101 protein-coding genes, 1 tRNA gene and 4 pseudogenes (1 of these 106 only partly in view) are annotated in these 115,343 nt (G+C 38.9%); 55 read left to right on the plus strand and 51 right to left on the minus strand.

All coding sequences use genetic code 11. The annotated features are described in order from the left end of the window. The first annotated feature begins 78 nt into the window (after window positions 1-78). Window positions 79-2,916, plus strand: coding sequence for a HEAT repeat domain-containing protein (locus MSVAZ_RS03730; RefSeq protein ID WP_048118234.1), 2,838 nt, complete (start codon window positions 79-81; stop codon window positions 2,914-2,916). A gap of 11 nt (window positions 2,917-2,927) precedes the next feature. Here the strand turns inward: MSVAZ_RS03730 and MSVAZ_RS20735 are convergent, their stop codons facing one another. Then, on the minus strand, window positions 2,928-3,212 hold the full coding sequence (locus tag MSVAZ_RS20735; protein ID WP_198146787.1) for a hypothetical protein: 285 nt from the start codon (window positions 3,210-3,212) through the stop codon (window positions 2,928-2,930). Window positions 3,213-3,758: 546 nt separating this feature from the next. Continuing rightward, window positions 3,759-5,108 (minus strand): sensor histidine kinase, encoded by a 1,350-nt coding sequence (locus MSVAZ_RS03740; RefSeq protein ID WP_048118240.1) that lies wholly within the window; start codon window positions 5,106-5,108, stop codon window positions 3,759-3,761. Window positions 5,109-5,423: 315 nt separating this feature from the next. Between MSVAZ_RS03740 and MSVAZ_RS03745 the strand changes: the two genes are divergently transcribed. Next, complete coding sequence (locus MSVAZ_RS03745) at window positions 5,424-5,759, plus strand: ribbon-helix-helix domain-containing protein (RefSeq protein WP_048118243.1); 336 nt, start codon at window positions 5,424-5,426, stop codon at window positions 5,757-5,759. A 69-nt stretch (window positions 5,760-5,828) separates the two neighbouring features. Continuing rightward, window positions 5,829-6,122: pseudogene (locus tag MSVAZ_RS03750) on the plus strand (IS21 family transposase); the annotation flags it as partial. Between the two features lie 558 nt (window positions 6,123-6,680). On the opposite strand, the gene MSVAZ_RS03755 reads toward MSVAZ_RS03750, so the two are convergent. The 9 genes and pseudogenes from MSVAZ_RS03755 to MSVAZ_RS21650 form a co-directional block, all read right to left on the minus strand. Further along, complete coding sequence (locus MSVAZ_RS03755; protein WP_048118246.1) at window positions 6,681-6,908, minus strand: type II toxin-antitoxin system HicA family toxin; 228 nt, start codon at window positions 6,906-6,908, stop codon at window positions 6,681-6,683. Beyond that, complete coding sequence (locus MSVAZ_RS03760) at window positions 6,901-7,152, minus strand: type II toxin-antitoxin system HicB family antitoxin (protein ID WP_048118249.1); 252 nt, start codon at window positions 7,150-7,152, stop codon at window positions 6,901-6,903. The genes MSVAZ_RS03755 and MSVAZ_RS03760 overlap by 8 nt, the downstream gene beginning before the upstream one ends. A gap of 390 nt (window positions 7,153-7,542) precedes the next feature. Further along, window positions 7,543-7,902, minus strand: coding sequence for a toxin-antitoxin system TumE family protein (locus tag MSVAZ_RS03765; protein WP_048118252.1), 360 nt, complete (start codon window positions 7,900-7,902; stop codon window positions 7,543-7,545). Next, entirely contained in the window at window positions 7,899-8,219 is a 321-nt protein-coding gene (locus tag MSVAZ_RS03770; protein ID WP_229394793.1) for a hypothetical protein, read from the minus strand. Before MSVAZ_RS03770 ends, MSVAZ_RS03765 begins: the two co-directional genes overlap by 4 nt. A 503-nt stretch (window positions 8,220-8,722) precedes the next feature. Beyond that, window positions 8,723-9,418, minus strand: coding sequence for an undecaprenyl diphosphate synthase family protein (locus MSVAZ_RS03775; RefSeq protein WP_332310043.1), 696 nt, complete (start codon window positions 9,416-9,418; stop codon window positions 8,723-8,725). A gap of 347 nt (window positions 9,419-9,765) precedes the next feature. Beyond that, complete coding sequence (locus tag MSVAZ_RS03780) at window positions 9,766-9,954, minus strand: CxxC-x17-CxxC domain-containing protein (protein ID WP_048118261.1); 189 nt, start codon at window positions 9,952-9,954, stop codon at window positions 9,766-9,768. Between the two features lie 685 nt (window positions 9,955-10,639). Then, on the minus strand, window positions 10,640-10,882 hold the full coding sequence (locus MSVAZ_RS03785; RefSeq protein WP_048118264.1) for a type II toxin-antitoxin system HicB family antitoxin: 243 nt from the start codon (window positions 10,880-10,882) through the stop codon (window positions 10,640-10,642). Window position 10,883: 1 nt separating this feature from the next. Then, a complete protein-coding gene (locus tag MSVAZ_RS03790; RefSeq protein ID WP_048118267.1) occupies window positions 10,884-11,078 on the minus strand; it encodes a type II toxin-antitoxin system HicA family toxin in 195 nt (64 codons plus the stop codon). Window positions 11,079-11,100: 22 nt separating this feature from the next. After that, window positions 11,101-11,331: pseudogene (locus tag MSVAZ_RS21650) on the minus strand (type II toxin-antitoxin system HicB family antitoxin). Window positions 11,332-11,416: 85 nt separating this feature from the next. On the opposite strand from MSVAZ_RS21650, the gene MSVAZ_RS03800 reads away from it, so the two are divergent. From MSVAZ_RS03800 to MSVAZ_RS03830, 7 genes and pseudogenes are all read left to right on the plus strand, one after another. Beyond that, window positions 11,417-11,701, plus strand: coding sequence for a hypothetical protein (locus MSVAZ_RS03800; RefSeq protein WP_048153784.1), 285 nt, complete (start codon window positions 11,417-11,419; stop codon window positions 11,699-11,701). 103 nt (window positions 11,702-11,804) lie between these two features. Continuing rightward, window positions 11,805-12,152 (plus strand): hypothetical protein, encoded by a 348-nt coding sequence (locus MSVAZ_RS03805; protein WP_048118275.1) that lies wholly within the window; start codon window positions 11,805-11,807, stop codon window positions 12,150-12,152. A 644-nt stretch (window positions 12,153-12,796) separates the two neighbouring features. Continuing rightward, window positions 12,797-13,102, plus strand: coding sequence for a nucleotidyltransferase family protein (locus tag MSVAZ_RS03815; protein WP_048123646.1), 306 nt, complete (start codon window positions 12,797-12,799; stop codon window positions 13,100-13,102). A gap of 54 nt (window positions 13,103-13,156) precedes the next feature. Further along, window positions 13,157-13,285, plus strand: coding sequence for a HepT-like ribonuclease domain-containing protein (locus tag MSVAZ_RS21655; protein WP_084626055.1), 129 nt, complete (start codon window positions 13,157-13,159; stop codon window positions 13,283-13,285). Continuing rightward, window positions 13,272-13,451 carry a HepT-like ribonuclease domain-containing protein gene (locus MSVAZ_RS21660; RefSeq protein WP_332310036.1) on the plus strand — a complete coding sequence of 60 codons (180 nt, stop codon included), beginning with the start codon at window positions 13,272-13,274 and terminating at the stop codon, window positions 13,449-13,451. The genes MSVAZ_RS21655 and MSVAZ_RS21660 overlap by 14 nt, the downstream gene beginning before the upstream one ends. Before the next feature lie 275 nt (window positions 13,452-13,726). Beyond that, entirely contained in the window at window positions 13,727-14,659 is a 933-nt protein-coding gene (locus MSVAZ_RS03825) for a Fic family protein (RefSeq protein ID WP_052727866.1), read from the plus strand. Between the two features lie 303 nt (window positions 14,660-14,962). Next, window positions 14,963-15,292, plus strand: a pseudogene (locus MSVAZ_RS03830) (IS21 family transposase); the annotation flags it as partial. Window positions 15,293-15,570: 278 nt separating this feature from the next. Here the strand turns inward: MSVAZ_RS03830 and MSVAZ_RS03835 are convergent. The 5 genes from MSVAZ_RS03835 to MSVAZ_RS03855 all read right to left on the minus strand — a co-directional run bounded on the left by MSVAZ_RS03835 (window position 15,571) and on the right by MSVAZ_RS03855 (window position 19,983). Then, window positions 15,571-15,756 (minus strand): CxxC-x17-CxxC domain-containing protein, encoded by a 186-nt coding sequence (locus MSVAZ_RS03835; protein WP_048118281.1) that lies wholly within the window; start codon window positions 15,754-15,756, stop codon window positions 15,571-15,573. 322 nt (window positions 15,757-16,078) lie between these two features. Further along, entirely contained in the window at window positions 16,079-16,411 is a 333-nt protein-coding gene (gene eif1A, locus MSVAZ_RS19165) for a translation initiation factor eIF-1A (RefSeq protein ID WP_082091021.1), read from the minus strand. Window positions 16,412-16,680: 269 nt separating this feature from the next. After that, on the minus strand, window positions 16,681-16,863 hold the full coding sequence (locus tag MSVAZ_RS03845) for a CxxC-x17-CxxC domain-containing protein (protein ID WP_048118287.1): 183 nt from the start codon (window positions 16,861-16,863) through the stop codon (window positions 16,681-16,683). A gap of 1,021 nt (window positions 16,864-17,884) precedes the next feature. Further along, window positions 17,885-18,607, minus strand: coding sequence for a flavodoxin family protein (locus MSVAZ_RS03850; protein WP_048118291.1), 723 nt, complete (start codon window positions 18,605-18,607; stop codon window positions 17,885-17,887). Window positions 18,608-19,155: 548 nt separating this feature from the next. Next, window positions 19,156-19,983, minus strand: coding sequence for a TrmB family transcriptional regulator (locus MSVAZ_RS03855; protein ID WP_048118294.1), 828 nt, complete (start codon window positions 19,981-19,983; stop codon window positions 19,156-19,158). Window positions 19,984-20,220: 237 nt separating this feature from the next. Here MSVAZ_RS03855 and MSVAZ_RS03860 point away from each other — a divergent pair, with 237 nt between their 5' ends. Then, a complete protein-coding gene (locus MSVAZ_RS03860; RefSeq protein ID WP_232316207.1) occupies window positions 20,221-20,934 on the plus strand; it encodes an SAM-dependent methyltransferase in 714 nt (237 codons plus the stop codon). An 890-nt stretch (window positions 20,935-21,824) separates the two neighbouring features. On the opposite strand, the gene MSVAZ_RS03865 is transcribed toward MSVAZ_RS03860, so the two are convergent. Then, window positions 21,825-23,258: a carbon starvation CstA family protein gene (locus tag MSVAZ_RS03865; protein ID WP_048118300.1), complete on the minus strand. Its 1,434-nt coding sequence runs from the start codon at window positions 23,256-23,258 to the stop codon at window positions 21,825-21,827. Window positions 23,259-23,570: 312 nt separating this feature from the next. Here MSVAZ_RS03865 and MSVAZ_RS21485 point away from each other — a divergent pair, with 312 nt between their 5' ends. After that, window positions 23,571-23,693, plus strand: coding sequence for a hypothetical protein (locus tag MSVAZ_RS21485; protein ID WP_255351965.1), 123 nt, complete (start codon window positions 23,571-23,573; stop codon window positions 23,691-23,693). A 95-nt stretch (window positions 23,694-23,788) separates the two neighbouring features. Here MSVAZ_RS21485 and MSVAZ_RS03870 read toward each other — a convergent pair. Together MSVAZ_RS03870 and MSVAZ_RS03875 are read right to left on the minus strand one after the other, a co-directional pair. Beyond that, a tRNA-Val gene (locus MSVAZ_RS03870) sits at window positions 23,789-23,862 on the minus strand. A gap of 1,225 nt (window positions 23,863-25,087) precedes the next feature. After that, window positions 25,088-27,106, minus strand: a complete 2,019-nt coding sequence (locus MSVAZ_RS03875) for a replication factor C large subunit (RefSeq protein ID WP_048118304.1) — start codon at window positions 27,104-27,106, stop codon at window positions 25,088-25,090. Window positions 27,107-27,590: 484 nt separating this feature from the next. On the opposite strand from MSVAZ_RS03875, the gene mtxX reads away from it, so the two are divergent. The 3 genes from mtxX (at window position 27,591) to mtrH (ending at window position 30,087) form a co-directional block, all read left to right on the plus strand. Next, the gene (gene mtxX, locus MSVAZ_RS03880; RefSeq protein ID WP_048118307.1) at window positions 27,591-28,442 is read left to right on the plus strand and encodes a methanogenesis marker protein Mmp4/MtxX; all 852 of its coding nucleotides are present in this window, start codon (window positions 27,591-27,593) and stop codon (window positions 28,440-28,442) included. A 4-nt stretch (window positions 28,443-28,446) separates the two neighbouring features. Beyond that, window positions 28,447-29,040, plus strand: coding sequence for a tetrahydromethanopterin S-methyltransferase subunit A (locus tag MSVAZ_RS03885; protein ID WP_084626056.1), 594 nt, complete (start codon window positions 28,447-28,449; stop codon window positions 29,038-29,040). A 114-nt stretch (window positions 29,041-29,154) separates the two neighbouring features. Then, on the plus strand, window positions 29,155-30,087 hold the full coding sequence (mtrH, locus tag MSVAZ_RS03890) for a tetrahydromethanopterin S-methyltransferase subunit H (RefSeq protein ID WP_048118310.1): 933 nt from the start codon (window positions 29,155-29,157) through the stop codon (window positions 30,085-30,087). Window positions 30,088-30,476: 389 nt separating this feature from the next. On the opposite strand, the gene MSVAZ_RS03895 is transcribed toward mtrH, so the two are convergent. Together MSVAZ_RS03895 and MSVAZ_RS03900 are read right to left on the minus strand one after the other, a co-directional pair. Further along, the gene (locus MSVAZ_RS03895) at window positions 30,477-30,947 is read right to left on the minus strand and encodes a flavodoxin domain-containing protein (protein ID WP_048118313.1); all 471 of its coding nucleotides are present in this window, start codon (window positions 30,945-30,947) and stop codon (window positions 30,477-30,479) included. Between the two features lie 202 nt (window positions 30,948-31,149). Further along, window positions 31,150-32,955: a PAS domain-containing protein gene (locus MSVAZ_RS03900; protein ID WP_048118316.1), complete on the minus strand. Its 1,806-nt coding sequence runs from the start codon at window positions 32,953-32,955 to the stop codon at window positions 31,150-31,152. Between the two features lie 667 nt (window positions 32,956-33,622). Between MSVAZ_RS03900 and MSVAZ_RS19995 the strand changes: the two genes are divergently transcribed. Further along, on the plus strand, window positions 33,623-33,796 hold the full coding sequence (locus tag MSVAZ_RS19995) for a hypothetical protein (protein WP_156150953.1): 174 nt from the start codon (window positions 33,623-33,625) through the stop codon (window positions 33,794-33,796). Between the two features lie 812 nt (window positions 33,797-34,608). Here MSVAZ_RS19995 and MSVAZ_RS03905 read toward each other — a convergent pair. After that, the gene (locus tag MSVAZ_RS03905; protein ID WP_048118319.1) at window positions 34,609-35,763 is read right to left on the minus strand and encodes a hypothetical protein; all 1,155 of its coding nucleotides are present in this window, start codon (window positions 35,761-35,763) and stop codon (window positions 34,609-34,611) included. A gap of 734 nt (window positions 35,764-36,497) precedes the next feature. On the opposite strand from MSVAZ_RS03905, the gene MSVAZ_RS03910 reads away from it, so the two are divergent. After that, complete coding sequence (locus MSVAZ_RS03910; protein WP_232316208.1) at window positions 36,498-37,976, plus strand: flippase; 1,479 nt, start codon at window positions 36,498-36,500, stop codon at window positions 37,974-37,976. A gap of 409 nt (window positions 37,977-38,385) precedes the next feature. Here MSVAZ_RS03910 and MSVAZ_RS03915 read toward each other — a convergent pair whose 3' ends face one another. The 5 genes from MSVAZ_RS03915 to MSVAZ_RS03935 form a co-directional block, all read right to left on the minus strand. Next, on the minus strand, window positions 38,386-39,552 hold the full coding sequence (locus MSVAZ_RS03915) for an acylneuraminate cytidylyltransferase (RefSeq protein WP_048118326.1): 1,167 nt from the start codon (window positions 39,550-39,552) through the stop codon (window positions 38,386-38,388). Between the two features lies 1 nt (window position 39,553). Continuing rightward, window positions 39,554-40,489, minus strand: a complete 936-nt coding sequence (locus tag MSVAZ_RS03920; protein ID WP_232316209.1) for an N-acetylneuraminate synthase family protein — start codon at window positions 40,487-40,489, stop codon at window positions 39,554-39,556. Between the two features lie 32 nt (window positions 40,490-40,521). Then, a complete protein-coding gene (fcl, locus tag MSVAZ_RS03925; protein WP_048123656.1) occupies window positions 40,522-41,469 on the minus strand; it encodes a GDP-L-fucose synthase in 948 nt (315 codons plus the stop codon). Between the two features lie 16 nt (window positions 41,470-41,485). Further along, on the minus strand, window positions 41,486-42,541 hold the full coding sequence (gmd, locus tag MSVAZ_RS03930) for a GDP-mannose 4,6-dehydratase (protein ID WP_048118328.1): 1,056 nt from the start codon (window positions 42,539-42,541) through the stop codon (window positions 41,486-41,488). Between the two features lie 210 nt (window positions 42,542-42,751). Further along, complete coding sequence (locus tag MSVAZ_RS03935) at window positions 42,752-44,128, minus strand: mannose-1-phosphate guanylyltransferase/mannose-6-phosphate isomerase (RefSeq protein WP_048118331.1); 1,377 nt, start codon at window positions 44,126-44,128, stop codon at window positions 42,752-42,754. Window positions 44,129-45,010: 882 nt separating this feature from the next. Here MSVAZ_RS03935 and MSVAZ_RS21035 point away from each other — a divergent pair. Next, a complete protein-coding gene (locus MSVAZ_RS21035) occupies window positions 45,011-50,251 on the plus strand; it encodes a PKD domain-containing protein (protein WP_269746808.1) in 5,241 nt (1,746 codons plus the stop codon). A gap of 501 nt (window positions 50,252-50,752) precedes the next feature. On the opposite strand, the gene MSVAZ_RS20000 is transcribed toward MSVAZ_RS21035, so the two are convergent. Continuing rightward, the gene (locus tag MSVAZ_RS20000; protein WP_157206005.1) at window positions 50,753-50,890 is read right to left on the minus strand and encodes a hypothetical protein; all 138 of its coding nucleotides are present in this window, start codon (window positions 50,888-50,890) and stop codon (window positions 50,753-50,755) included. Window positions 50,891-50,965: 75 nt separating this feature from the next. Further along, window positions 50,966-51,121, minus strand: coding sequence for a hypothetical protein (locus tag MSVAZ_RS20005; protein WP_156150955.1), 156 nt, complete (start codon window positions 51,119-51,121; stop codon window positions 50,966-50,968). A 571-nt stretch (window positions 51,122-51,692) separates the two neighbouring features. Between MSVAZ_RS20005 and MSVAZ_RS03945 the strand changes: the two genes are divergently transcribed. The 3 genes and pseudogenes from MSVAZ_RS03945 to MSVAZ_RS19200 form a co-directional block, all read left to right on the plus strand. Beyond that, window positions 51,693-52,538: a sulfide/dihydroorotate dehydrogenase-like FAD/NAD-binding protein gene (locus MSVAZ_RS03945; protein ID WP_048118334.1), complete on the plus strand. Its 846-nt coding sequence runs from the start codon at window positions 51,693-51,695 to the stop codon at window positions 52,536-52,538. A 17-nt stretch (window positions 52,539-52,555) separates the two neighbouring features. Continuing rightward, window positions 52,556-53,965: an NADPH-dependent glutamate synthase gene (gene gltA, locus MSVAZ_RS03950; RefSeq protein WP_048118337.1), complete on the plus strand. Its 1,410-nt coding sequence runs from the start codon at window positions 52,556-52,558 to the stop codon at window positions 53,963-53,965. 151 nt (window positions 53,966-54,116) lie between these two features. Continuing rightward, window positions 54,117-54,326 (plus strand): annotated as a pseudogene (locus tag MSVAZ_RS19200) (IS1634 family transposase); the annotation flags it as partial. Between the two features lie 93 nt (window positions 54,327-54,419). On the opposite strand, the gene MSVAZ_RS03955 reads toward MSVAZ_RS19200, so the two are convergent. Continuing rightward, window positions 54,420-55,697, minus strand: coding sequence for a threonine/serine exporter family protein (locus MSVAZ_RS03955; protein ID WP_048118340.1), 1,278 nt, complete (start codon window positions 55,695-55,697; stop codon window positions 54,420-54,422). Between the two features lie 849 nt (window positions 55,698-56,546). Between MSVAZ_RS03955 and MSVAZ_RS03960 the strand changes: the two genes are divergently transcribed. From MSVAZ_RS03960 to MSVAZ_RS03970, 3 genes are all read left to right on the plus strand, one after another. Beyond that, the gene (locus MSVAZ_RS03960) at window positions 56,547-57,995 is read left to right on the plus strand and encodes a saccharopine dehydrogenase NADP-binding domain-containing protein (RefSeq protein ID WP_048118343.1); all 1,449 of its coding nucleotides are present in this window, start codon (window positions 56,547-56,549) and stop codon (window positions 57,993-57,995) included. Window positions 57,996-58,672: 677 nt separating this feature from the next. Further along, window positions 58,673-59,818, plus strand: coding sequence for a pentapeptide repeat-containing protein (locus MSVAZ_RS03965; RefSeq protein WP_048123660.1), 1,146 nt, complete (start codon window positions 58,673-58,675; stop codon window positions 59,816-59,818). Window positions 59,819-60,427: 609 nt separating this feature from the next. Next, window positions 60,428-61,351: a phosphotransferase gene (locus MSVAZ_RS03970; RefSeq protein WP_084626057.1), complete on the plus strand. Its 924-nt coding sequence runs from the start codon at window positions 60,428-60,430 to the stop codon at window positions 61,349-61,351. Window positions 61,352-61,798: 447 nt separating this feature from the next. Here the strand turns inward: MSVAZ_RS03970 and MSVAZ_RS03975 are convergent, their stop codons facing one another. From MSVAZ_RS03975 to MSVAZ_RS03985, 4 genes are all read right to left on the minus strand, one after another. Then, the gene (locus tag MSVAZ_RS03975; protein WP_048118350.1) at window positions 61,799-62,452 is read right to left on the minus strand and encodes an HAD family hydrolase; all 654 of its coding nucleotides are present in this window, start codon (window positions 62,450-62,452) and stop codon (window positions 61,799-61,801) included. Window positions 62,453-63,185: 733 nt separating this feature from the next. Next, a complete protein-coding gene (locus MSVAZ_RS20740) occupies window positions 63,186-63,326 on the minus strand; it encodes a hypothetical protein (protein WP_197078821.1) in 141 nt (46 codons plus the stop codon). Between the two features lie 694 nt (window positions 63,327-64,020). After that, window positions 64,021-64,968 (minus strand): phosphotransferase, encoded by a 948-nt coding sequence (locus MSVAZ_RS03980; protein WP_048118354.1) that lies wholly within the window; start codon window positions 64,966-64,968, stop codon window positions 64,021-64,023. Between the two features lie 408 nt (window positions 64,969-65,376). After that, window positions 65,377-66,102 (minus strand): metallophosphoesterase family protein, encoded by a 726-nt coding sequence (locus MSVAZ_RS03985; RefSeq protein ID WP_269746816.1) that lies wholly within the window; start codon window positions 66,100-66,102, stop codon window positions 65,377-65,379. 1,458 nt (window positions 66,103-67,560) lie between these two features. On the opposite strand from MSVAZ_RS03985, the gene MSVAZ_RS03990 reads away from it, so the two are divergent. The 10 genes from MSVAZ_RS03990 (at window position 67,561) to MSVAZ_RS04035 (ending at window position 76,865) form a co-directional block, all read left to right on the plus strand. Continuing rightward, the gene (locus MSVAZ_RS03990; RefSeq protein ID WP_048118358.1) at window positions 67,561-68,061 is read left to right on the plus strand and encodes a rhodanese-like domain-containing protein; all 501 of its coding nucleotides are present in this window, start codon (window positions 67,561-67,563) and stop codon (window positions 68,059-68,061) included. Window positions 68,062-68,430: 369 nt separating this feature from the next. Then, the gene (locus MSVAZ_RS18690; protein ID WP_157206006.1) at window positions 68,431-69,045 is read left to right on the plus strand and encodes a TetR/AcrR family transcriptional regulator; all 615 of its coding nucleotides are present in this window, start codon (window positions 68,431-68,433) and stop codon (window positions 69,043-69,045) included. A 15-nt stretch (window positions 69,046-69,060) separates the two neighbouring features. Next, window positions 69,061-69,810 carry an ABC transporter ATP-binding protein gene (locus tag MSVAZ_RS04000; RefSeq protein ID WP_048118361.1) on the plus strand — a complete coding sequence of 250 codons (750 nt, stop codon included), beginning with the start codon at window positions 69,061-69,063 and terminating at the stop codon, window positions 69,808-69,810. Beyond that, a complete protein-coding gene (locus MSVAZ_RS04005) occupies window positions 69,811-70,917 on the plus strand; it encodes an ABC transporter permease (RefSeq protein ID WP_048118365.1) in 1,107 nt (368 codons plus the stop codon). 1 nt (window position 70,918) lies between these two features. Next, a complete protein-coding gene (locus MSVAZ_RS04010; protein WP_052727870.1) occupies window positions 70,919-71,905 on the plus strand; it encodes a COG1361 S-layer family protein in 987 nt (328 codons plus the stop codon). A gap of 780 nt (window positions 71,906-72,685) precedes the next feature. Continuing rightward, window positions 72,686-73,180, plus strand: a complete 495-nt coding sequence (locus tag MSVAZ_RS04015) for a hypothetical protein (RefSeq protein WP_052727871.1) — start codon at window positions 72,686-72,688, stop codon at window positions 73,178-73,180. Between the two features lie 20 nt (window positions 73,181-73,200). After that, the gene (locus MSVAZ_RS04020; RefSeq protein ID WP_198146788.1) at window positions 73,201-73,854 is read left to right on the plus strand and encodes a hypothetical protein; all 654 of its coding nucleotides are present in this window, start codon (window positions 73,201-73,203) and stop codon (window positions 73,852-73,854) included. Continuing rightward, entirely contained in the window at window positions 73,835-74,476 is a 642-nt protein-coding gene (locus MSVAZ_RS04025) for a DUF7285 family protein (RefSeq protein ID WP_232316287.1), read from the plus strand. The genes MSVAZ_RS04020 and MSVAZ_RS04025 overlap by 20 nt, the downstream gene beginning before the upstream one ends. Before the next feature lie 283 nt (window positions 74,477-74,759). Continuing rightward, window positions 74,760-76,061: a hypothetical protein gene (locus MSVAZ_RS04030; protein ID WP_048118371.1), complete on the plus strand. Its 1,302-nt coding sequence runs from the start codon at window positions 74,760-74,762 to the stop codon at window positions 76,059-76,061. Between the two features lie 345 nt (window positions 76,062-76,406). After that, window positions 76,407-76,865 carry a 30S ribosomal protein S15 gene (locus tag MSVAZ_RS04035; RefSeq protein ID WP_048118374.1) on the plus strand — a complete coding sequence of 153 codons (459 nt, stop codon included), beginning with the start codon at window positions 76,407-76,409 and terminating at the stop codon, window positions 76,863-76,865. Between the two features lie 160 nt (window positions 76,866-77,025). Here the strand turns inward: MSVAZ_RS04035 and MSVAZ_RS04040 are convergent, their stop codons facing one another. From MSVAZ_RS04040 to nadC, 5 genes are all read right to left on the minus strand, one after another. Beyond that, window positions 77,026-77,808, minus strand: coding sequence for an ABC transporter ATP-binding protein (locus tag MSVAZ_RS04040; RefSeq protein ID WP_048118377.1), 783 nt, complete (start codon window positions 77,806-77,808; stop codon window positions 77,026-77,028). Beyond that, window positions 77,805-78,875, minus strand: a complete 1,071-nt coding sequence (locus MSVAZ_RS04045) for a FecCD family ABC transporter permease (protein ID WP_048118380.1) — start codon at window positions 78,873-78,875, stop codon at window positions 77,805-77,807. The genes MSVAZ_RS04040 and MSVAZ_RS04045 overlap by 4 nt, the downstream gene beginning before the upstream one ends. Before the next feature lie 18 nt (window positions 78,876-78,893). Further along, on the minus strand, window positions 78,894-80,105 hold the full coding sequence (locus MSVAZ_RS04050; RefSeq protein WP_048118383.1) for an iron ABC transporter substrate-binding protein: 1,212 nt from the start codon (window positions 80,103-80,105) through the stop codon (window positions 78,894-78,896). A 443-nt stretch (window positions 80,106-80,548) separates the two neighbouring features. Continuing rightward, window positions 80,549-81,754: an iron ABC transporter substrate-binding protein gene (locus MSVAZ_RS04055; protein WP_048118386.1), complete on the minus strand. Its 1,206-nt coding sequence runs from the start codon at window positions 81,752-81,754 to the stop codon at window positions 80,549-80,551. Window positions 81,755-82,118: 364 nt separating this feature from the next. Further along, window positions 82,119-82,943 (minus strand): carboxylating nicotinate-nucleotide diphosphorylase, encoded by an 825-nt coding sequence (gene nadC, locus MSVAZ_RS04060; protein ID WP_048118387.1) that lies wholly within the window; start codon window positions 82,941-82,943, stop codon window positions 82,119-82,121. A gap of 225 nt (window positions 82,944-83,168) precedes the next feature. Between nadC and MSVAZ_RS04065 the strand changes: the two genes are divergently transcribed. Next, complete coding sequence (locus MSVAZ_RS04065; RefSeq protein ID WP_082091025.1) at window positions 83,169-83,984, plus strand: aspartate dehydrogenase; 816 nt, start codon at window positions 83,169-83,171, stop codon at window positions 83,982-83,984. Window positions 83,985-84,484: 500 nt separating this feature from the next. After that, the gene (nadA, locus tag MSVAZ_RS04070) at window positions 84,485-85,399 is read left to right on the plus strand and encodes a quinolinate synthase NadA (protein ID WP_048118390.1); all 915 of its coding nucleotides are present in this window, start codon (window positions 84,485-84,487) and stop codon (window positions 85,397-85,399) included. 241 nt (window positions 85,400-85,640) lie between these two features. Here nadA and MSVAZ_RS18695 read toward each other — a convergent pair whose 3' ends face one another. After that, window positions 85,641-87,284 carry a PGF-pre-PGF domain-containing protein gene (locus MSVAZ_RS18695; protein WP_052727872.1) on the minus strand — a complete coding sequence of 548 codons (1,644 nt, stop codon included), beginning with the start codon at window positions 87,282-87,284 and terminating at the stop codon, window positions 85,641-85,643. A 1,257-nt stretch (window positions 87,285-88,541) separates the two neighbouring features. On the opposite strand from MSVAZ_RS18695, the gene MSVAZ_RS04080 reads away from it, so the two are divergent. Then, window positions 88,542-89,411, plus strand: coding sequence for a geranylgeranylglycerol-phosphate geranylgeranyltransferase (locus MSVAZ_RS04080; RefSeq protein WP_048118393.1), 870 nt, complete (start codon window positions 88,542-88,544; stop codon window positions 89,409-89,411). A gap of 54 nt (window positions 89,412-89,465) precedes the next feature. Here MSVAZ_RS04080 and MSVAZ_RS04085 read toward each other — a convergent pair whose 3' ends face one another. Beyond that, window positions 89,466-90,698, minus strand: coding sequence for a methionine adenosyltransferase (locus tag MSVAZ_RS04085; RefSeq protein WP_048118394.1), 1,233 nt, complete (start codon window positions 90,696-90,698; stop codon window positions 89,466-89,468). A 549-nt stretch (window positions 90,699-91,247) separates the two neighbouring features. Further along, on the minus strand, window positions 91,248-91,997 hold the full coding sequence (locus MSVAZ_RS04090) for an RNA ligase partner protein (RefSeq protein ID WP_048118397.1): 750 nt from the start codon (window positions 91,995-91,997) through the stop codon (window positions 91,248-91,250). Between the two features lie 847 nt (window positions 91,998-92,844). Here MSVAZ_RS04090 and MSVAZ_RS04095 point away from each other — a divergent pair. Together MSVAZ_RS04095 and MSVAZ_RS04100 are read left to right on the plus strand one after the other, a co-directional pair. Next, on the plus strand, window positions 92,845-93,279 hold the full coding sequence (locus MSVAZ_RS04095; RefSeq protein WP_198146790.1) for a hypothetical protein: 435 nt from the start codon (window positions 92,845-92,847) through the stop codon (window positions 93,277-93,279). A gap of 545 nt (window positions 93,280-93,824) precedes the next feature. After that, window positions 93,825-94,217, plus strand: coding sequence for a thioredoxin family protein (locus MSVAZ_RS04100; protein ID WP_048118400.1), 393 nt, complete (start codon window positions 93,825-93,827; stop codon window positions 94,215-94,217). 235 nt (window positions 94,218-94,452) lie between these two features. Here MSVAZ_RS04100 and MSVAZ_RS04105 read toward each other — a convergent pair whose 3' ends face one another. From MSVAZ_RS04105 to MSVAZ_RS04115, 3 genes are read right to left on the minus strand one after another with little or no spacing between them, the layout of a single operon-like run. Further along, window positions 94,453-95,247, minus strand: a complete 795-nt coding sequence (locus MSVAZ_RS04105; protein WP_048118403.1) for an ABC transporter permease — start codon at window positions 95,245-95,247, stop codon at window positions 94,453-94,455. Window positions 95,248-95,251: 4 nt separating this feature from the next. After that, a complete protein-coding gene (locus MSVAZ_RS04110) occupies window positions 95,252-95,497 on the minus strand; it encodes a hypothetical protein (RefSeq protein ID WP_048118406.1) in 246 nt (81 codons plus the stop codon). Further along, window positions 95,481-96,131, minus strand: a complete 651-nt coding sequence (locus MSVAZ_RS04115) for an ABC transporter ATP-binding protein (RefSeq protein ID WP_048118410.1) — start codon at window positions 96,129-96,131, stop codon at window positions 95,481-95,483. The genes MSVAZ_RS04110 and MSVAZ_RS04115 overlap by 17 nt, the downstream gene beginning before the upstream one ends. Window positions 96,132-96,550: 419 nt before the next feature. Here MSVAZ_RS04115 and MSVAZ_RS04120 point away from each other — a divergent pair, with 419 nt between their 5' ends. The 3 genes from MSVAZ_RS04120 to MSVAZ_RS04130 all read left to right on the plus strand — a co-directional run bounded on the left by MSVAZ_RS04120 (window position 96,551) and on the right by MSVAZ_RS04130 (window position 99,583). Then, complete coding sequence (locus MSVAZ_RS04120) at window positions 96,551-97,504, plus strand: deoxyhypusine synthase (protein ID WP_048118412.1); 954 nt, start codon at window positions 96,551-96,553, stop codon at window positions 97,502-97,504. 4 nt (window positions 97,505-97,508) lie between these two features. Further along, window positions 97,509-98,174 carry an orotidine-5'-phosphate decarboxylase gene (gene pyrF / locus MSVAZ_RS04125; RefSeq protein WP_048118415.1) on the plus strand — a complete coding sequence of 222 codons (666 nt, stop codon included), beginning with the start codon at window positions 97,509-97,511 and terminating at the stop codon, window positions 98,172-98,174. A gap of 224 nt (window positions 98,175-98,398) precedes the next feature. Continuing rightward, a complete protein-coding gene (locus tag MSVAZ_RS04130; RefSeq protein WP_048118418.1) occupies window positions 98,399-99,583 on the plus strand; it encodes a site-specific integrase in 1,185 nt (394 codons plus the stop codon). A gap of 2 nt (window positions 99,584-99,585) precedes the next feature. Here MSVAZ_RS04130 and MSVAZ_RS04135 read toward each other — a convergent pair whose 3' ends face one another. Further along, window positions 99,586-100,818, minus strand: coding sequence for a hypothetical protein (locus MSVAZ_RS04135; RefSeq protein ID WP_048118421.1), 1,233 nt, complete (start codon window positions 100,816-100,818; stop codon window positions 99,586-99,588). Window positions 100,819-101,063: 245 nt separating this feature from the next. On the opposite strand from MSVAZ_RS04135, the gene MSVAZ_RS20010 reads away from it, so the two are divergent. From MSVAZ_RS20010 to MSVAZ_RS04150, 5 genes are read left to right on the plus strand one after another with little or no spacing between them, the layout of a single operon-like run. Beyond that, complete coding sequence (locus MSVAZ_RS20010) at window positions 101,064-101,219, plus strand: hypothetical protein (RefSeq protein WP_157206007.1); 156 nt, start codon at window positions 101,064-101,066, stop codon at window positions 101,217-101,219. Next, complete coding sequence (locus tag MSVAZ_RS20015) at window positions 101,207-101,371, plus strand: hypothetical protein (protein WP_157206008.1); 165 nt, start codon at window positions 101,207-101,209, stop codon at window positions 101,369-101,371. Before MSVAZ_RS20010 ends, MSVAZ_RS20015 begins: the two co-directional genes overlap by 13 nt. Beyond that, on the plus strand, window positions 101,364-101,579 hold the full coding sequence (locus tag MSVAZ_RS04140; RefSeq protein WP_048118425.1) for a hypothetical protein: 216 nt from the start codon (window positions 101,364-101,366) through the stop codon (window positions 101,577-101,579). Before MSVAZ_RS20015 ends, MSVAZ_RS04140 begins: the two co-directional genes overlap by 8 nt. Window positions 101,580-101,581: 2 nt before the next feature. Beyond that, a complete protein-coding gene (locus MSVAZ_RS04145) occupies window positions 101,582-102,727 on the plus strand; it encodes a bifunctional DNA primase/polymerase (RefSeq protein ID WP_048118428.1) in 1,146 nt (381 codons plus the stop codon). Window positions 102,728-102,732: 5 nt separating this feature from the next. Further along, complete coding sequence (locus MSVAZ_RS04150; protein ID WP_048118431.1) at window positions 102,733-105,108, plus strand: DUF927 domain-containing protein; 2,376 nt, start codon at window positions 102,733-102,735, stop codon at window positions 105,106-105,108. 1,037 nt (window positions 105,109-106,145) lie between these two features. Here MSVAZ_RS04150 and MSVAZ_RS20020 read toward each other — a convergent pair. Beyond that, a complete protein-coding gene (locus MSVAZ_RS20020; RefSeq protein WP_157206009.1) occupies window positions 106,146-106,286 on the minus strand; it encodes a hypothetical protein in 141 nt (46 codons plus the stop codon). 174 nt (window positions 106,287-106,460) lie between these two features. Between MSVAZ_RS20020 and MSVAZ_RS04160 the strand changes: the two genes are divergently transcribed. Next, window positions 106,461-106,913 (plus strand): hypothetical protein, encoded by a 453-nt coding sequence (locus tag MSVAZ_RS04160; protein ID WP_048118435.1) that lies wholly within the window; start codon window positions 106,461-106,463, stop codon window positions 106,911-106,913. Window positions 106,914-106,934: 21 nt separating this feature from the next. After that, window positions 106,935-107,216: a hypothetical protein gene (locus MSVAZ_RS04165; protein WP_048118438.1), complete on the plus strand. Its 282-nt coding sequence runs from the start codon at window positions 106,935-106,937 to the stop codon at window positions 107,214-107,216. A gap of 15 nt (window positions 107,217-107,231) precedes the next feature. Here MSVAZ_RS04165 and MSVAZ_RS04170 read toward each other — a convergent pair whose 3' ends face one another. After that, entirely contained in the window at window positions 107,232-107,780 is a 549-nt protein-coding gene (locus tag MSVAZ_RS04170) for a hypothetical protein (protein WP_048118441.1), read from the minus strand. A gap of 472 nt (window positions 107,781-108,252) precedes the next feature. On the opposite strand from MSVAZ_RS04170, the gene MSVAZ_RS04175 reads away from it, so the two are divergent. Together MSVAZ_RS04175 and MSVAZ_RS04180 are read left to right on the plus strand one after the other, a co-directional pair. Then, window positions 108,253-108,501 (plus strand): hypothetical protein, encoded by a 249-nt coding sequence (locus MSVAZ_RS04175; protein ID WP_048123677.1) that lies wholly within the window; start codon window positions 108,253-108,255, stop codon window positions 108,499-108,501. 45 nt (window positions 108,502-108,546) lie between these two features. Further along, entirely contained in the window at window positions 108,547-108,762 is a 216-nt protein-coding gene (locus MSVAZ_RS04180; protein ID WP_048118444.1) for a hypothetical protein, read from the plus strand. 331 nt (window positions 108,763-109,093) lie between these two features. Here MSVAZ_RS04180 and MSVAZ_RS04185 read toward each other — a convergent pair whose 3' ends face one another. Genes MSVAZ_RS04185 through MSVAZ_RS20030 form a run of 3 tightly spaced genes read right to left on the minus strand, consistent with a single transcriptional unit; the run spans window position 109,094 to window position 109,772 of the window. Then, window positions 109,094-109,408 carry a hypothetical protein gene (locus tag MSVAZ_RS04185; protein WP_048118447.1) on the minus strand — a complete coding sequence of 105 codons (315 nt, stop codon included), beginning with the start codon at window positions 109,406-109,408 and terminating at the stop codon, window positions 109,094-109,096. A 53-nt stretch (window positions 109,409-109,461) separates the two neighbouring features. After that, the gene (locus MSVAZ_RS20025; RefSeq protein ID WP_157206010.1) at window positions 109,462-109,608 is read right to left on the minus strand and encodes a hypothetical protein; all 147 of its coding nucleotides are present in this window, start codon (window positions 109,606-109,608) and stop codon (window positions 109,462-109,464) included. A gap of 2 nt (window positions 109,609-109,610) precedes the next feature. Continuing rightward, window positions 109,611-109,772 (minus strand): hypothetical protein, encoded by a 162-nt coding sequence (locus MSVAZ_RS20030; protein WP_157206011.1) that lies wholly within the window; start codon window positions 109,770-109,772, stop codon window positions 109,611-109,613. Window positions 109,773-110,209: 437 nt separating this feature from the next. On the opposite strand from MSVAZ_RS20030, the gene MSVAZ_RS04190 reads away from it, so the two are divergent. The 4 genes from MSVAZ_RS04190 to brxC form a co-directional block, all read left to right on the plus strand. Continuing rightward, window positions 110,210-110,617: a DUF1249 domain-containing protein gene (locus tag MSVAZ_RS04190; RefSeq protein ID WP_198146791.1), complete on the plus strand. Its 408-nt coding sequence runs from the start codon at window positions 110,210-110,212 to the stop codon at window positions 110,615-110,617. Window positions 110,618-110,951: 334 nt separating this feature from the next. After that, on the plus strand, window positions 110,952-111,737 hold the full coding sequence (locus MSVAZ_RS04195; RefSeq protein WP_232316211.1) for a hypothetical protein: 786 nt from the start codon (window positions 110,952-110,954) through the stop codon (window positions 111,735-111,737). After that, entirely contained in the window at window positions 111,724-112,275 is a 552-nt protein-coding gene (locus tag MSVAZ_RS04200) for a BREX protein BrxB domain-containing protein (RefSeq protein ID WP_048118455.1), read from the plus strand. Before MSVAZ_RS04195 ends, MSVAZ_RS04200 begins: the two co-directional genes overlap by 14 nt. A 122-nt stretch (window positions 112,276-112,397) precedes the next feature. Beyond that, on the plus strand, window positions 112,398-115,343 hold the 5' portion of the coding sequence (gene brxC, locus MSVAZ_RS04205; RefSeq protein ID WP_048118458.1) for a BREX system P-loop protein BrxC. It continues 486 nt past the right edge of the window; only the first 2,946 of its 3,432 coding nucleotides appear in the window; it begins with the start codon at window positions 112,398-112,400; its stop codon lies beyond the right edge, outside the window.

The following is a 115,343-nucleotide window of genomic DNA, read 5'->3' on the forward strand; positions in this document are numbered from 1 at the left end:
TAAAAATTTAAATGGAAAGAATTAAAAAGAATAATTTATTTATCTTGTGGTTTTAGGGAGTTAATGGTGTAAATATTAATGGATCAGGAAGAAATCGATAAAAAATGTAATAGTAAAAACCCAGAAGAACGCAAAAAGGGGTTACATCAACTAATTAATGATGTCGAATATCTTTCTGACAAAAAAAAAGTATGGGAACAATTAGTCAAACTGATTTCAGATAAATACATTTATACTTCATACAAAGACGTCAATTTGCTTTGGAAGACTGCAGATATACTTGGAATTGTTTTTTTACATGTACCTGACAAAAAGCAGGCTTCTGAAGACTTATACAGGCTGACTTCAGATAAAGATAGTGATATCAGATGGGCAGCGGCGAAGGTAATTGGAACTGTTTTTCAGCATGCACCAGACAAAAAGCAGGCATGGAAAGAATTAGCCATATTGTCCGCAGATAAAGACAGACATGTGCGATCGGAAGCAGTAAAGACAATTGGAACTATTTTTCAATATGCACCGGATAGAAAGCAGGCATGGGAAGAGTTAGTTAGATTAACATCAGATATAGATAGTGATTTGCGCTGGGAAGTTATAGATGCATTGGGAACTGTTTTTCAATATGTACCGGAGAAAAATCAGGGATGGAAAGAAATAATCAGATTGATTTCAGATAAAGATCCCTATATAAGTTGGAGGGTAGTAGATGTACTTGAAATTATTTTTCAATATGTACCTGACAAAAAACAGGCTTCTGAAGATTTATACAGGCTGACTTCAGATGAAGATAGTGATATCAGATGGGTAGCAGCAAAGGCGATTGGAACTGTTTTTCAATATGTGCCTGACAAAAATCAGGCATGGGAAGAATTAGCTAGATTGGCCTTGGATCAAAAAATCAATGTACGTTGGAAGGCAGCAGAGGCAGTAGGAGTTGTTTTCCAATATGTTCCGAATAAAACTCAGGCATGGGAAGATTTAGTTAGATTGACCTCAGATAAAGACCGTGATGTACGTAATAGAGTAGCAGAGGGGCTTAAAAAGAATTTTCAATATGTTCCCAATAAACAAAAGGCATGGGAAGACTTAGTCAAATTAATTTCAGATCAAAGTAGTGATGTGAGATCTGAGTTAGCAAAAGCAATTGGAATGGCCTTCCAATATGTTCCAGATAAAAAACAAGCATTACAAGATTTACACAAACTGACTTCAGATAAAGATACGTCTGTTCGAATTAAAGCATATCACTCTTTAGGCAGAATTTCTATTTACAATGCATCTCAGTCTAAGGATGAAGAAGTCTACCTTGATGAACTGAAAAAAGCAGTTGAATTTTTTGAAAAAGCAGCTAAAGAACCCAATTGGGATAACCCTTCTAAGTTTTGCTTTCCTTTTTACAGTTCATTTTATACAATAATTTTTGCTAAAAATAGAGATGCTAAAGGAGAGGTTGAAAAATACCTTATAGAAGCAAAAAACGAGATAAGAGGGTCAAAGAACAAAAAATTACTCTTAGAAATAATAGAAAGTCTCATGAGCGCATTGAATGAGGTCCAAAATTTAGAAAACATGAGTCTAGAAAAAAAGAAAGAAGAACTTGACTTTTACAGGAAATACTGTGAGCGAGCGGAGGAACTAATGAAGAATACTGAAAAAGCAGTACCATCCGCTACAAAAGTGATGAGAATTGGCTCGCGGATACTTGACCGAAAACTAAAATTTCTCCTCAAAGAAATCCAAGAAAAAGCAAAAATCGCGTGCCGGGAATCTCAAGGTACTGATACGGAAGAAATTGCATGCGCTGTCAAAAGAAAAGTACAAGGATGGAAAGCTGGTACTGAAGAAGAAATGGCACTTGACGCAGAGGACTTACTTACCTTTATGAAATCAAATGTTCCAAGGTTCCCAGAAAATGAGCACATTTTTGAAAAGATAAAAGAAATTGAAAACCAAAAAGATCTAAATTTATTGCTTCGCAGTATTCCTGATCTTCTTAAGGAGTTACCTAAAATTATGATTGATCCTGAGAGAGTTAAACCTACAATTGGAATTATTACTGCTTTACCAAAGGAATATGTAGCAGTTAATATTTTGATGGAAAACAAAAATGACAAATATAAGATTCAAGGTTCTGGAGCAGGCCGAAGATACTGCTTAGGAGAAATACTTTCTGAAGAAGGAGATAAACATAACTTAGTTTTGGCAACCGTAGGCATGGGAAATAACATTGCTGCAACAAGGGCATCTATTCTTCTTGAACACTTTCCAAATGTAAAATCAATTATCATGGTCGGCATAGCCGGAGGTGTTCCATATCCAGATAAGGCTGATGATCACGTTCGTCTGGGAGATATAGTTGTATCAAGTGAAAATGGGGTTGTCCAATACGATTTTATAAAGCAGGAAATTGAAGATATTACGCATAGAAATCCTCCAAGACCTCCAAGTGCTAGTTTGCTGGATGCAGTGAGATATCTTGAAGCCGAAGAAATTCTTGGAAATCGCCCCTGGGAAAAATATATAGACCAATCTCTTTCTATAATCAAAATCATTCGCCCATCTGAAGATAAAGATATTCTGTATTGCTCTGACAGCCAAAAAGATATAATAAACCATCCCAAAGACCCCAAAAGGATAAAGGGGCAACCTCGCGTCTTTATCGGATCAATCGCTTCTGCAAATATACTTCAAAAAGATCCTAAAGCAAGAGACAAATTAAGAGACAAATTCGGTGTCAAAGCCATTGAAATGGAGGCTTCAGGTATTGCTGATGCGACATGGAATCATGAAGTTGGATATCTGGTAGTAAGAGGCATCTGCGATTATTGTGATTCTCACAAAAATGATGAATGGCAGCAGTATGCGGCTGTTGTTGCTGCGGCTTATACGAGGGCTTTGATTGAGTCGATACCATAAAAATATTTAAGTTAACTATCTTTGGGAAGGAAATACCCAAAAAACCACAAAGTTACTAAAATTGAGCCAAGTAAGAGAAATGGATGTTTAGACAATTTAACTACGAGCCAAGAAATCCAATTAATTTCTGTGGGAACTATATTGTCAGTCAAATACTCAGTAGTCTTCTTTAAATTTTGGTTTGAGTTCCTTGAATCATCGATATCAAGACTATTAATAAACACTATTACTCCTATTATGAAAATTATCGAGGAAATTAACAAAACACCTTTAGGAATATCCGTAAACCAGTTCATAGTTCATTATACTCGCGAGAACATTTTAACTTTTTCAATATTTGGAGATTCAACGAAGAAAGAAAAAATTATTTTTCTTTGGAAAATTTCCTCACAATAAAAAATCACATAAATCAAAAAACTCTATCAAGTGTCTCTTATAAAGCTACAAAAATTGCGTTTTTTCGATTTCAGTTTTTTTAACAAACGTGTTTGGGGAAGATTCCAGTATCCGCCGGCCGGAAAAATATATTAAAACTGAAATGAACATGAAGAAGAGCCCACTTCAATCAGAAAATCCCCAAAGGAAAGATCACTTTCTTCAAAAAGGCCCTGCATAGACTCATTATCAAAATTTAGTGATAAATGTAAAATTCAAAATCACTATATTTTGTAATTGGTCACAATCCTTGTGATACAACTTAGGGATTGAGATCTTTAGATATCGAATATTAATCTTGGTGAAAACCTGATTTTTCTTGCTAATTCAGATTTTCAATCAAAAAATGCAAAAATCACTGGATTTTGAACCAGAGTCTCAATTTGCTAAAGTAAATAAAAAGAGCTCTATACCAATTTGTTAAAGTAAATGCTGAATTCAGTTCCATTATTCCTTTTAAGTTCAATGTAACCTTCTATTTGTTCAACAAGAATGTTCACAATCTGGAGCCCGAGAGAATCCGTATTCTGATGATCGCTCTCCTCCGGAAATCCATTACCATTATCGGATACTATCAAAATAAACTGAAATTTTTCTTTATTTATACAGTTTTGTTCTGTTCCTGAGTTTCTGACACTTTTATGTATTTTTTCACATTTTTCTATTGTATGAAGACTTACATCGATTTTTCCGCCTTTTTGGGCTGGAAAAGCATACTTCAGAGCATTTGAGATCAGTTCATTGACAATAATTCCGAGTGGGATTGCGGTATTCATGTCCAGATATATCTTTTCAAGTTCAAGCTTCAGGCTGATTTCCTCATTTCTTAATCTGTATGAATGAAAAAGATTATTCGTGAGTTTTTGGAGATAATCTGCAAAGTCAAGATTATTTACTTCTTCTCCTTTGTAGAGTTCTTCATGAATCAGAGCCATGGAGGTAACCCGATTCTGGCTTTCCCGAAATGCTTCAAGCATTTTTGCATCGGTAGATCTGTCAGCTTCTAGGCTGAGAAGAGACGAAATTACTTGCAAGTTATTTTTGATCCTGTGGTGGATTTCTTTTATACGAGCTTCATACGTTTTTTTAAGGGTAAAATCTGCAGCTTTTCTTTTTGTAATATCGCGAATTAAACTTTGTACACATCCCTGTGATCTGGAGTCTGCTGGAAGTTTCTGGAAAATTTGCAGAACCCATCTTGTTTCCCCGTCCTTTCTTAGTATTCTGTACTCTATTTCGGTAGAGAAATCGGACTCATACATGGCTTTTTTTAAGTTTTCACAAGCTAATAAACGATCTTCGGGTGTGATTATTTCTACCCACTTAATTTTACCGGAAAGAAAGTCTTCTTTATCGTAACCTGTGACGCCTTCTAGATCTCCATCTATGAATATTGGTACAAAGTTTTCTTTTACTCTGAGTCCTATAACACCTTCAATATTTTGTTCTAAAAGACAATTTTTTTCTCTTGAATAATTCATTTTTTTAGTTTCGATCTCATAAACAGATTTAAGCCATTCTTTACCTTCTTTAGTTTTCATGAGGATTTCAAGTAAATCAGGAATTCGAGTCTCATGTTCCTTTAATTCCTTAGTCTTTATATACTCGTATTTTCCAAAAAATTCAGATAATGCTAGAGATACTACATCGGAAATGCTAGAAAATTCGGGAGTTTTAGATAGTTCCTGGCACTGTTTCTTGATCCATGGAGATACTGTGGCGTTAATTTGTTCTTTTTTCTTTACGACTTTGGCCATTTATGATCTCCATTTCTTAACTTGATATATAGTTCTTTAAAATGTATATATAATGTAGTGAAGTTTTCACTACATTATATAGCAATTACTCCATAAAACGAAAAAAGAATATTTCGGGAATCAATTGAGGTTCATTTTCTATTATGATTCTTTTTAGATTGGAAAATCTAAACTATATTGATATTTTTATCTAAGTTAGTTCATCTTATTTGGTGAATATTTCATACTATATGATGAATAATTCACATAAATAGTTTTGTATTGGGTTTAAAATCATAGAATTGTTTATATTAGAGGCAACAGTATGATTTAGTAATGAAAGAGCGATTTACTATTTCAATGGACAATGATCTGGCACGATGGCTTGATAAATTATGTGACGAAAAAATATTCAGCAGCCGAAGTCACGGGATTGAATTTTGTGTTAAACAAATAAAAAAAATGAATATCGAGAAAGTTGTACTTTTACACTGGGGTAAAACAGAGGTAGAACCTGTTTTTTTATCGAAAAAAAACGCTCAAATACTTACCCAAATATCTGAAAAATTAAACCTCAGTCCCGAAGATACGCTGGGTATTCTTTTGTATAAAGAGTTAGAGGACATAAGTAAAAATACAGGATTAGAAAAAGATGTCAATGCCAGTGAATAATTCCTCATTTTAGCCGGATTAAAATTCCCCAATTTCCAATTCTCAAGAAAATATTGAGGATCATAAATAATGCTTAAAACAGAGGAATGGCTACTGATGCGAGATTTGTATTCACAAGGTTTCTGTATCAGTGAAATCGCCAGACAAATAAATCACGATAGGAAAACTGTGAGGAAATATCTCAATCTGAAGATGCAGCCTGAACCTTATAAATGTCTAACAAGACCCAGTAAACTTGACCCGTATAAACCTTACATACTCAAAAGGATTTATGAAGATTCCTGTGCCTCTGCTTGTCTCTATTGTGAAATCCAGAATATGAGCTTTGATGGAGGAGAAACTATAGTAACAGATTTTGTAAAAACTCCTTATAAATCTACAAAAACCACGAGGTTTTTGCTTTTACTTTTCATAACTCGTTTCTTAACAAACGTATTAGGGGAAGATTCCAGTGTCCGCCGGCCGAAAAATATATTAAAACTGAAATGAACGTGAAGAAGGGCTCACCTCAATCAGAAAAACCTCCCCAAAAGAGAAAGATCACTTTTTTCAAAAAGGCCCTGCGTAGGGCTCCTTATAAACTCATTTAAATCTAGAAAACTCACAGGTTTTCAGTTTTTCAATATCTACAAACGTATTTGGGGAAGATTGAGCAGTCCGCTGGCCGGAGAAATATATTTTAATTGAAATATACGTGATGAGAAGTTCACTTAAATTGGAAAGTTCTCCCCAATAGGGAAAGATCACTTCAATTAAAAAGGCCCTGCGAAGGGCTCCTTCAAAATCTGCAAAAAGTCACGGGCTTTTCAATTTTATTTTTCTGAACCTTGTCTCAACAAAAGTGTTCAGGGTCGATTTCAGCAGACAATTAGCAAGAAAAATATATTAAAACTGAATTCAATATAAATGGACTTGAGGTCTTCACAAGTCTTCTTCTTCAAGCCACTCTTCTCTTGAAATACGAGCTTGTTTAAGAATTCTTGTCAGAAGATCAATCCCAATTGCACCCTTATGTGGGTTGGGAATCGTTAAAACAAGATCTCCTTTTCTCATAAAAGGATGCTTTCCGCCAGAATAGGGACCTTCAAATCCCAGTTCTTGCAATCTTTTAACAAAAGTTCGCCAATCTACAGGGACTAGCTTAGACAACTGCAATATCTCCCGGTTCTTTGATCACATAGTCTCCAATCCGGGGCAGAGGCAGTCCGCTTCTCAATTTGATAACTATCCATTCATCAATGACTTCTTCTAGGTTTCTGCGACATTCTTCAAGTGTCTTGCCTGTAGCCCATACACCCTCAAGTTCGGGAACTTCTCCATAATAAGGTTCTTCATCATCGATTATTTCGTATTTTGCTTTCTCAAGAGCTGCGTGGATGTACTGGATGAGCATAATTACACCTTTCCGAACTGGTATATCTAGTTTTATGCTGTTTAAATCTTATATAGGTTATGTGAATCCGGTTAGACCTGTAAGAATTACAGTCTTCAATTTATCTTTTCTTGACAAATATTAAGGAACGTATTCGGGGAAGATTGAGCAGTCCGCCGGCCGGAAAAATATATTTTAACTGAATTGAACGTGAAGAGAATTTCACTTTAATCAGAAAAACCTCCCCAAAAGGGAAAGATCACTTTTATCAAAAAGGCCCTGCGAAGGGCTCCTTCTAGACTTCGTTTGAATTTGCAAAAACTACGGATTTCTATTCTCCCTGATTTCTACAAATGTATTCGGGGAAGATTTTCAGCGTACAGCCGGTAGGAAAAATATATTAAAACTGAATTATGGATTTGAACTCAGCAATTTCTTTACTTCACGGAGAATGTCTTCTATAAATACTTCGGGAGATTCTCTGGGTTCTGCTTCATTTCCGTGATGGACATGATATGGGAATGTTTTTAGATCTTTCCAGTGTGGAGAATTATCCCAACGCTTAATCGTTGCATCCTCTTTTTGCAATTGATAAGAATATCGTCTGAAATCGGGGCCCATACTCTCACTAATTTGCAATATGTAGCCATCTTTGAGAGCTGCTCTTGCTTTTAAAGCCTGGACAGGGGGTTCAACTATTGCTTTGAGAACTTTTAATTCAAGTACAATCTCACTGGATGAAAGAGCAGCAACAGTTTTGCTTATTGTCATAAAAACTGTTCCCAATATCGTGAAGCTGTGACATAGCTTTCCCAGATTATGAAATCATCCCACTCTTCAAAGTCTTCTTCCCCTACTCTCGAGTGGATTCTTTTTTCAAAAGCAGGAAAGTCCATACCGTACTTTTTCTCCATTTCAGCTACCTTTTTTCCATAGTAATCGATCTTTTGTTCAGCCTGGTCATGCACAAGTTGCTTTAATGCCTCCTGTTCGTCTTTATAAAGGCCTACTTTCACCATGTCACTGATAGGTTCAAAGATTTTACGAGGAATTTTTACGTACTCGATAGCTTCTCCCAATAGTATCACCTAACTAGCATTTTGTCTTTTCAATCTTAAATGTATTTGTATACTCATAGAATCTATCTTTTCCACCATATTTACAAAAATAGTTTTGAGAAATTAAGGCAGACCGCCGGCAGGAAAAATATATTAAAACTGAAATAAATGTGAAGAAGGGCTCACCTAAATAATAAATTTCTCCCACAAAGTAAAAGATCACTTTGAGCAAAAAGGCCCTGCGAAGGGCTTTTTATGTTTGTTAAGAAAAGATCTACAAAAATCACGGATTTTCAATTTCACTTTGGTTTCATAAATGTACTCGGGGTAGATTTAAGCAGACCGCCCGCGGGAAAAATATATTTCAATTGAATTGGAATAACTGAGAGGATTTCATTCCCTATTTGAGGATCCAGTTTCAGATGGCTCCTATGAAAACAAGATTCGGTTAACAGATCTTCAACTTAATCTGAAAACAGCCCAAGAAAGAAAAAAATCAATTTTAATGAATTGGTAAAAGGCAAGAAAGTCAATTATCCACCCAGTGTGATATCTTGATCTTGATAAAACTCTAGTGCATTGAATAAATGTTCTGGCTTAAAATCTGGCCACATTTCATCAACCACGTATATATCCGAATATACCGTTTGAACCGGAAGCATTCCACTGAGTCTATGTCTTCCTCCCCAACGGATAAGTAAATCTATTCTTGGAATCTCTGCTGATGCAATATTTTCTATCATTTTTTTACCATTTGAAGAGTTCTCAACTGCATATGTTAAATCCCAGTACCAACCATAATTTACTAAAAAATTTATCCTTACTTTACCTCTCCCAAATTTAGTCCTCTTTGTATATGCGAGTAACTCTTTTGGAAACATGTCCGAATTGGTATTCCCTACTACAAGAAGTTCAGCATCATGTTTGGAAAGTTCTTTAACTGACTTTATACAGGCATCTACAAACGCTTTTCTTTGAATTTGAGGCCTTTTTGTGTTATCTTGAGTGAATCCAAAAAAAGTAACTTCGCCTATTCCTATTTTTACGCATATATCATATAGCTCCAGGCCTGGAACTATTCCATGTTTATATCCTTCATGCTTTTCTAAGCCTCTGTCTAAAGCCCATCTCCTGTTTCCATCCGGTATTATAGCTATGTGTCCTGGTAGTCTTTTAAATTTAGGTATATCCAGAAAATAACCCCCTATTTCTTTGCTTAAAAATACTATAAATAATCTTCACTGAACTCAGCTAACGAATTTTATGCCTAGAATTTAGTTGGAAGTCTTAACTTTAATCAGAAAAATCTCCCCCATAGAAAAAAATCGTTTAATCTAAAAAAGCCCTGCAAAGTGCCCCTTATAAAGCTGCAAAAATCGCGGGTTTTTAATTTCACTTTTCCTAACAAACGTATTCGTGGGAGATTTTAAGCAGAGCACTGGCAGGAAAAATATATTTAAACTGAATTGAACATCGAAAAGAGTTCATTTAAAAAGGATATTCCGAAGCTATGTGAATTTTAAAAAAAGTAGAAAAGAAGTAAGTGTTGATTTAAACTTAATTACACAAATTACACTTAGTATCTTCGGTTTTCTCTGGGCGTCCTGTGGTTAGGAAGACACTCTCTGCAGTAAACCGGTCTTTCTGGGTCAGGTTTAAAAGGCACTTCGGTTTCAACACCGCAATCAGAACAGGTTGCTTTGTGCATTTCTCTTGGAGCGCCGAAATTAGAATTTCCTCTGAAGTTTCTGTCATTAAAAGCCATTTTTGTTTCACCTTGTTGTTTTTGTTAATTGTTTGAAAATAAGATTGTATAGAACTCTTTGATTAAAAACAAAAATTGGTTTTTAATAACAGATTATTATACGTCTCTTTATTTATCAACACACATACATAGCACTTAAAATATATAAATATATCTATAAAATAGAAACAGAATCTCTCAAATGAGAACAATTTCTAGGAATGGTTTGCAGGGAAAACAAAAGCCTATTTTCTTAGAACTCTTGAAACTCAGACCCAGTTGACATGTTTTCATTTTTAAAATAATCTTCCAAAAGAAGAGAATCACTTTGATCTAAAATACAGCCCTGCAAAGTTCCCCTTATAAAGCTGCAAAAATCAAGGGCTTTTCAATTTTGCTTTTCTTAACAAACGTGTTCAGGGAAGATTCTAGTGTCCGCCGGCCGAAAATATATATTTTAACTGAGTTGAACGTGAAGAAGAGTTCACTTTAATCAGAAAACACCTCCCCTAAAAGGTAAAGGTCACTTTTATTGAAAAGGCCTTGCGAAGGGCTCTTACTAAACTCTTTTGGAATCCATAAAAATTGAGGGTTTTCAATTTCACTTTGATTTTACAAACGTTTTAGGGGAAGATTTCAGCAGTCCGCCGGCCGAAGAAATATATTTTTAATTAAATTAAAAAGTAACGGTTATCGAAAACGCAGTTTACGCAACTTCAGAACCTGTAGAAGACTTTTCAGCAATAGCCACATATTCAGCAAAAGATTCTGATTCCGGAACGGGTAAATTGTCCTCCAGCAATCCCTGCACATGCATTTCAATTGCTTCATAAATATTCTTCTCTGCCTCTTTCCTGGTGGAGCCGGTAGCCACACAGCCTGGAAGGTCAGGAGAATACGCTGAATAGTTATTGTTTGCTTTTTCGATTACTACGAGAAAACGATACATGTTAGCTCTCCATTTTCAATTGCGCTTGCTTTAATATGCTGTTCAATGTACCTGGCGCGAGGTCATCTCCACTATGACCAGCAATTATTACTCTGCCTGGTTTGGTAGGATGCTTATACTGCCTGTGACTGCCTTTTGTAGCAACCAAGTACCAGCCATCAACCTCAAGAAGCTTAATAACCTCACGCACTTTCATTTTAATCTATCTTCAGCGATATTTAAAGATAATTCGAAAACTTGCAGAATCCGGGCAGACACAGCCTATTTCTTAGCCTCACAATAATCCATTCATCAATGACTTCTTCCAGGTTTCTGCGGCATTCTTCAAGTGTCTTGCCTGTAGCTCATACACCCTCAAGTTCGGGAACTTCTCCATAATAAGGTTCTTCATCATCTATTATTTCGTGTTTTGCCCTTTTAAGAGCCGTGTGGATATATTGTATAAGCATGATATTTTCCTTTCTGAACTCTTAGGTATTTAGTTTTATGCTGTCTAGAGCTTATATAGATTCTGCGGACTGGAGGGTTAAGTTTTTGACTCTTGGTAAAACCGATGAAGAAATGAGTGAAATTATGCAAAAATTGCAGGTTTTCATAACTCGTTTCTTAACAAACGTGTTCGGGGAAGATTTCAGCAGTCCGCCGGCCGGAAAAAATATTAAAACTGAAATGAACGTGAAGAGAAGATTACTTAAATTGGAAAGTTCTCCCCAGAAGGAAAAGATAACTTCTAGCAAAAAGGCCCTGCGCAGGGCTCCTTATAAACTCTTTGGAATCTTCAAAGTTCACGAGCTTATAACTATTCAGGCAGCCTTCTAAGGCTCCAAACTTTTTCCACGAGAAAGTTTCTATATCTAATTGATGATGTCAATTACAGTTACAAACTTATGGATAAAATAAATCAAATTAGGAGTGGATAAAAATGGCAATTAAAGAAACTGATTTCAGTCGATTAAATGAAAAACTGGTTGATAATCCATCTGCAAAATTCTTCATTTGTATGCGGAATATTCCTGCGTATGTAAAGAATGACCAGATCATGGAATGCCCTGTACTCTCGCCCAGTAATAAGCTGGCAAATAATTATAGACTAGGTTTAATAGACCCCTGTCTATTTTATACGAACTATTATAATGAACTGAAAAGTCCAATTTGTCAAGAATTAATGAAATCTATACTGAGTATATCTAAAAACTACGATATTTATATTGTAAATATTAATAAAGACGCAAGGTTATTATTGTTGGACATATTAAAAAATATAAAATAATTTTGCTTGTTGCTGAATAAGTGTAACCCCTTCCAAGTTATCTGAGTTGTTACTTATTTTCTTAATAAAGGTATTAGGGGAATATTCAAACAGATCCTCGGCAGAATAAATATATTTTAACTGAGTTGAACGTGAAGAAGGGTCCACTTCAATCACAAAATCCCCAAAAAGCAAAAGTAAAAGATCACTTTTATAAAAAAGGCCCTGCAAAGGGCTCCTTCAAAATCTGCAAAAAATCATGGGCTTTTCGAGTTTTATTTTTCTGAACCTTGTCTCAACAAACGTGTTCGGGATCGATTTCAGCAAACCAATGGCAGGAAAAATATATTAAAACTGAATTGAACGTGAAGAAGTTACTTAAATTGGAAAGTTCTCCCCAAAAAGGAAAATATCACTTTTTTCAAAAAGGCCCTGCGGCGGGCTCTTTCTAGACTTCGTTTGAATTTGCAAAAACTACGGGTTTCTAATTTCCTTGATTTCTATAAACGTACTCGGGGAAGATTTCAACAGACAGCCGGCTGGAAAAATATATTAAAACTGAATTGAATGTGAAGAGACGTTCACTTTCCCTCTTAGTAATTATAAATACTACAACTGCAAAATACTATGTTATCTCAAAAAGGAACCAAATAGAGCCTGAAAAAATGCCGGAAAACCGAAAAGAAGCTGACATTTATATTCGGAAACTCCATGAGATGCTGCCTGAGCTTAAAGAAAAGTACCACGTCAGTTACATGGGAATTTTTGGGTCTTACGTAAGGGGAGAGCAAAAATCAGAAAGTGATCTGGACATACTCGTTGAGTTCAGCAAGACCCCTACTATTTTTAAATTTGTCAATCTTGAAAACTACCTTTCAGATGCTCTGGGTATTAAGGTAGACCTTGTTATGAAAGATGCGCTGAAGCCGAATATAGGCAAACATATCCTGAGTGAAGTTGAAGCTGTTTGAAGAGGGATTAAAATTCGTGAAGTAAAAGACTATATCCAGGATATCTATGATGCAATGGAAGCAGCAGAAGAATTTATCAACGGCTGGACATTTGAAGAATTTGCCGAAGATCGTAAAACGCAGTTTGCAGTAGTTAGGGCTCTAGAGATCGTTGGCGAAGCAACAAAGAATGTCCCATTTTGATATACGTGAAAAATATCCCTCCGTTCCCTGGAAAGATCTGGCAGGGATACGAGACAAATTGATTCATGCTTACTTCGGAGTGAACCTTAAAGTAGTCTGGTTATCCGTTAAAGAGGGTATTCCCGAAGCAAAGCCGGATATCAAACGTATATTGGATAAGATGTAAATGGTCATAAAAACTTTCCTCAAAAGGAAAAGATCACTTTTATCAAAAAGGCCCTGCGATGGGCTACTTCTAAACTTCTTTTGAATCCATAAAATTCGCGGGTTTTTGATTTCATTTTGATTTTACAAAAGTATTCGGGGAAGATTCCAGTGTCTGCCTGCCGAATAAATATACTTTAACTGAAGGGATATAAACAAGAACTAGTTATATCGGATAACTCTAAAAATTGCCGATACCGATATATCTCAGAGAGTACATATCGGATACATCAAATTATGACACATACCGATACACCCCTGATTCAAGAAGAACTTCTTGCACGAATAAATGAAAAAATGAAGCAGTTTAACCTCATGCGGCCCATTCCTGTAGACGCTTTAGCAAGGCTACATGAAGAAATGAGGCTGGTTCATACCTATCACTCCAATGCAATAGAAGGAAATACACTAACACTTCAGGAGACAAAACTTGTTCTGGAAGAAGGGCTAACGATTGGCGGAAAATCGCTTAGAGAACATCTTGAAGCGAGCAACAATGCAAAAGCTTTTGATCGAATGGAAGAGTTGGCAAAGAAGAAACTTGCAATAGACCATGTCACAATTCAGGAGATTCACGAAATCGTTACCCGGGGTATACTTGAGGACGCCGGAAAGTACCGCACAAGAAATGTGAGAATAGCAGGTGCAGTAAAGACTCCCCCCGACTGGTCAAAGATAGTTAAACTAATGGATGAACTTATTGAAATGATAACTGAAAGCAAAGAACATCCAATTGAAACAGCTTCCTTCCTGCATCACAGGTTTGTTGAAATTCATCCTTTCATTGACGGAAACGGCCGAGTGGCCCGGCTTCTCACAAATCTGTATTTGATGGCAAGAGATTATCCTCCTGTCATACTCAAAAAAGAGGATAGAGGAAAATATTACAAATCCCTTAGAGCCGCAGATTCTGGAAACCTGGAACAATTTGCCAATTTCATTGCAAGAGCTGTGGATGAAAACATGACCCTATATCTCTCCATTTCAGGAGGAAACGATGAACTTTTACCTCTAAGAGAACTTGCTATAGAAACTCCTTATTCTCAGGAATATCTTAGCCTGCGAGCTAGACAGGGGCTCCTGGATGCAGTAAAAATAGGAAAAACATGGCATAGTTCAAAACGTGCAATTGAGCAATATCTATCGGAGCATGGGAAAAAGGATGTTTAATTTCACTTTTCCTACCAATTGTATTCGGGGAAGATTTCAGCAAACCGCCGGCAGAAAAATATATTAAAACTGAATTGAACGTGACGAAAAGGTTACTTTCAATCAGAAAGTCCCTCCCCAAAAAGGAAAGATCACGTTGAGCAAAAAACTCTTCAGAGGGGTTTTTTAAATTCATTTTAAATCTGCAAAAATAACAGATTTTAGAAAAACTTTCCACTGCCAACAACAGCTAAAAATTCTACAGTGTCAACGGTTTAAAATACCAGATTTACAATTCATAACGAATGTTGAGGACTGTGAATCATGCTGAAAAAGGAAGAATGGTTATTGATACAAGTGTTGCATTCACAAGGCTTCTGTATCAGTGAAATCGCCAGACAAATAGATCACGATAGGAAAACTGTAAGGAAATATCTCAACCTTAAAACGGCGCCCGAATCTTGCAAACGTCCAACAAGACCCAGTAAACTTGACCCATATAAACCTTACATACTCAAAAGGATTAATGAAGGTCCCTGTGCCTCTGCTTGTCTCTATCTTGAAATCCAGAATATGGGCTTTGATGGAGGAAAAACTATAGTTAAGGATTTTATAAGAAAAGCCAAACTAGATGAAATACCTGGATTACTCCGCTAAGAGCTAAAATAAACCTTTTTGGACCTTCAAAGGGCTATTTTTAAACACATTTATATCTCGAAAACTCAGATTTTTAATTTCCCAATATCTACAAACGTACTCGGGGAAGATTTCAGTAGCTTACTAGCCCAGTAGCTTACCCGCCTGAAAAATATATTAAAACTGAATAAACGTGATAAGTAGTTAACTTAAAAAGCATATCCAGAATCTATGTGAATTTTAAAAAAGTGGAAAAGAAATAAGTGTTGATGCAAACTTAATTGCAGAAATAACACTTAGTATCTGCGGTTTTCTCTGGGTGTCCTGTGGTTAGGAAGACATTCTCTACAGTAAACCGGTCTTTCTGGATCAGGTTTGAAAGGCACTTCGGTTTCAGCACCGCAATCAGAACAGGTTGTCTTGTGCATTTCTCTGGGAGCGCCGAAATTGTTTCCTCTAAAGTTTCTGTCATTAAAAGCCATTTTTGTTTCACCTTTGTTTTAGTTTTTGTTAATTGTTTAAAATAAGATTGTATAGAACTCTTTGTTTAAAATCAAAAATTGGTTTTTAACAACAGATGGTTATACGGATCTTTATTTGTCAACATATGTACATCAAGCTTAAAATATATAAATCTATCTATGAAAAACTGAAACCATACTTTCTCAAATGAGAAAATACCTTCTGTCCAGGGCTTACGGAACAAATAAAAGTGACCAAGATATGGATTTCAGGCATCTTTTTTCAGATACCTTTATTTCAGTTACCTATCTTATGCTAGGCATCTTATTCGATAATTTCAAATCAGTACTTAATGTAGCCTTTACGTTCAAGCCATTCTACCTGGGGCCTTGTGTATTTCCAGGCTATTTCAGCTTTAGAGTCCTGTACTTCCCAGGGATTGGCTATGACAATATCGCCTTCATGAATCCACATTCTCTTCTTTTTAGAGCCAGGGATTCTGCCCATGCGGACAACTCCATCCATACACTGAAGCGTTACCCTTTTCGAGCCAAGTAAACTTGATACTGTTGCCAGGACTTCATTTCTGTCCTTGCGGGGAATTCTTACCCTAGATACTTCAGGGTTATCTCCTGAGTTTACGGGCTTTGTCGATCCTGATCTTCGTTTTCTAATAGTGCTTCTGTAATTAGCCAGGTTAATTCCTCCTCGATAATCTTTGATTGATTTCTATATAAGTTGAGTTAAAAACTGATAAGTTGAAAATTAAATAATTAGCACCAATTATTATTCTCGATGCTGTTTTGTTCCTTCTTTTTCCTGCTCCACTAGTGGAAATAAGTAAAGAAACAAAGAGAATAAACCAAAAAAACAAAAAGAAAAGATGAATCAGGTGTCAATGTAAAAGTTAATTACAAATTAATAACACCTGATGCAGATTATCCTTAGAATTTTCTGTGGTTAGGAAGACAGTCCCTGCAGTATACTGGCCTGCCTTCGGTGGGTTTGAAAGGTACTTCGGTCTCAACACCGCAATCAGAACAGGTCACTTTTGTCATTTCCCTTGGTCCGCTGTTACCACGGAAACCTCTGGAATTTCCCCTGAAATTTCTGTCATTAAAAGCCATTTTCGTTTCACCTCCGCTCTAGCGGATAGTCAATAGTTTAAAAACAAGATTGTATAGACCCTTAAATTAAAAAACAAAAATTGGTTTTTAATAACAGATTATACGTCTCTTTATTTTCAACACATATACTAGATAGTCAAATTATATAAATACACCTATAGAAAAGTAAATGCACTCTTTCAAGTGTGAGATAACTTTACAATCAAAGTTGTAAAATGTGTATAAATAACTGAAATTCTGATTCCGGCTATTATCGGTTAAGTAAAACTTATAGGCCCTACAACATGCTCCCTTTTAGATCCATATAATATCGAGTTTTCAGTTAATCACTTTTTCACCAAAGTTAGGGGAGATTTCAACAGAGACCACAGACAGCAAAAATATATCAAAACTAAGTTTATCGTGGAGAAGATTCCTTCTTTTGTATTAGGCGGTCCAGTTCGGATAGCTTTCCTTGATCCATAATTCACATTCATTGATCACCGGTTGAGGAATTCTCTTTCCCGGAAACTATCGATTTTTCATTAGAAGCCTGCCTTAAGTTTTTGCCTCTTTACATGAAATCGATACCCTGTTCCAGTTCACAATTTCTTAAAATATTTAATGCACAGTGAGGAAATTGACGCAATTTGTTCACGATTTCTCACTTAACCGAAGACGCATGAATTCAAATTTAGTAGAATATAATCGGTTATCAGGTTTTCACTTCAAGCAGAAAAATCTCCCCCAAAGGGAAAGATCACTTTTATCAAAAAGGCCCTCTGGGGTGCTACTTCTAAACTCTTTTTAATTTAAAAAACTCGCGAGTTCTCAATTTTACTAATTTCACAACCATATTGGGGGAGATCAAAGAAACTGCCGACGGAAAAAATATATTTCAAATTAATTGTGAATGCTCCGGAAAATTAGATTAAAAACATGGAAAATCTATTTTCAATCCACTAACTTCAAAAAATTTAAAATTTTGGGAGGTGAACTGTGTTAGGGAAGTGAACTGTGTTAGGGAAGTGAACTGTGTTAATCACTTCTCTAGTTCGTCCAGACACTGCTGGAAATACTGATTTACTATCTGGATATACATCTCTTTTGGAAGGAGGTCACGACTTACAATATCAAGGGTTTCCTGTGACATTTTTTGTTCCTTTGCGAGCTGGCTGCCTGCCTCTTTTGCTGCTTCAAAAATATCATCTATAGGTGCACCTATTTCTAGCATACCAGGGATTGCTTCACCATGAGGGCGCAAAAGTGCCCCTGCAAATTCGGCCGATGCGTTCTTGCAAAAGGCTTTCATAAACACAATCAAGGGGTCGAAATTCTCTTTTTCCCAGAAACCGCAGTTGGAAACAAGTACAAATTTGGGGACCTTAGTTTTCACACGCGCCGGATGGCGGCAATGTTCATCTCGCAGCTCAAAAAAAGGCTCTACTCTGGGTATCGTTCTATCAATCAAATTCTTCATTGGACCTGTGACCCCATCTACATAAAGTGGGGTAGCAAATACTATAACATCAGCGGCATCGATCCTGGGATATAATATGTTCATATCGTCATTTTGGTAACATTTACCCGGAGTCTTCAGCCAACAGTTTAACTCACCTGTGCAGGGATTGATATTTAGTTTCCTTGTATAAAACAATTCTACCTCCGCCCCTGCCTCTTTCATTCCTTCAAGAAAGGGATTTAATATCAAAGCCGTATTGCCTTTATCCATCCTAGGACTGGAATTTATTGCCAGAACTTTCATATGTGATTTCCTCCAATTTACCTTAACCACATTTAACAAGAAATGAGCTGATGTTTTGGTACGTCAAAAAGTAGTCCTTTAAAGCTTCTATTTTTTACATCACATTTTTCGGGTCTTACTAAAATTAAAAAAGCTCCACTGATAAAATCTTACGTTAAACTATTAATTACATCCAAACATATAAATATATTTGAGAAACCACACTAACCTGCATTAGCAATGAATTGAACGTGAAGAATTTTAAATAAGAAAAAGATCACTTTTTCAAAAAGGCCCTGCGAAGGGCTCCTTCTAAACTCCTTTTATATTTACAAAAACTAAGGGCTTTCAATTTCGCTTTTCTAATCCTTTTCCTAACAAACGTATATGGGGGAGACTTAAGCAGACCGCCGGCAGGAAAAATATATTTTTTTAATATGGCTGCAATGAATAAACTTTGAAGGCATCAAAAAGAGAGTTCAAAAGTTTCGATTTTACGTTCATCTTCAGGAAAAAGAGGCAAAAACTAATAGAAAAATTGAAATTTACGGATATCTTTGCAAGTCAAGTCAGAGAAACAATTCGCCCTTTGTCCAGAGTTCATCAAATTTTGTCTTGAATCGCTTAGCATATGATTCATCATATATTCGTGCCATACCGAGATTTCTACTCATATTGAACTGATCTTCAATATCTATCAGGGTTATCTTAGAATCAATGATTGTAAAATTGTATTCGTTTTCTAAAATTCTTATTTCCATCAGATCCTTAAAATAGCGTTTAAACGACAGGTCTTCTATCGAATCAATAAGCTCTTTTAATGATGGCAGTAGTTGTGATCCCGGGTCTAAAATTTTAACTTTTATGCCACGTTCTATTAAACTCAAATAAGCTTTGCTAAAGGTGGATACTGAGGTATCATATAGCTCCGATCTTCCAGGCTTGTACTTCATATGGATTACAACACATATTTCATGCTCGATTTTCTCAAAAGATGAATTTACCATTTCTTTTAGTTCATTATTACGAAATCTGTCAGGCCAGAAGACAGTTTCAGCATTTTGTGGTGAATTGTCGTTGCAGAGTTCCCTTTCGATTTCATCAAATGTTTCTTTGAGCATTTTGAGCTCATTGAGTGTTTCTTCCTCTTTTCTTTTGTACATAAGTTTAAATGCGCTTTTAGGATCAACAGCTCGGTATCTCTGTGGTCTTGACGGTTGGATTTCAACAAGCTCATAGTTTTTGAGGGCTTTGAGAACCTCATAGATTTTTCCTATAGGGACTTTCGATGCATGTGATAATTTGCTTGCTTCAATAAAATCTTGTTTTAGAAGTGTTAGGTAAACTGAACTCTCATACCTGTTCAATCCAATTTTTGCAAGTAATTTTTCATTCATCTTTTCACTACTTTTCAGTTTATTGTAGAGTAAAACGGTTATCTTTCTGAACGATATTAAGACTACTGTTCAAGCATATGAAGGTAAAGTTGTTAAGTTAAAGGCTATACTGACTGAATACATCCGTTCAAATAAAAGAACAATATGTGATGAAGGTTGCCTCGAAATCTATAGAACAATTCTAAATAAAAAAACTCCATAAAATAATATGGGATGGATTAACTAAAAGTGGTCAAGATGATGTTTACAAAAAGTAACAAATATGATTTTGATTTTGCTAAAGAAAACATGATGGGACCAAACTCAATGAAGATTCTTGAAGAAGTATCAGAATCTTTGAAGCTTGAGAAAGACATGAGAATACTCGATCTTGGATGTGGGAGAGGGCTGACCTCGATATTCCTGGCAAAAGAATATGATGTTACAGTTTTTGCAACTGATCTCTGGATAAGTGCAACAGATAACTATGAGAGAATTAAGTCAATGGGACTGGAAGATAAAATAATACCAATACATTCAGAAGCCCACGATTTGCCGTTTGCACATGAATTTTTTGATCTTGCTATAAGCGTAGATGCCTATCATTATTTTGGAATCGAAGCAGATTATTTGACAAGGCATTTTGCTCCACTCGTAAAAAAAGGAGGGCAAATTGCAGTTGCAGTTCCGGGCTTGAAGCAGGAATTTACAAATGGAATTCCAGCAGAATTAGTGCCATACTGGTTTGATGATATGACTTTAACTCTACACTCATGTGATTGGTGGTATAATTTATGGAAAAACTCTGATTTGGTAAGTATTAAAGAATGCAAAGAATTAAATTGTTTTGAAGAAGCATGGAAAGACTGGCTTATGTGTGACAACGACTTTGCTCGTAGGGATATAGGAATGATGGAAGCAGAAGGTGGAAACTACTTTAATCTGGTTTCAATCATAGCTACAAAGTTATGATTCAAAATCTGTTGAGGAGCTCAAGACTTGGCCTACAAAGTTCCGTTCATTAACTTCCTTAGATCGGTATGAGATCTTCAGGGATGTGGTTTTGGGGAGAAATAAGGTTATATGGATTCCATAGAACATCATCGATTTCATAGAAGGACATAAGTCTATATTTGTAATTTCATTTGTAATTTCAACACAATGTTAGTTTGGGATAGATTCTACTTAAAAATTTCAAGTAAAGCAGAAGAACATAGTGATATTTTTAAAAACCAAACATGAAATTATTCAAATTAGAGGCGAAAAGAAACGAAAGTACTTTTCAAGTCATATTGCTTTCATTCCAAACAGATAAAGGAAAAAAATGAGTGGTTGGAAACTGCTACTCTTCAATTGTATGTTGCAGTGTTTTCGGAACGTGAAGATAGGTTCATTTAAATCTAAAAATTCCTCCCAAAAGGAAAAGATCACTTTGGGCAAAAAGGCCTTGCAAAAGACCCCTTTTAAACTCCTTTTAAACTCCTTTTAAACTCCTTTTGAATCTGCGAAATTCACGAACTTTTGATTTCATTTTGAGTTTACAACCGTATTAGGGAAAGATTCCAGTAGTCCGTCGGCTGGAGAAATATATTAAAACTGAACTAACCATGAGGAAAAGTTCACATTCAATCTGAAAAATCCTTCCCCAAAAGGAAAAGATCAATTTTATCAAAAAGGCTCTGCAAAGTGTTCCTTTTAAACTTCGTTTGAATCCGTAAAATTCACGGGTTTTTGATTTCACTTTTCCTAACAACCGTATTTGGGGAAGATTAAGCAGACCGCTAGCAGGAAAAATATATTTTGTAAAGTATTAGGGATAAGATTTTCATTTTATACCTGGCGATCAATTATCCTTATATTTTTTACTCACTGTGTAAAACTAATGGGAGAGATCTTTTTCTTAAAAAGGTGGCAAATAGACCGAAAGCGGCAGCTGCACAGATTACTCCTGCAGGATAAGTGATACTGCTAGGTAAGCCGAACCCCTCAGGAGCCTGTAAGATATACGTTGTCACCACTGCTGTCATAAATGTGGCCGGAATAGTGGTGATCCAGTGAAATTTGTCGTTATTAGACAGATATACCGCAGATGTCCAGAGGACTATAGTAGCCAGTGCCTGATTCGAGAAAGCGAAGTAGCGCCAGACTATAGTAAAGTCGATCATGGTCAGACTGAATCCTATAGCAAATAGTGGAATAGCTATTATCAACCTGTTCTTTATAGGTTTTTGATCCAGGCTCATGGCATCGGCTATGGTCAGACGTGCACTTCTGAACGCTGTATCTCCAGATGTAACTGGACATGCAATAACGCCCAGGATAGCAAGAATCCCTCCTGCAGGTCCCAGCAAACCCAGTGATACATTTTTTACCACCAGGGCAGCACCTCCTGCATCGACAACTTCACTCAGGCCGGTTATTCCTTCTGGGAAAAAAGACATTGCAGCAGCAGCCCAGATGAGAGCGATAACCCCTTCTGTTATCATGGCTCCGTAAAAAACACGTCTGCCATATTTTTCATTAGGCAGACATCTGGCCATTATCGGGGACTGAGTTGAATGGAACCCACTAACAGCTCCGCAGGCTATGGTTATGAAAAGCATAGGCCACAGAGGAAGGCCGTCAGGATGAGAACTTCGAAAGGTTATTTCGGGAATATCATATCCTTTGATGAGAAGCATGGAACAAATGCCCAATGCCATTATCAATAGGACTGCTCCGAATAAGGGGTAGATACGGCTTATGATCTTGTCAATCGGAACAACAGTAGCCAGGAAGTAATAGAGAAGGATAATAGCTAGCCAGAAGTTTGGTTTTGCCAGTAGCCCTGAAAACCCCAGACTTGCCAGAAGTCCAGCAGGTCCGGACATAAATACTGTCCCTATAAGTATGAGTAATATGATGGAGAACGCAATCATGACAATCCTTGCCTGTCTGCCTAAATATATCCCCACAATCTCTGCAATGCTCTTTCCCTCGTGACGGATGCTTAGCATTCCGGAAAAGTAATCATGAACCCCTCCTGCAAAAATGCTGCCCAGGACAATCCACAGGAAAGCAGCCGGACCGTATAAGGCTCCTAAAATAGCGCCATATATAGGGCCCAGGCCAGCAATGTTGAGGAACTGGATGAGAAATATCCTGGGCCAGCTGAGAGGGACAAAATCAACACCGTCTTCATGGGTGTATGCAGGTGTCCTTCGTGATGGATCAGCTCCGAATACTTTTTCGACAAACGCACCATATAATAAATAACCCAGTATAAGAAAGATCAGAGAAATCAGGAAACTTATCATATTATTTAGCGATGAAATTTTTGTTATTTGTTGGTTTCTATTTAGCAATGAAATTTTTGATATTTGCTGACTTCCCTCAAATGTACTCAAAACCCGTTTGCTGTCAATAAGTTTGGGAGTAAAGCAAAATAGTACCAGTTACTATCGGTTATAGTTTTACGTGACGTATTCTGTGAATTATTTACCTGGCCATTTTGGTTGTATCAATTGACTCCAGTGACCAAACTAAAGTTGATGAAGACATTACAATTATATCTGGGGATAATTAAAGTTCACAAAACTCAGACCAAAACCAGAGAAATAATATCTTCCATGGGACTTACACAATCAGGAGTAAGCATTACAGGAGAAACGGTTCATATTTTCAAAACAGAATATAAAGGTAAACTTTTGGATGTAATTTCTCTTGAAAAAGAGCTTAAATGTGAACTTTAAGTACACAAAGATGCAAAAGCTAAACTAGAAACAAAAGTTGGAATATTATAAAATAAGAATTTATAACACATATTAAAAAAATGTGGTAAATAATGTGGGCCCGCTGAGATTCGAACTCAGGATCCCCGCCGTGTAAAGGCGATGTCATGACCGACTAGACCACGAGCCCATTTTGCCTGTATTTTCAGAATCGCTCTAAGAGCAAGACCAAAATGTCACTAGTTATATATATCTCTTTTGTTAGGAGAGAAAAACAGGATCTATCTGAAAGTTAGTTATTCCATTAAATAAAATCCATATTCACTAAATAATATTATAATTATATCAAATTATACTGGTATTACTTTATAAATTAAGAAATTGTACAAAAAAAGGAAATACTATTACATATAATTCTTTTTTTCGTAAAAGGGGAATTATAACTTACTTATATGCCAGATTTTTACTATATATCCTAAACTATATAATACAAAAGACTCGTTTAATTTTTTATTTCTAGACTTAAATATTTATCTACACAAATAAAAGAAAATTAATGAATACTTTGTGTTATAAAACCCAAATTATTCTATTTATACTCCCTACTGAAAGAATTCCGAATGGATATAAAAGCTAAGCAAAATATATTTATATGAGATTAGCATGAAATAACTTGTGAGCGGGTCTCTATTTTATATGATAACCCCAACACCCAACACCCCAATTCATACTCCCAACCCGCTCATCTTATTCTCACAAAAATAGAAATATATATTTAGGGAAACAATTCAAAGACTCAAAGTCACGAGTTTCTATATAAGCACTGGACACTAAATCGTAATCTCTGGCTGGGGATATGGTACTGGAGACTCATTTAGAAGCCAACTTAGTTATTTAATGATTTAGAAAAGGGAATTTGGATAGGTTCAGTACTTAACTCTACCTGATAGTCATTTATAGACTTTTAATCCTGAAAGTAGAATTTCTAGCTAAAATAAAAAACCGTAAACTATAAACTGGTAATTATAAATCATCAACTATATAAATGAAAAGCTATTTATAAGATGAATAAGTATTCATCTCGAGTGAGCGGGTCTCTTTTCCATAGTATAACCCCAAAACAATATCCCCCAACTATTTCCCCCAACTATTCCCCAAACTCTCCAGCCCGCTCACAGATTTTACTTAATTTATATTGACTGTGTTCAGCAGTTCAGAAATTTTTCAGTCAATTTATACTAACTCGCCCAGTTTTGCATCTAAACTTCCTTCGCATTTATTCACATTATCTGGAAAATTGATATGCTACATATTAGCAGTAGTCAGAAAGACCAATCAGAAAAATCAATTCGTCTCTGACTTAACAAAAGGTAAGAAAACTAAAGGAAATTAAGAAAATAAACAAGGTCAGAAAATTAGAAGTCGAAAAGCGTTTTTTGTGTTTTCGACTCGACTTTTTTAGGAGTTTCGCTGGCTTTGACCTCAGGTTTTTCAGCCTTATCTGAAACTTTTTTGATAATGGGTTCACTGTTTATAGATTTCCCGACTCTGGATAATTCGGGAGAAATGCTGTTTTCTGTCGGTTCGGAGTCAGAAAAGGCTTCCTTCTCAAAGGTCTCGGGCAGGGATGAAGAATTCTTAGCCTTAAGATTATCGTGTTCAGGTAAACTGAATGTAAGGCTATCAGATTTGAGCCCAATCTCATCAATCCCTGCCTGATCCTGCTCCGGCATAAGAGTATCGGAAGTAAAATTATCAGGTTTTAGGTTTTCCGATTTTAGGTCCTCCGATGTCAGGTTCTCCGACTTTAGGTTCTCCGATTTTAGGTTATCTGATGTTAGGTTCTCCGATTTTAGGTTTTCCGATTTTAGGTTCTCCGATTTTAGGTTATCCGGTTTGAAGGTATCAGAAGCATCATTTTCCGAGTTCGTAGTTTCTGGAGAAATCTCAGATAAGACAACAAAACCAAAGTTAAGAGTCTTCTGCCCGCCCTGGGAAGTCCTGGAGTCAGGAACTTCAAGCCCCTCAGAATGTTTCTCAGCTTTTTCTTTCGAGGTTTTAACCGAGAAACCAGAAGGGTCCTCTTTACTATTGCCTGAGGGAGCAGGAGCCCTGAAAAACTCAGTTCCATCAGCTTCTTCTTTTCCTTCAAGGAGAAGTTCCTGCGCCCTGTCATAGATTTTCTGCAGCTTTTTACTGGCTTTTGCGCTACCCGAGAGATATATCAATTCCTCAAGTTCAAGCTTGAGGTCTGCAGTAATTTCAACTGCGGATTCTTCATTCTTTAACATATGAGAGTAAAGATCCAGAAGGTTATTTCTTGAATAGCGCATGGACTCGAAGTTGTGTTCTCCAACTTTAGAAGCTATATTATCCCTGAGGTCTCGTTTCGAACGTATCTGCCCCATTTTCTTCCAGAGAGAAGGAGGCTGGTACTTAATAAATCCGGGGTAGGGCCGTGTCTTTGAGACTGCAGTTCCGCAGACCATCAACATGCTCGCATACCTCCACATCCTATAGTTCTGGCGTTTTTTTACGCGCCCAAGATAGAGATCAGCCCTGGAGAGATAACCAAAGCCAGTTTTTATATCCTCAAGATTTCCATCTTTAGAGGCGTACTGGACAGGCAGGTTTTCATCTATCCAGTGTACAAGGTCTTCAGGGCTTTCATCAAGCCCGCGAGCTACTTCCAGCGCCTTTTTACAGTCCGTGCTCTTAAATATTCTCTGCATCGCCTTGAAGATGTTTTCCTTGACGTCTCTGCCTGAAGTGCTGATGTCCTCAACTTCCAGAGTTTTTCTCCCTGTAGCCGTAGCCTGAAGGTCGTTGATTGCACTTCTTAGATCGCCTCCCGCCCCTTCAGCGATTTGCTGGACTGCATCCATACTGCATGAAATTTCCTCGCTCTCGCATACCTTCTTCAAAGCAGGAACCATTGAGCGACTCTGCACTGAGCCGAACTTTATTTCCATACAAAGATTCCGGATAGTGGGAGTCAATCCATAAACGTCGTTTGCAATCAGCACTATGGGTTGAAGCGTACTCTTTATAATTCCTGCAATAGCCCGCATTCCACCCCTGTCTGCAGTCCCGTGAATATTGTCCGCTTCGTCCAGGATAATCAGGCGTTTTCCTCCAAAGAGGGTATTCATTGAAGCTGCCGATCCAGCAATCTTTTCAATAACACCTGCAGTTCTCTGGTCACTTGCATTGAGTTCAATGACTTCCCAATCCAGATCACGGGCAAGAGCGTGGGCAGTAGAAGTCTTCCCTACTCCTGCAGGCCCATGAAGGATCACTGCCCTTCTCTCTGGAATGCCTGAAAGCCATTTCTCAGCCCAGGTCCGCAAATCCTGTACCGCCTTCCTGTTCCCTACAATCTCCTTCAGGGTCTGTGGACGGTATTTCTCAGCCCATTCAATTGCCAACGTCATCTTAAACCATACCAATAAAAAAAGAACTCATTCTTAACTCTATACATTTTAATTTCTTCATTATGTAATAATCTTTATCCCTACAATCCTCTGATACCGATTTTTAAATAACAATGATAAATTTACACTTTGATATGTATTAAAGTCTTTTTGCTCCCATAAAAACAATACCTTCAATTGCCAGAACAAATTTAAAAAGAAAACCTGTTATTCCTCCCTCCTTCCGTCCCTATTACCAGCACTCTCCTTGGCTTTAGCCCGCCAATACTTATAATCAACCATTAAAACAAAAAAACTCAATTTGTATACTCTTTGGGATTCGAAAATCAGTTCCTCTAGCCCATAATTCAGCCCTCTTGAGCGAAAGAAGTGAGAGAAAAGGGCACCGTCCTCCCGAGAGGGGACTCGGGGGACAAAATTAATTAATGATCGTGTTTGTACTTCTTTGAACTACTTAAAATCTTACACAACAGTCAGGATGGATATGGAAAAGAATAGCATGGATGCCCTCCTTGAGGCTATCGAAATGAGGGCCAGGGCTAACAGGGCCAGAGTAGCTATGGGAATAAGGGATCCGAATCCCAAAATGCTAGAGAGTGCCTGGAAAGCCCAGGAACTGGGATATGCACAGGTCGTCCTGGTGGGAATTAAGAAGGAAATTGATAAGATCGGCACAGAACTCGAGGTAGTGGACACAGACGAGCCCGAGAAGACTCTTGCAGAACTTATGATTTCAAGAAAAGTCGATGCAGCAATAAGAGGCACTGCAAAGGCATCGGGAGCTCTGGCTCACCTCAAAGAAGCTCTAGGAAAGAAAAGAATCTGCCGGCTTGCTCTGCTCCTCACGGTTGACGGGACACCTTTCTTTCTCGCTCCTGTAGGGATTGATGAGGGGAACACCATTTCAGACAAACTCAGGATGATAACGCTAGGTGCCGAACACATAAGGAGATTCGGGATAGAGCCTAAGGTTGGTGTGCTGTCGGGGGGCAGAATTGGAGACATCGGAAGGAATAAACGTGTGGACAGGACTCTTGCAGACGGAGAATTCGTGACAAGGCGGGCTGTTGAACTCGGGATCAATGCTAAGCATTACACAATTCTTATTGAAGACGCCATAAAAGAATCGAACTTTATTGTTGCCCCTGATGGAATTTCGGGAAACCTCATTTTCAGGACAATTGCTTTCCTGGGTGGAGGTGACGGGCTTGGAGCGCCTGTGCTTATGGACGATTATGTTTTTGTAGATACATCAAGGGTAGGTGGGCATTTTACGAAAGCCATAATGCTTGCAAGTGCACTGTCTCACCTTAATAAGGAAAGACAAAAAAGGTGATTTGTTGAAAAACATTGCAGATACATGGCCGATAGTAAAAGGTGACTACACGGTAGGAAATCCGATATCCCGGATTGCAGTGGTAACTCTTGCGAGCCAGATAAATCCCTCACCTGAAGCGGCCCTATGGGGGAGCTCAAAAACCGAAAATCTGGGAGTCGAAAAAATAATCGTAAATACCATCTCAAATTCCAATATAAGGTACATCCTTATCTGCGGGACGGAATCCAGGGGGCACCTGGCAGGCCATTCCCTGCTCGCAATCCATGCAAATGGGATTGACGAAAAGGGAAGAATTATTGGTTCTGAGGGTGCCATCCCTTTCATAGAAAACATATCTAAAGAAGCAGTCAAACGCTTTCAGCAACAGGTAGTGCTTCTTGACAGAATAGGACTAACAAACCTCGAGGAAATAATGAAAATTGTGAGAAAATATAAGGATCGAGGGGAAGTTTATCCGGAGGAACCTCTTGTAGCTATTTCCCAGAAGAAAAGACAATCTACTTTCACGATTCCTCATTCAGGTGATATAATAGTCTCCGAAGAGTTTGTTATGGACTCAACTTCAGGAGTTGTTTGTCCGACAAAGGATTTTTAATTTCTAATTAAGAGATCTACTTCGAGTGTACATTATTCGAATGTACATTATTCGAGTGCAAATTACCATATTTTGAAACAAAATACTAACCTGTAGATTTTGAGGGTGTAAAAAATGTTTAAGTTTCAGAAAGAACAGGAAATCGTTAACATCGCAGGAGTGAAGATAGGTGGACAGCCAGGAGAGCTTCCTACCGTGCTTGCAGGTACTATCTTTTATGATAAGCATGATATCGTAAAAGACGGTGCAAGAGGCCTGTTTGACCGGGATGCTGCCGAAAAACTGATAAATCTGCAGGAATCAAGTGCGGAAGAAACAGGAAACCCGCATATAATCCACATTTTCGGTACTACCCCTGAAAGCATTACTCGTTACATTGATTTTGTGGCCGAAATATCAGAAGCTCCTTTTCTTATCGACTCCCCCGAAGGACCCGTGCGTTCCCATGCTGCAGAATATGTTAGCGAAATCGGGCTTGCAGACAAAGCAATCTATAACTCTATAAACATGAGCGTAAATGCATCTGAAATTGAAGCTCTTGCTCTATCTGATATTGACAGCTCGATAATCCTTGGCTTCAATGCAACAGACTCATCTCTGAAGGGCAGGATGGAAATGCTGGAAAATGGAGCAGGCCTTCTGGAAGAGGGATTACTTTCAATTGCAGACAGATGCGGGATAATTAACAAGCTTATAGACCCGAGTATCACTCCTATGGGAAATGGAGCAGGCGTAGCCCTGAAGATGACGATCACCGCAAAAGCAAAATGGGGGCACCCAACAGGCTCGGGAATCCACAACGCACCCTCGGCCTGGAACTGGCTGAATAAGAAGAAAGAGAAAGACCCTATTCTCTACAAAATCTGTGATGTAGGTTCAACCTGCTTGCAGCAAGCAGCAGCCGGAGATTTCATCCTCTATGGGCCCATCGAGTATGCCCCCTACATATTTCCTATGGCTGCCATGAGCGACATAATGATTTCTGAAGCCGTAGCTGACCTCGACGTAGAGCCTGCTTCCCGGCATCCTGTAAACCTGCTTGTATAATTCCCGAGTCTCGCAAGCCTTTTTAAAAAACTGCTTGCCCGCAAGCCTTTTCAAAAAAGGCTTGAGCGAAAACCCTAAGAAACATTTGAGTTTGAGGACCTTATCCCCAAACCCTATCGGCGTGATCAACCGGCGCAACGGTTGGTTCCAGACAATGAATTATGGGCTAGATAAACTGATATTCAACTCGCTCCGAGACTGATTTTCCCAAGTTTCGAAAGCGAGGTAAGTTAATACCACTGAAGATGCTAAAAAACAGGAGCATAGTCTTTGGGTGCTTCCCGCATCTTCGGTGGTTTCTACAGTTTAAGTTTGCTTTCCGTCCAGTTTTTTCATGGTTACCGGTTGTAGTATTTAGATATTAAGTTCGTATGCTTTTAAAACTGAGGTTAACTCGGTGCTCCCTGTGGTTGTGGCGTTTTGCTGCTTTTATGCTTTAGCTTTTCGGCAATGTCAACTCCAAGCCTTTTGCACTCCTGTATGTCCTTGTCTGTGGGCTTGTGCAGTATCCTGAGTACAGGGTCTATGACAGTCATTCCCATGTCTCGCATTTTTTCGGCTATCAGTATAGGTGCTTCTCCGCTCCATCCATACGATCCGAAAGCAGCCCCTAATTTTCCTTTTGGATTTGTGGAAACTAGAGTTTCATCCATGAATTTTTCCATGGGCTGGAGCATCCGGTAGTAAAAAGTCGAGGAACCGACTGCAATTGCATCGGCTTCGTAAAGATCCTCTAGTTTTACGTCATAAAAACTAATAGCTTTTGCATCCACATGTTTTGACTCAATTCCGCTAGCTATTGCTTCTGCCATAGCTTTTGTATTCCCCGAGGTACTGAGATAAACTACTATCGCCTTCAATCTTATCCCCCACTATGTAAGATCTTATATTAATGCAAGTAACGGACAAAAAGTGATCAAAACAGGTTTGCGTATTTCCCAAAAGCTGGAAAACAGGGCGAAACCCAAGATATTCTCACTTTTCAACCCTGCATTAATTATAAAAATTAATTTAGATAAGGATTTCGTCCAGGGTCAGGTTGACTTTACGTATGAAAAAATATTATCCAAGGTCTGCCACAATACGGAGAGGAGCTATATAGTTCACTACCTGGAGGGCTACACTCTCAAGAAAATTGCGTATGTTCTGTGGAATCCTGTCTGTAGTATGAGAAGCAAAATTAAGGCTGCCTATAATTTCTCCTCTGTGCTTCATAGGAATCACGGCGATTGCAGTAAGTTTTTCTTTCCTGATTAAATCTGCCATTCGATCTGCAAAAAAATCCATCCTGTAGACCGGCTTCTCAGTCCATATCTGCCGAGCTTCAGGAGAATCTGCCCTATATATCGAAATACTTTTCCCAAATTCGGGAGAAAGTCCCCGGTGTGCAACCAAATTAATCTGGTCTAGAAGTTCGTCTTTCAAGTATATGCCTGCAGCATCTATCTCTTCTATTTTCAGGCAGGCGTCAAGGATCTGGTTAAGCATGGTCTGGAGATTCCAGGTAGTACTGAGGGATACTCCCAGCTCTCTCTGGATTTCGAGCATTTTCTCAGCTTCTTTTCTCTCAGTGACATCGACGACTATTCCCTGAAAATGAGTGACTTTGCCTTCACTGTCTCGCTGGATAAGTGTTCGGTCTTCGACCCAGCGTATACTTCCGCCTCTGGTAATAATTCTATATTCCATCTCAAAGGAATCATATCCTTCTCTTACCGAGCGTTCCAGACTTTCAACCACTGCCTGAATATCTTCTCTATGGATTATGTTCCCATAATGTACTTTTCCGGAAAGAAAATCTTCTACTGAGTACCCAAACTGCGTTACGTTTTCAGAAATATAATCCACAGGCCAGTATTCTAAATTTGCAGGCAACTTTTCTAAATTTACAGGCAACTTTTCTATATTTTTCCTTAGAAAAGCTACTGCCGGGCTTTTATTAATTATGCTTTTCAGCATTTCTTGCGTTTTTAGTGATTTTCTCAGGGCTTTTTCAGTTTTCTTTCTATGAGTTATATCAAGCACTATTCCCTGAAAGCAGGCTACTTTTCCTTCTATATCTCTCTGGATAAAGGTTCTCTCGTTTACCCACAACATATCTCCGGCTTTTGTAAAAATCCTGTACTCAGAGTTGAAGCTTACCTCCCCTTTTTGAATGCTCCTTTCAAGCTCTTCTTCTACTCTTTTTAGGTCATCAGGGTGTATGATTTTTCCGTACTGAATTTTCTGTGATAGAAAGTCATCAACTGTGTATCCAAACTGTACTACATTATCGGATACAAAAATCGCAGGCCAGTATTTTTCATTCTTCCAGAGAAAAACCACTGCAGGACTATTATTAACTGCTATAGTCAATACTTTCTGCATTTTAAGAGTTTTTTTCAGTTCTTCTTCGCTTTCTTTCCGCCTGGTGATATCGAGCACTACGCCCTGGAAGTGTGTAGCCTCTCCGCCGGTATCTCTCTGGATAAATGTCCTTTCGTTTATCCATCGAATATCTCCTGTTTTTGTTACAATCCTGTACTCCAGGCTGAACGCAGAAGCCTTACTTTTTACTTTTTTCTCAAATACTTCTTCAACCTCTTTGAGATCATCGAAGTATATTATATCTTTATATCGCATCCTGCCAGAAGTGAAATCTTCTACCGAGTATCCGAATTTCGCCACATTTTCGGAGACAAACTCCACAGGCCATTTATCTTCGTTTTTCAAGAGAAAGAGCACTACGTGACTGTTATTGATCATCATTCTCAGAGTTTCTTCTTTTTCCAGAGCTGCGTGGAGAGCTTCTCCTCTTACGTTATTTTTACTGCCTGCAATATGGAAGTTCGCATTTAAAGCTCCATAGTCCTCTGAATCCTTATCCATCTCTACAATTACCCCTCACAAAGCATTTTTCTTGCAAACTTAGCAATCTTTGACTTCCGACCCTCATCCATCTATATAATTACCTTCACAGGGGTTCTTTAACATCCACTTCCTGTGTTCCTGTATTCTTGCTTCCTGTATTTTCGCTTTCTGTATTCTCGCTTTTTATCTATATTTTATTTATATAATACATGCCTATATAATATCCATTTTTTGATTACAATGTTTTATTTGTTTAGCATGAAAATGCTGCCATCTGCAAGCGCTTTCATTGGGTGTGCATATTATTCAAAGAGTGTCATGTTCGTTTTTGTTATTATTAATGCTAAAAATGCTAAAAGCGATAACTATAAATAACCAGTTTTTTTAGCTCCCCAATACTCGGCTTTATGTATCGAATTTTGATATAGCCCGCCGAGGGGAAAATATATATAGTAAATGTACGGTAATAAGAATCCGTACTCCTGATTTACAGGTATCAGTCTGCAGCTAGAGAAACTCTGGTGTTAAGCTTCCATCATTACACCACCATGAATATACTCTAAAATCTGAATGTCTATCATGAACCCCTTCATTGATCAGACGTGTAAAAGTTAAAAGATCTCAAAATGGGACTTTTATCTGCAAGCGTGAAGCCAAAGTGGATTTCTAGAGGACGATACAGTAATTGAGTAAACCAGTAAATCTGGAGTACAATAAAGAAATATGGCAAAAACTCAAAAATGGCGAAAGTCTAAAACAACGTAAAACCTCCATTAAAGAAAAATGGCAAAAACCTAAAAATGGCAAAAGTCTAAAACAACATAAAACCTCCATTAAAGAAAAATGGCAAAAAACCTAAAAATGGCAAAAAACCCAAAAATGGCAAAAAGTCTAAAACAACATAAAACCTCCATTAAAGATCTGCGGTAGGGTAAGAGGGAGACTCTACTTCAGTTTCTTTATGTACTACTTATATTGGTATCTGCTCTAATGGCTCATTTTTCAGAAGAAGCCTTAATTTCCAACCTCACCGTAAGGACATGGAAAACTAAACTTCCGGACCCTCAACATACCATAAAAACAATTTGTTTTACTCAGATAATACTTAATTCGGTTTTGAAGAGAGATCTACAGTTCTAAAATTATAACTGGTAAGAGTTAGTGAATAAGTACTCAAACAGAACTTCTTTTCAAAGAATTTAATAAAAAATAGAAGAAACTGTGAACGGGTATAATTTCCTCATGGTTAGTTTTTGTAGTTTATTAGGGTGTGATCTTGTAGATGTGGTCCAGAGCATGCCCGTTCACTATGCAATTGATACAAAAACCTTCTTGGTTATATAAATATTTGGATATTATTATATTATCTTGCCTTTTTGTGAAAATACTGGAAACTTTTACGGCTCAAAAATAGACTTTTATCCAATTGTGATATCTAGTCACGCCTATAATTATTGCAACAAAAAAACTTCGTTGTACCTCATTGGGCAGTTGCATTATTTAGTTTCGTGACTATAAGGTAATGACACGATCAATAGTCAAAAAAGGGTAAGGTGAAAAGTACTTTCATTTCTTTGTGTCTGTTATTCGAAGAATATCATGTGTGTTCAGGAAATAAATGTCAGTAACCTGCTCGAAAAAGCAGGATGCCATAACAAAAGCTGGTTAACGTTAAATGTAGTGGTTTTCATTCAAACAATCAATAAACATTTCCCAACTATTTATTTCCGGTGTTCCTGGTATTTTAACATGGTTGTTTAAATAATTATTATATGCTTCAAGATCGATTGAGCAAATGTCACTCATATCAATACTTGTTTCATCATCAATGTTGATGGGTATTTTGTTGAAACATTTGGCCATATTCATTATTATATTATTATGGTCAGTTTTGATGATTTCATCTGTGGTCATAAATATAACCGGCTTTTTATATAATGCTACAAAATTAAGAGCTGTACTCGAATGAGCAACAACAAGTCTGGATTTCCTAACCAGCTCTAAGGTATTATTGTAAATAACTTTTCTGTCCCCAAACAAATTTTTCCGAGCGGATCTTGGGTGAGCAGCTATGACTACCTGCAACATTGTTTTTTGTTCAAGTTTATCAAAAAACCTAGATATACTTGTATAATAGTTCATTGGCGTCACAGGAGGCTTTGATTTCATCACTTGAAAATCAGGATGATATGGAAGATATTCATCTAAAAAAACAATTATATTTTCAGGAGATACTTTTTTGTCCAGATTTGCTAAATATTTATCATAGTCTGAGTGATGAGTGTAAAGTATTTTTGTGTTTTTACCAATCGTAGGATCCAGTATATTAGAAAAGTAATTTGGAACTAATGCAAAATCTGCTTTTTTGATCAGAAATTGATTGAAAGTATTGGAATTGACTAATCGAATTATTAGATTTCGAAAATTTAGTCTTTTTATTCGTTCTTGTAATGACTTTTGGGATGATTCGAAGGTTCTTGATGGATGGTACGATATATCAAAAACGATATAAGGAACATTAAATTTCTTGTATAACCTATAAAGCCAAAGAGTTTTATAAGTGTAATAAACTGCGCTAACTATAATTAGGTTGTTTTGATTTAAAATATCATATAGTTCTCTAATTTTGTTAATTTTTATAACTATTTTGTCATTGACCACCGGAGGGTCATATTTTAGATTTGGGGTTAATATTTTAGATATATCTATAAAAAAAACATTAAAACCATTTTTTTCAAAAGTTTCTACCCCAAACAACTCGAACTCAGTTCGCATTGGAGGATAAAAAGTAACAATTCCAATATTTTTTATTATTTTGTGTGACATAGATCGACTCAATTCCGAAACTCAATTCTAAAAGTAAGTATAACACCATTAAATAATTTGTAGTTCCATTAACAGTTGTGTAATTATAATAGTTATTATGTAATAATTATAAAGGGTAGAATTTTACAAATTATAATACATATTTTCAGCATTTCAAATCAAATTACATATAATAAGAAGCATTACTAGCTTATTTTCAAGATAAAATAGAGACTTTTTATTATTTTCTCGTCTTTTGAACGATGTTGGTCAACTGCCATCGGAATCAATGTCAAATTTTGGAGATCATATAAAATATTAAAAAGTCTCATAAAATACGTCAGACTCTAACAAATTACAGACTTTTCCGGCCCTTATTGGCATCATGAGACAACATTATATACTAAAGTTAACCTTAATAACTTTGATGGCTGTCACCATGAAGATCTTATTAACTCTTAAAATCCATAATACCATTTCATTTGTATTCGGTTAAGGAATCTGTTAGCGTTAAAATGACTACTGCAATCATCTATACATTTCGATTTACATTTATAGGTTTACAGAAATGACAACAAAAATAACACATTTCTTGTAGATTACCTCTTAACTGAATACAAATGAATTTTATTTAACATCCTATTTGGAACTATAGAAATTTGAGAAAATTTTATATCAAAATATGGTAGTCTAAACCACCTTGCCAATCCAAAAATTAGAACATATCATTTTATTTAAACCGATTAATATCAGGTTTGATCACAAAAGGATTCGAGAAAAAAATGGCTGAATATAAACTGTTTTTACAGAGAATTGGACTAATAGGTATTACTCAATTGCTAACAAGTTTTAGTGGAGTTATTTTACTTCCAATTCTTACCAAAAATCTCCCTATCGAAGAGTATGGAATCTGGGCACAGATGCTGGTTACGATAGGAATATTCCCCGGAATTGTGATGCTTGGACTGCCTTATACTATGGTTCGATTCTTAGCTGCTTTAAATAAAAAAGAGGAAATCCAGGAAATTTTTTATTCCATATTTGTCCTGGTCTTACTTACAAGTGGAATAGCCTCATTATTTTTGTATATTTCCTCAGGTGTAGTCGCTCCAAAGTTGTTTGATGACAATATAAGAGTGGTTAAATTACTGTCTATAATTGTTTTCTTTGAATGTTTAATTAACCTGTTTGTAAGTTATTTAAGAGCTCGACAGCAGATCAAAAAGTATTCTTTTATTGTATTCTTTAATGCAGCGGCTCAGATTCTTACTGTAAGTACCCTGGTTCTACTTGGAAAAGGAATCATTGGTGCTTCCATTGGCCTATTGATCACGGACCTACTTACATTTGTAATTCTGGCTTTTATCATCATTTTGGATGTGGGAATTAAAATACCTAAGTTTAAGAATATTAAAGAGTACTTAAACTTTGGAATACCAACAGTTCTGGGCAATTTTTCAAACTGGATTGTAAATGCAAGTGACAGATATGTGATTGGACTTCTCATTGGGACTGCATATGTAGGGTACTACTCGCCAGGCTATTCCCTTGGGAATTTAATAAATATATTTATAGGGCCGCTTGTTTTTTTACTTCCTTCTGTTTTATCAAAATATTATGATGAAAATAATGTATACGAAGTACAGACAGTTTTAAGTTACTCACTCAGGTACTTGATGGCTATCTCAATACCTGCAGCTTTTGGGCTTTCTTTTCTTTCAAAACCCATTTTAACGATTTTGTCAACTCCAGAAATCGCAGCTCAAGGATACCTAATAACACCTTTTGTTGCTTTAAGTACCCTATTATATGGAGTCTATGTGATAGTCGCTCAGGCAATAGCCTTAAAAAAGAAAACAGTAATCTCAGGTCGAATATGGGTTATTGCAGCCACGCTAAATCTTGTACTTAATTTTCTCATAATCCCTTATCTAGGAATTATTGGAGCTGCTATAACGACTCTATTTGCATTCCTGGTTAGTCTGGGTTTAACAATCCATTATTCCTCGAAATTCTTGAAGTTTGATACAAATTTAACATTTATGCTAAAAAGTATCCTTGCATCAATTTTAATGTCTCTTATAATTGTCCTATATACACCAGAGAGTCTCTTTGAAATTATGCTCACAATATGTGTATGTGTGCCGGTTTACTTTATTGCTTTATTCCTCTTGAAAGGTTTTGGAAAACAAGAATTTAAACTTTTATATGATATAATAAAAACCGACACCTGATCATGGTGAAAATCAGGCATAGTTTTGAGACCGCCTGAATGGAGTATTCACGATTATGGGAAAAGAGAATGAAATGAGCACATGAAAATGATACCTTGTGCACTTTCATGCTGTGTGACAAAAGTTATGCCATGAACTTGCTTTAATGCTGCCCCTTCCATTAGGGTAACCATATCAGAAATGCAAAATAACTGATGCCTGATACAGAAAGGGTTTGAAAACATTTGAGCCGTATGAAGGGAAACTTTCAAGTATGTTTCCCTGGGGAGAAAGGAGGAGTAATCCTCCCGACTACTCGAAAAACGGTTAATAAATTGAGAATCTGCAGTTGGCTTTAGGATCTGTACAGTTGGCTTTAGGATCTCTTTTTTATCACATATATATTAGTTTAATATGTGCAAAAGTTTCTTTAAATATTCATTGTTAATATTTCGACAACTTCACGAATGACTCCTTCTCCGCCTTTCCTGGACAAAATATAATCAGATACATTTTTTACCTCATCTACGGCGTCATTCGGACAAAATGAAACTCCAGCCTTTTCCAATACGGGAATATCGTTTATATCGTCGCCGATGTAAACTATTTCTGAATATTCAAGACTGTATTTTTCTCTGAGCTCTTCAAAAATACTTAGTTTATCTACTATTCCTTGATAAACTTCATCTACCTTTAATTTATTCGCTCTGGCTTCTACAATCTTTGTTTTTTCTTTCGTAACTATTGCAGTTTTAATACCTTTTTCTCTTAATAATTGGATGCCCATTCCGTCTCTCGTATTGAATTTCTTCAACTCATCACCGTTTTCGGAGTAGTACATTCCACAATCGGTCATTACACCATCAACGTCAGTAATGAACAATTTTACATTTTTTAATTTTGATTTAAGATCTTTATTTACCTTATTTCTGGACAAAAGTAATTTTTCTATTATCTCCCAATCCGCAAGTTCGTCTATCTCATAATAGGTCTCTTCTGGCATTTTGTAATAGGCTATATTTCCTGAAATCCTGCACTTAGTTTCTTGCAATAGTTTTTTTGAAGTAATATAGAATGCACCGTTCTCTACAAGATAACCTTTAAAATCCTGCCTTCTGGGTCTATTTAGCGGATCATAATTCAAAGGTTTTACAAAATGATCTGAAGATTTATTCCATATAAAGCGCTTCTGCTCAACTACTGATAGGAGAGAGTCAGCTTCATAGTTCTCAAATGTCATTATTGCTTCTTCCAAATCTTTTGATGTTAAAAGAGGTGACGTAGCCTGAATTAAAATTATGTTTTCAAAGTCATGGAAGTTGGCAAATTCTAGCATCACAGATTCTGTACTTGCTGTATCGGTAGCAGTTTCAGGGCTTCGGTTTACAATTACTATTTTTTCATTTTTGATATTTCTCGCTACATCAATTATTTTTTCTGAGTCAGTGGATAAGTATACTTTTTCAATTTTGCTACAATTAATTGCAGCTTCGATTGTCCAATAAATTAATGGTTTACCGGCAATTTTTTTGATATTTTTTAGAGGTATGCTCTTGCTTCCTCCTCTTGCCGGAATTAGTGCAATGTACTTTTTCAAGTCAGAACCTCTTTAATTTCTGTCTCTGAGTATCTTCAATATCCAGAATTTCTTTTTGTTTGTATGTTAAGGCTTTCGATACATTCTTTAAATCTCTTGTTAGTCTTCTCATTCCATCAGGTTCCAGGCTTGCAGCATGATCCGTTCCTTTCCACGTCCTATCAAGTGTAAAATGCCTTTCGAAATACTTCGCACCATAAGCAAGAGCAGCTATGTCTGCAGCAATTCCAAGGTGATGGCCTGAAAAACCAATGCTTTTTACTCTATTCTCAAATGTTTTCCTTATTCTTAATATCTCATTGAGACAAATATCCTCAAAAGGAACAGGATAACCGGAAGTGCAACTGTATATTACAAGATCTTTTGCACGACCTCTATCTTCAAAAAATTTTACAACTTTTTCTTCTTCTTCGTGTGTAGTCATTCCAAAAGATAAATGGATTTCTCCATCGTATTCTTTGCAAAGGTAATCAAGCATATTAAATTTAAGATTACATGCTGAAGGGATTTTGATCAATTCAGGATTAATAGATGTAATTTCCTTCGCAGACGTCATATCCCAGACAGATGTGGAATAAACTACACCCCAATCTTCACACCATTTTTTTAGTTGCTTATGTTGGTCCAGGTCAAATTCTAGAAATTCTCTATGTTCACCATAAGTTTTTCCGTAGGAATTATGAGGTACTGGGTGAGGTGCATTATATTCTTCGATAGTTAACAGCTCTTTAGGGGTTCTTTTCTGGAATTTAACAATGTCTACTTTACAGAATTCAGCTGCAACTTTTATCATTTCATGGGCAACTTCCATCTCACCTTTATGATTACAACCAACTTCAGCAATTACTTTTATGTCCTTCATTTTCTCCCTGCCTTTTATCTCTTGTTTGAGAGTCAGAATTAGCATGAAAATGCTGCCATCTGCAAGCACTTTCATTGGTTGTGCATATTATTCAAAGAATATCATGTTCATTTAGGTTGTGATCTCAACAAAATATACCACTCATAAGTTTCCCGAATCCCTTCCTTCAATGAGATCTTAGCTTTCCATCCCAACTTATTCAGCCTTGAAACATCCATCAACTTCCTCGGAGTCCCATCAGGCTTTGAAGTATCATACTTAATTTTCCCTTCAAATCCCACAATTTCTCTTATCAATTCAACAAGTTCACTTATAGTAACATCTTCTCCAACTCCAATATTCACAAATTCCCCTATCTCAGAATAGTCATAATTCTCCATTAAATAAACACATGCGTCCGCCATATCGTTTACATGCATAAATTCCCTGAGAGGCTTTCCTGTACCCCATACAATAACCTCAGGCTCATTATTTATCTTAGCCTCATAGAACTTCCTGATCAATGCAGGCATTACATGTGAAGTTTCAAGGTCAAAATTATCATTCGGCCCGTAAAGATTGGTCGGCATTACCGAGATGAAGTTAGTCCCATATTGCTGATTATAATGCTTGCAAAGCCTGATCCCTGCGATCTTTGCAATTGCATAGGCTTCGTTCGTTTCTTCAAGAGGTCCGGTTAATAGATATTCTTCTTTTAAGGGCTGCGGAGCTAATTTAGGGTAGATACAGGAAGAGCCCAGGAAAAGTAATTTTTTTACGCCATATCTATACGAAGCATGAATAATATTTGCTTCAATCATAAGATTTTCATAAATAAATTCGGCAGGATAGGTGTTATTAGCAAGAATCCCACCCACTTTTGCAGCGGCTAGAAAAACATATTCCGGTTTTTCCCGTTCAAAAAATTCATTGACTTCCTGCTGGTTTGCCAGGTCAAGCTCTTTATGGGTGCGGAGGATAAGATTGGAATAACCTTTAGATTCAAGTCTTCTTTTCAGAGCTGAACCTACAAGACCCCTGTGACCAGCTACGTAAATTTTTGAGTTTTTATCCATAATCATCACCTTTGTTTTATTCAAAAGAGTGATTTTCCTTTGCAGCCTTTTCGTCGGCTTTTATCATAATCTTTACCAGCTCTTCCAATTTTACTTTAGGCTCCCAGCCAAGCTTTTCCTTTGCTTTTGAGGGATCTCCAATCAATATGTCTACTTCGGTAGGTCGGTAATATCTGGGATCTATTTCTACTATAATTTTACCTGTACGGGAGTCAATTCCAACTTCTTCACTACCTTTACCTTTCCACAAAATCTCAATGCCGACTTCCTTAAATGCCAGCTCTGTAAACTCCCGTACCGAATGAGTCTCTCCTGTAGCAATTACATAATCATCTGGTTTTTCCTGCTGGAGGATCAGCCACATTGCTTCCACGTAATCTTTTGCAAATCCCCAATCTCTTTTTGCATCAAGGTTTCCAAGGTAAAGTTTTTCCTGCAGTCCATGTTTTATTTTTGTGGCTGCCATCGTTATTTTTCTAGTAACAAACGTCTCTCCTCGAATTGGGGATTCGTGGTTGAATAAGATACCATTACATGCAAAAATCTCGTACGCTTCCCGATAGTTGACCGTAATCCAGTACGCATACAGTTTAGCCGCTGCGTACGGGCTTCTTGGATAAAAAGGAGTTGTTTCTTTCTGGGGAATTTCCTGTACCTTCCCGTAAAGCTCACTGGTTGAAGCCTGGTAGAATTTTGTTTTTTTCTCAAGACCCAGAATTCTAATTGCCTCCAGAAGGCGCAGAGTTCCCAACCCATCGGAATTTGCCGTATATTCTGGAGTTTCGAAGGATACCTGTACATGGCTTTGAGCAGCCAGGTTGTAAATTTCATCCGGTTGAGTTTCCTGTATTATACGGATAAGGTTGGTAGAATCCGTAAGGTCACCATAATGCATGAAAAAATTTACGTTTCTTTCATGGGGATCTCTGTAAAGATGATCGACCCTTCCGGTATTAAATGAAGAAGATCTCCGCTTTATACCATGCACAGTATATCCTTTATTAAGAAGAAATTCAGCTAAGTAAGCCCCATCCTGACCTGTAATTCCAGTAATTAGTGCAACTTTATCCATGCTATTTCCCTGATTTTAATGATTAGTGCAAGTTTCAAGAATAAAAATATTATCAAGTGATTCAAACCGAAAGCGTTGTCACAGAATAAACTATGTATATATTTTGATTTGTACTTTGATTTTCAATATCAACGTCACCAATTAAAAACCAATTTTATAAAAAATCTATACAATCTATTTTGTGACATTCACTAAGGTTCTGAATACTTTTTATTTCCTCCCATAAACATCGTCAAACCTGACAATGTCCGCTTCGTCTACAAGCTCCCCCAGCTGCACTTCAATAATTTCAAGCGGAATTTTTCCCGGATTTGACAGTCTGTGTTTCTCTCCTGCGCTGATAAAAGTGCTTTCTCCAGGTCTCAGGAAAAACTGCTGTCCGCCTACTTCCACACAGGCCATACCTTTAACAACCACCCAGTGCTCGCTGCGATGGTAATGCAGCTGGAGGCTTAACTTATGGTCAGGAAGTACTGTTATATTCTTAATCTTGTGCTCCGGAGATGTTTCAAGTAAGGTATACGAGCCCCAGGGCCTGTAAACAGTTTGTCCGATGTATGCCCTTTCATCATTTCTGTCTTTAAGGGCTGAGACAATATTCTTCACCTTCTGGCTGCTGGATTTAGGGCAAACTAACAGAGCATCACTGGTATCAACAATAACCATGTCTTTAATATCAATGAGCGAAACAAGCTTACCGCAACTTGAATATACGAGATTTCCATTGGAGTTCAGCATTAGAGGGTCACATTCATGGACAACATTTCCTACAGGGTCCTTTTCAAACTCGTCATAAATTGCTGCAAAATTTCCCAGATCGCTCCATTTCTGCTCAAGTTTTACAACTGCAACCCTATCGGATTTTTCCATTATTCCATAGTCAACGGAAATCTTGTCCACGCATGTATAAATCTCATTAATATCCTTTCCGTTTTCAAAACAGGCGAAAACAGAAGGTGCATATTTTTTAACTTCGTCAAAGAAAAGCTCTGTATCGAACAGGAACATCCCACTGTTCCAGAGGCAGCCTTCCTGAATATACTTCTCTGCAGTTCTCAGGTCCGGTTTTTCTCTGAATTCCGAAACCCTGTAACCTGGCCCACAGGCTTCTGAGGGTTTAATATAGCCATATCCCGTGTGAGGAAAATCAGGAACAACCCCGAAAGTAACCAGATAATCCGAAGCAAGCTCTTCAGCTGAAGCAATTGTCTGCATTGCAACTCTATCAAGGACATGATCTGATGAAAAAATCCCTACTACAGAGCGCCCATATTTTTTTTCAATTTCTTTCATTCCGAAGAAAATTGCAGGGAGAGTATTCTTGCCTTCAGGCTCGATTAATACATTCTCTGGAGGGATTGAGTACCCTATTTCCTCAATCTGCCCGATTACGAAAAATTTTTGATCTTCGTTCGTTACAACGAAAATTTCAGAAATTTCAGAAATTTCAAGGCACCTGAGGATGGTTTCCTGAAAAAGAGAATTATTTCCAAACTTTAAAAACTGCTTGGGATACATTTCCCGGCTGAGGGGCCAGAGCCGTGTTCCTGAACCGCCTGCAAGAATTATTGATTTTATACCTGTCATCTCCTGTAGATATTGGTTAAAATGGATGCTATCTTAATAATCTAACTGAAGGTATATAGATTGGTTTCTAGACAATAGTATACAGATACGCTGAAAACACGAGTTAGAGCAATATCATGAAAGTTGTTAAATAAGCTTTGCCCAGAAAAGAGTTGAGCCTACTTGAGACTTAAATAACATAGAGGATATTCTTTCTAAAAAATAGCTGATTGCTAATATCTACTCTTAACAAAGTGCATCTGTTGAAGCTGCCACTGTAAGCTATGAACCTTATCACAAACATTAATGAAGGCTTTGACTTATTGGCTGTAACTTCAGCAAGTATAAAGATAAGCTTCTGATCAAATCTTCCAAAAGAGGCTCTTCGTTGTTTTGTATGGATATCCTCATAATATTCTCATAAAAACCAATGCGGTCTTGAATTGAAAATCATCTTATCCATAGGAAATTATGAAGAGACAAATAAAATATTAAAAATGTTTATGAAACACTATCTAATATAATACTCAAAATTTAATGTTTTTCTGCCGAATATAAGTTACATTATATTTTAAGAGATTTATTAATATAGTAACATCATTACAATTTCACATATAAATATTTTTAAATACAAACATGATATAATTGCGATTGTTGAGTTCTGTTAAGATATAACGTATATTCTTCAAAATTCGACGGGAAATTTTCTAACAAGTTTACTTCACATTGTAAGTTGAAGTCGTTTTTGAGTAAGTTACACATACAATTAAGTAAACTCTATAAAATATATATGTATGTTATTTTTTGCTATGTATAAAAAGGAGATCTTAAAAGGTGAAATATCAAAAAGCCAATGTTTTTAAGATAACGTCATTATGTTTGGTTTTATTGTTTCTTGGACTGATGAGTGCGTCTGTTACGCATGCTGAAACTTATCACTTTGTTGCAAAGTGGGGTTCTGAGGGCAGCAGTGACGGACAATTTTCTAGTCCATGTGGTGTCGTTATCGGTCCTTCTGGCAATGTTTATGTTGCCGACACTTCCAATCACCGCATTCAGGAGTTTGACAGCAGTGGCTCATTCATTAACAAATGGGGTTCTTATGGCAGTAGCAGCAATGGGCCATTTTCTTCTCCACAAGGTGTTGCTGTAGATTCTTCTGGCAATGTTTATGTTGCCGATACGTACAATCATCGTATCGTGAAGTTTGACAGCAGTGGGAAATGCCTTACCAAGTGGGGTTCCGAGGGCAGCGGTGAAGGGCAATTTTATTATCCACAAGGTATTGCTGTAGATTCATCTGGCAATGTTTATGTTGCCGATACGTCCAATAATCGTATTCAGGAGTTTGATAGCAACGGTAAATACATTACCCAATTGGGTTCTGAGGGTACTGGTTACGGAGAATTAGATGATCCGCGTGGTGTAGCTGTAGATTCTTCGGGTAATATTTATGTTGCTGATACATATAATAATCGCATTCAAAAATTTGACAGCAACGGTGAATTTCTAGCTAGTTGGGGTTCTGGGGGCAGTGGTAACAAACAATTTAGTAGCCCATCCGGTGTTGCTGTAGATTCTTCTGGTAATATTTATATTGCCGATTTATATAATAATCGCATTCAGAAGCTTGACAGCAATGGCATATATCTTACCCAATGGGGTATTTATGGCAGCGATGATGGACAATTTTATAATCCAGTAGGAGTTTTTGTAGACTCCTCAGGCAATATATCTGTTGCCGATACGTACAATCATCGCATTCAGAAATTTGATAGTAGCGGAACATTCCTTACCAAATGGGGTTCTGAGGGCAGCGATGAAGGAGAATTTGAATCTCCCCAAAGTGTTGCTGTAGATTCTTCTGGAAACTTTTATGTTGCCGATACAAATAATAATCGCATTCAGAAGTTTGATAGTAGCGGAACATTCCTTCTCCAATGGAATACTTCTGGCAATGATGGAGATTTTTCTTCTCCACAAGGTGTTGCTGTAGATTCGTCTGGCAATGTTTATGTTGCCGATACGTCCAATCATCGTATTCAGAAATTTGATAGTAGCGGAACATTCCTTACCAAATGGGGTTCTGAGGGCAACGGTGAAGGAGAATTTGAATCTCCACAAGGAATTGCTGTAGATTCTTCGGGTAATGTTTATGTTGCCGATACATATAATTCTCGCATTCAAAAATTTGATAGTAGCGGAACATTCATTACCAGTTGGGGGGAATGGGGCGGTGGCCACGGACAATTTTGTGAGCCAACAGGGGTTGCTGTAGATTCAGCTGGCAATGTTTATGTTGCCGATGGGTGGTACAGTTGTCGCGTTCAAAAATTTAACAGCATTGGCAAATACATTATCCAATTTGGTGGTTATGGCAGCGATGACGGACAATTTATTGATCCACATGGTATTGTTGTAGATTCTTCTGGCAATATTTATGTTGCCGATACAAATAATAATCGCATTCAGAAGTTTGATAGTAGTGGAGCATTCCTTACCAAATGGGGCTACTCTGGCAGTGACGAAGGGCAGTTTTCTAATCCACAAGATATTGCTGTAGATTCTTCAGGCAATGTTTATGTTTCCGATACGTCCAATAATCGCATTCAGAAGTTTGCTGCATCATTACTTCCTCTTGCAAACTTCGGCAGTAATGTGACCAGTGGTTATGCTCCTCTGTCAGTCCAGTTTACCGATAAATCTGAAAATGCAACTGGATGGGACTGGAACTTTGGAGACGGAACTAATTCAACCGAGCAGAATCCAGTGCATACTTTTTCGGTAGCAGAGAACTATACTGTTAACCTGACAGTGAGCAATGCATATGGTACAGACTCAAAGTTGGCCACAATAAGGGTTGATTCACCTTCTTACTATTCGGTAAATGGCCATTATTATAGTGCAATATATGCACCTGAAGGCATTACCTGGACAGATGCAAAAACGGCGGCTGAGTCTTCTACTTATCTTGGAATGAATGGACATCTGGCCACAATCACTTCTCAGGATGAGAACGATTTTATATACAATAATCTTGTCGTAACACCAAATTATTATTGGTTGGGGGCCTTTCATCCAGATGATAGTCCGGAACCTGATAGCGGTTGGCAATGGGTAACGGGCGAACCGTGGAATTATACTTACTGGGATTCAGGCCAGCCGGATGGCGATTATGAAGGTGCGCTTCAGTTCTTCTATAATGACAAATGGAATGACCTTTCTCGCTATTCTGGTGAAAGTGGCTATGTCATAGAATACGAACCATCTAATAAGACACCAGTACTTCCTGTCGCAAACTTCAGTGCCAATGTCAGTGAAGGTTATGCCCCTCTGTCAGTCCAGTTTATCGATCTGTCAGAAAATGCAACTTCATGGCTCTGGGACTTTGGGGACGGTACCAACGCTACCGAGCAGAATGTTTCTCATACATATACATCAGTTGGTAACTATACCGTCAACCTTACGGTTTCCAACGCAGACGGGAATGATTCAGAGGTAAAGACCGATTACATTGTCGTAAGTGAACCACTACCTGGAGCACCAGTTGCAAACTTTACAGCAACGCCTACTTCTGGAAATGCACCACTTAGTGTTAACTTCACTGATGCTTCGACTGGCACTGTCTCATCATATGCATGGGACTTTGATAACGATGGAACTGTAGACAGTACTAAGCAGAATCCAGTCTACACTTATGCTGCATCTGGTAACTACACTGTCAATCTTACTGTTTCCAATGCAGGTGGAAGTGATTCTGAAGTCAAGACTGATTACATTGTCGTAAGTGAACCACTACCTGGAGTACCAGTTGCAAACTTTACTGCAACGCCTACTTCTGGCGATGCACCACTTACTGTGAGCTTCACTGATGCTTCAACCGGCACTGTCTCCTCATATGCATGGGACTTTGATAATGATGGAACTGTAGACAGTACTGATCAGAATCCAGTCTACACTTATGCTGCATCTGGTAACTACACTGTCAATCTTACTGTTTCCAATGCAGGTGGAAGTGATTCTGAAGTCAAGACCGATTACATTGTCGTAAGTGAACCACTACCTGGAGTACCAGTTGCAAACTTTACTGCAACGCCTACTTCTGGCGATGCACCACTTAGTGTGAACTTCACTGATGCTTCGACTGGCACTGTCTCATCATATGCATGGGACTTTGATAACGATGGAACTGTAGACAGTACTAAGCAGAATCCAGTCTACACTTATGCTACGGCTGGTAACTACACTGTCAATCTCACTGTTTCCAATGCAGGCGGAAGCGATTCGGAGGTAAAGACTGATTACATTGTCGTAAGTGAACCACTACCTGGAGCACCAGTTGCAAACTTTACAGCAACGCCTACTTCTGGAAATGCACCACTTAGTGTTAACTTCACTGATGCTTCGACTGGCACTGTCTCATCATATGCATGGGACTTTGATAACGATGGAACTGTAGACAGTACTAAGCAGAATCCAGTCTACACTTATGCTACGGCTGGTAACTACACTGTCAATCTCACTGTTTCCAATGCAGGCGGAAGCGATTCGGAGGTAAAGACTGATTACATTGTCGTAAGTGAACCACTACCTGGAGTACCAGTTGCAAACTTTACTGCAACGCCTACTTCTGGCGATGCACCACTTAGTGTGAACTTCACTGATGCTTCAACCGGCACTGTCTCCTCATATGCATGGGACTTTGATAACGATGGAACTGTAGACAGTACTGATCAGAATCCAGTCTACACTTATGCTGCATCTGGTAACTACACTGTCAATCTTACTGTTTCCAATGCAGATGGAAGTGATTCTGAAGTCAAGACCGATTACATTGTCGTAAGTGAACCATTACCTGGAGCACCAGTTGCAAACTTTACTGCAACGCCTACTTCTGGCGATGCACCACTTAGTGTGAACTTCACTGATGCTTCAACCGGCACTGTCTCCTCATATGCATGGGACTTTGATAATGATGGAACTGTAGACAGTACTGATCAGAACCCGATATACACCTACACCGCATCTGGTAACTATACCGTCAATCTTACTGTAACCGGACCGGGTGGAAGCGATTCTGAGGTGAAAACTGGTTACATCGATGTCTCCAGTCCATCTCCATCAAAGCCGGTAGCTAACTTTTCTGCTTCTCCAACTTCTGGAAAAGCACCATTAAACGTTAAATTTACTGACACAAGCACAGGAACACCTACTTCCTGGTACTGGACCTTTGGAGATGGATCAAAGTCATACCTCCAGAATCCGACTCACAAGTATTCAAAGGCAGGAATATATACTGTGAACTTGACAGTAAAGAATGCTGCAGGACGTAATACGGTAACAAAAACAGATTATATAAAAGTAGTAACAAAGCCGGTTGCCGAATTCTCTGCGTCTCCTACCTCAGGAAAAGCTCCATTAAAGGTTGCCTTTACTGACACAAGCACAGGCTTCCCAACGTCATGGAAATGGAATTTCGGAGACGGAAGTACTTCAACTCAGCAGAATCCAACGCATAAGTATTCCATAGCAGGAAACTATACGGTAGCACTTACGGTAAGAAATGCGGTGGGCAGTAATACGGTAACAAAAGATGGCTATATACAAGTGATAGAAAAACCGGTAGCTAACTTTTCTGCTTCTCCAACTTCTGGGAAAGTACCATTAAAGGTTGCCTTTACTGACACAAGCACAGGCTCCCCAACTTCATGGAAATGGGATTTTGGAGATGGAACAACTTCAACCCAGCAGAATCCAACTCATAAGTATTCCAAAGTAGGGAATTATACTGTTAAGCTTACAGCAACAAATGCTGCAGGCAGTAACATGGTAACAAAAACAGATTATATAAAAGTAGTAACAAAGCCGGTTGCCGAATTCTCTGCGTCTCCGACCTCAGGAAAAGCTCCATTAAAGGTTGCCTTTACTGATAAAAGTACAGGCTTGCCAGATAAGTGGAAATGGAGTTTTGGAGACGGGACAACTTCAAGGGAACAGAATCCAGAACATCAGTATTTACAGGAAGGAAAATATAAGGTTGTACTTACAGTAAGCAATGCGGCGGGCAGCAATACTGTAACAAAAACAAATTACATAACAGTGACAACAAATACCAGACCGGGAATATATTCTGAAAACAAATAAACCTTTAAACTGAAAAAAGAGAAAAAATCGAGACTAAAGGGTGAGAGATTATTGACAAATCTGGCAAAACAACCCTTTAGCCTCGTTGACCAGAGTTGAAAACCAACTTTGGTTTGCAATTTTTAATAACTGGTTCCCATGAATCAATCTTTGTTCCAGCAATAAATTGTAGAAAATCTGTTTTAAAACTTAAATTTGTTTTAGAAGTTAAATTTGTTTTAGAAGTTAAATTTGTTTTAGAACTTAAATCTGTTTTAAAACTTCTAACTTATATTTAATATGTTTGCATTCTATTTTGAGTGTTTTATTCGAGAGCGTTTCTTAAATATTACGTGATTATTTATTTGATTGAAAATTGGTAAACATACTAAAAGTATCCAAAAGTAAAGAAGTGAGCAACAAGTGCTTAAAAATACAAGGAAAGAAAATAAAAAAAAGTCGAACAAATACTTTTATTCAAGGATTTTTCCTCTGCCCCTCCCTTTCCATACCTCATAAAATTCAGTACTCTATTTCTTCCCCATAAAGGGTCTTTCGTTCTTCTTCATCGTACTTATCACAGCTTACGAGAGGCTTTTGCCTTGCTTTGACCTCTTTTTCCCTCGGACCCGGAGATTCAGTATCAGTTTTCTGTACCATAAGAGTTTCCTCTTATATTCCTTCAATCTCTCAGCGTCTTAATTGTTCCGGCAAAAAAGTAAAAAATAAGTGAGATTATTTGCAGGTGTCAAGGAGCGATCTCTTCTTGCCACCCCTGGCTTCGGTAGGATGTATCGGATCGACGTCAGCTACTTCTTCCCCTTCCTTTTTCTCTAACTTCTCTCCCTTTGTACCTTCTCTTCTTTCTTCAGGCATTTGTTTAACCCCCATATCTATAAATTCGTCTCAGTTGTCTTTTCCTGAATCTGCCTGTCAGAACGAACTCACTCATCTTTTTATAGCCATTCAGCTTTTTATAGAGTGGACGAATTCCTCAAGCGAGTAAATTTCTCTTTCAGGCAAAGGTTTTAAATTTTCAAGCTCAAATACGGCCATAAAATTCGGTTATCTAACCGATATAGTTTGTACTGAGTTTGCTTTATCCCTCCTCTCCGCCAATCGACTATCTGATATAGTCTGTTCAGGGATTACCCCTTAATTTATTATACCCACTAGATTTATTAAATTATTGCAACAATGGTCAAAAAGTTGAAGAATACTCAGACTCTTTTAAAAAGAAGTATTGGCAGAAAGGTCGCTTATAATTCAGCAAAAAATAATCCAGACGGACAAAATAATCAAAATTATTTGGGAGAATATATATCCCATTAATCAGTATAAGGAGAACGTCCAGGCGGAAAAGCTCGGGAATATAATAAATCCGTGAGGAGATCCGCAATATCAAAATTTACCTATTCATTTGCTCTAAAAAAATTGCTTTTACTCAGGAAAATGTGATCTCATGGCATATAAAGTATTGAAAAAGGAAGAAATCGCTCCGTCGGTGCACAGGATGGTAATAGATGCTCCTGACGTGGCAAAGGCTGCAAAAGCCGGACAGTTCATAATCCTCAGAATTGATGAAAAGGGAGAAAGGGTACCCCTTACTATTGCCGACTTTGACAACGAGAAAGGCAGAGTAGCCATAATATTTCAGGAGATGGGCAAAACTACAAAACAGCTTGCAAAGCTTTCTGCAGGCGAGTTTCTTGAGGACGTCGTCGGACCTCTTGGTACTCCTTCCGATGTAAGGAAACTTGGCACTGTTATCCTTGTAGGTGGAGGGGTAGGAGTTGCCCCGGCTTATCCTCAGGCAAAGGCTTATAAAAAAGCTGGAAACAAGGTAATTTCCATTATAGGAGCCCGAAACAAGGACCTCCTCATCCTTGAAGAGGAAATGAAGGATGCCAGTTCCGAACTGTATATCGCAACCGATGACGGATCAAAAGGACACCATGGATTTGTTACCGATATAATGAAACAGATTCTGGATAGCGGAGAAGAGGTTGCAAGAGTTGTAATTATTGGGCCCCCAATAATGATGAAAGTAGGAGCAGGGGTAGCTTCTCCCTATGATGTTGAAATCCTGGTAAGCCTTAACTCCATTATGGTAGACGGGACAGGTATGTGCGGCGGCTGCAGGGTTACAGTTGACGGAAAAACCAGATTTACCTGCGTTGATGGGCCTGAATTTGATGCACGTAAAGTTGATTTTGTTCAACTCATGAACAGGCTTGCAATGTACCGCGGCGAAGAGACGAAAGCTGTGGAAAAATACGAAGAAGAATGCAGGTGTGGACTGCACTGAAAAGGAGGGGATGAAAAATGCAAGAACTAAACGGAGAAAAAACTGCAAAAGTAAAGAAAGAAAGGACCCCTATGCCAGAACAGCCTGCGGAAGAGCGCAGGAAGAACTTTAATGAGGTAGCTCTTGGCTACACAAAAGAAGACGCTCTTGCCGAAGCCTCCCGCTGTCTCTCCTGCAAGGAACCGAAATGTGTTGAAGGCTGCCCTGTGAATGTGGATATTCCAGGCTTTATCAAGCTTGTCTGCGAGGAAGACTTTGCAGGGGCAATAAAGAAGATTAAAGGCACAAATGCCCTTCCTGCCATCTGCGGCCGTGTCTGCCCCCAGGAAACTCAGTGCGAAGCTCTCTGCGTACTCGGAAAGAAGGGGCAGCCAGTTGCTATCGGAAGGCTCGAACGCTTCTGCGCTGATTATGAGCGGCAGCAGGGGGTAAAGGTCCCTGAAATTCCAGAGCCTACAGGAAAGAAAGTAGCTGTTGTAGGCTCAGGGCCGTCGGGTCTCACTGCCGCAGCAGACCTTGCAAAGCTGGGCCACAAAGTCACAGTCTTTGAATCCCTTCACAAAGCCGGCGGAGTTCTGAGTTACGGCATTCCAGAGTTCAGGCTGCCAAAGGAAATTGTTCGGCAGGAAGTCGAGTACATTGAGCAGCTTGGGGTAGAGTTCAAGCCCAACTATATCATCGGCAGGATCAAGACCTTAGACGAGCTCTGTGACGAATTCGATGCGGTTTTCCTGGGCACTGGTGCAGGTCTCCCGAGCTTTATGGGAATCCCCGGCGAAAACTTCAACGGCGTTTACTCTGCAAACGAGTTCCTGACCCGTGTGAATCTCATGAAAGCTTATGACCCTGAATACGATACCAGAGTCAGGCTGGGAAAGCACGTAGTGGTTGTCGGAGGCGGAAATGTGGCAATGGATGCCGCTCGTTCAGCCCTCCGCCTGGGCGCTGAAGAAGTTAGCATAGTCTATCGCCGTGGGGAAGAAGAGATGCCAGCCCGCAGGGAAGAAATCGAGCACGCTAAAGAAGAAGGCATAACCTTCAGGCTCCTTACAAACCCTGTCCGCATTCTCGGCGACGAGAAGTTCAATGCTACTGCAGTCGAATGCATTAAAATGGAACTAGGCGAACCTGACAAGTCTGGCAGAAGAAGCCCTGTCCCTGTAGAAGGTTCGGAATTCACTATTCCTGCCGAAGTTGTTGTTATCGCCATAGGCACATCTCCGAACCCCATGATTTTCAAAGGGTCGGAAGGCCTGGATCAGAGCAAAAGGGGCACTGTCGTTGCAGACGAAGAAACCGGTGCAACCTCAAAGTGCGGAGTCTTTGCAGGCGGAGATGTTGTCACAGGCGCAGCAACCGTTATCAGCGCAATGGGCGCTGGCAAGAAAGCCGCAAAGGCAATTGATGAGTATCTGAAAGAACAGTGAAACCAGATTAATCTGGTTTCTTTTTTAGTTTAAAGAGAGCGTCGCAAAAGTCAAAACAGTTCTACAAGTAGAGAATCGGAACGTTGACTTTAAATATAGCCTGACTTTGACAGTTAAATAAAAATAAGTGCTCTTTGTTTTGTGTTGTTGGATACAATGTAAATCACAAAAAAGGAGCCTTCCTGCAATTCCTAACAAGAATATATGTGTTCTTATCTGACCTATTCTTGTTGTCCACTACTTTTATGAAAAGCTTAATTTCTATTATATTTTTGGCAAGTATAAAAGCAAGGGTCTTGATTTCAATAGTTTACTAATCGGCTTTTTAAGCTACAAGCTTACCGAGAATTTTAGCATCAAATAAGCTGGCAAATGGTTGAATCAGAAAGAAATTCTGGATATCGATGTTGTATCCTGAAAGACTCATTAAAGTTTAAAACTCCTGTTCAACAACTCAGGGAGATGACCCGATTTTTAGTGGATCAGCAATCACAGCACCGATTAACAGCCCCGTGGAGATCGCTACAAAGGTCAGAGCTACCTGGATCAGACTGGCAATGGAAGAAGAATAGTTCTGTCCCACTAATGCGGCTAAGCTGATAAGCCCAAGTGCTCCTGGAACCAGGACCCAGAATGCAGGTATTATAGACACATAATACGGTGTTCTAAGTTTGGATCGCTCCAGAAAAGTTCCTAGCATTGTCATAATAATGGAACCTGTGAAAGCTCCAAAAAGTCCCCCCAAAAGATAATTTCCTGCTTGCTGCCCAAGAAAAGTGGCTAACAATACAATTAAAACCCCTAACATGTCCTTGTTTCTTATGCACATCAGAAGGTACATCCCAAGGGTGAAAATAAGAACTCCAATATAGGGAGCCCACCAATACAAAGGAGTTGAAGTGTTGGCTATTATGTAATCTTCGGGCAAACCCACAACCTGGAGGCCTACTATCACTCCAAATAAGAGAAGTAGCAATATTACAACTCCCTGAACCAGACGAGATGCACCAGATACCAGATTGTTTGCTGCCAGTTCGAACATTCCCGTAGACAGAACTGCTCCGGGAATGAAGTAAGCAAGTGCAGGGACCATTATGGTTAGAGACCCGTTTATAATTCCCTGTTTAATACCTAGAAAAAAGATCGTGGAAACAAAAAAGGCCGTTAGAACAGGCAGAATCAGAGTAAGTCTTTTTTTATCCTCGGAATAAGCCAGTATAAGACCCGCTATGGCTCCTAATGCTCCACAAAAAAATAATCCATTAAAGGTTGGTAGAAAGAGCATTCCCAGGCCTGTGGAAAACAGTGCATAACCTAAAATATTTTTAATATAATTATGTTGACGTTTAACATTTATTATTTCTTTAATACGCCTTATCCCCTGTTCAGGCGTTATTTCAGCATTTTCTGCCTGGTTGATCAACTCATATAATCTTGAAACCTGGTCTAAGGGAAGTACTCCGGGTTTCTGCATGGTGACTTCCAGAGCCTTTGAATCGCCATTTGCAATCTTTATGATTAAAAAAGTAGGTAAACTAATAACCTCCTCAGCTTTGAAACCATAAGCCTGGCATATTTTTTTCAAAATTGACTCTATGGACATTACCGCAATTCCTGCAGTAGTCAGAGCTCTGGAAAGTTCGGTGAGGAATTTCAAAAGTTGATTAGGTGACTTTTCCTCATCTGAAATATTTAAAGAGCTTATATGAGATAAATCAGTACGTGGAACCATTTTATCAATTCATGAATTTATTCACTTTGAATTTTCGGTGCGTAGCGCATTCTTCGTTTCTTCGCTGAGCCATGAGACAGATCTGAATGGCCTCTTCTATACAGATGGTCTTGCTTGTATGCCAGTCGCCCCAGTATCACTTGAAGTACAAATTAAACATTGGGCGTTGTGACTGAGTTAGTATTTTAGACATTTAATGTTTTAATGCTACCGATTTTTAATCTAGCGTGAATATATTAGATTTTTATGCAGAAGGTAAAAGCAAATGTAGAAGTATTCAGAGACCAAAAACGACGTCATTCAATTTTAACCAAACGCCCTGGAGTAAAATTACTTGAATCTCTCCCAAAAACACTATCTGGCAAAATATTGATTTACAAAAAATATTGCAGAATGTGGAATTCACTGCCATCTCATATATTATATATTTTTAATTTGGAACTTGACTTTTCATATCCACACAACCCATTTATTTAAGAATTTTTTTAACCAGTAGTCTATATTTCGGGATTCAATCCTGAAAGGACTATAAAACTCCTACTGAATTGGAATGAAAACAACAGGTTTTAACAGGGTTTGTTGTGATTTGGGACGAAAAGTGTTCAGATTATTCAGAGAATCTGTAAGGCAACTATCTTGGCTCTTCGTTATTTTGTGTGGATCTTCTCATAATGTACTCATAAAAACCAATGCGGTCTTGAATTGAAGATCATCTTATCCACTGGAAATGACAAAGAGCCACTATCTTTTTCAGTTGTGGACTTTTGCTTAGTTTTGGAGGGTTCAGGTTGAATTATTGTGAAAAGTATATAAGAAAAGTTATATCCAAGTCTCGCGTTTACGAATCCTATGAAAAAAATGTTTTCCAATAAAGTCCTCATTATTGGCTATGGATCAGTTTCACAATGCACTCTACCCCTTTTAATGGATAAACTCGATGTCCCGCTAGAAAACATTACCTTGATTGATTTTGAAGACAAATCAAAAGCCCTAAAAAAATATACTAATCAGGGATTAAGATTTGTCTGTGAAAAAATTACCCCGAAAAATTTGAATCAGGTTTTGTCACAATATATGGAAAGTGACGGCCTGATCATTGATCTTTCATGGAATATCGATGCCAATGACATCATTAAGTGGTGCCATGATCACAATGTATTGTACGTTAACACGTCTGTTGAAGTATGGGATCCTGCTGAGAAATTTTTGACTCAAAGTCTATTGGAAAAATCTCTTTATTTAAGGCAAATGAGATTGCTTGAACTTTCCCGTGATTGGAAAGATGCGCCAACTGCTGTTGTTGACCATGGCGCAAATCCTGGCCTGATAACTCACTTCGTAAAGCAAGGCTTGCTGGATATTGCCGCCCGCACCTGTGCTGATAAGAAAGTCTCTCCCGAGGATGAACAGGAAATTGCCCTCCTTGCAAAGAACAGGGACTTTGCCCGCCTGGCTCAGAAACTGGGAATCAAAGTGATCCATTGTAGCGAGCGGGATACTCAAGTCGCAAACAGGGCAAAGGAAGTTAATGAATTTGTAGGAACGTGGAGCATTGAAGGATTGAGGGAAGAAGGAACTGCTCCGGTTGAAATAGCCTGGGGAACGCATGAGAGCAAATTGCCACCCATGGCGCATATACCTCCTTACGGACCAAAAAATGTTATTCTCTTACCCCAGATGGGCATTAATACCTGGGTCAGATCATGGATCCCGGATGAAGAAATTGTAGGTATGGCGATCCGTCATGGTGAATCATATGGCCTTTCAAAACTGTTAACTGTTTGGGAAGATGAAAAAGTGATCTATCGGCCTACCGTACATTATGCTTATATGCCCTGTCATGATACGCTTTCTTCTCTCTGCGAATTGAGAGGCCGGAATTATGAGCTTCAACCGAGACTTCGGATTATGACAAATGAAATCACATCTGGAGAGGATATCATGGGTGCACTCCTGATGGGCCATTCTTATAATTCCTGGTGGACTGGGAGCGCATTAAGCATTGAAGAGACCAGATCTCTTGCTCCCGGTCAGAATGCTACTACTCTTCAGGTAGCTGCAGGTATTGTTGCTGCTATACTCTGGATGCTTGAAAATCCGCGAGAAGGCATTAAAACACCTGAGGACTTGCCTCATGACTTTGTCTTGGATATTGCCAGACCGTACCTTGGAAATTTTATTTCCACATCATCGGATTGGACACCGCTTAAAAATCGCAAAATATTTTTCAAAGAAAGTCCAGCAGTAAAACCCAACCCCGATACATGGCAATTTGAAAATTTTCAATTTATAAGTTAATCATTCTTACTTCTTTATCGAAAATTATTGGTACATTTCGAAACTTGCTTTGGAAAAGTACAATTAATTTTTTAATTTTCTTTCTTTTTTATGGTTTGCATATTAATCAGATATTAAGTTACTTGTTTCCAGATATTTGTTTTACTTATTCTAAACTATAGGGTATGTCGATAAAAATTGTATATTTTTTCATTGGTCATAGGTTAAGGAGTTTTCTTACCTGAAAACTATCGATTTTGCATTCGAAGCCGTCCTTAAACTTTGGCCTTTTTGTATGAAATCGATACCCTGTTCCAGCTCACAACTCATTGGAATATATTACAAACGTCGAGATTTCAAGTTTGAACAGCGTTGAATTTCTTATTAAATTCGAAGAAATTATGTTTATATTAGAAACTGAATCAAGGGAAGCATAAAATATTATCTGAGCATATTGAGGTTATTTAATATTAATTTATATACATATTAACTCAGAGCCTATCCGGAAAGTCATTAACGCGTGTTGAAAAGTCACAATAAGTCTATAATAGCAGAGTATCCGTTCCGGTTTTGCATATTACGTATTGTAAAAGTTATAGCAGGTAACCACTTTTCGGATGGCTCTAAGTTCACATAATCCAAATCAAATTAACTGTAAGATAGCATGTTTATTTAAGTCTAGATCTGAGTGGTTGAAAATGGACAATATAGAAAAAAAAGATCTTCAAGGAGCTAATTTTATAAAGACTAAGCTTGAAGGAGCCGACTTTATAGAAGCTAATCTTGAAAAGGCAAATTTTATAGGTTCTAATCTACAAGGAGCTAACTTTAAAGGAGATAATCTTAAAGAGGCTAATCTTCAGGCAACGGAACTTCAAGGAGTTAATTTTCAAGAGGCTAATCTTCATAGAGCTAAACTTCAAGTGGCTACACTTTATGGAGCTGACCTGCAAAGGGCTAACCTTCAAGAAGCCAATCTTCAAGGAGCTAACCTCCAAAGAGCTAACCTCCAGGATGTTAACCTTCAAGAAGCAAACCTCCAGAGAACAGACCTTGTAGAAGCAAATCTTGAAAGGGCTAAAGTTCAGGGGGCTATATTTTGTGAAGCTGATCTTCAAGAAGCTAATCTTCAGGGAGCTGACCTGCAAGGAACTGACCTTCAGGGGGCTGACCTTGAAAAAGCTAATCTTCAAGGAGCCAACCTTAAAGAAACTAATCTTATAAGAGCTGATCTTGAAAAAGCTAACCTCCAGGAAGCTGACCTGCAAAAAGCGGACCTTGAAGAGGCTAACCTTCAAAGAACTAACCTTCAAGAAGCTAATCTTCAAGAAGCTAATCTCCAAAGAACTGACCTCAGAAAAGCTAATCTTCAAAGGGCTCATCTTGGAAAGGCTAACTTTGAAAAAGCTAAACTTAAAGGGGCTAACCTTAAAAAGGCTGACTTTGAAGAAACAAACCTGGAAGACGCAAAACTTAAAGAAGCTATCCTTCAAGGAGCTAACTTTGTAAAAGCTAAACTTATAAGTGCTAAACTACAAAAAGCTAACCTTAAAGGGACTAACCTTCAGGGAGCTAATCTTATAAATGCTAAACTTGGGGGCGCTAACCTTCAAAGAGCTAACCTGAAAGGGGCTAATTTTACTGGAGCTGACCTCCAAAGAGTTAATTTCAGAAAAGCTAATCTTCAGGGGGCTAAATTTAAGGAGGCAAATCTAGAAGGGGCTCAGCATTTATTAGTTGACCAGCTTTCTAATGTAAAAACACTTTATAATGCAAAATTAGATGAAAAACTTTTCATACAATTAAAAGAGAAATATCCTGCCCTGTTTGAAAAATATGATTAAGAGTTTGTCCAGAAAGTGTTATGGCATACTGCAATTCTTACAATATGAATATTAACAACTGGGAAGATACTTGATGCTATATATCTTTTGTACTTATCAAATATCATCTTGATTTTTTATACCATTTCTTATTTTTTTTATGCAGTTTCTTATTTTTTTATGCAGTTTCTTATTTTTTTATGCAGTTTCTTATTTTTTTATGCAGTTTCTTATTTTTTTTATGCAGTTTCTTATTTTTTATACAGTTTGTTATGCCTGACTTCCACTTTTTTACCTAACTTCTGCTTTTTTAACTAACTCCGCATTTTTAGGCGCATATATGCTTTTCTATATCTCTGACAGGGCAGATGATTTCGATTTATACATATTTGCCTTGCATATGATGTGCATAAGTTTAAGCATATGTATCGATGTCAAGCGACATTTATGTGCTTAAAAATGCGGAACCAAGGTGACAAGGACTTTAAACGGCAATCTTTATCAAAAATTTTACTTTTTTAATGTTTCTCAAAATATAAACTATCACTGGATAGCTACATTGATCAAGATTTAGAGCAATTCAAGTTTAAAGGAGGGGGGTTTATAGCATATTTTGAATACATTATAACAGTGAAGCCCGGTGATACTTTTAGAGACTGGCTTATAGAGGTCCTTGGGGATAGAATTCATAATAAGGGTTGTGAAGTTCGAATATTTAAACTCAGTCATGCATCGCATAGGATCTGTAAATATGAATTCAAAGGGGAAAAACTCACTGTTATAGCCAAATTTTTTGCAATACCTACGGGAGTGATCAAAAAATACGATAGTTGCAGTTTAATGAAGAAAGAGTCTAAGGATCTTAAAAAAGCCCGAAAAATAATTGATGTCCCGGAACCTATTGCAATAAATAAAGATTTTAATTGCGTTCTGGTCAGTAAATATGTATCTGGAAAAACTTTATTCTGGTACTTCAAGCACAGGAGAGAGCTTAAGGAAAAGTTAGAACTTATAGCAGATATGCTTCGAAAGCTTCACGAAAATACGCAGACATATTATGATAAAGAAAATGAATTTTCAAAATTTCATTATGTTTTGAATCACCTCAAAATCAACCGGCGTATGAAAAAAGAATATAGACGCTTGCTTGGAAAATGGTGGCACAGTTCTTTCCTGGACATAAAAAACGGTTGTATGATTCATAATGATTCCACTCCTGTAAACTTCATATTCCGGGAGGGGAAGTCATTTTTACTAGACTTCGAGCTTTCATCCCGACACGGACATTTCGCATGTGATCTAGGGATACTCTGTGCTGAACTTAAGTATTATTTTGTGCAGAAGGGATCGAGCCAGAGAGCAGAGCCTTACATTCACCATTTTCTGAGACGTTACAGCAAAAATGAAAAGGAATTCTACAAAATAACTAAAGTTATTCCATTTTATATGGCTTATGGCTTGTTGAGAATTGCAATGTTTAAGTCTAATACGAGCTACAGAGATTATCCTCTGAGGGAAGCAAAGAACTGTCTGGAAGCAATAGAGAAAATTTGAGGGTATATCCAGGTTCTTTACCTTTAGTCCACTGTCTCTTGATGTCTGTCTTTGTTTGGATCAGAGGCACATATAAACGAGTTGCTAGAAATCCCATCGTTTTAACAAGAATGTAACCAGGCATTCAAACCAAAGAATACGGGCAGTCAATAAACTTATTTTGTGACACGCACTGACCAGTAAAAAAGAGATTAAATGCAAAAATGCATCTGCAAGTGAATGTATAATTACTTATTCAAAGTATACAATTACTTATTCAAACTATACAATTATTCAAAGTATACAATTACTTATTCAAAGTATACAATTACTTATTCAAACTACACAATTACTTATTCAAACTACACAATTAATTATTCAAAGTATCTGATTACTTATTCAAAGTCGATATTACGGGATTTACTGACATTTAACTTTTTGAAATATTAATCATGAATGTGGATGGGGTTATGCATATCTCCAGGCATCCCGGATGTGCATCGCGTTCATCCCGAGACTTTGAGGTGGATAAATATCGTTTTCTGGAGTGTCGCCAATAGAGAGCACTTCCCATGGCTCAAGCCCGAGGCCTTCAAGAGCCATCTTAAAGAGCCGGGTATCAGGTTTCTTTATACGGTGGTCCGAAGACATAATTGTAAAATTAAAGCGATCATACAGACCCAGAAAACGCAGTTCTTGTTCTGTAAAAACTCTCTGGGCATTGGAAACAATGCACTTCGGGACATTTCTGTATTTTTCAAGCAGCCGCAGGCTCTGAGGGTAGGCTTCAAGTTTTTTTATAGACGCAGTTCTGAAGACCTTTGCTGTCTCAATTCCAAGCCAATAGGGATCGATTTCTTTAAAGGCGTTTTCGGCACAAATTTCCGCAAAAATCTCTTCTATACGGATGTCCGGGTGCTGCTGGCCTGAATTGCCTAGTCTGCCTATGATTTTCCATCGGTATTCTTCCCTGAGCCTCTCGGGCTCTATCCTCACTCCCTGGTAAAGTAGCCATCTGCTAACTCTTTCGTTTGTCTCTCGACTTCTTTCGTCAGTTTTGATGTCAATAAGAGTTTTGTAACAATCAAAGATTAAGCCTTTGATTTTTCCGTTTTGAAGCATGGGTTTCCTCCTTTTATTTTAGACTTTATTATAAATTTCTGTTTTCTATAGAATGTTTAATTAATCTTGATACTATCTTTTAAGTATATAGGTATTTTGAAAATACTATTATTATACGTAAATATCAATATATAGTTTTCCATTTCTCTATAGTATATTTTTATAATTCGAAACCTAAAGCAGAAATGGTAGGGATTTAAGTTGGCTTGTTGGTTTGAAGTTCCCGAACCCCTATTAACACCTGAGAGACAAGCTATGGTATATCATATTTCATGACTGAGCTTTTCTATTCCTCCGGTTTCAATATCATGTTCTGGGTTTTATGTGGATTTTTGAGTCTCATATTAAAAAAATTACAATAATTAAAAAATTAATAGAATTAATAAAATTAAAAAATTAAAAATATTTAAAAAATGGAATGTAGCAGATTTTTAAAAGTGATATTAAATTGGTTCTATCTACAAATTGAGATTAAGTTTAACAAGAGAAGTAAATCTACCTTTTTTGCCTGGATCTGAGGGCCATCTTTCTACTTGAGTTTTCAGTAACTGGCCCATGATCATTGAACTTTTAAATTCCCATTGGTTCATATGACTCTTAGATATAACCTGACGCTATCACATTTTCTTTCACATCTATCGCGAAGCATAATTTTCCAATATAAACCTGCGTTTAAGTTCTTTTTACATGCACTACAAAACATAGAAGAACTGGATCCCCCCGTACAGGTCCCTTATTCGTAAATCATGATTGAATCAAGCCTTGCAGTACCTACCTTTGTCCAGTATCTACATACAGGGCAGTATTGAGTTTCGCTGTCTTGACTCATTTTCAGTATTGAATGGCATTCGGGACAAAATTTTAGACTTTTCATAAATAAACCTCCTTGGTAAATGGACATTTATCTGAATGAACCTTAAACAAAGGATTTTAGAGTTCTGTAGAAACCTTAATAATTCAGGCAATACTGCAAAGTCAAAGTATTCTTAAATGTGCTGCCTGGTTGGATTTCCTTCAGTTACTGTTCTTATTAAATTTATGAGCTACAGGGGAAGAGATGCCTGCAGCCCATAGAGATCTGGTTGAAGGTACTGGAAACCTTTCAGGTTATACATAGAATGGATTTATTATATATTTTTTGGATATATTCAATATAGTAGTAAACTATACTAATTAGTTTAAAAGTAAGTGTTCCTTATCATAAAGAATTCTCCTTAAAGTTAAGTTCAAGCACATTCGGCGTTATGAACGGCGTCTTACTTTAGAACTTACTTTAAAAGATTGAATGTTTAATACTATTGATTTCTCCGTTCAACCGTTTAAGTCTATCAAATACAAGCTACAGAAATTACCTTTTAGGAAAAAAGGAGATATTTTGGAGCAATAAATTGGAAAAAAGAGGCTCTTCGTTGTTTTGTGTGGATATCCTCATAATATTCTCATAAAAACCAATGCAGTCTTGAATTGAAAATCATCTTATCCATAGAGAATGACGAAGAACCAAAAAAGAACAGAATAATGAATTTGAAATGCTATATCCTTTCGCATATCCCCAGAATAACCGTATTCTAACCTCTATTAATTGCTTTTAAGCACTCACGTGCTTCTTTGAGTAGATAATTCCTGTGGCTGCCTCGATGAATGCGTGCTGAACGAAGTAAACCTATGCTCATGAAGAAAGGTAAAACTTTAGTAATGTAGGTGAAGTCCTTTTCATCATTGCTATATTCCCATAGGAAATTTCCTATGTATGGTTCGGCTTTCCAGCTTCCTCTTTTATACCATTCGAACTCGTTCTTAAGTTCTGCAGTGAGAATTCCCAGGTCTCTTACAGGATGGGCATGCGACCAGGAGCTTTCAAAATCAATTGCATAAGGTTTCCCTTTACAAAAGATATAATTGGAGGGAGTGACATCCCTGTGAATCATACAGCCACATTCCCTGTCGAGCCACGAACTGTGCCACCATTCTCCAAGCAGTTTATTAAAAGTCTTTCTAGTATCAGGGTCCAGTTTCAGATGGCCCAGGACTTCATGATAATTTTTGAATTCGTTTTCTTTGTTGTAAGAGGACTTTGTATTATCGTGAAGCTGGCGAAGCATATGTGCAACCGCAGTAAGCCGTTCATTGAGTTTTTCTTCATGTTTTATGTACCAGCCCAAAGATTTACCTGGTATGTACTCGGTCACAAGCGCACAGTTATATTTTTTGTTTACTGCAAGCGGTTTTGCAACATTTATTATTGAAGCGGCTTTCTCCAGGTTCCTATATTCCTTCATCATGCCTTTATAAGCATTATAATTTTTCAGTTGTCCTGTAGGTTCAGAAAAAAACTTTGCCACTACACTATAATGTTGGCCCTTGAAATGATACCTGCAGACAGTATGAGAAGAATTTGATTTAAAAACATCAACCAAACAATGCTTATTCTTAAGCCGATCTGTTACAACTTTCTCAACAAGCCAGTCTCTGAAAGGATTTCCAGGGCTTAAAGTATTTACATATTGATATGCCACCTTATACCCACCACTTTAAAAAGATATTTATCAATATAACTTTAGTCAACAGCTACATATTTCGTTTTAAAAATTATACTATTGATGAAAGAACAGATAGTGACTTTGATTCTATATACTTGTATTGGATACTATTAAATTGAATTTATTTATTACTACTGGTGACTATAGTCACGAGGCTAAATTGCAACGGCAGCGTGCCAATTTTTCTGTAAAATCATATATCTCAAAAAGTTATTGGGTAGAAAATTCCAGATCGGTAGATTAATTTTCTCCATAGCACGCAAAAACTTGACTTCAAATTAACAGCAAATTTGAGACACTGCCTTTTTTAAAGCTCTTCAGGAGAAGGGACAAGATACCTCTCAAGCACTGTACCTCATATTTCTCTAACTTTATTTTGCTTAATTATATTATACTATCAACAACTTTCTCTTTTTCTCCTCTAGTAAAAACTCTGTAAACTTGTAGATACCAGCGCTTGCAATCGGATTCTGGTGCATCAATTTCAATCAAATTGTAGCACTGAGACATTTTTCCACGAACTTTGGAAGAGCAGACAGTTCCCGCGCTGATTACAAGCATGTCATTCAATCTCCAGACCCAGGGGATGTGCCAGTGCCCGCAGAGCACAAGGTTGACACCTGAGCGGTCCAGGAGTTCCAGAACATCTCCTGCATCTACAAGTACATTATTTCCCCGACCAGTTCTGGGGATCGGAATAAGGTGGTGGTGAAGGGCAAAAACTTTGAAACCGTTTACTGAAAAAGTATTCTCTATCCAGTTGTAATTTTCTCTTCCAATATGTCCTTCGTCAAGTTCCGGCTGGGAAGAATCAAGCCCTACTACAGTGACCTCTCCAAAGTGCCCGGAAGTCGATCTGGTTTTGAAAAGATCCTCAAAAAAGAGGTAACCGGCGTTTCTGGAGTCATGGTTTCCTGGAACTATCACCTTGTTTTTGCATTCAATCCTGTCGATGAATTTCTTTGCCCCATTATACTCGGCTGCAAGCCCGTTTTCCGTCAGGTCTCCGGTGATTACTACAATATCTGGAGAACTCCTGTTTATGTTTTCAAGCATGGAATTTGCAATATCCGGCATATAATATGCCTCTGAGAAATGAATGTCTGAAATATGTACTATTCTTTTAATTTCTATTCCTCTGTCTTACTCATTCGCGTTTCAACGTTGAGAATAATAATTAATGAAATTATATATAGTTATTCGATTTAGACAATATATAAAAAAGAAAAAAGGTAATTAATAAAATAAGTATATTTTCTATATATAATTAAATTTTCTAGTCGAGTGAATTTTTTTTGATATTCTATTTTTTTGGCTGACCTTTGTTCCAAAATAACTTGCGAGAAAACAGAAGTTCATATCCTGGGAATTGAGACGCAAAACGCAAGTGAAGGTCTGGAAGACATTAACTTATTGAATCATAAAAAAGAAAATGAAGAGATTTGAGCACTGGCTCACTGTAAAATAAGTAACATGGGATTATTAATTAAATTCTTGTGAAGGCATATTTTTCTTGTCTGTTCGTATATTTTCTGGTCTGTTCAGTTCTGTTCATAGGTTCGGGTCTGTTCATAGGTTTTGTTCCCACGTTACTAATCAATGATACACATCTTTTGTATATATAGTTTTGTTTTTTCTATATTAAGATCTCACTAAATATTAGTTTCAATACCAAAAAACAATATTTTTTATTTTTCTATTTTCCTTCTGGAATTCCTGGGAAACGTTATCATCCAATGATACTTTTTTTGCAAAAATCACATAAAAATCCTGTGTTTCTAATCAGCTTGTTTTTTGTTCTCTTCATTAGTATGCAAAATAAATAGTCTGCTCCATATCATTTTCTTTCTCCAGATTAGGACTTCCTGTTTATATGTACATGAGGACTGAAAAACCTCTGATTTCCAGAATATAAAAAATTTTGAATCAAATGTCATGAGTGTTTTATCCCAAAATTCTTCCGTTTAAACTTTGTATTGCAGTTATATGTCGTGCACAAATGATTCACCATTTTACTTCAACTTCAAATTTGGTTCATTTTGCATGGTCATTCTATAATATCAAAATGGAATTGGAATTAACTCAAATTTAATTTTTTGAGTCGCCTGCTGTTGTATCGTATATCAACTTTCAAATAGTTTTGAATCTACGAAAGCATTTCAGGATACAACGGTTAGGATTCCAACGGTTTAGGATTCCTGAAAATTGATTTTTCAAAGGGCAATATCTCTTATTGTGTAAGGTCTTACTCGATGGATCGTAAACCAAAATTATTTAATATTTATAAAGTAATTTACATTATAACCTTCGTATATTTTAGTGCATAGAAGGCTTAAAAACGTTCAATTGAAGCTGTTACTCGCCCCACTAAACGGATTTTACAATATTATACAGAAATAAAATCTAATTTTATATAAAAATAAAATGCACTTTTAAGGGAAAGCTAAATTCGGTGATATTTTAAGAAATAATACGTTATACAATGCGTCATTTCAAAGTATTTTTAAGGCCATGCGTTTTCCCTAAAATTTAAAGAAGGTAATAAATTGTATTATTGGAGGAGTAAGATTGAATAAACAATGTTTATCAAGTTTTGCTGCAATTCTTATTGCGCTTCTCATAGTTGCTCCTGGCATTGCAGGAGCGGCCCCTAAGATTGGTTGTACTGCCCCGGGTTATGAGAATGTCACGGTCTGTCAAGCTAAAGATATACTCGAAAATAAACATGTATTCCTTCTGGACGTTCGTACTCCAGCAGAATTTAACTATTCTCACATTGAAGGAGCGACATTAATACCATTAAAAAATGTGCCGAAGCATGATTCTGTAAGTTTGCCAGACGACCAGTTACTGCCTGCTCGGCTGAAAGAACTGCCAGAAAACAAAAACACAAAGATAGTTGTCTATTGCCTTAGCGGGGGACGAAGTGCCACCGCAAGCCAAATGATAGCAGATGCCGGTTACAAAAATGTATATAACGTTCAAGGCGGTCTCAAAGCATGGGTAAATGCGGGATATCCAGTTGTAATTGATCCTGTAAAATGGTTCGCTAGTTATCCTCCTAATTAAGTTTAAGGAAATAATATAGGCATATTATCGGCTTTTGTAGAAATCCTGTGGTTTATGAATTTTCAAATACTTATAAACAGAAGTGCGAAAGTTAAATTTCAATGATTGAATAAAGGATTTCTACAGAACCTTATTTTTATACTTATGACTTAGCTGTTAAAGTAAGAACTCAATAATATTAAATCTCCATCTATCCAGATGCCAGCATAAAAAATAGTTTTAAACATATGCATATAATTTTAAAAGTCTGTTTTTGAGCATCCAGTTTGTTCATATCTTCAATTCATACCTTGATTTTTACTTTCAGCAAGTTTATATCTAGTAGATATAGCAATATCTTTAAATGAAAGTAAGTAATTGCTTACTTACATGGAAGATACAGAACAAAGAATCTTAGACGCAGCTTTGAGAGTATTCGCCAGTGAAGGATACACGGGTGCGACTACACGAAAAATCGCTGAAGAGGCAAACGTTGCCGAGGTAACTTTGTTCCGAAAATTCAAGTCAAAAGAAAACCTGCTGAAAGAGGTGTTAATCAATAACCGAACTGTTTTTTCATCGCTGGAGGAGTTATTCCATATATTCCAGAACGAAAAAGATGCAGACCTTGAGACAGAGCTTCGGATTTTAGGGAAAAATATTGCAAAAGCTATGAAAGATAAAAAGAAGGATAGCAAACGCCGGATGTTTATGTTTATGCTATTTGAAGAAGGAAGACGGAGGCCCGAAGTCTCTGAAGCTCTATTATCGTTTCTTCAAATGAATATCAAGCCTTTGAGCGAATACTTTGATTTGCAAATAAAAAACGGAAAAATGCGGACTATAAATTCCAGGTCTGCAGCAATAACTTTTGTCAGTTATTTTGTTTATACATCTTTACTAAGAGAAGTATTTGGTGACAGTTTGTTGGGTGATTATAATGAGGAAATTGAACGGTTTATTGACATATTCACTAAAGGTATCCTGAAGGATGAAGAAAACTGAAAAACAGGTGAGAAAATGGAACCGATTATTGAGGTCAAAAATCTTGTCAAAGTTTTTCATTCACGAGGGAGGAAAATAATCGCAGTGAACGATGTCAGCTTTGATGTATTCAAAGGAGAAATTTTCGGTATGATAGGACCAAATGGAGCTGGCAAATCAACTACGTTTTCCATGCTTACCACGTTAATAAAGCCCACAAGTGGCAGTATAAGAGTTGCTGGCTTTGATGTTGAAAAACAGGACTACAAAATAAGACCGCTTATAGGCATAGTTCCACAGAAGCTCAGCCTTTACCCACTCCTTACAGCCAGAGAAAACCTGGAACTCATGGGGAACCTTTACAATGTTCCAAAACAGGTCATGGAAGAAAAAATCGATTACTATCTGAAGCTTGTAGGGCTCGAAGCTAGTGCTGACCGCTTTACTGGAGGCTTTTCTGGTGGTATGAAACAGCGCTTATCAGTAATCGCCGCAGTGTTGCATGACCCTCAGATTCTATTCTGGGATGAACCTTCAACCGGTCTTGACCCCCAGACAAGAAATGTGATCTGGAAACTCGCTAGGAAATTCAACGAAGAAGGGAAAACTCTGGTTTTTACAACTCATTACATGGAAGAGGCGGACAATCTATGTGATAGGGTTGCTGTAATGGACTCCGGCAAAATGGTAGCTCTTGATAACCCCGAACGTTTAAAAGAAACTACAGGGAGTACAAATCTGGAAGAAGTGTTTGTACACTTTACAGGAGAAAAGGTACGTGATTAAATGACAATAAAAACTGAGCTAAGGGATTCATTAATAGTAGCGAAAAAAGAATTCAAAATACTTTCCCGAAAAAAGGCGCTCATAATTCCTCTGGTTTTATTCCCTATAATCATGATAGTCTTTTTTGGCTATGGTATGGGTGGAACAGTCAAAAATGCTCCCATCCTTATAGTCAATGATGATACAGGCAGAGTCTCAAATTCCCTTGTTCAGGAAATCGGAAGCTATACTGGCAAATACGATGGAAATCCAATGTTTTCGGTGACCTACACTAAGGATATGTCGCAATCAGAGGCTGAGAGTAAAATAGACGCTGGAATGTATAAAGGCGTTCTGCTTATTCCTCCTGATTATAGTGATAGCATAGTCAAAAATGAGAGTACAAACTTGACGCTTCTGACTGACACATCAGACACTACCACAAGTAGCACAATTATCAACTTTATGAAACAGTTGCTGGCGAAAACAGGGTCAGTCTCTTTAAACATTCCCAATGTTTACGGTAATCTGGAATATCTGGACTTCCTCATACCAGGTGTTATAGCTCTTACAGTGTTTATGGGTTCTGTAGCAACCACGGGTTCTGCAATTGCAGGAGAAAAAGAAGATGGTACACTTATTCGTATGCTGATGACGCCTATTAGTAAGAGATCTGTAATTCTCGGGAAGACGATATATCAGCTAATATTGCAATTAGGCAGAGCAGTTATCTTGATACTTGCAGCATATATTCTATTGGGATTCAATATGAATGGTAGCTGGCTTCTGATTTCACTGGTGCTTATTGTTTTCACTCTCGGTGGCGTAGGGATGGGGATAGTCATGTCTTCAAGAGTAGAAGATATGGAATCTTTCTTTCAATTAAACATGCTGGTTACTATGCCATCCATGTTTGTCACAGGTGTGTTTTTTCCCTTGAGTTCGGTTCCTGACTGGATGCGTTATATAGCTTATTGCTTGCCTCTGACTTATGCAATCGATGCTATGCGTACTATTATGATCAAGGGTCAGGGTTTGAACGCTATATCTAACGATTTGATGATACTCTCTTTGTTTGCAGTTGTTACTTTTACTTTAGGTGTCCATCTATTCAGGAGGGAAGCATAAAATGAAAGAAGTTATAATAATCTCTCTTCTATTGATTGCTATGATATCATGCGCAGAAGGCGCTTCCAATTCTCCGGATAATTACAATATCCCCCAAAGTTTTGATCTTGGAAAAAATTACTATACTGTAAACGGTAGTCCTGATCTTAACGCCAACATTATTGGAAGTAATGATTTTGATAGAGGTCAAACGGCTACTTTGAATATTAATTTAATGAACAAAGGCAAATTATTAGGATTCAAGAATGACAAAACTCCTTACGATTCAGATGAAATCTATGCTGCCCAGACTGAAATGAAACTGGAAAGCAGTATAGTGGACGCTACAAACGTAGTAGCTTCTCTTTCAACAGATCCTGGCAGTCCGATTGAGGTCAAGTCAGTCAGCCAGGAGATCGGCTCCATAAAAAGTGGAGAAAATTCACTGACACCAGCAAAATTTGATATAAAAATCGATAAAAAAGCAAAGGCTGGGGAATACAACCTTTACCTGAATCTTTCCTACGATTACCAGAAAAACGTGCAAATTATGAATCCGGATGTAACCGCTCAGACCTATGACGCGAATCGCTGGTATGGAATAATGGATCAGAATCTGACATTAAAGATTAAGGTGAATGATCAGGCTGATTTTGAGATTGTAAACACTACAGGCAGTCTTTCTCCAGGTGGGGAGAACATGATTGATATAACTATTAAAAACACAGGTGAAGAAGAGGCAAAAAACGTTAAAGCGATAATTAATCCAGCTGATCCTCTGAGCACAACCGATAGTGCGGCATTCCTATCCACTATAGCACCTGGCAGCACGGCTGTTGCAAAGATTAAAATTAAAGCAGATAGCGAAGCTGTGCCCAAGGAATATGGAATTGACACTGTATTAAAATACGAAACTCCAGAAGGTGACATTAAGTATACCGCCATCCTTCAGGCTCCGGTAGAAGTCAAGGAAGCTGGATTCTTCGAGAAACTTTTTGGATGGATTTAATATAAGGTAGTCCTCAGGACCACTCTTGCAATTTGAGTGAATTGTTTTAAACTCCAGTTGAGGGTTTTTGCTTAGTTCTTCACTTGATTGAACACAAAAAAACTCCAACTTTCTTATTTTTAATTTTAATTCTGTATTGCAGAATATCAAAAACTGCCTAAATTGCCTGAACCAAAATTGCCTGAACCAAAATTGCCTGAAACTAGAGGAAACTGGCTCTTCGTCATTCTCTATGGATAAATATAATTTTCACTTCAAGACCCATTGGTTTTTATGAGAATATTATGAGAATATCCACACAAACCAACGAAAAGCCTAAAAACTTTTCAAGTAAAATCTAGCTATTTTCTAGATAAAAAGGAGGATTGGCAGGCCGATAAGGAGGATCTGGTGGAGTGTTTATTATTTACAGTTGGGGAAATTAAAGGAGGAAATAAAGGAGGAAAATTTCTTTGTGTAACAGTAGATCAGTCGACCCGCCAGATTTACATAGGACAAATAGTATAAAAAACTATTGATAATTATTATTCAGTAACTATCTTACTGATTACTTCATATCTAATGCTATGGTTCTTGCCAATTATTGAGCTATTTTAATGTTGCAGGAATTAATTTTTGCAGTCTCAGAGGTTCCTATTTGTTAATCGTATACAGTAATTATTAATCGTATACAGTAATAAATTTTTTATACTCTGCCCGACTAAGTTCATTATTCACATCATTCAAAGTTTTCCGTATTTTGGGTTAGGAGGATAATTTACGGTCAATCAAGATCCATTTTTGCCTCGTTCGATTGAAACTGACGAATCCGCAGTTGTTTCGCTTCCTTTCAGGCTGACAGTCTCAGGCATCCTTTTTGCTGTGATTTTACTCCTCTCCTTCGGTTATCTTTATGATTTTCTGGACGAAGCAAAGGAAAAAGCAGCTCTGGATGAGATTTCCAGGCTTACGGCTGCTGCCGAACAGCTCTCCTTGCGTGGGGAAGGAAGTGAAGTTTCCCTGGAGCTCAGGCTGCCTGAAGGCGTAAGTGTGGATTTTGGGGCTCTCCCTGGCAGGCAGGACAAATGGCCTGCGGATGCTAACGATTACTGCGTCCACACAGGGGAGAAAAGCACTTTCTATTATTCATGTGCCTCTTTCTCAAACCCTGAACTTAACGGTCCCGTATTCCTTGGTTCAGGCAGGCACAGGCTCTCGCTCTCAACAAAACTCGAACCAAAATTCGGAAGGCTATTCGTAATTATTTCTGAGAATATTACTCTTAATAAAATTTAATGCATAGGAGAAGATCTGCTGTGAGGGATTTTGCTCGCGATGACTCTGCATGGGCCGATTTCTTGATTTCAAAAGCGGCTCTAATTCTTGCAAGCGTTGTCCTTTTTGCGGCACTTTTTAATCTGATTGCCAGTTTCAAGGGGTTTGAAACCCGGGAAAAGCTTGATTTTCTTGCTCTGGACTTTAAAACTGCAGTAGATGAGGTCGGATCGAGCAATTCCCAGGCCGAAACTCAACAAGGGTTTCAGGAGAAATTTCAGAGCGGGTCTCAAGATGAATTTCGCGAATCTTCCTATTGTTTCAGTGAACAGGAAATTTTTAGGGATTTGCCTTTTGCGGGAGATATAAAAGTACGGATTTCTGGAGAATATGTCTGTCTGGAAGCCGAGTCAGGAGAACGGAGTTTCAGGGCTGTAAAACCCTTCGCCTTCAGGGTTTTGCCTCTTAACGAATCTATCCTGCACGAAAAACTCAGTGAGGAATTTGGAGCTCCAGGCAACGAGGAAACTCCTCTTACAGTCGATTATTCTGAAATTAGGGCTTTCCTCCAGAAATTGGGGGCCGAAGAAGAAGTCCTGAACCCGGATGAAAATATTTCATTAAAGAAAGAATTCATTTATATGAAAGATGAGGAGGGGGTCTCTGCTTTTGGCTGTGTCCTTGTTTATCAATGACTCTCTGTTTAACGGTGATCTGCTTGAAGCTCTACTCAAAAAACAGCTCACAGCTACAGCTCGGCTCAAAGACACAGCCCGGCTCGAAGCTGCCTTAAAACTTGTGAAAAAAACATGTGCGTTAATGTCCAGGGACGAACGTGGAGTGCTTGAACCTCATACCGATCTACTCTCCGTAGCCCTTGCAGTGATAGGTTTTATGGTTTTCGCAGCCCTGATGTCACAGACCTACCTCGGATACGAAGACCGTTCATTTGCTCTTGAAAATTACGAGACCGCGTCTCTTATTGCTGAAAACCTGGCAGATGCTCCTGCTCTGGAAGCGGAAAGCACAGGCTTGCTTTCGGCAGCTTCACTTGACACATTTTCGGGCCCGAATGGAGCTAACGAAAGAGAAAGGCTTTTTGCAGCTTTTTCCAGGAATTACCGATTTCTGGTTGAAGTCCGGACAGGAGACGGCCAGTGGCACTGGCAGATCAAACCAGATGATGCCGAACCTGATGCTTTTGCCGACGGCCTGGAAAAAGTTGCAGCTTCTGTGCCCGTTGTTATCAAACTGAATCCTGCCGAATCGGTCCCCGGAACCCTTACTGTGGTGATTTATAAGACAGAATGGAACTGAAAAAGAAGGTCAGTAAATGGGAAAAGCCGGAGAGAAGTTAGAAAAATTACATCGAAATTAAAGAGCCGGAGAGAAGTTAGAAAAATTACATCGAAATTTAAGAGCCATATAAAAATTTGAAAAGGTACATGGAAATTGAAAAATCGCATGGAAGGTCGAAAAAATGCGTGAAAACTCAAAAAGCTGGATGGAAATTAGCGTGAACCTGAAAATGAGAAATCTGGCATGAAAGTGAGAAAAATTGCATGAAAGTGAGAGAAATTGCATGAAAGTGAGAAATTGCATGAAAGAGAAGATAACCGGAGATCCCATAAAGAGAAGAAGGGAATTAAGAATAAGAGAGCAGAATAAAGTAAGATATCCAATAGTTCCTGAAATCCCCTGGCAATTCACAAAGAAAAAAGGCAAGATGACTGCGGAATGTTCAGGTTATTTCACGGTTTTTGACGCTCTTTTTCTGCTTGTCCTGATTTCACTTGCAGGTATCTTGCTAATACCTTCCATGCAGGCAGAAAAGCAATATTATGCAGCCGGGTATGTCACTTCTTCGGAACTTGACGTTTATCTGCTTGAGTCACTGCTTTCCTGTAAACTTGAGAATTTCGAATACGAGATTTCCCCTCTTGAAGCTCTTAATATATCAATACCTGAAAACTCAGTTGTGGACAATTCTTCTCACGCCCTCTTCGGGAAAGAGCAGAAACACAGGACGTTTGCTGACCTGGTTGCGGAATATCTTTCCCTTTCCCTTGCGATCTCGAATAATGACTCTTTAGTTTTCCTGAATCCTCTTGCTGCAGACTATTCTTCCAGAAACAAGGAGTTCATTTCAGCATATATAGATCAGAAAGCCGCGGGAAGGTTTTCCTACAGGTTTGAGGCTTACTGGCATCCTGTGGAAGCTTTTCCTGTACAAAGCGAGCTTATTATTGGTGAAGAGCCTCCTGCAAATGCAATCCGACAAAGTACAAAGCTTTCCATGCCCCTTTATTCCAGCCCTCCTTCAAAAGCTGTTCTGCTTGCTTCTGTTAATGACTCAGTACTTGAAGCTTCTCTGAACTCTTCAGATGAAGAAGCCAGCAAGATACTCTTTCAGGCTTTTAATGCTTCACTTGACGCAGCAGCCCTCGAAGGTGCAGAGGTACTTACCGAGCTGCTCTTCCCATCGGATTATTTTGGGGCGGGATTTGGGGAGGAAAATGAGGAATCTTTCCAGACCCTTATCTATGGAGTTTCTGAAAATCCTGTAGAGAGAAAGTACGGAGGAGAAGCTTTTGCGGTATATTTTTTGGATTTACTTGAAGCCGGGTTCCCAATTAATTCCGGGGCTTTTTCTGAAAATACATCAACAGCCGAGTTATCTTTACTTGAAGACATGACGACAGAGTATATAAAAAGTGAAATCCGGAGCGAGCTTGAAGGTGAATTCTCAAGTGAGGTCAACGAAACGGTTTATTCCGTTCTTGAAGCTGAAAACCTTTCAGAAGCCCGAGCCCTTCGCGATGCGCATGTCGAGTCTGTTTACAGGCAGATAAATCCGGGTGGGGCGCGAATAGTTTTGAGCTTCTGGAACTCTAATTCATGAACCTGGATATAGAACTTGGATATAGAACCTGGATATAGAACCTGGATATATACTCAGATAAAACGTACTTATGGAAAGCGTTTACCACTGAAACTTTTCAATCTGAAAGGAGACAGACGCTTCCCTACCCAACACAAAATATATATGTTATGGTGCGTTCTCTAGTGATGTTTTTACCGAAAAACTTACGCTTTTTCAGGGATTCCTGAAAAGCCACGCAGCAGTTTGCTGTGGCGGATTAAATCTCCCGATCGATGTGTTGGTCCGTTATAGTCGGTAAAGATATAACTTCAGCCCGAAGAGTCCTCTTCAGGGCATCGATCAATTGATATCAGGAGAATTATTATGGCAAAAATGCATACCAAAAGAAAAGGCAAGTCTGCTTCCACCAGGCCAATCAGAACCGAGCCGCCTGAGTGGTGCAAGATCAGCGCAGAAGAAGTTACTACAATCACTCTTGACCTCTGGAAACAGGGTGTCTCTACTTCCGAAATCGGGATGACTTTAAGGGACCGTTACGGGGTTCCTGATGCCAAGCTTGTCACAGGTAAGAAGATCACAGCCATTCTTAAGGAGAACAATGCTCTTCCAAACGTTCCGGAAGACCTTACCAATCTGATTGTGAAAGCCCTGAGGCTCAGGAAGCACCTTTCTGTTAACAAGAAAGACGTCCACAACAAGCGTGCCCTTAACCTTACTGAATCCAAGATCAGAAGGCTTGTTAAGTACTACCAGCAGGAAAAGGTACTTCCGAGAGACTGGTTCTACAAACCTGAAACTGCAGAAATGATGATTACCAGGTAAAAACCTGGAAATCTTTCTCTGGTCGGTTTTGCCTCTCTGGCAAACCGCACCGCTATTTTAAAATCTACTTTTACTTTTTTCTCTGACCTTATTCTTTCGGACTACTTTTGAAATTGTTATATACTCATTCTTGAAAGAATTCCTTACTTGTTGCTGGTTTTTACAGGTTATGTACAAGTGCTACTTCAGGGCTTCCAGGAACCACACAGCGCATACCTGCAATCTCCCCGATAATTACAGGCAAGCCATACACTTCCTCGATCACCTTAGGTGTAATTACCTCGGCGCCCCCTTGCGCGTGGACTTTTCCCTCCTTCATGAAAATAAACCGGTCTGCGTACCTGAGGGCCTGGTTAAGGTCATGCATTGTCATTATGGCTGCAATTCTGTGCTCAAGGACAATCTGCCTGATAATGGCCAGAATCTCAACCTGATTTTTCATATCAAGGCTGCTTGTAGGTTCGTCAAGGAGGAGGACTTTTGGCTCCTGTACGAGTGAACGTGCAATTGCGACCTTCTGGAGTTCTCCGCCGCTCATTTCATCGATATATGAAAGGCGGAGTTTTTCCATGGAAAGTAACTTGAAGACAGAATCGACTATTTGAAGGTCTTTTACGGTAACGTCCCACTTGATATGGGGCCGTCTTCCAAGCAGGACTGCATCAAAAGCTGTCAGCCTTCCTGTTTCCACCCGCTGGGGAACATACCCAACAAGGCGTGCGATCTCCATTGTTCCTAGGTCAAAAAGGTTATTTCCATCAAGATGAACTGTTCCCCCTTTTGGGCGGAGAATTTTGTTAAGACATTTTAAAAGTGTAGTCTTACCAACCCCATTGGGCCCAAGGATTGCTACAATTTCTCCTTCCTCGATGGAAAAAGCTATTTCATGGAGAATTTTACGGTTTCGATACAAAAATTCAAGTTCCTCTACTGAAAGTATCATCGTTTGTACCCCTTAAGAAGTAAGTATATGAAAACCGGTGCTCCCATGAAAGCAGTAAGAATAGATACGGGAAGCACATATGGTGATATTATAAGCCTTGCCGCCGTGTCTGATGCCAGAAGCAGGATTCCTCCAAACAGAGTAGAGCCAGGTATCAGGTAACGCTGGTCATCCCCTATGACCCTTCTGACCATATGAGGACAGACCAGCCCTATAAACCCTATAACCCCAAGAAATGCAACAATCACTGCCGAGACCAGGGCTGCGATTACCATGCCTACTAACCTTGTCCTTTCCACATTGACACCGAGACCCTTTGCGGTCTCATCGCCTGCATCTATGGCATTATAGTTCCAGCAATTGGCAACGAAGAATATAACTGCAAGCAACACAACGCCAGCCATTATCTCAAGTTCCGTCCAGGTTACTCTTCCGACATCGCCAAAAGTCCAGAAAACGACTGCTGCAAGCTGGGTATCGTCAGCAAAGTACTGGAGGAATGCCGTGCCTGCGGTAAAGAGGGAAGAAAGCGCAACTCCTGCAAGTACCATTACCTCGGGCGAAGCCCCCCGTATGCTCGAGATTAGCAGGATCACTCCTGTCGCAAGAAGGCAAAAGAAAAGAGCTACCGTTGTTGTCAGGTAAGGGTTGTTGATTGTCACAGCATTTGCAACTGTGGACTGCATTTTTCCGGTACCGAGGACCACAACAGACACTGCAGCTCCGAAAGCACCGGCATTTGAAATTCCAAGCGTGAAAGGAGATGCAATGGGATTACGCAGTATAGACTGCATTGCAACCCCTGCAACCGAGAGCCCGGCTCCTGCAACTATTGCAGCCAGAGCTTGAGGGAGCCGGATGTTCCAGATAATTAAATCCCATTTTGTAGAAACGCTGTGTCCCGTTATGGTTTGCAGCACTTCATTAGGTGGTATTGTCACTTCTCCTACCGAGATCGAGTAAATAAGCATAATGAAGAGGAACAGAAGCCCCCCCATTAGCCAGAAGTATTTTCTGCGTATGTACACAAGATAATCTTCTGGAACTGCCCCTTTGGCAAAATGCACCTTTTTATACCCTCCATCTTATTGCAGAATTTGTTTAAAGCCCATATTACTGTAATTTCCGTTAAGATCTGAAAATACAGGTTTACCAACGAAGAAAGTGTATATTTCGTCAGCTTTTGCTTCCGGATCGATATCTTCAAACCTGTCCGGATAGAGCACTTTCCCGATAAAATAAGCGTCTGCAAGTACGGACTCATAGTTGGTGCTGTAGAAATTATAAGGGATTACTCCATAGACTTTTTTATTTTTCACAGCCGAGAGTCCTGCAAGGGATGTATCATTCTTCAGTTCTCCAATTGCACCTTCGTTACCAAGCTGGAGGGTACCAACATCGATAAATATATACTCGGGATCCCAGTCTATGAGTGCCTCCTTAGCAATATCCGCATGCTCTGTGCCCATTCCGGCTGCGACATTCTTTGCATTCACCCAGAGGAATGGTGCGTAAGCAGGTTCTGTAGCGATTATTCCATGAGCTCCAGCCATACCGACCCCGCCAATATAGGCAGTTTTTCTTTCAGATTCCGGAATGTCGGCAGTCCTGTTTTCAAGATCCTGCATCGTAGCATTGATATAATTGATTACTTCCTCTGCTCTTTCCTGTTTGCCTACTGCCTTGCCCATTATCCTCAGAGAGCTGTACACTTCGGCTTTCTGTGTCTCATTATTCAAAGACCCGTAAGGGAATGAGACCACAGGGATACCGGTTTTGTCCTGAAGGACTTCGGCTTCAGTGGCAGTAGGTGCTGCTGCCTGTCCAATCATACTGGATTTCAGGATAACCTGAGGGTTAACTTCAATGATTTTCTCAGGGTCGTCTTTACCCCTGGCCTCTCCAATCAGAGGATAGTTTTTGAGCTGGGGATTCGCATATACATAGGGGCGACCCTCGTTTTTGTTTTCCTTTTTTTCCATGCTGTCAACCCCTACTACGTCATCCTGAGCCTGCAGGTATACGAGGTAACGCAGGCACCCGGCTCCTGAGCAAACAACCCTGGTGACATTTTCAGGTATGGTGACTTCCCTGCCAAACCCATCCGTGAGTGTAAACGCTCCAGATTCTGCTGCCTTGTCGGCGCCTGAAACTCCGGAAGCTTCTGCTGAAGCTGATCCGTTCTGATCCTTATCAGATGAGGACTTGTCTGCACATCCTGAAGCCACTACCAGGGCAGCAATGAGCAATCCTATAAACATAATTTTATATATGTTATTACTATAATTAACCTTCATGTTACATCCCTTTATGATCAAAGAGTAAAAGTATTACATAAAATTAACGAAATTCTCTTAATTTAATATCCAATCTAACTAATTTTTTGAAAATAATGAGCTATTGTGATTTTTTAAGCCAGATAAGTATAAACTTATGGTGTAACTTTAATCGACTTGCTTTTAACTATTAAAAATGAAAAACTATGATGATGGCTGTTTTTTGGCAGACCAATTACTTTAAAATGTTAACTCCGTGAAAAATTAATTCAATGAAATCAGAACTAAAGAGTGGACTAAAATTTTAAAAATAAGATAAAAATACAACAAAATAAAATAAAAAATAATTTAGCAATATCTAAAAATTGTATAAAGTAATTTTTGAGCAGACTCCGAAACTAAAAATTACTTCATGTAATCTTTCGAAACTATCGATTGGTAAAACGAACTTTTTTATACCTCAATCATAGTGGAATTGATTTGAACCCAAGGTTGTCGTACTGTCCATTAAGTTCAGAGAATACAGGTTTACCAAGGAAGAATGTATAAATTTCGTCGGCTTTTGCTTCCGGATCGATATCTTCAAACCTGTCCGGATAGAGCACTTTTCCTACAAAATAAGCGTTTGCAAGTACGGACTCATAATTGGTGCTGTAGTAGTTGTATGGAATCACTCCATAGACCTTTTTATTCTTTACAGCCGAGAGTCCTGAGAGAGACGTATCATTCTTAAGCTCTCCAATTGCTCCTTCGTTACCAACCTGGAGAGTGCCGATATCGATAAATATGTACTCTGGGTCCCAGTCTACAAGTGCTTCTTTGGCAATATCCGCATGATCTGCACCCATTCCGGCTGCAACATTATTTGCATTCACCCAGAGGAATGGAGGATAAGCAGGTTCCGTTGAGATTATCCCATGAGCTCCAGCCATACTCACACCACCAATATAGGCAGTCTTTCTTTCGGATTCCGGAATGTCGGCAGTCCTGTTTTCCAGGTCTTGCATTGTAGCATTGATATAATTGATTACTTCCTCTGCTCTTTCCTGTTTGCCTACTACCTGACCCATTATACGGAGTGAATTGTACATTTCGGCTTTCTGTTCCTCGTTCTTTAAAGAGCCGTAAGGGAACATGACAACAGGAATGCCAGTTTTATTCTGAAGCGTATCGGCATCAGCACCATTGGTTGCTGCCGACTGGCCGCTTGTCCCGGTTTTCAGGATGACCTGGGGGCTGATGGCAATTATCTTTTCAGGATCATCTTTGCCTCTGAATTCTCCAATAAGAGGATAATCTTTGAGCTGCGGGTTTGCAAGGGCATAGGGACGACCTTCAAACGCGCTTTCCTCTTTCTCTAAGCTATCAACTCCTACTACATCGTCCTGAGCCTGCAGGTATACAAGATAACGCAGGCATCCGGCTCCCGAGCAAACAACCCGCTCCACATTTTCAGGTATGGTAACTTCCCTGTCAAATCCGTCCTTGAGTGTCAACGCTCCAGATTCTGCTGCCTTATCAGCGTCCGAAACTCCCGAAGTTTCTGATGGAGACGATCCATTATCACTAGATGTGGATTTGTTCGTGCACCCTGAAGTCACTATAAGGGCAGCAATGAGTATTCCAATTAAAATAACTTTAGATAATTTGTTACTATAATTAAATTTCATGTTACTTTCCTCTAAGTTCAGAAAGTAAAAGTATTACATAAAATTAACTAAATTTTCTTAATTGTTATTAAATTTCAACAAATCCACTAAAATGATGAGTTATTGTGACATTTAAAGCAGCGTGACATTTTAAGCAGCTGAAGATAAACTTACGATGTAACTTGAACCAGCTTTCTTTTAATGAATGAAAATAAAAACTGTGATAGTGGCTGTTTTCTGGGGAATTAACACCTGCAAAAGGTTAACTCCGTTAAAACTGATAAGGTAAAACGGAGCTAAAAATAGGATAAAACTAAAAATTAACACAAAAATCATTATTATTATTATTATTATTATTATTATTATTACTACTATTACTCGTTTATTATTTTACGATTTCCAGGCTCATATCTATCCATCTTGATTTATGGATAAGGGAGCCCATAGAGATGACATCTACTTCTGTTTTTGCATAACTTTCAAGGTTTTCTTGGGAAATTCCTCCGGATGCCTCCACAATAACTGAGTTTCGAAGCCCTTTTCTGTTAAGTGTTTGGAGAGTTTTTTGGATAGCTTCAGGCTTCATATTGTCCAGCATTATAATATCAGCTCCAAGTTCTGCAGCGAGTACAGCGTGTTCTACAGACTCGACCTCGACTTCTATTTTCCGGGTGAAGCTGGTTTTTTTTGCGGCCTCAATTGCGGCTTCTATTCCCATTAGTTTGACATGGTTATCCTTAATCATAACCGAGTCAGAGAGGTTAAACCTGTGAGTGTCTCCTCCGCCTGCAGCTACAGCCAGCTTTTCGAACTTCCTTAAACCGGGAGTGGTTTTTCTGGTGCAGGCCACCCTTGTAGTCACGGAATACTTCCTTACCGTATCCACGCATACCCGGGTAAGAGTGGCAATCCCGCTAAGGTGCCCGAGGAAATTAAGGGCCAATCTCTCTGCCCTGAGAATGGATACTGCTCCTCCCTTTACCCTGAAAATGATCTCCCCTTCTTTTAGGCGATCACCGTCTTTAAGAGTGGTTTCAGCCTGAATTCCAAGATAGCAAAAAATTGATTCGGCTTCTTTAATCCCCGCAACAGTACAGTCTTCCTTTGTGAAAATAATAGCTTCTGCAGGTTTGTCAGGTACAATGGTGCACGAGACATCATCGTATCCCAGATCTTCTTCTATAAAGCTTTCAACCTCTTTGATAAGCATGATTTTTACCCTGCTATTTTATGTTGGACGGATTTATAAGAGGTACGGGCGTTTTGGTTTTTCCTCTCATTAAGAAAATAGTCTCAATAATCTCAATATTCTCAATAATCTCAACAGAAGGCTTTAAAAGAAGGAAAGAAATACAGTACCCCGGTCCTCAGGCTTTTAAAGCCGGGTACTAAAATCTAAAGATCAAGATTTATTGATCATTTACAGGAGCCTGAAATGCTGAAAATAGGAGTTATTGGTTGCGGATTTATTGGTGGACAGATTTGCAAGGCTATTGACAAAGGAGTTATTAACGCGGAGTTGTATGCTATCTCCGACTCTTCTAAGAGCAAAGTCCTGGAACTTACAGCCTCCCTGAAAAGGTACAGTCCTGCTTCAATGACGATTGAGGAACTACTGCAAAATGTAGACTTTGTTATAGAAAGTGCCTCTCAAAAAGCTGTCAGGTTAATAGTACCGCAGGCTCTTGAAGCTGGGCGCGATGTCATGGTTATGAGTGTAGGCGCTCTTGCGGACGAAGAACTCAGAGAAAGGCTCTTCAGACTTGCAGAGCAGAATAACTGCAAGCTCTATTTCCCTTCAGGCGCCGTTGCTGGTATCGATGGAATAAACTCTGCCTCAGCAGCGGGAATATCATCAGTTACCCTTACTACCAGAAAACCGCCTATGGGCCTTGTAGGGGCTCCCCATGTTGAAGCTCTGGGAATCAAGCTTGAAACAATCGAAAAAGAAACCCTGCTTTTTGAAGGGACTGCCTCGGAAGCAGTTAAAGCCTTTCCAGCAAATGTCAATGTTGCAGCCACAATAAGCCTGGCAGGCATAGGTTTTGAACGGACAAAAGTAAGAGTAATCGCTGACCCTACTCTGTCCAGAAATGTACATGAGATAACTGTAGAAGGCGAATTCGGGAAACTTTCCACAAGAGTCGAAAACCTTCCCTCCCCGGAAAATCCGAAAACCAGTTACCTTGCAGCCCTTTCTGCAATTTCCACCCTGAAAAAGATCCTGAGCCCGGTCCAGATCGGAACCTGAATTAATAACGAAACACTTAAAGTTAATATACTGCACTATTTTACTCACACAGTAAATAATGCAATATCTTACTGGTTCATTAAGCGAAAGAGCAGAGATTTTTACTTCTAAATTAGTCCACTTGAGCTCAAGAGTGGCGCCACTTGGCGATACCAACCAGGTCGTCCGACCAGGTCGTTTTCGCTCAAGCCTTTTTTGAAAAGGCTTGTGAGCAAGCAGTTTTTTCAAAAGGGTCGCAAGACTCGGGTGCAACTCGGAAGCTCACAAATATTATTCACAAATATTATATAGTGCGGGAGAGTTAAGCACGTAAGCTCTCAGGAGCAAATGGCATGTGTGCAAAAAGAGCGCACGGGATAGAATTTTCGTCGTTGCACTTCTTTTTACGTTCATTCGCCTGTTAAAACCTTATATTTAAACTGGTTATTTTAAGCTTGATCTTCAATCTCATATCCGGATCCCTATTTCCGGACTTTATTCCAAAAACTTATGGTGGTCCCATGCAGCAAGCAGAGCTAATAAAAAGGATCAAAGAACTCAAAATAAAACGAAATGCAGTTATTCTTGCTCATTACTATTCCCGTCCTGAGGTTCAGGATATTGCAGATTTTGTAGGAGACTCACTGGGCCTTAGCCAGGAAGCTGTCCGTCAGACTGCTGATGTCATTGTTTTTTGCGGCGTCCATTTTATGGGAGAAAGCGCTGCAATTCTCTGTCCTGATAAAACAGTCCTCCTCCCCGAAATTGATGCCACCTGCCCGATGGCAGACATGGTGGATATTGAAGGTCTCAGGAGAGAAAAAGAAAAACATCCTGATGCCGTGGTGGTCTGCTATGTCAACAGCTCGGCTGCCATTAAAGCTGAATCTTACATCTGCTGTACGTCTGCAAATGCCGTAGAGGTGGTAAACTCCCTGGAAGCTGATGAGGTTATTTTTGTGCCTGATAAAAACCTGGCTGCCTATGTAGAAGCCAGGACTGACAAAAAAATTATTCCCTGGGAGGGGCACTGTCCAACGCACCACCAGATCCTGAGAGAGGATGTCCTCAAAATGAAGGAAAAACATCCTGAAGCTAAGTTTATTGCACATCCCGAATGCCGCCCCGAGGTTCTGGATCTTGCAGACCATATAGCAAGCACGCGAGGGATGATAATGTATGCAAAAAACTCTCCTGCAAAAGAGTTCATTATAGGTACGGAATGCGGACTCCTTCATGGGCTACATAAGGCAGCTCCCGAAAAGAAACACTACTGCATATCGGAATTTGCCTGCTGTCCGAGCATGAAAATGGTTAATCTTGAAAAAGTCCTGGTCTCTCTTGAAAAAGTCCAGCACATAGTCACTGTCCCGTACGATGTGAGGATCAAAGCAAAAGAAGCACTTGATCGAATGCTCGCAGTAAAAATTCGATAAACATCAGGTGTTTTAAACTTGTATGTGAGATTCACTTAATTTCAATGATACGAAAAATAGTAAGAAGCAGGTGAGAAGAGAATCTCACATACTTCATTTCTCACATACTTCATTTCTCACATACTTCATTTCTCACATACTTCATTTCTCACATACTTCATTTCTCACATACTTCATTTCTCACATACTTCATTTCTCACATACTTCTTTTCTCACATACTTCATCTAACGTACATTTTTCTCAGATCTTTTTCTTAAATATGCCATATCCAACAAGCAGCATGAAAAGCGGTAAGGAAATTGCCATAAGTATCCTGGCTGCTCCCATTGGATTCTTTATCATACTGCTCTCATTTCCTGCACTTCCGTAAAGAACTGCTCTTCCTTCGGTTCCCAGGTTTCTAAGGGTTTCCTGTATTTTTCCTGCCCCACTGATTTTCATTATATTTTGCCCGGTATATTCCGTAATTGCAAAGAAGGAATATCCAGGAGTTTCCGATTTAAAGTAAATATAATTCTCGTCTTCTCCAACTTTTTCCGTGTAAAGTGGCTGCCAGTTATTATCATATCTTTGAAGGATTACCTGAGCCTCACTTATATTATTATCTTTGATCCATGCCTTCTCAACCTTGAACTCCACAAACCCACTTTTAATGGAAGTAGGCAGCCCTGCTCCACGATCTCCTACCCAGATATTCACATATTTATATGCTGTGCCTTCAGGAGAAGTCGGGACAAGGGTAGATCTGTTTTTAAGTTCTTCTACAACTGTTGTTGTTTTTCTGAACGTCTTTTTCGGGTCAAATTCAATCTGTACGATGCATGTAGCATTTTTTGCAAAATTGAATTGGACAGGATATCCACTTATGATACTCTCGGTGGCAAGTTCCCTAACAGCAATATTGGTCGCGGGCTCACTGGAAACAAGAGTCATACCCGAATTGCTAGAAGAATTTGAGTCATCATTTCCTGTATCGGAACTCTCGTTATCTGCACTTATAGTATCCGAACTTTCGGTACCTGAACTTTCATTATCTGAACTTGTGTTATCCGAGTTTTGAGTATCCGAACTTGTATCTGAGCTTACGGTATCCGAGTTTTTGGTGTCTGAGTTCCCAGTATCCGAACTTGTATCTGAGCTTACGGTATCCGAGTTTTTGGTGCCTGAATTTCCACTATCTGAACTTTCGCCTGAGTTTGCGTCACCGGAGTCTGAATTTCCTGTATCTGAACTTTTATTATCTGAAACCGAATCTCCTGTATCCGAACTTTCATTATCTGATCCAGGGTCTGAACTTTCATTATCTGATCCAGGGTCTAAACTTCCATTATCTGATCCAGGGTCTAAACTTCCGTTATCAGATCCAGGGTCTAAACTTCCATTATCTGATCCAGGGTCTAAACTTCCGTTATCAGATCCAGGGTCTAAACTTCCATTATCAGATCCGGAGTCTGAACCTCCATCATTCGGATCAGTGCTTGAATTTCCGTTATCGGATCCAGAATCTGAACTTCCATTATCAGATCCAGAGTCTGAACTTCCGTTATCGGATCCAGAATCTGAACTTCCATTATCAGATCCAGAGTCTGAACTTCCATTATCAGATCCAGAATCTGAACTTCCATTATCGGATACAGAGTCTGAATCCCCTTTGTCTGTGTTTGAGTCTCCAGTATCCGTGTCTGAACTTCCACTGTCTGAGACTGAATCTCCTGAATCTGAACTTCCACTGTCTGAGACTGAATCTCCTGTATCTGAACTTCCACTATCTGAGACTGAGCTTTCGTTGTCCCCCAGAGCATGTACCATGCCGGGAGCCATTCCGAGGATTATTAGCATTATCAACATTATATAAAATAGTGAATTACAAAAACCGGCTTTCATTTTTTATTTGCCTCCACCCACACGTCTGTAAGCAGAAATGTCTGGTATGCAAGTAAGTTATTGACAAGTAACCATGTAATTTATAGAAACAATATCCAAGGATTTATTTTACAGGTTGTCTCAAAACTCGACTCATTTCTACAATTGGATAATTAAATTGTTGACTTTAAATTCATATCGAAAATTATTCTGAAATTCATGTATGCGTTTGCCTTGAAATAGAGCACATTATTCTATTTGTAGAATCAAATGTAGTTTTGAGACAGCTTGTTTCGTAGATTTTTCCCATAAGTTGTTAGTTTAAAGTTGTTAGTTTAAAGTTGTTAGTTTAAAGTTGTTAGTTTAAAGTTGTTAGTTTAAAGTTGTTAGTTTAAAGTTGTTAGTCTAAAGTTGTTAGTTTAAAGTTGTTAGTTTAAAGTTGTTAGTCTAAAGTTGTTAGTCTCAGACATTCTTTGTTCAAAGCCAATGTTTTGAACTTAGTAATGGCAGAAGCAAAACATGATTTAAAGGTCAGGAATCACATTGATTACATCTGCCTGTTATTTTGAGGCTGACTAATACTTAATAGATATCAAAGGGAAGAACAGCAAGAAATAAACTTTGTTTTACTTAATATTATCCTTTCGATAAATATACTCCTAAAATTATGTTACATATCATATGGATTCCATCCCAAAATCAATTTTATTCCCAAATTAATAGGAAATTTGGAACTAATTTCCACGATAAAAAACTCGATTGTTTATTCTGAATACGGCTTAAGAGAAGTAATTTTGAGTTTTGGGACCAGTTCAGTACAATTTGAGTCCTCCTATTGAGAAGAGATCAATCAGATCAGACGTCTTGAACCGAAACCGCTGTGCTGCAACCGTTGCGCCGATTTATCACAAACCGTTGCGCCGGTTTATCACGCCGGATAGGGTTTTGGGACAAGATTCCCAAACTCAAATGTTACCAGATCATTTTTCTCCTCCCCTGGCCCAGACACTTTTAGGTTTTGGGACAAGAGTCCCAAACTCAAATGTTACCAGGGGTTTTTACTTAAGCCTTTTTTCAACAGGGTCGCAGTTAAGCCTTTTATTAAAAAAGTCATAAACACTCCCGCCGCGTAACCCAAAACAAAACTTGAATAAATCATTCCTCTGAGCGAACGAAGTGAGCAAAAAGGGCACCATCCTTCCGAGAAGGGGCTCGGGTGACGGAACTCGGACGAGAAAATCCGATACCTTTAATACTTTATAATACTGCTTTGTTGTGATGTCTGCAGGCGTACGCACATATCTGGAGATTATGAGATACGAAAACTGCTTCATGGCAAGTTTTGCAGCCGTAATCGGAACATTGATAGCTTTTAATATCCTGACCTCTAATGCTCCCAGTTCTTATAGCCCTGAACAATTTCCGTTCTTTTTATCAGGCCTTGTATTCCTGGTCGTATTTTTGATTTCAGGCGCAGGAAATACCATTAATGACTATTTTGATGTCAGGATAGACTCAATCAATCGCCCTGATAGGCCTATTCCATCAGGCAGGATGAATTTAAAAGAAGCCCTTTATTTCTCTTATGTCCTGTTTGCCCTGGGGACACTTCTGGCTTTCTCAATCAACCCCATTTGCGGGGTTATTGCCTTATTTAATTCGCTAATGTTAATCTTCTACGCAAAAACCCTCAAAGGTACTCCTCTTTTTGGAAATCTGAGCATAGGCTACCTTACCGGCTCTACTTTTTTATTTGGAGCCTCGGTTTTTGGACTTGAAGGACTCAAAGCCCTTTTTGTGCTATTCCTGCTTGCAGCCCTTGCGATTACTGCCCGGGAAATTGTAAAGGACATTGAGGATATGGAAGGCGATAAAATGGAAGGGGCAGATACTTTACCTCTTCGGGTCGGAGCAAAAAAAGCAAGCTACCTTGCAGTGCTTATAGGGTTACTGGCCGTAGTTTTTAGCCCTCTTCCTTATCTTCTGTCGGTACTTGGCTTGCATTATCTTTACTTTGTCCTTCTTGCAGACCTTGGGTTTCTTGCAGCGATCTATCAGCTTCTTGCTCGCAACAATCCTGCGAAATCTTCAAAAATGTTCAAGATCGCAATGTTCTTTGCGCTCATTGCTTTTATTGCCGGGGTATAAATTTTCCCGGATCAAACTTTTCCCGGATAATACTTTTCCCGGATCAAACTTTTCTCAGCATACAGGGCATTTTCCTGCAACAAGTTCCATGGAGAAGGCCTGTATATTCTCAAGCTCTTTTTCTATTACCTCAGCCACTTCTTTTTCTACCTCGCTCGCAGATCCCTTCTTCATAACGAGCTGGGCAGTTGCAATCTGAGGCTGGTCGATTGGAGTTCCAATTTCACTCAAAAGCCAGACATAAACTTCGGAGATATCAGGCACCTCACTGTAGATCCGCGCTGCAATCCTGTGGGAAAGAAGATTGTAAACCTTTCCTGTATGGCTTACAGGATTTTTACCTGCGGCAGCTTCACTGCTAACAGGACGATTTAGCGGGATTATTCCGTTTACGCGGTTTCCACGCCCTACCTGCCCACCATCTGCATCTTCCGCAGAAGTGCCGGTTACCGTAGTATAAATTCCCAGCAGCCCCCTACCCGGAATGTCCAGAGTATTAAGTGAAACTGTCGGTTTCAGACACATGCAGCCCTCAAATTCAGCCCTTGCTTTTTCTGCAAACCCGGCAGTAAATTCCTCAATCCGGTCGTGCAACTCAATTTTCTTCTTAAAGTACGCTTCTTCCGATTCAATAAACCTATCCACAAGCGGCATTGCAACAGTCAGGTGCATATCTTCCCTGTGTCTGAGCCCCATAACTTTTACGTCTTCTCCTGACTCCGGATATTCCTTTTTGAACTTTCTTGAGTTCAGGAATCTCTCGCATTCGAAAACAAGTTTCTCAGTGGGGCTTAGAGGAGCATATCCAACTGCTGCGGAAGTGTCATTTGCCCCGAGGATCTCTTTTCCCCTGCTAAAGATGTCCGTAAGTTCTGCAGAACCTCTTTTTAACTCGATCTGGTAAATGAGATTCTCAGGGTCTACAAAGCGGAGATTATCCTGGAGCCATTGCTGCGCCGTACTGACCGCAAGCTCAGGAACATGGATTTCTACCCCCTGCGCTTCAAAAGTAGCCCTGTCCCCGATGATAAGTCTCATAGGGCTTACAACTCTGCCTCCTCCCAATTTTCCTTCCACTTCCCCTGCAACGAGCATGCCTTTGTCTATATTGTAGTGCAGGATACTCCCGAAAGTCTCAAGGTACTTCTGGCTCAGCTTTACCGAAATTTGTTCCATTATGGCATCACATATATAGTCCGGATGCCCCAGCCCTTTTCTTTCAACAACTTCAACTCTCTGGCGGTAAACTTCAGATGCTTTTAATTCGTCTATAACTATATTTCTCAAACTCTTTCCCCCCAAACGAATATGATATCCTTTGAACAAGATGCACAACCTATGAAAGTGCTTGCAGATGGCAGCATTTTCATGCTGATTTTAAATAGGTACAGTTCCTTTAAATGCAGTTTCCCTGAATGCAGTTTCCTTAAAGGCATTTTCTTTAAAGGTACGATTTCTTTAAAGGTACGATTTCTTTAAAGGTACGATTTCTTTAAAGGTACGATTTCTTTAAAGGTACGATTTCTTTAAAGGTACGATTTCTTTAAAGGTACAATTTCTTAAAAAGCACAATTTCTTAAAAAGTACGGTTTCCTTAGGCATAATTCCTTTAAGGCTTGATAAAATTGGCATCTACTATTCCTCACTAAGGCTCATATCTCGATAATACAGGTCTGAAGTTAATTCCCCTGATTAAACCTCAAGACTGTTATCAGACTAAATTTCAAGCCTCTGATCTGAGTATATTTCAACCTTCTTATCTGACTGAGTACCCAGATTTTCATTATTATCCGGGCTTCGATTTCGATAATTATCAAGCGTTGAGTATCAAAGTTATTAGATAAATTCTATTTCTCCCGACGGTCCTTCTTTGTTTTTGTCCCTGTTTCCTGACTCCGGCTCATTTTCGTTTTCCGGAAGATGCTTCAGGTACTCTTGTATCATCATGGGAAAAACGTTTGCAGGTACAAAGCGGACTCCAAGCTGTTCGGCCCATTTTTCAATCCCGTAATCGCTTGCAATTACGGCGGCATCAAGCTCCTTGGCAAGGATAAGAACATCAATATCAGGAGCACTATCGAGAATTCCATATCTCAGAGCAGCTCGATATTTGTTCCGGAATTTGCCAATGATCCCTCCAATTACTTCCCTCTCAACCTCTTCCTTATACTCTTTTTTCTTGTTTTGCGGGTTTTCCATAAAGAGGCATTCAGTAGCTGCCTCCCATATCGCGTCCTCAGCTACTCCCATTCCCCGGTTAATTCTTTCCCGCATATAGGCAACATATTCATGAAAGATCTGAGAAGTTACGCTAACTCTATACCGGTCAGGAGATTTTTTTACAAGCCAGGTATCTATTTTAGCCACGACCTCCCTGTCACAGCCGTTGCGACTTGCAAATTCGTACATCTCTTTATATACTGACGGATAGGGCACGTAGCAACTTATCCCGAAATGCAGACGAGCATCGGCTATTAGGTCAAGAATCGCTTTCATTCCCTCGCAAAGGGACGCATAGCCCATAACCTCACGCGTCTGCAGGTCCGTTAATGCTGTAGTATCCAGCACAAATCTCTGCTTAAGCATTTTTTCGAACCCTTTTAAGTAATCTTCTTTATCGTTTTGTATTCTTTATCGTTTTGTATTCTTTATCGTTTTGTATTCTTTATCGTCTTGTATTCTTTATCGTCTTGTATTCTTTATCGTCTTGTATTCTTTATCGTCTTATGTATTGATCAAAGATGAATAAAATTCTTTGTTTTATTCCCTTATTTTCTTCCGTTTTAGTTTATTAAATTAGTAACTTCCTTTTTGTTTTCTTGAGAATTCCCATTAATTCTAATTCTTATTCTGTTTGCTTAATAACCCCCACTCTGTTTGCTTGATTATTTTAATTCTGTTTGCTTAATAACCTCCACTCTGTTTGCTTGATTATTTTAATTCTGTTTGCTTAATAATTTTAATTCTGTTTACTTCGCAACTTATTGCGATTAATAGCTACTTTCATTCAGATTAAGTACTATATTTTTATTTTTCTTCTGGTTTTATATTCCACTTTTTATTCTGGAAGCCACTTGTTTTTTGATCAAAATCAATAACTGTATATAGTTTCAAGCCCTATATTTATATAGGGAAGTTTAAAACCAGAGACTAGAAAGCGGTTTAAAACACATTTTTGTGAAGTGTCTTCTAATGTTGTTTCGATCCAAAGGCAGAAAATATTTCCGAGGTGACATTGTACAAAACATGTTTCTGTTAATTTGTATTGTTTGCTTTCCCATCTCTGGACCGATCTTCTCGAGGTTGACATGCTAGCAAGCCAATGCCAGCAGGTAAAACACAGCTCAACGGTGTGAAAGACTGAGCCGGATTGGACACCTAAAGCCCGATTCGGTATGAGTATGGGTAATAAGCTGAAACTGGGGAATATGATTTGAGTGCAAACACGGAGACATTGAAACCTTGTGTAGGCTCAGCACAGGGTCTGGTGAGAAATCCTCTTGACACAGGAGGCGACACAATGAAGGAGCATTGCAATATTTGTGGTCGGGAACTGATGGAAGATGTACTGGTTGTGGACACCAGCCTGGATATGAAACCAATAAAATTCAAAGAGGTTCACGGAGAAAAGTCCGATCTGATATGCATTGAGTGTGCAATTGATTCGATTGAGAATCCACCTTTCGTATGTTCGAGATGCGGCCAGCCAATCGAATTTAATGAAAAGTTCTATGTATTTAAGGAGGCAACCACAAAACCGGGTGGCCCCAAAGTTGACTTTAAAGAAACATGTCTTGAGGACAAATATGTCTGCAGCACATGTTTTAGTGAGATAATGAACCCCGTGGGTGAAGAAAAAAAGATTTAAATGGAAAACCTTTCTATAAACTTCATTCACTCGTTTTAAATTTTGAATCCTTTGACAAGGATCGGGTTTCAGTTCCTGGAAAATCTCGCCAAGATAATACAGAACTGATTCTTCAGTTCTGTCACCCGCTTTTTCTAATTTTTCTTTGTTTCTATTGTCTTTCTTCTCAATTTGTTTAGAACTTCCTGCCTAGAACTTCTTGCTCACAAAAGTGATCTGGACATTTTTTAAGAAACTTATTCATAAATGCGTGAACTTTAATTTTACAAAGCATAAATATTAGGTCGTGGGTTTGAATCATTGAAAACCGAAAGCGCAAGAGTCTCTCAATATATTCATTAAATGCGTGGGATGTACTCGCTTTTTCGGAATTGATCTATAATTCGGGGACACGACCAAATATTAATCTTATAAAAATAGATAATATTGACCTACTAAGCACAATCTGATATACAAAATTTGATTAACTGAATGACTGCTTTCGACAGGTCTAAAACTCGATTAATTTGTTCAGTTGACCTGTTCATAACTTCGGGGGTAATTGATTGAACGGAAGCAATGTGATCGAAATCCAAGACATGACATGGGGAGAAGTAGTAGAAAGCTCTAAAAAGCCGGTTATTGTAATGTTCTACAGCCCAACCTGCCCTTATTGCAAAGCTATGGAACCTTATTTTATGAACTATGCAAAGGAATTCCAGAATTCAGCTATTTTTGCCCGCATAAACATTGAAACAAGTCCCTGGACTGCGGAAAAGTATGGAGTTCAGGGCACGCCTACGTTTAAGTTCTTCTGTCACGGAAGGCCTGTATGGGAACAGGTAGGCCAGATTTATCCTTCCATACTGAAAACTGCAGTTGAAGATATGATTCATTACGGAGAAGAGTGCATAAGAAAAAGTACTCCAGTTGGTCAGGACATTACAGGATACGCTTGAATCAACCTAACTTAAGTATTCAACCTAATTGATATTCAACCTAATTGATATTCAACCTAACTGAAGTATTCAACCTAACTTAAGTATTCAACCTAAACTGAAAGTATTCAACCTAAACTGAAGTATTCAACCTAAACTGGAATTATTAAGAGTAAGAGTATTTTTTCAATCTTTTGAGCTCTCAAGTCAGGCTCTCAAGCTTTTGCATTTTTCAGTCATAATTTCATAATTTATTTCAGAGATTTTTCTCGTATAATTTCGTATTTACAAGCCCATACTCATCAAAAGCTGTCCTGAAGCTTGTAAGAATGCTGAGGGTTGTGCCAAGCAGGGTTGAAACATATTGTGCTATCATGATGGTAATTTGATACTTAATGGCAACTAAAGGGCTCGCTCCCCCAAGAATCTGTCCTGTCATCATCCCTGGCAAAGTGACGATCCCCACGGACGCGATGTTTGCTAAAGTGGGTTTTACTGCAGCTCTTAAACTTTTTCGCAGGTATGGGAGAACAGCCTCATACATGCCCGCCCCAAGAGATAAGCTGTAAAGATAGCGGTTCTCATTTCGCTTGATATCGCTATAGAAGTCACCTATTCCTACCACATTTCCTCGAAGCGAATTTCCAAGAAACATACCCGCTATAGGGATCAGGTAGCGTGCTTCAAGAAGATTCTCCAGATTAATAACGAATTTATTGAAATATAATAGAACTGCCAGGCTTGAAAAGGCAATTGCTAAAATGATAGGTGCAAAGAGTTTTTTTACATTAAGATCCACACTTTTTATTGCCGTATAGGACGCAAAGAAGATCATTATCCCTACCCAGGCCAGGTTTAAAAGTCCATTATTCAGGTTAAAAATAAAGTTCAGAAAAATGCCTGCTAAAAAGAGCTGGATTGACATCCTGAAGACAGCTTCCAGGGTGCTTTTTTCGAGTTCAAGCCGGATTTTCCAGCTTATGAAAATCGGAATTGCAAGTAAGAAAAAACAGAAAATTAACGAGGTGTAGCTAATATCATAAATTGGCATTTTTTCAGTCTTCCGGGGTTTTGTTTTTGTTTATTGGTTCGTTTACTGTTTTGTTTATTGTTTTATTTACTGTTTTGTTTACTGGTTTGGTTACTGGTTTAGTTACTGTTTTATTTACTGTTTTATTTACTGCTTTGTTTACTGCTTTGTTTACTGCTTTGTTTACTGGTTCGTTTACTGTTTTGTTTACTGGTTTGTCTACTGTTTTGTTTGAATGTGATCCTGGAAGTTTCTCAGGACCTGGTTTCAAGATTTATTGTTTCCATCCAGTCGCATTCCCATTCCCTATCATGGGAGACGATCAGAAGAGTCCAGTTTTCTCGGGCAAGGAAATAATCTGCAATCTTCTTTTTTAATTTCGCGTCAAGAGCGGAAGTGACTTCGTCAAGCAGGTATATGTTCCTGTTCAGGAGAAGAGCAATGAGGATTCCTATTCGCTGCTTTTCTCCACCCGAAAGCTCTTGGAAATCCTTCTCAAGGATATTGTCTTCCAGTTCTAGCTCCCGCATAAAAACCCTCAGTTTTTCATGGTCTAGTTTTTCTTTATTTGCCCTGTAAGAAAAGATATCGGCTAAGAGGCTTTTGACCTTTCCTTCCCCAAGGTCAGTATCCTGTACTACATAAGCAATTTCCTTTCGAGCCTCCCAGCAGGTTTTTGAATCGATTACCCGGTTCCTGAAATAGATGGTGCCTTCCGAAGGCTTTGTAAAACCAAGCAGTATTTTTAAGAGGGTGGTTTTTCCTGTTCCGGACTTTCCCCGCAGGAGAATTTTTTGGTTTCTCTTTACGGTCAAATTAAAACCTGAGAGTATCTTTCTGTTCTCAAAAGAAACCCCGATGTTTTCGTATTTAATCAGTTCATTATTTAATGGTTCAGCAGACATGTTCTTAAGACCTTACCATGAAGGTATTAATATTACCTGATTATATTCTAGCCTGATTCTTTCAGTTATTAATCTGATATAAAATGTGTAATGATTCAGAGTTCTTAGATTTTCAGGTAAGATTGTATTCTAGATCGATGGTCTAGAGTATTGTACGTGAACTTTAAAACTGAATGAATAAAGAGAAAGTTTATCATATACTATGTGTTTTCAGGTAATTCAATATCAGCTCAAAAATAATCTATAATTAATAATTATTAAAGAGATAATTCTCAAAGAGATAATTCTCAAAGAGATAATTCTCAAAGAGATAATTCTCAAAGAGATAATTCTCAAAGAGATAATTCTCAAAAAGATAATTTTCAAAGAGATAATTCTCAAAGATATGGTCTATCATACCTTTTCATGAGGGAAATCGAATGGATTGTAATACTCCAAACAAAAAACTTTCGACCCCAATCAAAGCCGCAAAGATCAACCCCGACATGAGTGTTGATGATCTTGTCAGGGAATACAGAGGCTGTGCCTTTGGAGCAGGCAGGCTGGCTGAGGCCGTAGAAATCTATTATGAGATGCTTGCTTCCGAAAAAACTACGAAATTTTTCGGGCTTGCAGGTGCCATGACTCCTGCAGGCATGAGAAACATTGTTGCGGATTTAATACGAGACGGCTACATCGACGTGCTTGTCACGACCGGAGCTAATATGGTGCACGACACTGTAGAAGCTCTGGGACTTCACCATTATAAAGGCACAGACTGTGCAAATGATATCCAGTTAAAGAATGAATGCATTGACAGGATTTACGATGTTTATCTTCCTGACCAGCACTTTACAGATCTTGAGGAATTTTTGCAGAGTGTTTATGCCGGACTTCCTCAGGAAAAACTCTCGATCCGGCAGGTGCTTACTGAGATCGGAAAAAACCTTGATGATGATTCCTCTATCCTGAAAACCGCAGCAGAGATGGGAGTGCCTGTATATTGTCCTGCTCTTCAGGACTCAGTCATAGGGCTTCAGGCCTGGCTATATAAGGAAGGAAACCCTCTACATGTTGATGCATTTGCTGATATGCACGAATTTATAGAGACCTGCTATGCGGCTGAGAGTGCAGGTGCCCTGCTCATTGGCGGAGGGGTTCCCAAAAATTATATCCTGCAATCCATGCTTGTGACTCCAAAGTCCTTTGACTACGCTATCCAGTTAACAATGGATCACCCTGAGACTGGCGGCTTGAGCGGGGCAACCCTTGATGAAGCCCAGTCCTGGGGAAAAGTAGGGGAAAACGCAAAAGCCGTAACAGTGTATGCAGATGCAACTATTACTCTCCCGCTTATGGTTGCAGCTGTGCGTACACGCCTTTCAAAGAGGTGATTTCATGGAAAAGAAAAGCTGTATGATCCTTGCCCTTGATGTTTCCGACAGGGAAGAAGCTCTTAAAATTGCGGAAGATGTCTCGGAATTCGTGGACGCTATAAAGGTAGGCTATCCTCTAATACTTGCTACCGGACTTGGAATCATCAGGGAGCTTGCAGAGTTTGCTCCTATAATAGCCGATTTCAAGGTTGCCGATATTCCAAATACAAATCGCCTTATCTGCGAACAGGTCTTTGAGGCAGGAGCAGAGGCAGTCATTGCCCAGGGCTTTACAGGCCGAGACAGCCTTGATGCCTGCATTGAAGTCGCTTCCGAGTACAGGAAAGACGTGTTCGTGGTAAGTGAAATGAGCCACCCGGGAGGAGCCGAATTTCTCCAGCCTGTCGGAGAAGCAATCACAAGAATGGCAGCCGAAGCAGGAGCTTTTGGCCTTGTTGCACCCGCGACCAGACCGGAAAGAGTAAAGGCGATCAGAAAAATTATCGGCGAGAAACTTACTATAATTTCCCCTGGAGTTGGCGCTCAGGGAGGAAAAGCATCTGATGTTATTGCCGCAGGTGCAGACTGGGTAATTGTAGGAAGAGCTATTTACAAAGCGGAATCTCCGAGAGAAGCTGCCCGCAAGATTGCTACCGAGATCGAGGTCGAAATCAAGGGAGAAAACTGAAAAACGTTTTTTAAGACATATTTTGTATCTTCATATTTTGTATTTTCATATTTTTTTATTTTTTTCTGAAAGATATTTCTTATATTAACCCCATGTATTATCTGAACATCAATTGAGTGCCTGTGATGAAAAAGTTCACTGATTTCATGATGAGCCCTATGAGTTCTGAGGCACGAAAATTGAGTACCTCATGTATTAAATACTAAGAAAACCAATAAGTAAGTATGTTCAAATTAGCGGATGCTGAGCGGTTTTTAAATAGCGATGAAGTTTCAGATTGCAACCGAATAATTCTTACAAAGTATCTGCGGTTCCTCCGACATGAGGGGAATGCCGAAAGAACCGCACTTAACCATATTGAAAATATGATATGGGTCGCACGGGCGCTGAAAGACAACGATCTAGCGAATCTTACAGAAGATGATCTTTACACCTTCTTTGATGCTCTTGAAGCTTATGAATATGTAAATAGAGCAGGCCAAAAAAAGAAATATTCTGAAGCCACAAAAGAGACTCGGAAAATTTCGTTGAAAAAGTTCCTGAAATGGAATGGAAATTTTGACCTGCACATGAAGATCAAAAGCAAGAGACTCAAAGGAAAGAAGCTTCCTGAAGACATCAAGTGCAAAGAAGAAATCGTAAAAATGATAGAAGCCGGAAATAACGCTAGAGACCGCGCCATTATTGCATGTTTTTATGAATCCGGAGCAAGGAGAGGCGAACAGCTATCCACCAAGCTCAAAAATATAGAAATGGACGAGCACGGGGCTGTTATGATGTTCCCAGGGGGTAAAACCGGAGCTAGAAGAGTCAGGTTAATTTTTTCAGCCCCATATCTGCGGGAATGGCTAGAGATCCACCCTAGAAAGGATGACAGAGACGCGCCCTTGTGGTGTACTTTGGACAAAAGAGCTGCGGCTATGTCGGTTACTGGTCTCGTGAATGTGTTCGATAGGTGCGGAGAAAAAGCAGGAATTGAGAAAAAAGTAAACCCTCACAGTTTCCGACACGACAGAGCAACACATTTAGCCTCAAACTTCACTGAACAGCAACTTAAAATGTTTTTAGGCTGGTCACCCACGTCAACCCAACCCGCAACCTATGTCCATTTGAGCGGGAAAAATATGGACGATGCGGTTTTGAGAATGTACGGTATTAAAACGGATGAAAACGACACTGAGTTTTTGAAGCCTGGTGTGTGCCCTAGATGCCGCGAGTTGACTGCAGTAAACGCCAAGTTCTGTTTCAAGTGTGGACTCCCACTCACGCAGGAAACTGCAACAACAGTAGAATCCATAAAAACAGATTATATGCAATTTTTGGACTCCGACGAACTTAGAGAAATGAAGGATGCATTAAAACAAGAGCTTGAAGATAAAATGAAGGAGATGATAAAAAAGGGGAAATGATTTTACAAATGTAACTTTTTTGGAACCCTCATTTTTTCCTTGCACTTATTGTAGAAGTCAACATAAAAATTATCTAAATCTTTTAATCCATGTAGAGGATCATCCAAATCAGATACTGGGTCAGTTGCGTCAATTAAAAGACATTCCTTTTTTGTTAAAGCAACCTTCTCTCTTATTATATTCATGAATTCTTCTTCTCCAAGAGATTCAGTACCGTCTGCAAAATCTCTGTCAACGCAATGTTGGAAAATTATATCAGAACTCAATCCACGCATAGAATATTGGTGAAACTTTATTTCAAATATTTTATCATACAACTCTTTCGGATTTTCTGCAATTATTTCAATAAATATTTCTTCTGACATTTTAGTCAATATTTCTTCGGAAATTTTATTAAATATTTCCTGAGGTATTTCCAGGAATTCTTTAGGCATCTCTTTCAACATCTTAGGAAGTAATTCATACGATATTTTCTGAGACAGCTCTTCTACAAATTTTAGTGCCAGTTTTCCCCTTGGCACTTCTTTCCATCTCAACGGGGTTTCTTCCAATATTTTTCTAAATTCTTCTTCCGACAATTCAATTTTCGGGAACCTATTTAAAGAATTCTTGTGGACATCTGGATTCAATGAGATGTCCAGATACCTACTATAAGTAACCAGCCAGATACTGGGGTTTATAGAAATTCTCTTTATCTTCTCAGTATATACTTCAATAATGCGTTTCTTGATGATTTGGTACTCATCATAGCCCTCGTTGGAACGGTAAATTTTGTAAGCTCTATCATATAAAGTTTCAAGGTCATTGTTTATGCACATATCAAAGAAGGAAATGGATAGAAATAGCTGATCACGAAACTTATAGGCTCTAGGAGAATCTACATGAAAAAGAGTCTCTTTAAGGGCTCGTTCTTTGAGGACTATGTCTAATGATTTTTCATATTTGTTAAGTTGAATTGCAGGGAACTTGAACCTGATATTTTTTAGATTTTCAATTTTTTTTATATCCCAATAGTTAGCAAATCCTGATTTTGCTGGAATCTTTACTATACAAGAGCTGTTTTTTAAATCTGTAAGGTGATTCTTGATATTCTTTTGGTCTATTATCTTATATTTTTTCTCCAATATTTCTCTTATTTTTGGCTCACTAACAGCTCCATTACTACCAATGATTAACTCGATTATCCCAGCTTTTATCTCATTCCTTTTTAAGTGATCTCCTCTTTTTCTTGACATATGTTAGATAGTATGCTATATGATATTAATATCTTTTGTATTTATGAAGAATACAAGGTATATGATATTGTTTTTCAATAATACCATATGGTATAATTCTTCAAAAATATCCATTTCTCATTTATATACTATAGTTTGCATATGCTTTAACTGTGACAATAACAAATTTTAATTTTGGAAATAGAAAGATCCAGAAGGTACGATATTCGTACCATGTACCGCTCCCAGTTCAATGGGTAAAAAATATGAAAATAGAAAAAGGAACCTGCCTAAAAATAGAAATGCAAGATGACTACAGCTTGAGAATAACCCCAGTTCCACAGGCCCGCCAAGACTCTGAAGGAACCGGGGGCGCAACACCAAGCCAACTAAAAGAAGAGGTGTCGGCATGGAAACTATGACATCAACTGATAAAGACCTTCCCTCATGGGCAGCACAAACCTGCACCAACCACCTCGAAATTTTAGAGAATATGAGGAAAAGTACCGATGCCACGGAAAGGGCTATTGCAAAACGAATTATGCAAATTGCAGGAGTGGAGAAGAGTGATTAAAAACAAGGTTGCGGAAGGTACCAGACTTCCGCAGATTCAAAGAAAAATTACTGTAAGTAATAATCAGTCTTATCAGTATATTAACTTTTCTGCTTATGTTGATATTTCCGGTAATGTTTCTCAAAGATTGCCAGTGGCTAATTTTGATTTGGAACTGGAAGAACCTGAACTTTCGTGGGAAGAGTTGCAACAGGGTAGGAGGGGCTAAAGATGGCACTTCCTGATATTAAAACAAACCCGGAAGAATTGTTAAAGTTTCATACTATATTAATGAAATATGCGCCAAACGGGTATCTTCCTTTTTATTTTGTTCTTGAAATCGGAGGAAAGGAGCCAAAGGCGGGGATAAGCTGGAAAAAAAATAGAAAGTCATTTGAACAAGCAATAAAGCTGATGGAGAAAGGGTACAACATAGGTATAGCGGGAACCGATAACGATGCACTGTGTATCATGGATGTGGACGACATGAACCAGGTTCCTTTCGACCAGATAAAACCCACTCTCCAGATAACCTCCAGAAAGAGAATAGGTAGGCACTATTACTACTTTTCACTGGATGGATCTGCAAAGAAAAATATTCCAACCGGAGATGCTGGAGAAGTAAGAAGCGTTTGGTACTATGTTCTTGCTCCAGGTTCCTATGTCAGTTGTGATGCAGAAGATATTGAGGCAATGCCTGAAGAAGAGAGGCAGTACGCTGGAAGATATACAATTACTGTAGAGAGACCCCTGTCTGAAATTACCTATGACGAGTTTCCAGATGTCTATAAGAGACGCTATGAAGAAAAGAAAAGGGATGACATTAGTAAAGCCCTTAGATCAGTAAACAAACAGATCAGAAAGCCTATTAGCCCTGCCAGAAAGGAAGGTAAGCTAATGAGTGCTCTTTGGAAACTAGATGTCGGAGATGTGTCTGGCATCGGTAACACAGGCGGAAAAAGAGTACCAATGCCTCTTGAAATGCACAGTTCTGGTTCTAAAACAGGTCACAATTGCAGTGTGGATAATGGAAAGCTCACTTGCTGGAGGCACTATATCGTTCACAATGCATTTTCTTATCTGGCTGTACTTGCAGGGATTCTCCCCTGCGAGAGAGCAGGTAAAGAACATGGCAGCAGCTACTTCGGTGTTGATATGTGTGACGGTGAAACCGTGTATAAGGTATGGTCTTATGCTAAACTTCATGGTTTCATACCAGAAGATGATCCTATTCCCTGGAGTGCATTGGCTTACTATGCAATCTCCAAAAAAGTATGCGCAAAAAAAGACATCGTAGATGGTAAAATCCCTAAAGTTTTCAGCATCGTTGCTTTAATGATTGCAAAAAAAGAAGGGCTTAACTTTGGGAGGGTGTAGTAAACATGCCTTCTCTCGCAGAAATTCTCGGTAGCGCAGCCAAATTCAACAGCGTAGAAGACATGGAAGAATTCGTATATTCTGAGCACGACAATCTTTCGCCTGAAGAACAGGTATCTCAGGAAGAACTTGAAAATTTTGTTGCTGGACTTGCAAGTGCAATTGAATCTCAATCGACTGTATTCAGTTATGAGTATATGGACTCTATTCTGGAAAAAGAAGAAGTCCCTGAAAATAAGGAAGACAAACTCGAAGCAGCATACAAGTTCTCAAGGGCTAACATAGCTAGATATGACCCAGATGAAACTGAAATCTATATAAATACACATCTTAAGAAGCATTTTAAACTTACTGCAACTGAAACCAACTCAATCATCAAAGCAATTAAGAGGGAAAATAAGAATTCCAAGAAACAGTCTTTCACTCAGGTCTCTGCAACTAAAGAATCCAGTGTAAAATACGGAGACAACATCAACAGTGAAGTCCTTGACAACTGGAGCGAGTACATCACACCTGCTGTAGATAACGGTTACTACATAATTGATGATCACGGAATCATAAGAGTTGAAGAAAGATTAGGAAAAGACGGTGACATATCCGAGAAATGCATTGATGTTTGCAGATCCCCTTTCATCCTGTGTGGAATAAGTCAGCCTGTAAATGGAACTGGTACCTACTACAAACTAAGGTTTACTACATCAAAAGGCTGCACCAAGGAAGCCTGGGTTAATCATTCAGATTTGATAACAAAGAAGGGAATCAACGACCAGCTTGTGTCCCTTGACATAAACTGCCCTGAAAACGGTCTTCAGAGAGAGACAATCGAATATGTAAGCAGATCAATTGCAGAGTTCAGCAGATTTTACAAGACAGAGTACTCAGCAGCTCAGTGTGGCTGGAATGAAGATAAGACAATATTCGTCTTGGGAACTCGAATGATTACAAGTGATGGCATAACAGATCTGCTCCCAATCGGTATTGACAGTAACTTCGAGGAGCTCAATAAGAATGGGACTCTGGAAGCCTGGATGGAAGCTACAGAACCCATACTCTCACACGATCTTGCAAGGTTCAAAGCCTATGATGCCTTTACAGCACCAATCAACTACCTTCTAGGTGTCGAAAGCCACATGTGCGACCACTATGGAGACACTTCAACAGGGAAGACTCTTACAAGTAAAATAGCACTCTCGATGGTAGGAAAACCTGGGAAAGGCGGTCTTTCATATACAGCAGACAGCACCCCAAAAGGACTGCTCATCCGAGTAAAAGAGCACTCAGACCTGCCAATTCTCATCGATGAAACCTCCAAAGCCGGAGAAAGCTTCGCAACAGTTGTTTACGCTATCGCAAATGAAATGGGAAGAGTAAAGTCAACTAAAGATGGGAAATCCGATGGAGGGGAAACATACAGGTCTACAGTACTGGTAACTGGAGAAAACTCCCTGAGAGACTCCCTGACAAATGCAGGTCAAATGCTCAGGGTATTTGAACTGAGTGAAGCTCTTCCATCAATAGATGCTGAAATAGTAAGAAATGCTTACAGCTCAATTGATGAAAACTACGGTCACATAATAGAACTCTACATGCAGGAAGTGTTCAAAATGAAAGAAGACGGAACACTCAAAACACTGTATGAAGACTGCTATGCCCTGCTGCCTGAAACAACAACAAATGTAGAAGGAAGGTCAAAAAACATCTTTGCTGGAATTATGACCGCAGGAAAGATCCTTGAAAAAGTGTTTAAAGACATTGGTTTCAGTGCAAAAAGCCCAGATCAGGTAGTCAACAAATACTTCTTCCAGTGTGTTTGCGAAAAACCAATCGAAATGGAGCACATCAGGGCCCTGAGAATTATACTCGACTGGACACAATCTGACTATGGCTCTTTCACAATCTGCAACGAGCAGGAAACCCTGTCTGAAGGAAACGGATTCAAGAGGAATGGATACATAGATGAAGATTACATCGATGTAATTGGAACCTGTCTTACAGATAAGCTGGACAAGCAACACGGAATGAAAACTACTAAGATCAAAGAACATTGGGCAAGGGATGGTATAATTGTACCAAAAACCTGCAAGAACTGGCAATTTAAGAGAGACGGAAAAACAGTAAATGGAATAAGGATATACAGAAAGAAAGCTGAAGAATTACTTGGCTACAATGATGGTTCCGGAGGCGTAACAGATGTCCCTCTTAACAACGATGTAAGGCTAATGATGAGGACTGTCAGCTTCCTGACAGAAGTGCGTGGGCAGGCTGAGAAGAGCCTCATAAACCAGACTGTGAACAACATTGATACCGAGTACCTGCTCTGCATGCTTGTAAAAAATGGGAAGATCATGAAGGTTGCTGAAGATACGTACAAAAGCTTCTAATCTTCTCTTTTTTTTTTCGACATTTTTCCGACATTTTTCCCTGACCTGAAATTCCGGATTTCTTCTCAGGATTAAGCACCTTTTCTTCGGGCCCGAAATTCTTCAGGGCCAGATTTCTCCAGGCCCGAATTTATTCTCAGATATTCCGATTTTTATGTTGGAATATGCCAGTTCTAAGAATGTCCTGTTTTTTACTTAAACCTGGATCAATTTTTCTCTTAGAAAGGTACGTGGCTTTCGGAGAGTTCCATGGTTTACCAACTATCGTGTAGGCAAAGTGTTACATGGGGAAAGTAGATGCTCTTAGAACGCCTTAGAATGGCTTACGGTTGATGTGCTTAAACGACTACGTTTTTGATCCACGTAGGCAGAATGGGGGCACCTGCACACATGCATACCAGCTCTGGGGGGGAAGTATGAACTTTTGTGGAATATAAGTTGCCTATTCTAAGGAGGAATATTAAGGTATGTAACTTTTATCTTCTTGCAAATTCTTCAAGCTTGAATATTCCATACTTTCCATTCAAATATCAGTTGACATTGCTAACATGAAAACGTTAACAAGGGATGCCCATACCTCCATACAAGCATCATATGACATTTGAACTGTGTTTTAGCATTTTGGGTCTAAAACGATCTTACATTATCAAGCGACATTAAATTTTGAAAAGTATGGAAGGTATGGACTTTTCAGATTTATAAGAGCAATATTCTAGAGGTAAAAAAATAATATAATTTTTGCTCCTAGAAATTATATATTTTTTTCTTTCCTTATGTATTATATGTTTTAAATATTCCATACTTTCCATACTTTTATTATTATTAAGTCTATTGTTATTGTATTTTCGTTCTAAGGTAGTCCATACTTTGTCCATACTTTGTCCATACTTTGTCCATACTGTCCATACCGTTCTTAAGCTCGTTTATTCCCCATGTTCCTGACTACACTTAAAATTTATTATAACTCCCTCCTTCCTGTAGATGTAGACCCTATCAGGAAGGGAAGTCCGAAGGAAGAAAAGTCCTTCCTGTAGAAGTTAGGTCTTTGTGATGTATTCGCAGGTCTCGGAGTCGCAGACCAGACCTACAGGAACGAGAACCCGCTTTCCTTCTATGAGCTTTCTTTTATAGCATACCTGGAGATATTCACCGCACACAGGGCCGAGTGGGCGAGGCAACTCTTTAAACTGAATTTTTCGCGTATAAATAGCGAGAGCACCAGCTATTTTAATTCTTTTTTTCGTATAAAAATACTCCACTTATCCAGTTATTCCAGGGATAAAAAGGCTTGCAGTTTCCCCGTTTTCCACTGATTATATTTTTATACATTGAACATTATAATTAATAGTTATATGCCTAGAAAAACGAAGCTGACCCCTGAACTCATTGATATTTGTGTTGAAAATATCAAGCTTGGGATGCCTTACACTGCTTGCTCAAAAGCAATAGGAATATCATATCAAACCTGGTGTAATTGGGTGAACCTCGGAAAAGAGGGAAAGTACCCTTACAGCTTATGGTATATCAAGATCCAGGAAGCAGAGGCAGCCCTAATGAAAGAATGTTTAGACAGTGTTAAACTATCCATGAAACTTGGGGATGTAAAATCTGCAATGTTCTTACTGGAAAAGCGGTTCTCTGATGATGGTTATGGAAAAACCTCTCAGGTTAAAGTCAACGCTCAGAATCAGAACCTCAACCTCAATGTCAATTCTTCCGCCACGACTGAGGACATAGACAAGATAAGAGCCGAAATACTGGCAAGGCTCGTACCCAAGAGCAGGTTAATTGAGATCCAGGAATAACCTAACAGGCGAGTTAAAACGATGACTCTTAAACTATCATTAGAGGACTACAGAGAGATAGGAGCAGAATTAAGCTTCCTATGTGACAGGCTCACAAAGCTTTCATGTAGATTAGGGAGGGAGACAGGAACCACGAAGAAACCTTACAGGCTTGCGAGAGAGGCAGACCAGCTTTTAAGTAAGTGCAAATCAGAAGCAGAGGAATTAATGTTCCTTCATTATCCAGAGCTCGGAAGGGAAGGAATAAAGGTATTTTACGGTGAGATCAAACTCCCGCCAGACCTGCAAAGCAAAGACCCCTGAGAGCTCGCAGGAGAGTTAAGCACTCTCCTTTCTCTCCCTATATGCGATCTGCTTGCACCTTGAAGAACAGTATTTAGAATCTTTCCTTTTTGATGTGAAGGACGCGGAGCAGATTAAACAGGTATGGACTTTTTCAAGGTTGCGGTTTTCCAGTTGTTTCTCTTCTGTTATGCTTAGGTTACTAGTTCCACGGAGAAGGGCAACAATATCTTTAAGGCTCTCTTCTGTGTTCTTCGCTGCAAGGGATAAAACATGTACAAGGTTTTCGTTTTTGCGTCTATCCCCTGTAAGATCATGAACGAGATGTTTTCTCTCCATGTCCCACGACACCATTAATTCATCTAGGAGCCTGTTAACGTTTTCAAGTTCTTTCCTTAATGCCTCCTCGTTAACAACTTCAGAGGCACTCCTAAATAATTTAAGGGTTGCCTCTCTTAGTTCTTCATTTGTGGTTAATGGTTCCCCTGTCACCTGTTCAATAAAGTTTTTAACGAGTTCATAGGCTTGTGCTCTGTCGAGAGTCCGGAAGATTAATTCCCTTTGTATATCGTTACAGTATAGCATTGTTATTCCTTTGTTACTCTATAGTAATAACATAGGCGTAACACAATATAAATGTCAACTGTATAAACTTCTTTTTTTTGTTGCGAAAATTTTGGTCGGGATTCAGCGCGCTGTGCAAAGAAAAAAAACCGGATTCGGTTTGAGTTTGGCTCATTACCCTGCAGGACTCCTATTTCAGGTGACATCTATTCCGACAGAGACTTCTCTCTCAACATGTGCTCATCATCCCTATTTCAGGTGACTTCCATTACACTTTCCTGACTCCACTCCAGGGTTGTTACACTTTCCTGACTCCACTCCATAACAGGTGCTCTTCATACCTATTCAGGTACACTTTCCGGACTCCACTCCAGGGTTGTTACACTTTCCTGACTCCACTCCAGGGTTGTTACACTTTCCTGACTCCACAAGAGGCCTAAACGATATTATATGCGGAATAAGAATAGAACTTCTGGAAGGGGGAATCAAAACCATGACCGAAATGACTCTAATCGAAGCACTGGAAAAACTTGCATTAATCACGAAAAAAGGACTAGATGAACCGATTCATATCCCAAGTAATGCAAATGAACCTATTACAATTGGTGAAGCAATTAAAGAAATACAAGATCACGCTTCTGACATTTCTGAAACTGATGATTATATCATAAGCAGTGATGGTATTCGGAAAACAGGGGAAAATGGACGCAAGATTGTATATCAGGTTAAAGAAAGTAAGTGACAGCCTTTACTCTCCATTAAAAAACTATATAGCTTAGGTGTAGCTATGCATAAAACCTTCAGAGAATTTAATGGCACAACCTACATGCTCGACGAGCTAAGTTATTCCGGGCTTGAAAAATCCGATGCCGAGAAGAGAAAAGCGATGTTGAAGAAGAGTGGACTTGGGGTTAGATGCATAAAGAAAGCAAATGGCAAGTACGTAATATACCATGAGTATATTGGGGATATAAACAAAGAAGATGGCTCTTCATTTTTTTAGGGTGGGTTAAAAGCCTATCCAAAAAATGTTTGACCCATTGTAACATTTACAGTAAGGGATATGCACATGGAGTAGATACTTAGACATTATAAGCCTGTTATATCTTTTCAACGTGTATTCTGACTTTTCGGATAGGTTCTTTGTGAGCTTGATAGATCTAGACTCCTTAATCTCACAGAAGAAAACGGGGCTTATTATTAGCCTGCCTGCAAGGCGTTCAGTCATGGCTGGACATTTACATTGCCTTCTTAAAAGGCTTCTTGTAAAGGCTTAGAATAAGGGATAAGTTCACAGATGAAATTGAAAAAAAGAGGTAGTAAGGAACTTATTTTTATTCTGATATGTGTACAATAACTGTCAATTCCTTTCCTTCAAATTCTTTTCCCACTGAAGATAGATGGCCATACCGCCCAAACTGACAAGTAAATACCTTATCTTCGGAAGTGACTGAGAGATCATCTCTTTCTCTGTGTCCTACAATGACCGTAGCCTGGAGAGAGGCATAACCAGATCTGAAACAGACAGGATATCCTCTTTTATCTACGGTGCAGTATTCGATAATATCTTTCTGTCCTGGAGTAAGGGTCATCGGGCAGGGAATTTTCAAAGGAATCGTTTTTCCTGGTCTTTTTGGTTCTCTTGGCATATGCATACGTACCAACTTATAGAATATATACTTTACGTTAGAATGAGGGAGGTTTAATCCTCTTCATCTACAAGAGGACACCATTCAACGCATTCCGAACCACAGATTCCAGCTCGGGAGCAGAATATACAAATATCTTTCCACATTTCTACAGGATACGAACCTATCAGTTCGTTGTGATCATCAGAAAATAAGGGCATTTTTAAGCCCTCCTGAGAATTTGCTGTTTCATCTTCCAGCTGTTAAGAATTTTGTTAGTTTCAGTGTTTGACAGGTCAAATTTGTCTATGAGATTCCAGGCTTCGTTTATGTCAGTTATTGTTTTCAGAGCATTCCAGATTTGAGTTTCAATTTTTTTTGTCATCTTTACTACCTCTTTGTATGATCCCGTTTTTCTTGTACAATACTAATAACTCACGTAAAGTATATAAACTTTACGTTGGGGTAATGATATTTCCCTGGAGAATATCGAGCAGTGATGAAAACTGGAATTTTAACCATTTAACAGATTCTTTACTATCATTTAACGTAAAGTTTATATACTTTACGTGTCTATGGTATATTGTAGTAACATAAGGAGCACGACAACAAATGAGAATTGAAAACATGAAAATCGGAATGGCTGTCAGATACGAAAACCAGAAATGGAAAGGTACTGTTGTTGGAATCGGAAAAGAAGAAATATAGGTTATTTTTGAAGGGGATGGAGCACTTGAATACATCGACCCAATGTTTCTGAGGCCTTTCTAATCAGGCCTTTTGATCCTTTTTATGTTGTGCTCTGGGAAAAGGTGGATGAAAATGAGAAGAACGGTTTATGAGATAATTTTTGCAAGATTTCAGCAGATGAGAATTATTGACGAATCCGGAGAAATGCAAGCTGACTATATGAAGTTTGTAAGCTCCGGTTTAATGCCTTTAAACGTGGATAAGCTTACATCTGATACAATCGCACTGGCACACAACGGAAAGCAAAATGGGGATGTCATGGCAGACCCTGATATGGAAGTAAGAATTTATCCAGAATTGAAAATGGCCGAGGCTTTAACTTTTAGAAATGATTACATGGGGATATATCAAGAAGTATATCCAGAGCCTGGGAAATACTATCCGAAACTCAAGAAGGAGCTTAACTACTTTCTGAACAATTGGCTTAAAACTATGATTGATATTCAAGGGTATCGGTTAACAGTGGAAGAGAGGGAATAAGCCGAATAATTCCGGCAAAATGGTTTTCAACAACTCAAACCCACGACCTAATTCTGCTCAAAGCAAAATCAGAACTTCTAAATATAGAGACAAGGTCATAGTGTGCATATTCATTTGAAAATTGATTCTATTTATATTAGATTAATCCAATTTATAGCAAACACAGAGTATAAATAGAAGCATTTATGCTGGCGTTTTGGAATTAAGATTAGATAGCAAATTGATCATAATAAATGCGCCCTTCAAGATCTTCTGACAATGGAAATATACTTATTAAGAGGATCAATGATTTTATCAAATTAAAAACAACAAAGTTTGTGTAAATATGGATCAATTGAAAATTAACACTTTATCTCGTTTTGGATTCTATTTCAAAAAAGGCGGTGTACATACAGCCCGCACAATGATGCTGGAAGATCTAAAACTCTTACTATCATACGTTAACAGTCCAGATACTTCTAAAAATGATTATCTCAAAGCCATCGAGGAAGACAACTGCTTAGGTAAGCGTTCTGGAAGAACCAAAAAGCTAACAGCGGAACACCTTGTAGAACTATATTCACTCGACACATCTATTACTATTTTTCGAGCTATGAAGTATTTCTGGGAGCGAGATACTGATGGTCAACCCCTTCTGGCTTTAATATGTGCATACTCACGAGATGCGCTTCTTAGGATGAGTGCTCCTTTCATTATGCAGCATAAGAAAGGAGAAACAGTCAATCGTGAAACCTTGGAAGTATATATTGAAAAAAAATTTCCTGATCGCTTCAGCAAAGCGACTCTGAAATCGCTGGCCCAGAACCTTAATTCCACATGGACAAAGTCCGGTCATCTTATAGGAAGAGCAAAGAAGGTACGCTCTAGAGCCAGTGCAACTCCAGGATCTGTTTCTTACGCTCTATTTCTTGGATATCTAACCGGAGTTCGAGGAGAAGAGCTGTTCAGGACAGAGTACGCCTGTCTTCTTGATTGCCCCATAGACCGTTCTATTGAGCTGGCTGAAGAAGCCTCTCGTCGTGGATGGATCGTTTTCAAGCGGATAGGAGATGTTATGGAAGTTTTATTCCCAAATCTTCTTACAGAACAGGAAAGGGAGTGGATTCGTGAGCAAAATTAAGCGACTTGTACAATCATACAGAAGTTATATCGCAATTCCATGGAGGAGCGATGCGGCTGCAGCCCAGCGTGTCATCTTCTGTGTTTATAACGAAAGTGATGAACTCCGCCTAAGGACAGGAATTGATGAATTTCAAATTGCTACCCGTGATTTCGGTCATGGATGGGCTTTGTTTGATCTAACATACACGTTTGCCGATTGGCTTGCTAAACAACGTTATGCAAAAAAATACTTTCAGCAGCCCCATCTTCTCAATGGACTGATGCATCGGTATCTTGCCTATATCAAGCAGGAATTTGAGAAGTTCCTTGAGGTTAATTCGGTCACCGAAGGATCAGTAGTAGCTTTAATGGGTGTTGGTTCACTTTTCGATTTTTTAAAGATAAAAGATGTGGTAGAAGAGCTTGCTCCACTTGTTGAAGGCAGGCTGTTGGTTTTCTTCCCAGGGAGCTACGAAAACAACAATTACCGTCTACTCGATGGGTATGACGGATGGAACTATCTTGCAGTGCCAATTACTGCAGACAGAGAAATTTGAAAAAAGGAATCATCAGGATTTTTCAATAATATTTCGTGTTACAAATTTTAGTTTTTCTATTCCCATATCATTAAATTATTGAACAAATAAAGAGTTTATGGAAGTCCTCAGAGGCATTTTAGATGAAAAATAGAGAAATATACCAGAAAGATCCGGCCAGTATAAAGCTTGTAAACGAGGGTGTAGCTTACGTAAATGACGATAAGACTCTCCAGGCGATGAAGGTTCTTCGTTACGAGCTGGATACCTTTGTTTGTGACGGACAATATCAGAAGGGCTTGGAGCACATTCTGGAAACTTACCTTCGAAATATCAGTGAAGCACAGCAACCTGGAGTTTGGGTCAGTGGCTTCTATGGATCAGGGAAGTCTCACCTGGTGAAAATGCTTCGCTCTCTGTGGGTAGATGTGACCTTTGACGATGGAGCTACTGCACGCAGCATCGCCAGTCTCCCAAAGAACATAAATGACCTGCTAAGAGAGCTCAGTACCCGAGCAAAGAGGTACGGTGGACTTCATGCAGCTTCCGGTACATTGGGAGCAGGTTCAAGTGAGAGCGTCCGACTGGCACTTCTCCGCATCATCTTTAAGTCGGTTGATCTTCCAGAGCAGTATCCTGTAGCCCGTTTTGTGATGTGGTTGAAGAACGAAGAGATCTATGAGACCGTACGTGGATATGTGGGGCAAAATGGATACGATTGGGATGAGGAACTGGACAATTTATATGTGGCTGAAGGTCTTCATGCGGCGCTCATCCAAGCCAAGTCCAATTTATTTGCATCAACTGAGACCTGCGCAGAAATTCTCAAGAATCTTTTTCCTTATGTCAAGGACATCAGTAGCGATGATATGATCAAAGCTATCCGTCAAGCTCTGACAAATGAGGGGAAGTTCCCGCTTACTCTTATTGTACTCGATGAGGTTCAGCAGTATATAGGTGAAAGCAGTCAGCGTTCTATGGATGTTCAGGAAGCTGTGGAAGCCTGCTGTAAGAACATTGGTGGCAAGCTCCTGTTCATCGGGACTGGGCAAACAGCAGTAACCGGAACGTCAAATCTGAAAAAGCTGGAAGGCAGGTTTACAGTTCGTGTTGAGCTTTCAGATTCTGATGTAGACGCTGTCATCCGCAAGGTTATTTTGGCCAAAAAGCCCCAAGCCATTTCTACGATTGAGCAAGTGATGCAAACCAATCTGGGGGAAATCTCCAGGCATCTTGCAGGAACAACTATTGGGCACCGACAGGAGGATATTCAGTATTTTTCCCAGGACTATCCAATCCTTCCGGTTCGCCGCCGTTTCTGGGAAAACACTTTGAGAGTGCTCGATCAAACAGGTACTGACAGCCAGCTTCGTAACCAACTCAGCATGGCCCATAAAGTAATCCAGACCAAGCTCGATGATCCACTGGGACACGTTGTCACGGCTGATTATCTCTACTTTGATTCTGCTGACAAACTACTGCAATCTCGTGTTATCCCCAGGAAGGTGCACGAAAAAACCATGAGCTGGATTAAGGGCTCTGAAGATGAACGGCTTATGGCCAGGGCATGTGGCCTAGTGTTCCTAATCAATAGACTTGCCGGAAGTAATAATGAAATTGGAATCAAGGCGACTGTTGACACTCTTGCAGATTTGATGGTGGAAGATCTATCTCAGGGCAGCAGTTACTTGAGGAGTAAGCTCCCCGGTCTTCTGGACAACTGCGAGCTGCTAATGAGAGTAGGAGATGAATATCGTATCCAGACCGAGGAAAGCGCCGCCTGGAACGATGAATTCTTCAGTCAGCGGAACCAGCTAGCAAATGAAGCTCATCGCATCGAAACGGAACGTGATGATCGTATTCGCCGCAAGTTCGGTGATACTGTAAAAAAGATTTCTCTAAAACAGGGTGTCTCTAAAGTCTCACGTGATGTTTATCCAATCTTTGATGCACAGTTGCCTTCAGATAGCAACAAGAAAATCTGTGTCTGGATCCGGGATGGTTGGAGTATAGATGAAAAATCTATTAGAGTGGATGCGTTACAGGCTGGAAACCAATCTCCTACTGTTTTTGTCTTTATCCCTAAACGTTCAGCTGATGATTTGCGTCACCACCTCATCGATTACAAGGCTGCCAGTGCTACTTTAGATAAGAAGGGTGTACCCAATACGCCCGAAGGAACAGAAGCTCGTGCTGCTATGGAAACAACAAAGAAGAGCGCTGAAGGTCAGATTAACGAACTGCTGAATGAAGCCTTTTCTGGAGCCCGTGTATTTCAGGCGGGTGGAAACGAAATTCTTGGAAATAACTTACAGGATATGATACTTGAAGCTGCTGGGAATTCTCTCCAGCGCCTGTACCCTCAGTTCTATGTCGCTGACCATAATGGGTGGGAAAAAGTATACTCCAATGCCAAAAAAGGTTCCCCGGATGCCCTCAAAGCGGTAGGTTATGAAGGTGAACCAGCTACAAACCCTGTATGCAAAAATATTTTGGGATTTATTGCAGGGGGCAAGAAAGGTTCAGAGATCCGCAGCCATTTTGAAGATGAAAATTTCGGATGGTCTGGAGATGCCATGGATGGTGGAATCCAGGTGCTCCTAGTAGCAGGTCTCATAAGGGCACAGGACGAGCATGGTCAGGGTATTGATCCCAGGGAACTGGAACGAAAAGCTATAGGCAAAGTTATATTCAAGGTAGAATCGTCCACGGTGACAACTCCGCAGAGGCTTCAGGTACGCAAACTCCTGCAAAAGCTGGGTTGCCAGTTCAAACAGGGCGAAGAACTAGCAGTTATACCCGAATTTCTTCAAAAGATGAATGGATTAGCCCATCGTGCTGGGGGTGAAGCTCCCAAGCCAGAGCTGCCAAATATCTCATCATTGGAAGAAATTCGACTGGAAGTCGGAAACGAACAACTTCTTTCTCTCTATAATCGTAAAGATGAACTCACACAGGCTATCGATTATTGGAATAACCTGGCTGAGCGTATCGAAAGGCGCTGGCCTTCCTGGATAAGTCTCCAGGAACTACTTAGGCATGCGGGAGAAATGAAAGCTGTCCAGGAAGCACGTCAGCAGGCTGAAACT

Source organism: Methanosarcina vacuolata Z-761 (assembly GCF_000969905.1).
Lineage (GTDB): Archaea > Halobacteriota > Methanosarcinia > Methanosarcinales > Methanosarcinaceae > Methanosarcina > Methanosarcina vacuolata.

What these genes read in the sequence shown, in the direction of transcription:
- MSVAZ_RS04040 (WP_048118377.1), bottom strand. Translation starts at nt 77,808, where the DNA reads ATGATACTTTCAGTAGAGGAACTTGAATTTTTGTATCGAAACCGTAAA.
- MSVAZ_RS03875 (WP_048118304.1), bottom strand. Translation starts at nt 27,106, where the DNA reads ATGACGTTGGCAATTGAATGGGCTGAGAAATACCGTCCACAGACCCTG.
- MSVAZ_RS03785 (WP_048118264.1), bottom strand. Translation starts at nt 10,882, where the DNA reads ATGTATCGTTTTCTCGTAGTAATCGAAAAAGCAAACAATAACTATTCA.
- MSVAZ_RS04130 (WP_048118418.1), top strand. Translation starts at nt 98,399, where the DNA reads ATGTTCAAATTAGCGGATGCTGAGCGGTTTTTAAATAGCGATGAAGTT.
- MSVAZ_RS03965 (WP_048123660.1), top strand. Translation starts at nt 58,673, where the DNA reads ATGGACAATATAGAAAAAAAAGATCTTCAAGGAGCTAATTTTATAAAG.
- MSVAZ_RS04035 (WP_048118374.1), top strand. Translation starts at nt 76,407, where the DNA reads ATGGCAAAAATGCATACCAAAAGAAAAGGCAAGTCTGCTTCCACCAGG.
- MSVAZ_RS04120 (WP_048118412.1), top strand. Translation starts at nt 96,551, where the DNA reads ATGGATTGTAATACTCCAAACAAAAAACTTTCGACCCCAATCAAAGCC.
- MSVAZ_RS04050 (WP_048118383.1), bottom strand. Translation starts at nt 80,105, where the DNA reads ATGAAGGTTAATTATAGTAATAACATATATAAAATTATGTTTATAGGA.
- fcl (WP_048123656.1), bottom strand. Translation starts at nt 41,469, where the DNA reads ATGGATAAAAACTCAAAAATTTACGTAGCTGGTCACAGGGGTCTTGTA.
- MSVAZ_RS03730 (WP_048118234.1), top strand. Translation starts at nt 79, where the DNA reads ATGGATCAGGAAGAAATCGATAAAAAATGTAATAGTAAAAACCCAGAA.
- MSVAZ_RS03945 (WP_048118334.1), top strand. Translation starts at nt 51,693, where the DNA reads ATGGCATATAAAGTATTGAAAAAGGAAGAAATCGCTCCGTCGGTGCAC.
- MSVAZ_RS20025 (WP_157206010.1), bottom strand. Translation starts at nt 109,608, where the DNA reads ATGCCCTTATTTTCTGATGATCACAACGAACTGATAGGTTCGTATCCT.
- MSVAZ_RS04105 (WP_048118403.1), bottom strand. Translation starts at nt 95,247, where the DNA reads ATGCCAATTTATGATATTAGCTACACCTCGTTAATTTTCTGTTTTTTC.
- nadA (WP_048118390.1), top strand. Translation starts at nt 84,485, where the DNA reads ATGCAGCAAGCAGAGCTAATAAAAAGGATCAAAGAACTCAAAATAAAA.
- MSVAZ_RS18690 (WP_157206006.1), top strand. Translation starts at nt 68,431, where the DNA reads ATGGAAGATACAGAACAAAGAATCTTAGACGCAGCTTTGAGAGTATTC.
- MSVAZ_RS03855 (WP_048118294.1), bottom strand. Translation starts at nt 19,983, where the DNA reads ATGAATGAAAAATTACTTGCAAAAATTGGATTGAACAGGTATGAGAGT.
- MSVAZ_RS03745 (WP_048118243.1), top strand. Translation starts at nt 5,424, where the DNA reads ATGAAAGAGCGATTTACTATTTCAATGGACAATGATCTGGCACGATGG.
- mtrH (WP_048118310.1), top strand. Translation starts at nt 29,155, where the DNA reads ATGTTTAAGTTTCAGAAAGAACAGGAAATCGTTAACATCGCAGGAGTG.
- nadC (WP_048118387.1), bottom strand. Translation starts at nt 82,943, where the DNA reads ATGCTTATCAAAGAGGTTGAAAGCTTTATAGAAGAAGATCTGGGATAC.
- MSVAZ_RS03865 (WP_048118300.1), bottom strand. Translation starts at nt 23,258, where the DNA reads ATGATAAGTTTCCTGATTTCTCTGATCTTTCTTATACTGGGTTATTTA.
- MSVAZ_RS04115 (WP_048118410.1), bottom strand. Translation starts at nt 96,131, where the DNA reads ATGTCTGCTGAACCATTAAATAATGAACTGATTAAATACGAAAACATC.
- MSVAZ_RS03860 (WP_232316207.1), top strand. Translation starts at nt 20,221, where the DNA reads ATGATGTTTACAAAAAGTAACAAATATGATTTTGATTTTGCTAAAGAA.
- MSVAZ_RS20005 (WP_156150955.1), bottom strand. Translation starts at nt 51,121, where the DNA reads ATGGGGGTTAAACAAATGCCTGAAGAAAGAAGAGAAGGTACAAAGGGA.
- MSVAZ_RS03850 (WP_048118291.1), bottom strand. Translation starts at nt 18,607, where the DNA reads ATGAAAGTTCTGGCAATAAATTCCAGTCCTAGGATGGATAAAGGCAAT.
- MSVAZ_RS20010 (WP_157206007.1), top strand. Translation starts at nt 101,064, where the DNA reads ATGAAAATAGAAAAAGGAACCTGCCTAAAAATAGAAATGCAAGATGAC.
- MSVAZ_RS04145 (WP_048118428.1), top strand. Translation starts at nt 101,582, where the DNA reads ATGGCACTTCCTGATATTAAAACAAACCCGGAAGAATTGTTAAAGTTT.
- MSVAZ_RS20740 (WP_197078821.1), bottom strand. Translation starts at nt 63,326, where the DNA reads ATGAAAAGTCTAAAATTTTGTCCCGAATGCCATTCAATACTGAAAATG.
- MSVAZ_RS03780 (WP_048118261.1), bottom strand. Translation starts at nt 9,954, where the DNA reads ATGGCTTTTAATGACAGAAACTTCAGAGGAAATTCTAATTTCGGCGCT.
- MSVAZ_RS21655 (WP_084626055.1), top strand. Translation starts at nt 13,157, where the DNA reads ATGGAAGCAGCAGAAGAATTTATCAACGGCTGGACATTTGAAGAATTT.
- MSVAZ_RS03905 (WP_048118319.1), bottom strand. Translation starts at nt 35,763, where the DNA reads ATGTCACACAAAATAATAAAAAATATTGGAATTGTTACTTTTTATCCT.
- MSVAZ_RS03760 (WP_048118249.1), bottom strand. Translation starts at nt 7,152, where the DNA reads ATGCTCATCCAGTACATCCACGCAGCTCTTGAGAAAGCAAAATACGAA.
- MSVAZ_RS04030 (WP_048118371.1), top strand. Translation starts at nt 74,760, where the DNA reads ATGAAAGAGAAGATAACCGGAGATCCCATAAAGAGAAGAAGGGAATTA.
- MSVAZ_RS21660 (WP_332310036.1), top strand. Translation starts at nt 13,272, where the DNA reads ATGTCCCATTTTGATATACGTGAAAAATATCCCTCCGTTCCCTGGAAA.
- gmd (WP_048118328.1), bottom strand. Translation starts at nt 42,541, where the DNA reads ATGGATAAAGTTGCACTAATTACTGGAATTACAGGTCAGGATGGGGCT.
- MSVAZ_RS04185 (WP_048118447.1), bottom strand. Translation starts at nt 109,408, where the DNA reads ATGCCAAGAGAACCAAAAAGACCAGGAAAAACGATTCCTTTGAAAATT.
- MSVAZ_RS04010 (WP_052727870.1), top strand. Translation starts at nt 70,919, where the DNA reads ATGAAAGAAGTTATAATAATCTCTCTTCTATTGATTGCTATGATATCA.
- MSVAZ_RS04150 (WP_048118431.1), top strand. Translation starts at nt 102,733, where the DNA reads ATGCCTTCTCTCGCAGAAATTCTCGGTAGCGCAGCCAAATTCAACAGC.
- MSVAZ_RS03825 (WP_052727866.1), top strand. Translation starts at nt 13,727, where the DNA reads ATGACACATACCGATACACCCCTGATTCAAGAAGAACTTCTTGCACGA.
- MSVAZ_RS04165 (WP_048118438.1), top strand. Translation starts at nt 106,935, where the DNA reads ATGACTCTTAAACTATCATTAGAGGACTACAGAGAGATAGGAGCAGAA.
- MSVAZ_RS20015 (WP_157206008.1), top strand. Translation starts at nt 101,207, where the DNA reads ATGGAAACTATGACATCAACTGATAAAGACCTTCCCTCATGGGCAGCA.
- MSVAZ_RS04080 (WP_048118393.1), top strand. Translation starts at nt 88,542, where the DNA reads ATGTCTGCAGGCGTACGCACATATCTGGAGATTATGAGATACGAAAAC.
- MSVAZ_RS21485 (WP_255351965.1), top strand. Translation starts at nt 23,571, where the DNA reads ATGGGACTTACACAATCAGGAGTAAGCATTACAGGAGAAACGGTTCAT.
- MSVAZ_RS20735 (WP_198146787.1), bottom strand. Translation starts at nt 3,212, where the DNA reads ATGAACTGGTTTACGGATATTCCTAAAGGTGTTTTGTTAATTTCCTCG.
- MSVAZ_RS04175 (WP_048123677.1), top strand. Translation starts at nt 108,253, where the DNA reads ATGACCGAAATGACTCTAATCGAAGCACTGGAAAAACTTGCATTAATC.
- MSVAZ_RS04160 (WP_048118435.1), top strand. Translation starts at nt 106,461, where the DNA reads ATGCCTAGAAAAACGAAGCTGACCCCTGAACTCATTGATATTTGTGTT.
- MSVAZ_RS21035 (WP_269746808.1), top strand. Translation starts at nt 45,011, where the DNA reads ATGAGTGCGTCTGTTACGCATGCTGAAACTTATCACTTTGTTGCAAAG.
- MSVAZ_RS04065 (WP_082091025.1), top strand. Translation starts at nt 83,169, where the DNA reads ATGCTGAAAATAGGAGTTATTGGTTGCGGATTTATTGGTGGACAGATT.
- MSVAZ_RS03845 (WP_048118287.1), bottom strand. Translation starts at nt 16,863, where the DNA reads ATGGCTTTTAATGACAGAAATTTCAGGGGAAATTCCAGAGGTTTCCGT.
- MSVAZ_RS03920 (WP_232316209.1), bottom strand. Translation starts at nt 40,489, where the DNA reads ATGAAAGTGCTTGCAGATGGCAGCATTTTCATGCTAATTCTGACTCTC.
- MSVAZ_RS03935 (WP_048118331.1), bottom strand. Translation starts at nt 44,128, where the DNA reads ATGACAGGTATAAAATCAATAATTCTTGCAGGCGGTTCAGGAACACGG.
- MSVAZ_RS03900 (WP_048118316.1), bottom strand. Translation starts at nt 32,955, where the DNA reads ATGGATAAGGATTCAGAGGACTATGGAGCTTTAAATGCGAACTTCCAT.
- pyrF (WP_048118415.1), top strand. Translation starts at nt 97,509, where the DNA reads ATGGAAAAGAAAAGCTGTATGATCCTTGCCCTTGATGTTTCCGACAGG.
- MSVAZ_RS03740 (WP_048118240.1), bottom strand. Translation starts at nt 5,108, where the DNA reads ATGGCCAAAGTCGTAAAGAAAAAAGAACAAATTAACGCCACAGTATCT.
- MSVAZ_RS18695 (WP_052727872.1), bottom strand. Translation starts at nt 87,284, where the DNA reads ATGAAAGCCGGTTTTTGTAATTCACTATTTTATATAATGTTGATAATG.
- MSVAZ_RS04190 (WP_198146791.1), top strand. Translation starts at nt 110,210, where the DNA reads ATGAGAAGAACGGTTTATGAGATAATTTTTGCAAGATTTCAGCAGATG.
- MSVAZ_RS03835 (WP_048118281.1), bottom strand. Translation starts at nt 15,756, where the DNA reads ATGGCTTTTAATGACAGAAACTTTAGAGGAAACAATTTCGGCGCTCCC.
- MSVAZ_RS03975 (WP_048118350.1), bottom strand. Translation starts at nt 62,452, where the DNA reads ATGCTTCAAAACGGAAAAATCAAAGGCTTAATCTTTGATTGTTACAAA.
- MSVAZ_RS04180 (WP_048118444.1), top strand. Translation starts at nt 108,547, where the DNA reads ATGCATAAAACCTTCAGAGAATTTAATGGCACAACCTACATGCTCGAC.
- MSVAZ_RS04005 (WP_048118365.1), top strand. Translation starts at nt 69,811, where the DNA reads ATGACAATAAAAACTGAGCTAAGGGATTCATTAATAGTAGCGAAAAAA.
- MSVAZ_RS04135 (WP_048118421.1), bottom strand. Translation starts at nt 100,818, where the DNA reads ATGTCAAGAAAAAGAGGAGATCACTTAAAAAGGAATGAGATAAAAGCT.
- MSVAZ_RS04090 (WP_048118397.1), bottom strand. Translation starts at nt 91,997, where the DNA reads ATGCTTAAGCAGAGATTTGTGCTGGATACTACAGCATTAACGGACCTG.
- MSVAZ_RS04000 (WP_048118361.1), top strand. Translation starts at nt 69,061, where the DNA reads ATGGAACCGATTATTGAGGTCAAAAATCTTGTCAAAGTTTTTCATTCA.
- MSVAZ_RS04055 (WP_048118386.1), bottom strand. Translation starts at nt 81,754, where the DNA reads ATGAAATTTAATTATAGTAACAAATTATCTAAAGTTATTTTAATTGGA.
- MSVAZ_RS20030 (WP_157206011.1), bottom strand. Translation starts at nt 109,772, where the DNA reads ATGACAAAAAAAATTGAAACTCAAATCTGGAATGCTCTGAAAACAATA.
- gltA (WP_048118337.1), top strand. Translation starts at nt 52,556, where the DNA reads ATGCAAGAACTAAACGGAGAAAAAACTGCAAAAGTAAAGAAAGAAAGG.
- MSVAZ_RS20000 (WP_157206005.1), bottom strand. Translation starts at nt 50,890, where the DNA reads ATGGTACAGAAAACTGATACTGAATCTCCGGGTCCGAGGGAAAAAGAG.
- MSVAZ_RS03960 (WP_048118343.1), top strand. Translation starts at nt 56,547, where the DNA reads ATGAAAAAAATGTTTTCCAATAAAGTCCTCATTATTGGCTATGGATCA.
- MSVAZ_RS04170 (WP_048118441.1), bottom strand. Translation starts at nt 107,780, where the DNA reads ATGCTATACTGTAACGATATACAAAGGGAATTAATCTTCCGGACTCTC.
- MSVAZ_RS03815 (WP_048123646.1), top strand. Translation starts at nt 12,797, where the DNA reads ATGCCGGAAAACCGAAAAGAAGCTGACATTTATATTCGGAAACTCCAT.
- MSVAZ_RS03765 (WP_048118252.1), bottom strand. Translation starts at nt 7,902, where the DNA reads ATGACAATAAGCAAAACTGTTGCTGCTCTTTCATCCAGTGAGATTGTA.
- MSVAZ_RS03805 (WP_048118275.1), top strand. Translation starts at nt 11,805, where the DNA reads ATGGCAATTAAAGAAACTGATTTCAGTCGATTAAATGAAAAACTGGTT.
- MSVAZ_RS03955 (WP_048118340.1), bottom strand. Translation starts at nt 55,697, where the DNA reads ATGGTTCCACGTACTGATTTATCTCATATAAGCTCTTTAAATATTTCA.
- MSVAZ_RS03790 (WP_048118267.1), bottom strand. Translation starts at nt 11,078, where the DNA reads ATGAAAGTGCGTGAGGTTATTAAGCTTCTTGAGGTTGATGGCTGGTAC.
- mtxX (WP_048118307.1), top strand. Translation starts at nt 27,591, where the DNA reads ATGGAAAAGAATAGCATGGATGCCCTCCTTGAGGCTATCGAAATGAGG.